General features: G+C 34.7%; 108 protein-coding genes, 1 tRNA gene and 1 riboswitch (2 of these 110 cut by a window edge). Of the genes, 43 read left to right on the top strand and 66 right to left on the bottom strand.

All coding sequences use genetic code 11. The features are described from left to right. A protein-coding gene (locus AC4FQ5_RS07640; RefSeq protein ID WP_491142128.1) for a hypothetical protein crosses the window boundary here: on the top strand, positions 1-133 show its final stretch. It extends 770 nt beyond the left edge of the window; the window shows 133 of its 903 coding nt (coding positions 771-903); its start codon lies beyond the left edge, outside the window; the stop codon is at positions 131-133. Positions 134-215: 82 nt separating this feature from the next. Here the strand turns inward: AC4FQ5_RS07640 and gap are convergent, their stop codons facing one another. The 4 genes from gap to AC4FQ5_RS07620 all read right to left on the bottom strand — a co-directional run bounded on the left by gap (position 216) and on the right by AC4FQ5_RS07620 (position 4586). Then, positions 216-1226: a type I glyceraldehyde-3-phosphate dehydrogenase gene (gap, locus tag AC4FQ5_RS07635; RefSeq protein ID WP_300351935.1), complete on the bottom strand. Its 1011-nt coding sequence runs from the start codon at positions 1224-1226 to the stop codon at positions 216-218. 30 nt (positions 1227-1256) lie between these two features. Then, the gene (pfkA, locus tag AC4FQ5_RS07630; RefSeq protein WP_491142126.1) at positions 1257-2243 is read right to left on the bottom strand and encodes a 6-phosphofructokinase; all 987 of its coding nucleotides are present in this window, start codon (positions 2241-2243) and stop codon (positions 1257-1259) included. A 158-nt stretch (positions 2244-2401) separates the two neighbouring features. Beyond that, complete coding sequence (locus AC4FQ5_RS07625) at positions 2402-3160, bottom strand: TIGR03915 family putative DNA repair protein (RefSeq protein ID WP_491142124.1); 759 nt, start codon at positions 3158-3160, stop codon at positions 2402-2404. A gap of 166 nt (positions 3161-3326) precedes the next feature. Continuing rightward, a complete protein-coding gene (locus AC4FQ5_RS07620; protein WP_491142122.1) occupies positions 3327-4586 on the bottom strand; it encodes a putative DNA modification/repair radical SAM protein in 1260 nt (419 codons plus the stop codon). Between the two features lie 174 nt (positions 4587-4760). Between AC4FQ5_RS07620 and AC4FQ5_RS07615 the strand changes: the two genes are divergently transcribed. Further along, positions 4761-6113, top strand: coding sequence for a hydroxymethylglutaryl-CoA reductase, degradative (locus AC4FQ5_RS07615; RefSeq protein WP_491142299.1), 1353 nt, complete (start codon positions 4761-4763; stop codon positions 6111-6113). 340 nt (positions 6114-6453) lie between these two features. Here AC4FQ5_RS07615 and AC4FQ5_RS07610 read toward each other — a convergent pair whose 3' ends face one another. Then, the gene (locus AC4FQ5_RS07610) at positions 6454-8355 is read right to left on the bottom strand and encodes an ABC-F family ATP-binding cassette domain-containing protein (protein ID WP_491142121.1); all 1902 of its coding nucleotides are present in this window, start codon (positions 8353-8355) and stop codon (positions 6454-6456) included. A 115-nt stretch (positions 8356-8470) separates the two neighbouring features. Here AC4FQ5_RS07610 and AC4FQ5_RS07605 point away from each other — a divergent pair, with 115 nt between their 5' ends. Genes AC4FQ5_RS07605 through AC4FQ5_RS07595 form a run of 3 tightly spaced genes read left to right on the top strand, consistent with a single transcriptional unit; the run spans position 8471 to position 10163 of the window. After that, positions 8471-8989 carry a DUF1761 domain-containing protein gene (locus AC4FQ5_RS07605; RefSeq protein WP_491142119.1) on the top strand — a complete coding sequence of 173 codons (519 nt, stop codon included), beginning with the start codon at positions 8471-8473 and terminating at the stop codon, positions 8987-8989. A 44-nt stretch (positions 8990-9033) separates the two neighbouring features. Beyond that, positions 9034-9552: a hypothetical protein gene (locus AC4FQ5_RS07600; RefSeq protein WP_491142117.1), complete on the top strand. Its 519-nt coding sequence runs from the start codon at positions 9034-9036 to the stop codon at positions 9550-9552. Continuing rightward, positions 9549-10163 (top strand): GNAT family N-acetyltransferase, encoded by a 615-nt coding sequence (locus AC4FQ5_RS07595; protein WP_491142116.1) that lies wholly within the window; start codon positions 9549-9551, stop codon positions 10161-10163. The genes AC4FQ5_RS07600 and AC4FQ5_RS07595 overlap by 4 nt, the downstream gene beginning before the upstream one ends. Positions 10164-10262: 99 nt before the next feature. Here the strand turns inward: AC4FQ5_RS07595 and AC4FQ5_RS07590 are convergent, their stop codons facing one another. Continuing rightward, positions 10263-11126 (bottom strand): glycoside hydrolase family 25 protein, encoded by an 864-nt coding sequence (locus AC4FQ5_RS07590; RefSeq protein ID WP_491142114.1) that lies wholly within the window; start codon positions 11124-11126, stop codon positions 10263-10265. A gap of 65 nt (positions 11127-11191) precedes the next feature. Here AC4FQ5_RS07590 and AC4FQ5_RS07585 point away from each other — a divergent pair, with 65 nt between their 5' ends. The 6 genes from AC4FQ5_RS07585 to AC4FQ5_RS07560 all read left to right on the top strand — a co-directional run bounded on the left by AC4FQ5_RS07585 (position 11192) and on the right by AC4FQ5_RS07560 (position 16113). Further along, a complete protein-coding gene (locus tag AC4FQ5_RS07585) occupies positions 11192-12454 on the top strand; it encodes an NAD(P)/FAD-dependent oxidoreductase (RefSeq protein WP_491142113.1) in 1263 nt (420 codons plus the stop codon). Continuing rightward, positions 12451-13125 (top strand): tRNA (guanosine(37)-N1)-methyltransferase TrmD, encoded by a 675-nt coding sequence (gene trmD / locus AC4FQ5_RS07580; RefSeq protein WP_491142111.1) that lies wholly within the window; start codon positions 12451-12453, stop codon positions 13123-13125. Before AC4FQ5_RS07585 ends, trmD begins: the two co-directional genes overlap by 4 nt. Before the next feature lie 268 nt (positions 13126-13393). Continuing rightward, positions 13394-14326, top strand: a complete 933-nt coding sequence (locus tag AC4FQ5_RS07575) for an endonuclease/exonuclease/phosphatase family protein (protein WP_491142110.1) — start codon at positions 13394-13396, stop codon at positions 14324-14326. Positions 14327-14354: 28 nt separating this feature from the next. After that, on the top strand, positions 14355-14825 hold the full coding sequence (locus AC4FQ5_RS07570; protein WP_263003582.1) for an Lrp/AsnC ligand binding domain-containing protein: 471 nt from the start codon (positions 14355-14357) through the stop codon (positions 14823-14825). A gap of 6 nt (positions 14826-14831) precedes the next feature. Continuing rightward, the gene (gene deoC / locus AC4FQ5_RS07565) at positions 14832-15575 is read left to right on the top strand and encodes a deoxyribose-phosphate aldolase (protein WP_491142107.1); all 744 of its coding nucleotides are present in this window, start codon (positions 14832-14834) and stop codon (positions 15573-15575) included. A gap of 223 nt (positions 15576-15798) precedes the next feature. Continuing rightward, positions 15799-16113, top strand: coding sequence for a hypothetical protein (locus AC4FQ5_RS07560; protein ID WP_491142105.1), 315 nt, complete (start codon positions 15799-15801; stop codon positions 16111-16113). A 62-nt stretch (positions 16114-16175) separates the two neighbouring features. On the opposite strand, the gene dusB is transcribed toward AC4FQ5_RS07560, so the two are convergent. The 6 genes from dusB to AC4FQ5_RS07530 form a co-directional block, all read right to left on the bottom strand. Further along, on the bottom strand, positions 16176-17174 hold the full coding sequence (gene dusB / locus AC4FQ5_RS07555; protein WP_491142104.1) for a tRNA dihydrouridine synthase DusB: 999 nt from the start codon (positions 17172-17174) through the stop codon (positions 16176-16178). Between the two features lie 60 nt (positions 17175-17234). Then, on the bottom strand, positions 17235-17501 hold the full coding sequence (locus AC4FQ5_RS07550) for a Trm112 family protein (protein WP_491142103.1): 267 nt from the start codon (positions 17499-17501) through the stop codon (positions 17235-17237). Positions 17502-17505: 4 nt separating this feature from the next. After that, positions 17506-18135 carry a thiamine phosphate synthase gene (locus tag AC4FQ5_RS07545; protein ID WP_491142102.1) on the bottom strand — a complete coding sequence of 210 codons (630 nt, stop codon included), beginning with the start codon at positions 18133-18135 and terminating at the stop codon, positions 17506-17508. Further along, positions 18135-19184 carry an AIR synthase family protein gene (locus AC4FQ5_RS07540; protein ID WP_491142100.1) on the bottom strand — a complete coding sequence of 350 codons (1050 nt, stop codon included), beginning with the start codon at positions 19182-19184 and terminating at the stop codon, positions 18135-18137. Before AC4FQ5_RS07540 ends, AC4FQ5_RS07545 begins: the two co-directional genes overlap by 1 nt. Next, positions 19181-19903, bottom strand: coding sequence for a class I SAM-dependent methyltransferase (locus AC4FQ5_RS07535; protein ID WP_491142098.1), 723 nt, complete (start codon positions 19901-19903; stop codon positions 19181-19183). The genes AC4FQ5_RS07540 and AC4FQ5_RS07535 overlap by 4 nt, the downstream gene beginning before the upstream one ends. Before the next feature lie 69 nt (positions 19904-19972). Next, positions 19973-20061, bottom strand: a riboswitch (TPP riboswitch). Positions 20062-20358: 297 nt separating this feature from the next. Beyond that, on the bottom strand, positions 20359-23430 hold the full coding sequence (locus tag AC4FQ5_RS07530) for a DUF8818 domain-containing protein (protein ID WP_491142297.1): 3072 nt from the start codon (positions 23428-23430) through the stop codon (positions 20359-20361). Positions 23431-23742: 312 nt separating this feature from the next. On the opposite strand from AC4FQ5_RS07530, the gene AC4FQ5_RS07525 reads away from it, so the two are divergent. Beyond that, on the top strand, positions 23743-24663 hold the full coding sequence (locus tag AC4FQ5_RS07525; protein ID WP_491142096.1) for a T9SS type A sorting domain-containing protein: 921 nt from the start codon (positions 23743-23745) through the stop codon (positions 24661-24663). Between the two features lie 156 nt (positions 24664-24819). After that, a complete protein-coding gene (locus tag AC4FQ5_RS07520) occupies positions 24820-25680 on the top strand; it encodes a lamin tail domain-containing protein (protein ID WP_491142095.1) in 861 nt (286 codons plus the stop codon). Positions 25681-25734: 54 nt separating this feature from the next. Here AC4FQ5_RS07520 and AC4FQ5_RS07515 read toward each other — a convergent pair whose 3' ends face one another. The 14 genes from AC4FQ5_RS07515 to folB all read right to left on the bottom strand — a co-directional run bounded on the left by AC4FQ5_RS07515 (position 25735) and on the right by folB (position 39313). Further along, positions 25735-28554, bottom strand: coding sequence for a gluzincin family metallopeptidase (locus tag AC4FQ5_RS07515; protein WP_491142094.1), 2820 nt, complete (start codon positions 28552-28554; stop codon positions 25735-25737). Between the two features lie 54 nt (positions 28555-28608). Further along, positions 28609-29988 (bottom strand): orotidine-5'-phosphate decarboxylase, encoded by a 1380-nt coding sequence (gene pyrF / locus AC4FQ5_RS07510; protein WP_491142092.1) that lies wholly within the window; start codon positions 29986-29988, stop codon positions 28609-28611. 155 nt (positions 29989-30143) lie between these two features. Continuing rightward, positions 30144-30488 (bottom strand): YkvA family protein, encoded by a 345-nt coding sequence (locus AC4FQ5_RS07505; RefSeq protein ID WP_491142091.1) that lies wholly within the window; start codon positions 30486-30488, stop codon positions 30144-30146. Between the two features lie 79 nt (positions 30489-30567). Continuing rightward, complete coding sequence (locus AC4FQ5_RS07500; protein ID WP_491142089.1) at positions 30568-31107, bottom strand: TlpA family protein disulfide reductase; 540 nt, start codon at positions 31105-31107, stop codon at positions 30568-30570. 168 nt (positions 31108-31275) lie between these two features. After that, the gene (locus tag AC4FQ5_RS07495) at positions 31276-31839 is read right to left on the bottom strand and encodes a thioredoxin family protein (protein ID WP_491142087.1); all 564 of its coding nucleotides are present in this window, start codon (positions 31837-31839) and stop codon (positions 31276-31278) included. 18 nt (positions 31840-31857) lie between these two features. Further along, positions 31858-32928, bottom strand: coding sequence for a chorismate synthase (gene aroC / locus AC4FQ5_RS07490; RefSeq protein WP_491142085.1), 1071 nt, complete (start codon positions 32926-32928; stop codon positions 31858-31860). Positions 32929-32978: 50 nt separating this feature from the next. After that, positions 32979-34616, bottom strand: coding sequence for an LIC_10190 family membrane protein (locus AC4FQ5_RS07485; RefSeq protein ID WP_491142083.1), 1638 nt, complete (start codon positions 34614-34616; stop codon positions 32979-32981). Positions 34617-34671: 55 nt separating this feature from the next. Beyond that, positions 34672-35208 (bottom strand): glycine zipper domain-containing protein, encoded by a 537-nt coding sequence (locus tag AC4FQ5_RS07480; RefSeq protein WP_491142081.1) that lies wholly within the window; start codon positions 35206-35208, stop codon positions 34672-34674. Positions 35209-35654: 446 nt separating this feature from the next. Then, positions 35655-35725 (bottom strand) — tRNA-Cys (locus AC4FQ5_RS07475). A gap of 50 nt (positions 35726-35775) precedes the next feature. Then, positions 35776-36285, bottom strand: coding sequence for an RDD family protein (locus AC4FQ5_RS07470; RefSeq protein WP_491142079.1), 510 nt, complete (start codon positions 36283-36285; stop codon positions 35776-35778). A gap of 34 nt (positions 36286-36319) precedes the next feature. Next, positions 36320-37681 (bottom strand): DUF4403 family protein, encoded by a 1362-nt coding sequence (locus tag AC4FQ5_RS07465; protein WP_491142077.1) that lies wholly within the window; start codon positions 37679-37681, stop codon positions 36320-36322. Between the two features lie 89 nt (positions 37682-37770). Beyond that, positions 37771-38049 carry a hypothetical protein gene (locus tag AC4FQ5_RS07460; protein ID WP_491142076.1) on the bottom strand — a complete coding sequence of 93 codons (279 nt, stop codon included), beginning with the start codon at positions 38047-38049 and terminating at the stop codon, positions 37771-37773. Positions 38050-38051: 2 nt separating this feature from the next. Continuing rightward, complete coding sequence (locus AC4FQ5_RS07455; protein WP_491142075.1) at positions 38052-38702, bottom strand: hypothetical protein; 651 nt, start codon at positions 38700-38702, stop codon at positions 38052-38054. Positions 38703-38950: 248 nt separating this feature from the next. Further along, entirely contained in the window at positions 38951-39313 is a 363-nt protein-coding gene (folB, locus tag AC4FQ5_RS07450) for a dihydroneopterin aldolase (protein WP_491142295.1), read from the bottom strand. A 55-nt stretch (positions 39314-39368) separates the two neighbouring features. Between folB and AC4FQ5_RS07445 the strand changes: the two genes are divergently transcribed. Next, on the top strand, positions 39369-39569 hold the full coding sequence (locus AC4FQ5_RS07445) for a bacteriocin-like protein (RefSeq protein WP_491142073.1): 201 nt from the start codon (positions 39369-39371) through the stop codon (positions 39567-39569). A 63-nt stretch (positions 39570-39632) separates the two neighbouring features. Here the strand turns inward: AC4FQ5_RS07445 and nadA are convergent, their stop codons facing one another. From nadA to AC4FQ5_RS07430, 3 genes are all read right to left on the bottom strand, one after another. Then, a complete protein-coding gene (nadA, locus tag AC4FQ5_RS07440; protein ID WP_300351872.1) occupies positions 39633-40652 on the bottom strand; it encodes a quinolinate synthase NadA in 1020 nt (339 codons plus the stop codon). A gap of 98 nt (positions 40653-40750) precedes the next feature. Further along, complete coding sequence (gmk, locus tag AC4FQ5_RS07435; protein WP_491142071.1) at positions 40751-41323, bottom strand: guanylate kinase; 573 nt, start codon at positions 41321-41323, stop codon at positions 40751-40753. Between the two features lie 83 nt (positions 41324-41406). Further along, entirely contained in the window at positions 41407-42264 is an 858-nt protein-coding gene (locus AC4FQ5_RS07430) for a YicC family protein (RefSeq protein WP_491142069.1), read from the bottom strand. A gap of 43 nt (positions 42265-42307) precedes the next feature. On the opposite strand from AC4FQ5_RS07430, the gene miaA reads away from it, so the two are divergent. Continuing rightward, on the top strand, positions 42308-43228 hold the full coding sequence (gene miaA / locus AC4FQ5_RS07425) for a tRNA (adenosine(37)-N6)-dimethylallyltransferase MiaA (RefSeq protein ID WP_491142067.1): 921 nt from the start codon (positions 42308-42310) through the stop codon (positions 43226-43228). Between the two features lie 213 nt (positions 43229-43441). On the opposite strand, the gene AC4FQ5_RS07420 is transcribed toward miaA, so the two are convergent. From AC4FQ5_RS07420 to AC4FQ5_RS07405, 4 genes are all read right to left on the bottom strand, one after another. Further along, positions 43442-44854, bottom strand: coding sequence for an efflux transporter outer membrane subunit (locus AC4FQ5_RS07420; protein ID WP_491142065.1), 1413 nt, complete (start codon positions 44852-44854; stop codon positions 43442-43444). A 159-nt stretch (positions 44855-45013) separates the two neighbouring features. Further along, positions 45014-48196 carry an efflux RND transporter permease subunit gene (locus AC4FQ5_RS07415; protein WP_491142063.1) on the bottom strand — a complete coding sequence of 1061 codons (3183 nt, stop codon included), beginning with the start codon at positions 48194-48196 and terminating at the stop codon, positions 45014-45016. A gap of 67 nt (positions 48197-48263) precedes the next feature. Beyond that, complete coding sequence (locus tag AC4FQ5_RS07410; RefSeq protein ID WP_491142061.1) at positions 48264-49424, bottom strand: efflux RND transporter periplasmic adaptor subunit; 1161 nt, start codon at positions 49422-49424, stop codon at positions 48264-48266. A gap of 337 nt (positions 49425-49761) precedes the next feature. Further along, entirely contained in the window at positions 49762-50358 is a 597-nt protein-coding gene (locus AC4FQ5_RS07405) for a TetR/AcrR family transcriptional regulator (protein WP_491142059.1), read from the bottom strand. A 257-nt stretch (positions 50359-50615) separates the two neighbouring features. Between AC4FQ5_RS07405 and AC4FQ5_RS07400 the strand changes: the two genes are divergently transcribed. After that, positions 50616-51170 carry a thioredoxin family protein gene (locus AC4FQ5_RS07400; RefSeq protein WP_491142057.1) on the top strand — a complete coding sequence of 185 codons (555 nt, stop codon included), beginning with the start codon at positions 50616-50618 and terminating at the stop codon, positions 51168-51170. Positions 51171-51227: 57 nt separating this feature from the next. Here AC4FQ5_RS07400 and AC4FQ5_RS07395 read toward each other — a convergent pair whose 3' ends face one another. After that, on the bottom strand, positions 51228-52133 hold the full coding sequence (locus AC4FQ5_RS07395) for an AraC family transcriptional regulator (protein WP_491142055.1): 906 nt from the start codon (positions 52131-52133) through the stop codon (positions 51228-51230). A gap of 123 nt (positions 52134-52256) precedes the next feature. Between AC4FQ5_RS07395 and AC4FQ5_RS07390 the strand changes: the two genes are divergently transcribed. Genes AC4FQ5_RS07390 through AC4FQ5_RS07380 form a run of 3 tightly spaced genes read left to right on the top strand, consistent with a single transcriptional unit; the run spans position 52257 to position 57425 of the window. Next, on the top strand, positions 52257-53486 hold the full coding sequence (locus AC4FQ5_RS07390) for an MFS transporter (RefSeq protein ID WP_491142053.1): 1230 nt from the start codon (positions 52257-52259) through the stop codon (positions 53484-53486). Position 53487: 1 nt separating this feature from the next. Then, positions 53488-54969 carry a trehalase family glycosidase gene (locus tag AC4FQ5_RS07385; protein WP_491142051.1) on the top strand — a complete coding sequence of 494 codons (1482 nt, stop codon included), beginning with the start codon at positions 53488-53490 and terminating at the stop codon, positions 54967-54969. 23 nt (positions 54970-54992) lie between these two features. Continuing rightward, on the top strand, positions 54993-57425 hold the full coding sequence (locus AC4FQ5_RS07380; RefSeq protein ID WP_491142049.1) for a TonB-dependent receptor: 2433 nt from the start codon (positions 54993-54995) through the stop codon (positions 57423-57425). Between the two features lie 190 nt (positions 57426-57615). Here AC4FQ5_RS07380 and AC4FQ5_RS07375 read toward each other — a convergent pair whose 3' ends face one another. Then, a complete protein-coding gene (locus AC4FQ5_RS07375; protein ID WP_491142048.1) occupies positions 57616-58254 on the bottom strand; it encodes an MBL fold metallo-hydrolase in 639 nt (212 codons plus the stop codon). A 61-nt stretch (positions 58255-58315) separates the two neighbouring features. Here AC4FQ5_RS07375 and AC4FQ5_RS07370 point away from each other — a divergent pair, with 61 nt between their 5' ends. Continuing rightward, the gene (locus AC4FQ5_RS07370; protein ID WP_491142046.1) at positions 58316-59527 is read left to right on the top strand and encodes a type IX secretion system plug protein; all 1212 of its coding nucleotides are present in this window, start codon (positions 58316-58318) and stop codon (positions 59525-59527) included. Positions 59528-59654: 127 nt separating this feature from the next. On the opposite strand, the gene AC4FQ5_RS07365 is transcribed toward AC4FQ5_RS07370, so the two are convergent. From AC4FQ5_RS07365 to AC4FQ5_RS07350, 4 genes are all read right to left on the bottom strand, one after another. Continuing rightward, complete coding sequence (locus AC4FQ5_RS07365; RefSeq protein ID WP_491142044.1) at positions 59655-59915, bottom strand: hypothetical protein; 261 nt, start codon at positions 59913-59915, stop codon at positions 59655-59657. After that, on the bottom strand, positions 59915-60142 hold the full coding sequence (locus AC4FQ5_RS07360) for a hypothetical protein (protein ID WP_491142043.1): 228 nt from the start codon (positions 60140-60142) through the stop codon (positions 59915-59917). Before AC4FQ5_RS07360 ends, AC4FQ5_RS07365 begins: the two co-directional genes overlap by 1 nt. Positions 60143-60355: 213 nt before the next feature. Then, positions 60356-61378: a ferrochelatase gene (hemH, locus tag AC4FQ5_RS07355; RefSeq protein WP_047444607.1), complete on the bottom strand. Its 1023-nt coding sequence runs from the start codon at positions 61376-61378 to the stop codon at positions 60356-60358. A gap of 83 nt (positions 61379-61461) precedes the next feature. Continuing rightward, positions 61462-62340: a NifU family protein gene (locus AC4FQ5_RS07350; RefSeq protein WP_491142040.1), complete on the bottom strand. Its 879-nt coding sequence runs from the start codon at positions 62338-62340 to the stop codon at positions 61462-61464. Between the two features lie 148 nt (positions 62341-62488). Here AC4FQ5_RS07350 and AC4FQ5_RS07345 point away from each other — a divergent pair, with 148 nt between their 5' ends. Next, positions 62489-63004 (top strand): gamma carbonic anhydrase family protein, encoded by a 516-nt coding sequence (locus AC4FQ5_RS07345; RefSeq protein WP_300351844.1) that lies wholly within the window; start codon positions 62489-62491, stop codon positions 63002-63004. A 79-nt stretch (positions 63005-63083) separates the two neighbouring features. Here AC4FQ5_RS07345 and AC4FQ5_RS07340 read toward each other — a convergent pair whose 3' ends face one another. Then, positions 63084-63530 (bottom strand): hypothetical protein, encoded by a 447-nt coding sequence (locus AC4FQ5_RS07340; protein WP_491142038.1) that lies wholly within the window; start codon positions 63528-63530, stop codon positions 63084-63086. Positions 63531-63600: 70 nt separating this feature from the next. Between AC4FQ5_RS07340 and AC4FQ5_RS07335 the strand changes: the two genes are divergently transcribed. Next, the gene (locus tag AC4FQ5_RS07335; RefSeq protein ID WP_491142037.1) at positions 63601-65727 is read left to right on the top strand and encodes a helix-turn-helix domain-containing protein; all 2127 of its coding nucleotides are present in this window, start codon (positions 63601-63603) and stop codon (positions 65725-65727) included. A 37-nt stretch (positions 65728-65764) separates the two neighbouring features. Here the strand turns inward: AC4FQ5_RS07335 and AC4FQ5_RS07330 are convergent, their stop codons facing one another. After that, on the bottom strand, positions 65765-66544 hold the full coding sequence (locus AC4FQ5_RS07330; RefSeq protein WP_491142035.1) for a hypothetical protein: 780 nt from the start codon (positions 66542-66544) through the stop codon (positions 65765-65767). Positions 66545-66713: 169 nt separating this feature from the next. Between AC4FQ5_RS07330 and AC4FQ5_RS07325 the strand changes: the two genes are divergently transcribed. Continuing rightward, entirely contained in the window at positions 66714-67718 is a 1005-nt protein-coding gene (locus tag AC4FQ5_RS07325) for an LLM class flavin-dependent oxidoreductase (RefSeq protein WP_491142033.1), read from the top strand. Between the two features lie 66 nt (positions 67719-67784). Then, a complete protein-coding gene (gene ribB, locus AC4FQ5_RS07320; protein WP_491142032.1) occupies positions 67785-68906 on the top strand; it encodes a 3,4-dihydroxy-2-butanone-4-phosphate synthase in 1122 nt (373 codons plus the stop codon). Positions 68907-68959: 53 nt separating this feature from the next. On the opposite strand, the gene fmt is transcribed toward ribB, so the two are convergent. From fmt to folK, 5 genes are all read right to left on the bottom strand, one after another. Beyond that, complete coding sequence (fmt, locus tag AC4FQ5_RS07315; protein WP_491142030.1) at positions 68960-69907, bottom strand: methionyl-tRNA formyltransferase; 948 nt, start codon at positions 69905-69907, stop codon at positions 68960-68962. Positions 69908-69994: 87 nt separating this feature from the next. Next, positions 69995-71896 (bottom strand): RecQ family ATP-dependent DNA helicase, encoded by a 1902-nt coding sequence (locus tag AC4FQ5_RS07310; RefSeq protein WP_491142028.1) that lies wholly within the window; start codon positions 71894-71896, stop codon positions 69995-69997. A gap of 75 nt (positions 71897-71971) precedes the next feature. Beyond that, a complete protein-coding gene (locus AC4FQ5_RS07305) occupies positions 71972-73417 on the bottom strand; it encodes an OmpA family protein (RefSeq protein ID WP_491142026.1) in 1446 nt (481 codons plus the stop codon). Between the two features lie 54 nt (positions 73418-73471). Then, positions 73472-74569: an OmpA family protein gene (locus tag AC4FQ5_RS07300; protein WP_491142024.1), complete on the bottom strand. Its 1098-nt coding sequence runs from the start codon at positions 74567-74569 to the stop codon at positions 73472-73474. 24 nt (positions 74570-74593) lie between these two features. Then, the gene (gene folK, locus AC4FQ5_RS07295; RefSeq protein WP_491142022.1) at positions 74594-75007 is read right to left on the bottom strand and encodes a 2-amino-4-hydroxy-6-hydroxymethyldihydropteridine diphosphokinase; all 414 of its coding nucleotides are present in this window, start codon (positions 75005-75007) and stop codon (positions 74594-74596) included. A gap of 18 nt (positions 75008-75025) precedes the next feature. Here folK and sppA point away from each other — a divergent pair, with 18 nt between their 5' ends. Next, positions 75026-76780: a signal peptide peptidase SppA gene (gene sppA / locus AC4FQ5_RS07290; RefSeq protein WP_491142020.1), complete on the top strand. Its 1755-nt coding sequence runs from the start codon at positions 75026-75028 to the stop codon at positions 76778-76780. 67 nt (positions 76781-76847) lie between these two features. Here the strand turns inward: sppA and AC4FQ5_RS07285 are convergent, their stop codons facing one another. The 6 genes from AC4FQ5_RS07285 to lnt form a co-directional block, all read right to left on the bottom strand. Next, on the bottom strand, positions 76848-77108 hold the full coding sequence (locus AC4FQ5_RS07285; protein WP_300351825.1) for a GlsB/YeaQ/YmgE family stress response membrane protein: 261 nt from the start codon (positions 77106-77108) through the stop codon (positions 76848-76850). A gap of 56 nt (positions 77109-77164) precedes the next feature. Continuing rightward, entirely contained in the window at positions 77165-78118 is a 954-nt protein-coding gene (gene ftsY, locus AC4FQ5_RS07280) for a signal recognition particle-docking protein FtsY (RefSeq protein ID WP_263003514.1), read from the bottom strand. A 106-nt stretch (positions 78119-78224) separates the two neighbouring features. Continuing rightward, the gene (locus AC4FQ5_RS07275; protein ID WP_082002123.1) at positions 78225-78377 is read right to left on the bottom strand and encodes a DUF4295 family protein; all 153 of its coding nucleotides are present in this window, start codon (positions 78375-78377) and stop codon (positions 78225-78227) included. A 19-nt stretch (positions 78378-78396) separates the two neighbouring features. Next, complete coding sequence (gene rpmG, locus AC4FQ5_RS07270) at positions 78397-78579, bottom strand: 50S ribosomal protein L33 (protein ID WP_027373683.1); 183 nt, start codon at positions 78577-78579, stop codon at positions 78397-78399. A gap of 3 nt (positions 78580-78582) precedes the next feature. Beyond that, positions 78583-78825 (bottom strand): 50S ribosomal protein L28, encoded by a 243-nt coding sequence (gene rpmB / locus AC4FQ5_RS07265; protein ID WP_034760742.1) that lies wholly within the window; start codon positions 78823-78825, stop codon positions 78583-78585. Between the two features lie 209 nt (positions 78826-79034). Next, positions 79035-80675 (bottom strand): apolipoprotein N-acyltransferase, encoded by a 1641-nt coding sequence (gene lnt, locus AC4FQ5_RS07260; RefSeq protein ID WP_491142015.1) that lies wholly within the window; start codon positions 80673-80675, stop codon positions 79035-79037. 52 nt (positions 80676-80727) lie between these two features. Between lnt and AC4FQ5_RS07255 the strand changes: the two genes are divergently transcribed. Further along, positions 80728-81153, top strand: a complete 426-nt coding sequence (locus AC4FQ5_RS07255) for a VanZ family protein (protein WP_491142013.1) — start codon at positions 80728-80730, stop codon at positions 81151-81153. A gap of 119 nt (positions 81154-81272) precedes the next feature. On the opposite strand, the gene proC is transcribed toward AC4FQ5_RS07255, so the two are convergent. From proC to AC4FQ5_RS07230, 5 genes are read right to left on the bottom strand one after another with little or no spacing between them, the layout of a single operon-like run. Continuing rightward, positions 81273-82076 carry a pyrroline-5-carboxylate reductase gene (gene proC, locus AC4FQ5_RS07250; RefSeq protein ID WP_491142011.1) on the bottom strand — a complete coding sequence of 268 codons (804 nt, stop codon included), beginning with the start codon at positions 82074-82076 and terminating at the stop codon, positions 81273-81275. A 25-nt stretch (positions 82077-82101) separates the two neighbouring features. Beyond that, positions 82102-82659, bottom strand: coding sequence for a hypothetical protein (locus tag AC4FQ5_RS07245; protein WP_491142009.1), 558 nt, complete (start codon positions 82657-82659; stop codon positions 82102-82104). Between the two features lie 10 nt (positions 82660-82669). Beyond that, entirely contained in the window at positions 82670-83683 is a 1014-nt protein-coding gene (gene murB, locus AC4FQ5_RS07240; protein WP_491142007.1) for a UDP-N-acetylmuramate dehydrogenase, read from the bottom strand. 49 nt (positions 83684-83732) lie between these two features. Continuing rightward, the gene (locus tag AC4FQ5_RS07235; protein ID WP_491142006.1) at positions 83733-84218 is read right to left on the bottom strand and encodes a hypothetical protein; all 486 of its coding nucleotides are present in this window, start codon (positions 84216-84218) and stop codon (positions 83733-83735) included. Positions 84219-84225: 7 nt separating this feature from the next. Next, positions 84226-85431 (bottom strand): pyridoxal phosphate-dependent aminotransferase, encoded by a 1206-nt coding sequence (locus AC4FQ5_RS07230; protein ID WP_491142004.1) that lies wholly within the window; start codon positions 85429-85431, stop codon positions 84226-84228. Between the two features lie 280 nt (positions 85432-85711). Here AC4FQ5_RS07230 and AC4FQ5_RS07225 point away from each other — a divergent pair, with 280 nt between their 5' ends. The 4 genes from AC4FQ5_RS07225 to AC4FQ5_RS07210 all read left to right on the top strand — a co-directional run bounded on the left by AC4FQ5_RS07225 (position 85712) and on the right by AC4FQ5_RS07210 (position 89920). Continuing rightward, positions 85712-88258 carry a fibronectin type III domain-containing protein gene (locus AC4FQ5_RS07225; RefSeq protein ID WP_491142002.1) on the top strand — a complete coding sequence of 849 codons (2547 nt, stop codon included), beginning with the start codon at positions 85712-85714 and terminating at the stop codon, positions 88256-88258. A gap of 102 nt (positions 88259-88360) precedes the next feature. Further along, complete coding sequence (locus tag AC4FQ5_RS07220; RefSeq protein ID WP_491142000.1) at positions 88361-88816, top strand: iron chaperone; 456 nt, start codon at positions 88361-88363, stop codon at positions 88814-88816. Beyond that, positions 88794-89447, top strand: a complete 654-nt coding sequence (locus tag AC4FQ5_RS07215) for a YiiX/YebB-like N1pC/P60 family cysteine hydrolase (protein WP_491141998.1) — start codon at positions 88794-88796, stop codon at positions 89445-89447. Before AC4FQ5_RS07220 ends, AC4FQ5_RS07215 begins: the two co-directional genes overlap by 23 nt. Positions 89448-89614: 167 nt before the next feature. After that, complete coding sequence (locus AC4FQ5_RS07210) at positions 89615-89920, top strand: NIL domain-containing protein (RefSeq protein WP_491141996.1); 306 nt, start codon at positions 89615-89617, stop codon at positions 89918-89920. Positions 89921-90082: 162 nt separating this feature from the next. Here the strand turns inward: AC4FQ5_RS07210 and murA are convergent, their stop codons facing one another. Then, positions 90083-91390 (bottom strand): UDP-N-acetylglucosamine 1-carboxyvinyltransferase, encoded by a 1308-nt coding sequence (gene murA, locus AC4FQ5_RS07205; RefSeq protein ID WP_491141994.1) that lies wholly within the window; start codon positions 91388-91390, stop codon positions 90083-90085. Further along, positions 91390-92058 carry a DUF4290 domain-containing protein gene (locus AC4FQ5_RS07200; RefSeq protein WP_491141992.1) on the bottom strand — a complete coding sequence of 223 codons (669 nt, stop codon included), beginning with the start codon at positions 92056-92058 and terminating at the stop codon, positions 91390-91392. Before AC4FQ5_RS07200 ends, murA begins: the two co-directional genes overlap by 1 nt. A 189-nt stretch (positions 92059-92247) precedes the next feature. On the opposite strand from AC4FQ5_RS07200, the gene AC4FQ5_RS07195 reads away from it, so the two are divergent. Further along, positions 92248-93684, top strand: a complete 1437-nt coding sequence (locus AC4FQ5_RS07195; protein WP_491141990.1) for an alpha-amylase — start codon at positions 92248-92250, stop codon at positions 93682-93684. A gap of 195 nt (positions 93685-93879) precedes the next feature. Here AC4FQ5_RS07195 and AC4FQ5_RS07190 read toward each other — a convergent pair whose 3' ends face one another. Both AC4FQ5_RS07190 and AC4FQ5_RS07185 read right to left on the bottom strand, forming a co-directional pair. After that, positions 93880-94293 (bottom strand): thiol-disulfide oxidoreductase DCC family protein, encoded by a 414-nt coding sequence (locus AC4FQ5_RS07190; RefSeq protein ID WP_491141989.1) that lies wholly within the window; start codon positions 94291-94293, stop codon positions 93880-93882. A gap of 7 nt (positions 94294-94300) precedes the next feature. Next, positions 94301-94759: a heme-binding domain-containing protein gene (locus tag AC4FQ5_RS07185; RefSeq protein ID WP_491141987.1), complete on the bottom strand. Its 459-nt coding sequence runs from the start codon at positions 94757-94759 to the stop codon at positions 94301-94303. Positions 94760-94983: 224 nt separating this feature from the next. Between AC4FQ5_RS07185 and der the strand changes: the two genes are divergently transcribed. After that, positions 94984-96294 carry a ribosome biogenesis GTPase Der gene (gene der / locus AC4FQ5_RS07180; protein ID WP_300351787.1) on the top strand — a complete coding sequence of 437 codons (1311 nt, stop codon included), beginning with the start codon at positions 94984-94986 and terminating at the stop codon, positions 96292-96294. Positions 96295-96388: 94 nt separating this feature from the next. Here the strand turns inward: der and AC4FQ5_RS07175 are convergent, their stop codons facing one another. After that, complete coding sequence (locus tag AC4FQ5_RS07175; RefSeq protein ID WP_491141984.1) at positions 96389-98830, bottom strand: WG repeat-containing protein; 2442 nt, start codon at positions 98828-98830, stop codon at positions 96389-96391. 158 nt (positions 98831-98988) lie between these two features. Between AC4FQ5_RS07175 and upp the strand changes: the two genes are divergently transcribed. After that, entirely contained in the window at positions 98989-99639 is a 651-nt protein-coding gene (gene upp / locus AC4FQ5_RS07170) for a uracil phosphoribosyltransferase (protein WP_491141982.1), read from the top strand. On the opposite strand, the gene AC4FQ5_RS07165 is transcribed toward upp, so the two are convergent. The 3 genes from AC4FQ5_RS07165 to AC4FQ5_RS07155 form a co-directional block, all read right to left on the bottom strand. Then, entirely contained in the window at positions 99640-100329 is a 690-nt protein-coding gene (locus AC4FQ5_RS07165) for an alpha/beta fold hydrolase (RefSeq protein WP_491141980.1), read from the bottom strand. Between the two features lie 79 nt (positions 100330-100408). Next, positions 100409-101062 (bottom strand): ComF family protein, encoded by a 654-nt coding sequence (locus AC4FQ5_RS07160; protein WP_491141978.1) that lies wholly within the window; start codon positions 101060-101062, stop codon positions 100409-100411. A gap of 31 nt (positions 101063-101093) precedes the next feature. Next, positions 101094-102569: a helix-turn-helix domain-containing protein gene (locus AC4FQ5_RS07155; protein ID WP_491141976.1), complete on the bottom strand. Its 1476-nt coding sequence runs from the start codon at positions 102567-102569 to the stop codon at positions 101094-101096. 124 nt (positions 102570-102693) lie between these two features. Between AC4FQ5_RS07155 and aceB the strand changes: the two genes are divergently transcribed. From aceB to AC4FQ5_RS07125, 6 genes are all read left to right on the top strand, one after another. Beyond that, positions 102694-104268 (top strand): malate synthase A, encoded by a 1575-nt coding sequence (gene aceB / locus AC4FQ5_RS07150; RefSeq protein ID WP_491141974.1) that lies wholly within the window; start codon positions 102694-102696, stop codon positions 104266-104268. A 157-nt stretch (positions 104269-104425) separates the two neighbouring features. Then, entirely contained in the window at positions 104426-105706 is a 1281-nt protein-coding gene (gene aceA / locus AC4FQ5_RS07145; protein WP_491141972.1) for an isocitrate lyase, read from the top strand. Positions 105707-105819: 113 nt separating this feature from the next. Continuing rightward, a complete protein-coding gene (queD, locus tag AC4FQ5_RS07140) occupies positions 105820-106266 on the top strand; it encodes a 6-carboxytetrahydropterin synthase QueD (RefSeq protein WP_491142293.1) in 447 nt (148 codons plus the stop codon). A gap of 26 nt (positions 106267-106292) precedes the next feature. Beyond that, positions 106293-107099, top strand: a complete 807-nt coding sequence (locus tag AC4FQ5_RS07135) for a UDP-2,3-diacylglucosamine diphosphatase (protein WP_491141971.1) — start codon at positions 106293-106295, stop codon at positions 107097-107099. A 161-nt stretch (positions 107100-107260) separates the two neighbouring features. Then, positions 107261-108250, top strand: a complete 990-nt coding sequence (locus AC4FQ5_RS07130; protein WP_491141969.1) for a long-chain-fatty-acid--protein ligase — start codon at positions 107261-107263, stop codon at positions 108248-108250. 142 nt (positions 108251-108392) lie between these two features. Further along, positions 108393-108938: a hypothetical protein gene (locus AC4FQ5_RS07125; RefSeq protein ID WP_491141968.1), complete on the top strand. Its 546-nt coding sequence runs from the start codon at positions 108393-108395 to the stop codon at positions 108936-108938. 47 nt (positions 108939-108985) lie between these two features. Here the strand turns inward: AC4FQ5_RS07125 and aqpZ are convergent, their stop codons facing one another. After that, the gene (aqpZ, locus tag AC4FQ5_RS07120) at positions 108986-109702 is read right to left on the bottom strand and encodes an aquaporin Z (protein ID WP_491141967.1); all 717 of its coding nucleotides are present in this window, start codon (positions 109700-109702) and stop codon (positions 108986-108988) included. Positions 109703-109937: 235 nt separating this feature from the next. Between aqpZ and AC4FQ5_RS07115 the strand changes: the two genes are divergently transcribed. The 4 genes from AC4FQ5_RS07115 to AC4FQ5_RS07100 form a co-directional block, all read left to right on the top strand. Then, positions 109938-110555 (top strand): DUF5715 family protein, encoded by a 618-nt coding sequence (locus tag AC4FQ5_RS07115; RefSeq protein ID WP_491141965.1) that lies wholly within the window; start codon positions 109938-109940, stop codon positions 110553-110555. An 80-nt stretch (positions 110556-110635) separates the two neighbouring features. Beyond that, positions 110636-112570 carry an ABC-F family ATP-binding cassette domain-containing protein gene (locus AC4FQ5_RS07110; RefSeq protein ID WP_491141964.1) on the top strand — a complete coding sequence of 645 codons (1935 nt, stop codon included), beginning with the start codon at positions 110636-110638 and terminating at the stop codon, positions 112568-112570. A 312-nt stretch (positions 112571-112882) separates the two neighbouring features. Continuing rightward, positions 112883-113239 (top strand): hypothetical protein, encoded by a 357-nt coding sequence (locus AC4FQ5_RS07105; RefSeq protein ID WP_491141962.1) that lies wholly within the window; start codon positions 112883-112885, stop codon positions 113237-113239. A 285-nt stretch (positions 113240-113524) separates the two neighbouring features. After that, positions 113525-115343 carry the 5' portion of a TonB-dependent receptor gene (locus AC4FQ5_RS07100; RefSeq protein ID WP_491141960.1) on the top strand. 566 nt of this gene lie beyond the right edge of the window, so the window shows 1819 of its 2385 coding nt (coding positions 1-1819); its start codon is at positions 113525-113527; the stop codon falls past the right edge of the window.

Raw genomic sequence — 115343 nt, 5'->3', positions numbered from 1 at the left:
AACATATTCATATAACAGTATTAATCTTGGAGTCTTTTTGGGTTTTGATTATGCAATTGGCCAAGACGCAGAAATTTGGAATCATAATAAGAAGCCTTGGTTGGGTATCGGTGTAGGATATAAAATATTTTAAAACAATACATGGCAAGTGTAAAATATTAAAACAAAAAACCTTCCAAAATCGGAAGGTTTCATTATGTATATTTGATTGCTTATTATTTTGACAAAGAAGAAGCATGAATTAACATATCAACTAATTTGTTTGAATAACCCATTTCGTTATCATACCAAGAAACAAGTTTCACAAAGTTAGGAGAAAGCATAATTCCGGCATCTTTATCAAAGATTGAAGTTCTCTTGTCTCCTACGAAATCCTGAGAAACTACAGCATCTTCAGTATATCCAAGAATACCTTTCAATTCACCTTCAGAAGCAGCTTTGATTACTGAACAGATTTCTTCGTAAGAAGCAGCTTTTTCGATTCTTACCGTTAAATCTACTACAGAAACGTCAACCGTTGGTACTCTGAAAGACATCCCTGTCAGTTTTCCGTTCAATGAAGGAATTACTTTCCCTACCGCTTTTGCAGCACCAGTAGAAGAAGGGATAATATTATTTAAAGCAGCTCTACCACCTCTCCAGTCTTTCATTGAAGGACCGTCAACAGTTTTCTGAGTAGCCGTTGTAGCGTGTACAGTAGTCATCAAACCTTCTACGATTCCGAAGTTATCGTGAATTACTTTAGCCAAAGGAGCTAAACAGTTGGTTGTACAAGATGCATTTGACAAGATTTTGATATCGTCTGTAAGTTCTGTATGGTTTACACCCATTACAAACATTGGAGTATCATCTTTAGAAGGAGCAGAAAGGATTACTTTTTTTGCACCAGCGTTGATGTGTGCAGCAGCACTTTCTTTATCTAAAAATAAACCGGTAGATTCTACGATGTAATCAGCACCGATTTCGTTCCACTTCAGGTTGTTTGGATCTCTTTCTGCAGTAACTCTGATTTTTTTACCATTTACCACAAGATCATTTCCTTCTACAGAAACTTCTCCCGGGAAAATACCGTGTACAGAATCATACTTTAGCATATAAGCCATGTATTCTGCATTAATAAGGTCATTGATACCAACGACTTCGATGTTGTCTCTTTCAGTCATCGCTCTGAATACAAGACGACCGATTCTACCAAACCCGTTAATACCTACTTTAATTGTTGACATAATTGTTTTGATTTATTTAATTATAAAATATTAGATTGCTAAAATTTCCGAAATCAGTAAAAGGTCTTTATTGATCTCGTTGTGTTTTTTGATGGCTTCTTCGATTTCTGTATACACAATATCGTTGGAACGCATTCCTGCCATCACATTGTTTTGTCCTTCCATCAATCCTACTACTGCTCCGTAACCCAATCTGCTTGCCAAAACCCTGTCGGCACAGCTTGGTGACCCACCTCTCTGAATATGACCTAAAATTGCTACTCTGATGTCATAATCAGGAAACTCCACTTTTGTCTGTTCGGCTAGTTCATAGATGTTCGCCAGTTTTTCGCCTTCTGCTACAACTACAATGCTTGATGCTTTTCCTGTTTTTTCGGCATTTCTGAAGTTCGCAAACAATTCATCCATACTGTCTTTTTTCTCAGGAATCAGAATATCCAGAGCTCCGGTTGCCAATCCGCTGTTTAATGCGATAAAACCCGCATCACGCCCCATCACCTCAACAAAGAAAACTCTGTTGTGAGAAGTAGCTGTATCTCGTATTTTATCAATCGCATCCATTGCGGTATTTAAAGCTGTATCGTAACCAATCGTGTTATCTGTGCCGAAGATATCATTGTCAATAGTTCCCGGTACACCGATTACTCTGATTCCGAATTCTTCGTTAAAGATTTTAGCTCCCGTGAAAGTTCCGTCTCCGCCGATGCACACCAAAGCATCAATTCCGTATTTTACGCAATTGTCATAAGCTTTCTGGCGACCTTCTTTGGTCATAAACTCTTTGGAACGGGCAGATTTCAGAATAGTTCCGCCCTGGTTGATTATATTTTTCACAGAACGAGGTCCCATTTTCAGGAAATCATCGTGGATAAGACCATTGTAGCCTTCTCTCACTCCGTAACATTCGATATTATAATAATTGGCAGTTCTTACAACTGCTCTTAATGCTGCGTTCATCCCCGGAGAGTCACCTCCCGAAGTAAGAACTGCAATTTTTTTTACAGCACTTTCTTTCATTTAGTAAAAAATTTCAAACACAAATTTACAAAAACAAGTTCAGATAACGGCAGTATCTTTACAATACTTTTCATCCTTTAGTATCCTGTAATTTAAAAGCTATTTGTTTGAGAAATGATTTACAATTTTAAATTATGAAACATGAAGTTGCATTTTTATCAGTTCTTTTCCGTTAAATATTTCCAGTATCTTTTAGGAACATGCTGAATATGCAGTTGTAAATTTTTTCTTTCAACAATATTGGTTTTTGTAAAATATCGTTGCCAAAGCTTTTGATATTGATTTTCTTCATCATGAAATTTCTCCTGATACTTTTTTAAATCCAGTTTTTCGTCCGGATAAAAGAAATCACACGTTTCCAGATCATAAAGAATCCCATAGTTTCTCCGTAAATCATAAATCATCCATTTCTGATCCTGATAACGGTCTTTGAAGTGTTTTCTGATCAGAGGCAGCACATTAAAATCCGGATCAATTTTGGCAAAGAAAACTTCATCCTTCATTTTCTCAAACCGAACAAAAGCTGTCATCCGATGTCGTTCCCGACTTACAGATTTTGAAATTTTAGCAATTCTTAAAATATCCTGATCTGCAAAATTCTGAAGAATATTTTCTTTCGGATATTGAATCGATTGCCTCACCGCAGACAAAATAATCTGTTCTGAATCTGCCTCTTCTGACAAAAAAACTTTCACAAGCTCATGAATCCCCGACTTGCCAATATTTTCTTCTAATTTATTTAAAACTCTTTCCGATTTTGTTTCCTGTGTAATCACTTCATGAATTTCCGCAAAAATGTTTTCCTGATGGAATCTTTCTCTGCTCACAATTTCCACATCTTTATATTTATATTCGAAGACCTCGAATATCGCAGTAAAAAGTCCGTCGAAACTGCCATCGTAGAGTAAGGTGGTCATTGCTTTTAGTTTTTTACACAAAGTTTGTCATTCCATAGGAATCTAAACTTAATATTATATTTATTGCTGAGATTCCTACGGAATGACAAAGAAACTGTTTATTTTTCTTAAATTTCATGAACAAATTAATCATCCTCGTGAAAAAATTGTGAAATTATGTTTAAAATTAAAACAATGTAAGCTGCTGCGAAAACTGATCCTGAAATTTAGAAGTGCTTCCGCCAATCAAGAGTTTTTTCAGATTTAAATCTGTCAGATGTCTTAAAAAAACATTTCCTGCATTAAAATCGATGAAATATTTAGCACGATTTACTGCTGCACCCAATTTTTTCAAATGATCAATCGTTAAAACCTGAAAACGTCTCGCAGAAACAATTTTCTTCGCAGTTTTCACCCCAATTCCTGGAATTCTTAAAATCATTTGATAATCTGCACTCTGAAGATTAACCGGAAACTGATCGAGATGTCGAAGTGCCCAGCTTAGTTTGGGATCAACTTCCAAATCTAAAAACGGCATATGAGGATCTAAAATTTCATCAGCTTTAAAACCATAAAATCTCATCAGCCAATCAGACTGATACAAACGGTTTTCTCGAAGCATCGGAACGGCCGTCGTTAAAGCCGGTAATCGGGTATCTTCCAAAACCGGAACATATCCTGAATAATAAACTCTTTTAAGATTATAATTTTTATAAAAATGATCCGCAACTTTGATGATTTGTAAATCATTTTCGTTCGTTGCACCAACAATCATCTGTGTAGATTGACCAGCCGGAGCAAACTTTGGAACTTTTCTGAAAATTTTCTTTTCTTCTTTATATTGGGTAATTCCGGTTTGGATATACTTCATCGGATTGAGCATATCTTCACGGTTTTTCTCAGGAGCCAATAATTTCAATCCGCTTTCCGTAGGAATCTCAATATTGATTGACAACCGGTCTGCATACAAAGCGGCTTCCTGCATCAGAATATCACTTGCACCGGGAATTGATTTTAAATGAATATATCCATTAAAATTTTCTTCCAGACGAAGCTTTTTAGCCACACGCACCAAACGCTCCATTGTTGTGTCTGCATTTTTGAAAATTCCGGAACTTAAAAACAAACCTTCAATATAATTTCTTCGGTAAAAATTAATCGTTAAATCAACCACTTCTTCTACTGTGAAGGCAGCTCTTTTAATATCATTTGAGCTTCGCGAAACGCAGTATGCACAATCGTAAATACAGTGATTTGTTAATAGAATTTTGAGAAGAGAAACACATCGCCCGTCTTCGGTGTAGGTATGACAAATTCCGCTTGCAGAACTGTCTCCCAAAGCGCCCTTTTTATTTTTTCTGGAACCTCCGCTTGATGAGCATGACACGTCGTATTTTGCAGCATCAGCAAGGATTTCCAGTTTTTCTTTCAGACGGTCAAAATTCATTTAAATTTAATTTAAATCAGATTAAAAATTACAGTTTGGTGTACAAAACTAAGTCCAAAATTGAGAAATATCACTCTTTTTTTAACTAACTTATCAACAAAAGGCAGTAACAAATTTACTATATTTACGGTCATTAAATTATGCGTGAAATCGTAAACCAACGATTGTCTTCACATTTTAGAATTTAAAAATAACTCTATGAATCATACACCGATCGAAGGTTTTTCTAAACTGACCAAAAAGGCGAAAATTGACTGGCTTGTCAATGAATATCTAGACGGAAACACAGATTATCAAAATATACTCAATCAATACTGGAACGAAAATGCAGATCTTCAGAAACTTCATGATGAGTTTTCTGAAAACACAATTTCCAATTTTTATATGCCTTACGGAATTGCTCCGAATTTTTTAATTGACGGAAAATTATTTGCTCTTCCGATGGCGGTTGAAGAAAGTTCAGTAGTGGCAGCAGCTTCAAAAGCAGCCAAATTCTGGATTGACAAAGGAGGTTTTAAAACCACGATCATCAATACTGAAAAATTGGGTCACACCCATTTTATTTTTAATACAGAATCTCACAAACTTCAGCATTTTTTTAATTTTAAATTAAAGAAAAAATTGTTTGAAGCCACAGAAAGCATCACGGCAAACATGAGAAATCGCGGCGGCGGAATTTTAGAAATAAAATTGGTTGATAAAACTGCTGAAATGCCCAATTATTACCAACTGAAAGCAAGTTTTGATACGGTAGATTCTATGGGGGCAAACTTTATCAATTCCTGCCTTGAGCAATTTGGTAAAACTTTAAAAGAGGAGATTTCTTTAGAGGAAGACTTTACACAGGAAGAAAAAGATTCTTTGCAGGTGGTGATGAATATTCTTTCAAATTTCACTCCGGATTGTATTGTGAGAGCAGAAGTTTCTTGTAAAATTGAAGATCTGAAAGACGACAGCGGAATTTCAAATGAAGAATTTGCAAGAAAATTCAAACAAGCCGTTACGATTGCTGAGATCGAGCCTTTTCGTGCAACAACGCATAACAAGGGAATTATGAACGGAGTTGATGCCGTAGTCATTGCAACCGGAAACGACTTCAGAGCAACCGAAGCCTGTGCGCATGCCTACGCCGCAAAAGATGGAAAATATTCCTCTTTGACACACTGTACAACAGATAACGGAATTTTCAGATTCTGGATTGATCTTCCGATTTCTGTGGGAGTTGTGGGAGGTCTGACGAATCTTCATCCTTTGGTGAAATTCTCTTTAGCACTTCTTGGAAAGCCTTCTGCTCAGGAATTAATGAGCATTTTGGCGGTTTCTGGCTTGGCTCAGAATTTTGGAGCGTTAAGATCTTTGGTAACCACAGGAATTCAGAAAGGTCATATGAAAATGCACTTATTCAATATTTTAAATCAAATGGGTGCAACGGAGGAGGAAAAACAGCATTTTGTGACATACTTTAAAGATAAAACAGTGACGCATCATGAGGTTATTAGCGAATTTAACAGATTGAGAGGTCAATAATATCTGGAATTATTGTGGCAGCTTTATTTTGACTTTCTGAGTTTTCTAAAGTTGAGTAATTTCTGATGCCGATGAGGTATTTACTTTTCCGTAAGATTATTATATGAAGGATTAAACCTCTTTCTCTGTAAATCTAACCTTGATTTTCAAGTAATGCTTTTGTTTCTCAAGTAATTTACTTTAGCACCCAATTCCATAATTGTTTGTTAAACAGTTTTTACATGGAACGCAGTGTTTGGTTGTCCCGAATCTTCTTTTTAATGGCTATTTCAGGAGACTGTATCATAAAAAAAAGAGCTGCCCAAATTATTGAACAGCTCTTTTTTTAATATTAAATTTTCTAGTCTTGAAGCTCAAGCCATCTCATTTCGTGGTTTACAAGTTTTTCAGAGAGACTTTCAAGTTCAGCAGAAAGTTTTGCAATTTTCTCATATTCTGTTTCGTTGTTAAGCTGATCAAGAATTTTCGCTCTTTTTTCTTCAAACTCAGGAATTTCTTTTTCAATGGTTTCTAACTCACGTTGTTCTTTGAAAGATAACTTCTTTTTTGGAGCTTGTGGTTTTGAAACGGGTGCTACAACAACAGGTGTTTCAGTTACTTTTTCAACGACAGGTTTACCTTTTTTCTCTTCATTCTTCTGACTTCCGTCTTCCAGCTTTTTATTTTCTCTGTATTCTGAAAAATTCCCAATGAAATCTTTGATCTTTCCTTCGCCTTCAAAAGCCAAAATATGGTCAACGATTCTGTCCATAAAATATCTGTCGTGAGAAACAATGATCAGACTTCCCTGAAAGTTTAAAAGGAAATTTTCCAAAACCGTTAAAGTCGGAAGGTCAAGATCATTCGTAGGCTCATCAAAAATCAAAAAGTTTGGATTCTGATATAAAATATACATCAAATGCAGTCTTCTTTTTTCTCCACCTGAAAGTTTAGAAATCGGCGAATATTGCGTTTGATCATCAAATAAAAATAATCTCAAAAACTGTGACGCTGAAATGGTTTTTCCATTAGCTAAAGGAAAGTTTTCAGAAATGTCTTTAATGAAATCAATGACTCTTTCATCTTCCTTATATTTCAGTCCTTTCTGAGAAAAATATCCGAATTTGATGGTTTCTCCCGTTTCAATTTCTCCCGAATCTTTTGGCTCAAAACCTTGAATGATATTTAATAAAGTAGATTTTCCTGCACCGTTTTTCCCTACGATTCCTACTTTTTCGCCTCTTTGAAACGAATAACTGAAATCTTTCAGCAATAATTTATCGCCATAGCTTTTAGAAATATTTTTAAGTTCAAGAATTTTGTTACCCAATCTTTTCATTTCAAAATCAAGCTCCAGAGATTCTTTTCGGGTATCGGTTTTGGCAATTTTTTCAGTTTCGTAGAAGTCATCCTGTCTGGATTTGGATTTTGTAGTTCTCGCTTTCGGCTGTCTTCGCATCCACTCCAATTCTTTTCTGTAAAGGTTGTTGGCTTTGTCGATGGTAGAGTTCATATTGTCCTCACGAATCATTTTATTTTCAAGATATGTTGCATAAGATCCGTTATGAAAGTACAGATTCTGGTCTTCCATTTCCCAGATAATTCCGCAGACTGCATCAAGAAAATATCTGTCGTGAGTTACTAGAAGCAAAGTGATTTTTGCTTTATTTAAGTAGCTTTCAAGCCATTCAACCATTTCCACATCAAGGTGGTTGGTTGGCTCATCCATGATCAGAAGCGTGTGACGATGTTCGGCTCTGGTTTCTGTTAAGAGTTTAGCTAATGCAACACGTTTGATCTGTCCACCGGAAAGCATTCCCATTTTGGCGGTCAAGTCTGTAATTTTAAGTTGAGAAAGAATCTGGCTCATTTCATTTTCAAGATCCCAGGCTTTGTGAATCTCCATTTCAGCTAATGCAATTTCCATTTCATCTGGATTTCCTGACAGCAATGCGTGATGATATTTTTTTAAAGCCAGAATTGGAGCCGAATCTAAGGTCATCATAAATTCTTCGATTGTCAAATCAGATTCAAAATCAATTTCCTGATCAAACAAAACCACCTGAATATCTTTATTAATGATTACAGAGCCGCTGTCTGCGATTTCTTTTCCCATTAAAATTTTCAGCAAAGTAGATTTTCCGCTTCCGTTTTTGGCAACAATGGCAATTTTGTCACCTTCATTGATGTTAAAAGAAATATTTTTAAAAAGAGTTTTAATCCCGTAAGATTTTGTAAGATTCTCAGCCGCAACGTAATTCATTGATATCCAAATTTTGTGGTGCAAAAATACGAAATATTAAAGCTTTTAATAGATAAATATATTTTTGTAAACTTTTTTAGTGTAGATTTGGAAGCACAAACAAAAACTTAAAATTATGATACAAATTAACTTTTTAGCAATATTATTTGCTGCATTAGTGCCTTTATTAACGGGATTTATTTGGTATAATCCAAAGGTTTTCGGAAAAATATGGATGAAGGAATCCGGATTGACAGAAGAAAAAATGAAAGGTGCAAATATGGGAGTGGTATTTATTATTTCCATTATTTTGTCAGTTATGATTGGCTTTTTTCTACAAATGGTGACCATTCATCAGTTTGGTGCTTTGGGAATGGTGGGAGGAGATCCTAATTTGGCAAAACCCTCATTTGCTGCATTCATGCATGATTACGGAACTGCTTTCAGATCTTTTGGTCACGGTGCTTTGCATTCTTTCATGACAGGAGTTTTCTTTGTTTTTCCTCTTATAGCAATTAATGCAATGTTTGAAAGAAAATCCTGGAAATATATTTTTATCAATACGGGATATTGGACGATTACGATTACCTTGATGGGAGGAATAATCTGTGGTTGGTACGCTATTGACGGATTTAATCTTGTGACCCCAAAATAAAATTTAAACCATTTAAAATATAGGCTACATTTGTAGCCTTTTTTATGTCTTATTCTTTTAAAAAATACAAATCTTCGTCAGAAATTCCCGATAATTGGAGCGATGTCATCGGACAGCATAATATTATGTTGTCTAAAGAATATTTTGAGACTTTAGAAACTTCATGTCCGGAAAACATGAAGTGTTTTTATGTAGGGTTTTTCCTAACCGATGAGTTGATTGGCGGTGCGCTGTTTCAATATTTAAATTTCATTCAACATAAAACTTTTCAGAAGGATGAAGCTTTTTGTGATATGAAAAATTTTGTAGCAAAAAAATTCAGTAAGAATGTGATGATTCTGGGAAACAATATGTTGACCGGGCAAAACGGGTTTTACTTTGATGCATCAAAAATCACTATTGATCAGGCGATTCCGCTTTTGGATAAAGCCGTTGAGGAAATGCAGAAGCAGGAAGGGAAACATCGCTCATTATTTATAAAGATTATCAGGCAAGTTTCATTAAATATTTTCAGGACAAAAATCATAAGGCATTTTTCAGATTTTCCGTTCAGCCAAATATGATTTTAAGGTTAAAAGAAAGTTGGTCGACTTTTGAAGATTATCTCAACGCTTTTTCAACCAAATACCGAACCAGAGCCAAATCTGCCAAGAAAAAAAGCGACGAAATTTTAAAATCTGAAATGCATTTTGATGAAATTAAAAAACATCAGAAAGAAATGAATATTCTGTATCAGAATGTTGCTGAAAATGCAACCTTTAACACATTTTTCCTCACAGAAAATCATTTTGAAAGCATGAAAAAATCTTTAAAAGAAAATTTCAGAGTTTTCGGATATTATCTGGATGAAAAACTGATCGGTTTTTATACTTTAATTCTTAATAATAAAGATATTGATACTTATTTTCTTGGCTACGACAAAGAAATTCAAAAAGAAAAACAAATCTATCTCAATATGCTTTTAGATATGGTAGAGTTTGGAATTAATGAGAAATTCAGTCGAATTATTTTTGGAAGAACTGCTTTAGAAATAAAGTCTACGATTGGAGCAAAACCTGTTGAAATATTCGGATTGATAAAACATAGCAATCTCCTGATTAATCAATTTATGGAAAGAATTTTTACTTCACTAAATCCGACAATAGAATGGATTCAAAGAAAACCTTTTAAGTAGTTTTATTTGTTTGGCTTACGTTATCCTTTTATAACGCTGAAAGGGTTTAAAACCCTTTCAGCGTTGAATATTAAATTTTTAAAAAACAATTATCTAAACTCAATCCAAAGTCAAACTCTTCAAAGACCAAACTCCGCCATTGTAAATATCCAGATCAACTTTGGTATTGATTCCGTAGACAATTCCGTTTTCGCTGAATTGCCAAAAATCCCAGTCATCATCAGGAGAAGGAGTAGGAACGTCATTGTAATTTGCCAACCAAAGCGGATAGTCATCAAATTCGCCTTTCAGAAAGTCATTGTAATAATGGTAATACGTGTAAATAATTGGTTTTTCACCGTATGTTTCTTCTACAATTTTGCACCAGATTTTCAGATCTTCGATGAGTTTTTTATTTGATTTTCTTCTCGGAATTTTTTCAATATCTAAAATCGGTGGAAGATCACCGCTTTCAAGTTTTACATTCTTCAGAAAATTATTTGCCTGAATGACAGGATCTTCATCAGCTCTGTAAAAATGATAAGCACCACGAATCAATTTGTGTTTCTGCGCCTGTTGCCAGAATTCGTCAAAATGTTTGTCTGCACTTCTGTTTCCCATTGTTGCGCGCATTACAACAAATTCTAATGGGATGGTTTTGTTTCCGATGCTCAGACTGTCCCAGCTGATATCTTCTTTATTCTGATAATGTGAAATGTCAAAGCCGTATGTTTTATCAAGATTGTTACTAAGGATTTTCTGAATTCTTAAAGTTTCATGTTCGCTATTATGAAGCTTTTTATGACTGAATTTGTTAAAATATAAAGCGTAATAGTAACTTATTGACTGTTTGAGGTAAAAGCCTGTTCCGATAAGGGCAATGATCAATATTACCAAAAGGATTTTCCGGCGTAAAAAATAATTCTTACGTCTTTTTTTATGGATGCTTTTGGCAGTTTTTTTGGTGTACTTTTTTCCGGTCATAAAGTTTTGCAAAACTAACTTTTTGCTCCAGAAAATGCTAAAAAAAATCAGTAAATTTGTGTATTATGGAAACACGCGAAAAGATCATCATCATCGGAGGAGGTTTTGCGGGGCTGCAGCTTGCGAAAACATTAAACAATAAAAACAAAAAAGTAATTGTTTTAGATAAAGTAAACCATCATATGTTTCAGCCGCTGTTTTATCAGGTTGCATGTGGCAGAATCGAACCTTCCAATATTTCTTTTCCTTTCCGGAAAATCTTTCAGAATTCCAGAAATACACAGTTTCGCTTAACGGAAGTTAAAGAGATTATTCCCTCCCAAAATAAAGTCATTACAGATGAAGCTGAATTCACTTATGATAAACTAATCATCGCAACAGGCTGCAAAACCAACTTTTTTGGAAATAAAGAACTTGAAAGTAAGGCTTTCGGGATGAAAAATACCCAGGAAGCGATTGGTATCAGAAATCATGTGCTGATGACTTTTGAAAAACTGATTCTTGAAAAAAGCCGTAGCGATGATGGAAACTGGAATATCGTAATCGTAGGAAGCGGACCAACCGGTGTAGAATTGGCAGGTGCTTTTTCTGAAATGAAAAAAGAAATTCTTCCGCGTGATTATCCCTACATGAATTTTAATAATCTTAAGATCATTCTGGTAAGTTCTACAGAAAAGCCTTTGGCAGTAATGAGTCCTGAAGCGCAGGAAAAATCTGAAAAATATCTGAAAGAACTCGGAGTGAATTTCATGAGTGGGGAGGTTGTTACTGATTATGATGGTGATAAAGTATTTTTAAAAAGCGGAAAACAGATTCCATCAAATAACGTAATCTGGGCAGCAGGTGTTGTGGGAAATGTGGTTGAAGGTTTTCCTTCTGAAAAGCTGATCAGAAACAGATATATCGTTGATCGGTTTAATAAAATAAAAGGATACGACAATATTTATGCTATAGGAGATATTGCGTACATGGAAACTCCGAAATATCCTCAAGGTCATCCTCAGGTTGCCAATGTTGCAATCAATCAGGCAAAAAATTTAGGAAAGAATTTTCTAAGAAAAAATCTTGCGGAATGGGATGAGTATGAGTATAAAGATCAGGGTTCATTGGCAACAATCGGAAAGCACAGAGCGGTTGTAGATTTACCTTTTATAAAATTTCAGGGTTTTTTGGCGTGGTATTTTTGGATGTTTTTACATTTAATGCTTATTTTGAGCGTTCGAAATAAGTTGGCGATATTTTTTAACTGGATGTGGAGCTATTTTAACAAAGATTCATCCTTACGACTGATTATTTCGCCCAATAAAAAAAATAATACGGAACAATGAGAATTGATATAATAAGTGTATTGCCGGAACTGATGGAAAGCCCGTTCAGAACTTCTATTCTGAAAAGAGCAGTGGATAAAGGTCTTGTAGAAGTACACTTTCACCAGTTGAGAGACTGGTCGGTCAACAAACACAGACAGATCGATGACGAACCTTACGGCGGTGGAGCAGGAATGGTGATGATGATCGAGCCTATAGATAAATGTATTTCTGATCTGAAATCTCAAAGAGAATATGATGAGGTGATTTATTTGACGCCGGATGGAGTTACATTGAATCAGAAAATAGCAAACACACTTTCGATAAAAAATAATCTTATTTTCCTTTGCGGACATTACAAAGGGATTGATCAGAGATTGAGAGATTTGCATATCACAAAAGAGATTTCGATAGGAGATTATGTATTGACAGGCGGTGAATTGGCAGCTTGTGTTTTGGCAGATTCTGTCATTCGGTTGCTTCCGGGAGTTTTGAATGACGAACAGAGTGCTTTGACGGATAGTTTTCAGGACGATCTTCTGTCACCGCCAATTTATACCAGACCGGAATCTTATAAAGGATTGGAAGTTCCAAAAATTCTTTTAAGCGGAAATTCTGCGAAAATTGAAGAATGGAGACATGACGAAGCAGTAAGAATTACTCAGGAAAAACGTCCCGATCTTTTGCATTAAGGTCATTCTTTAGTGAAGAAAACATCAAATGCAATCGTTTACAAACAAGATATTTTTTGTATTTCACGTTTCAATGGAAAAATTTTCATGAAAATAATTTTAAATATATTAAAATTTTGATCGGAATAAATTCACAAGCTTACGATTATGGTAAATTTTATGCACTTTATGTGGAAATTTAATTATTAATTGTGGTGTAGTACTGAAAAAAACAATAAATTTACATTCTGAAACTAAAATTTTAGACTTGTCAATAGAAAAACGTTAGATGGAATTGTTTGCTTTTTATAATGTAGAAAACTTATTTTTGCCAGATCCTCCGTCTAATCATAGGCTAGATCCTACCAAATCAGGGCTTAGAAACTGGGATGAAAGAAAATACAGAGATAAGTTATTCAAAATTTCTCACGTTTTCCAGCTGATGAAGGAAGAGACAGGTATTTTGCCGTGTATGATCGGTCTTTCTGAGATCTCCGGAAGAAAAGTTTTGGAAGATCTTGTGAAAATGAGTCCGTTTAATTCACAATATGGCATTGTACATTACAATTCGATGGACGAAAGGAAGGTAGACGTTGCTTTGCTGTATGACAAATCTAAAATTGAAATTATTGATTCTGAAGCAATCACTTTCTTTTTTGAAATATTGGATAATAATCCTGAAAACTACGACACCACAAGAGATGTTTTGTTTTCAAAAGTAAAATATAAGGAAGAGATCATCAATGTTTTTGTGGCGCATCTGCCTTCAAAAAGGGAGAAAGATATCAATCAGCCAAAACGGAATTACATTTTGGGTGAGATCAGAAACAGGATTCTTCAGATCATAAATGTAGAAAAGGAAAATGTAATTTTGTGTGGTGATTTTAACGAAAATCCGGATGATGAAAATTTAGTGAAAATTCTTTTTGATGATACTCATGAGAAAGTTTTGCAAAATCCTTTTCAGGAACTATATTCTACTAAGAATTACTCTGCATTTCACTATAAATCTGGTTTGTTGTTTGATCAAATCCTGTTATCACAGTCTTTTTTTGAGAATAACTCTCTTTTGTCTTTTTATGATGCCAGAATTTTTAAACCGGAAAAGCTGAGAAGCCGCAACAAGATGTTTAATGAAAGACCATTCAGAACTTATGCAGGAACCCGTTATTTAGGGGGGTACAGTGACCATTTTCCTGTTTTTGTAGTATTAAAAAAATAAATGACAATATAAAAAGTAATAATCAACGATGAAAAACTCAACAAGTACAAGCTACCATTTAGATCCTCTGGATAAAGAAATCATCTATATGTTGATGGATAATGCCAAAAGTTCATTAGCTTTCATTTCAAAACAGGTAGGAATTTCAACTACAGCTGTACACCAAAGAATTAAAAAACTGGAACATGCAGGGGTAATAGAAAACTCTATTTCATTCCTTAATCCAAGAAAAATAGGATACAAAGTAGTCTCCTATATCGGAATGTTCCTCGATCAGCCAAGTCATTACAATGACGTTGTAAAATCACTGAAGGAAGTAAATGAAGTGGTAGAAGCGCATTATACGACAGGAAACTACACAATTTTTCTTAAAGTTTTATGCAAAGACAACGATCATTTGATGGAGATTTTAAATAAACTTCAGAAAATGAAAGGTGTTACCAGAACAGAAACTTTCATTTCTCTTGAACAAGGGATCTACAGACAATTAAAAGTATAAGTTGTCATGAATATTGCTCAATATCTGGATTCAACCTATCTAAAAACACCTGCTCAATCTGGTCTTTCGGAGGAAGAAACTTTACAGACGGACAAAAAACTTGCGCAGGTTGCTATTGATAATAGCATTTTTGCAGTAATGATTCGTCCCGATTACGTTTCGGAGATCAAAGAATATATTCAGCAAAAGAATTCAGAGGTTGTTGTAGGAACGGTGATCGGTTTTCATGAAGGGATTTATTCTGTTGATGAAAAATTAGAAGAAGCCAGAAAAGCAATTGAAGACGGTGCAGACGAATTAGATTTTGTGATCAATTATTCCGCATATCTTAAAGGAGATTTAGATTTAGTAAAAGATGAATTTTTGCGGTGTACACAATTGTGTATCAATCATCATAAAATTGCCAAATGGATCATCGAGATTGCAGCTTTAACGGATGAGGAAATTGCTGATCTGACTAAAAATATTTCTAATTGGGCAGAAGAAAATTTTTCTGAAAATGATTTATCTGAAATTTTTGTAAAATCTTCAACAGGTTTTTATGAAACAAAAAACGGGAAACCAAACGGAGCAACATTTGAGGGCATTAAGATAATGCTTGACAACGCAGGAAAACTTCCTGTAAAAGCAGCAGGCGGAGTACGAACTCCCGAAGATGCCGAGAAGATGATTAATCTCGGTGTCAAGAGGATAGGAACTTCCTCAGCTTTGGCTCTAATTAAAAATGAATCTTCCTCGGAAGGATATTAAAATAACAAACCCATCAGATTTTGATGGGTTTATTATTTCTATATTTTTTTCTGACCATTTTATATTCAACCCTTCCAGCGTTCGAAACGCTGGAAGGGTTTTAAATACTAATATTTCAACCAATAACGAAGCTTAAGAGCCCGATAATTCCCGGAAAACAAACTGAAAAAATTTGATTTTAAACAAAATAAAGTAGTAATTTTAATCTAAATTTTTAAATACAATGAAAAAAACAATTTCAATTCTGGCAATTTTATTAATCACACTATCTGCCAATGCACAGGAAAAGCAGACTGTAAAAGAAACTGTGAAAAAAGACGCTCAAGCTGTAGGAAATGCTGCTAAAAAAGGAGCCGACGCAACCAAAAAAGGTGTTCAGAAAGGAGCAAAATGGACGGGTAATACCGCAAAAAAAGGAGCCAAAGCTACAGAAAAAGGCGTGAAAAAAGGCGCGAATTGGGTAGGTGATAAAAGTAAAAAAGGCGCAAAAGCTGTAGAAAAAACATATCAGGACGTGAAAACTGATATTAAGAAATAATTATATATCCTGAATAGTCAAACTAAAAAACCATCAGAATTAACTGATGGTTTTATTTTTTTTTATGCTTGTTGAGCTGCAAATTCAAGATAGAAATCTTGCGTTTCTTTGATCACCTCATCCATTTCAACCAAAGAATACACTTCAAGAAACTTTCTTCTGAAATCTTTAAAATGAGGAATTCCACGGAAATAATTGCTGTAATGCTGTCTCATTTCAATCAAGCCTAATTTCTCTCCCTTCCATTCAGCACTCCATTCTGCGTGTTGACGAACAGCCAAAAGTCGGTCTGAAATGGTTGGTGCATCCAGATGTTTTCCGGTGGCAAAGAAATGTTTGATTTCGTTAAAAATCCACGGATAACCGATCGCAGCACGACCAATCATGATTCCGTCGCAGGCGTATTTATTTTTATATTCTAAAGCTTTTTCAGGCGAATCGATATCGCCGTTTCCAAAAATAGGAATTTCAATATTTGGGTTTTGTTTGATTCTTGAGATGTGTTCCCAGTCAGCTTCACCTTTGTACATTTGTCCGCGCGTTCTTGCGTGAATCGTCAAAGCTTTGATTCCCGTTTCCTGAAGACGTTCAGCCACTTCATCAATATTAATTGAATTGCTGTCCCATCCCAAACGTGTTTTTACCGTCACAGGAAGACTTGTTGAGCTTACAACGGCTTTCGTCAGACGAACCATCAGATCAACATCTTTCAAAACTCCGGCTCCTGCACCTTTGCAAACCACTTTTTTTACCGGACAGCCAAAATTAATGTCCACCAGATCAGGGTTTACTGTTTCCACAATTCTTGCAGACATCGCCATTGCTTCTTCATCACCACCAAAAATCTGGATTCCTACAGGTCTTTCGTAATCGAAAATATCAAGCTTCTTTCTGCTTTTCATTGCATCACGAATCAAACCTTCAGAAGAAATAAATTCTGAATACATCATATCTGCACCATGCAATTTACAAAGTCGTCTGTACGGAGGATCACTCACATCTTCCATCGGAGCAAGTAGAAGCGGAAATTCCGGCAGTTCTATGTTGCCTATTTTTATCATGCCGCAAATTTACGAAATTCTAAACTTTCAGCATTTTGAAATTATCTATTGTTGTTATCGTCATGAAATCAACCTGAAATTCTCTATTTTTTTGCCTTCCAAATGCTTTTCCCAGCGTTCTAAAACGGGTTGTTCAAGTTTGAATTCACGGTATTCATCGGGTGACATGATGGGGATTCCGCTGATGATCGGGTAGACTCTTTTGCAATTGCCACAGATTAATAAACCTTCTGTGATATTTTCGGTTTCGTCTTGTAAAATGATCGTTAAATCTAAATCTGATTTGTCAAACGGACAACACAGTTTTTCTATGGTTTTTATTCTCATTGTTTTACTTTTTAATTTTTTGATGATACTTTTTAATGGTTTCTGATGGGTTTTCTACATTCATGATTCCTGAAACAACTGCGATTCCGTCATAGTTTAGTTCATCTAAATTTTTAATATTGTCTAAATCAATTCCTCCAGCTAAGAAAATCTTTCTACTGAAAATACTTTTCGCTTCTTCAACGGTTTCAAAGTTGACCAGTTCACAGCTGTTTGCGGTTTTTGATGGAAACATCGAACAGAAAGAAATATAATCGAACTGATGTTCTTCAGCGTATTTAATTGTTGAAGATTCATTATTGCAGGTGATTCCAACAATGCAGTCACTGTTGATCTCGTTTTTTATTTCATTAAAATTTTCAGGAATTTCATCGAAATGAATTCCGTTCAAAGGAATTTGCTTCAAATATTCCCAAAGGTTATTGATGATCAACGGAATGTTGTTTAGCGAAGCAATTTCATGGATTTTTAAAAGCAGTTCTTCAATATTCTGATTTTCTCCAAAATTGTCCCAAATCTGAATAGCTGATATTTTTTCTTTTGCAATTAAATTTAATTTAGAAAAAAGAATTTCCTCATCTATTGAAGGATCAATAATTAAATAGATTCCCGATTCTATGGTTTGCTTTCTCATTATTTCCAGCCGTTTTTATAAGCGTTAAAAAATGCTTTCCAATAAGGATCTTCTTCGAAATACATTAAATCATTTGCTTTTTCGTTTTCAATTAATTTAATTCCATTAGATTTTTCGGTCATCTTTCCCACTTCTGTGCAGGGAATTTGATTGGTTTCCAGTCTTGAAATAATCTCCGAAGCTTTTTCTTTTTTACAGGTAATAATCATAGAACCTGCACCAATACAATATCTCGGATCTAACGAAAACAGATTGCAAACTGCCGACTGAACTTCTCCAATTGGAATTTTTTCATTAATAATTTCAGCTCCGTTGCCTGATGCAATTGCCAATTCGTAAATCGCTCCCAAAATTCCGCCTTCCGTCACATCATGCATTGCTGTAACTCCGGAATTGTCAATTTGCACTGCGGTTAAAGCATCTTTCAATGATGAGGTTTCGTAAAAAGACGCTGAAGCAGAATAGTAAAACTCTTTCCCGACTTTATTTTTTACTGTTTCTGGAAAGCTCATGGCTAAAATGGCTGTAGATGAAATTGCGCTTGTTTTGGTTACTAAAATTGCATCATCCGGTTCTGCATATTTTGAAACCAAAATTTCATCTTTCGGAGCAATGCTAATAAAAGTTCCGCCACCTGCGATGGTGGAGTTTTGACCTTCGATAAATCCGGTATGTCCTCCGGTGATGCTTACTCCAATATCTTTACAGAACTGATGTATGTAATTCCAATAAATTTCAAAATCATTTTTAGAAAGATGAGCCGGAAGATTTAAAACAAACTGTCCGAACATCGGTGCAAAACCGGTCGTCGCCATATCATTTGCCATCAAATGAACCGATAACCAAGCTGATTCCTCCAAACCCAAAGATGGAATTAACGATAAAGGATCGCTCGTCAACGCCATTGCTTTTCCGCCATGCAGATCGACAACTGAAACATCAACGCCAAACTCAGGACCGACAAGCACTTCATCACGCTCTTTTCCACATCGTTGTTTGAGAAAATCTTCGAATTGGGAATGATTGATTTTACCTAAAGTTTCACTCATTCTACATCATTTAGTTGGATATACAAACCAAAGAAATCTCCTACAGGAACATTCCACTGCTGTACTGGAAACCATTTTGGTAGTCCTGTGCATGTCCATTCAATCGTATATTTTCGTCCGACCAAAGCTTTTTCAATAATCTCAGTCAACATCTTCGGAGTATAAAAAGTAGCTGTCACATAAAAAGGATTTTTTCCAAATAACTGCTGTACTCTTCTGCGGGCAACTTTAGGAGAGTTTCTGTTCATCATCCCCATTGCAATTCCGTATTTGGCAACGCGGGCTGCTTCTCGGATAACTTTCACCGGATCTTTGTAATATTCAAATGTTGTGATGAATGCCAGTGAGTCGAAAGTATGATCTTTAAAAGGCATAAAATGAGAATCCGCCATTACCAGATCGCCTTCAAAAAGATGAATCGCCTGTGAGAGCATTAGAGGTGAAATATCTCCGCCTGTTGCTTCGATCCCAATGTTTTTCCACCAACGGGTAAATCGGGTAGTGCCACAGCCGAATTCTAATAGTGTTTTTACTCGTTGATCTTTAGAAACGAGCTGTTCCATTACTTTTTTCTGCCAGATTTCAGCACGTTTGTATCTGCCTTCATACCACAATTCGTAGGTATCGGTATGTTCTCGGTTGAAAAACCATTCGGGTCTTCCTTGCCAGTTTTTGTCTTGTTGGGGAATAAGTTCTCCGGAATACTTTGTTACTTCCATTTTATTTTGAATTGATTTATTCGGTTCTGACCACAGATAAGTATGCGAACGAATAAAGCATAAAATGAAAATATTTTAAGCAGACATCCCTACGTTGGCATTATCCAAATCAGGTCATCGGGTATGATCTCAGCCTTGCGGCACCCCGTGTTTTATTACTGAACAAATATAGGAAATTTAAAATTTAATAATAACTAATACACTTTGTCATTCCACAGAATCTTGCTGCAATACTACTGAAATATTGAGATTCCTCCGGAATGACAAACTTTACATTATTTACTTGATGATTAATTTTGACAATGAATTAATATTCTTTTGTTATTCATTACGTGGAATCTTTGATTTCCGTAGGAATCTAAATGCAGAAAAATAAAATATTAAGATTCTGCGAAATAACAAACTCGATGGTTTGATTAAAAAAATAGGAATGATTACTAATTTTGTTTCTAATCTTAAAAACTAGCCTTCACCTGCATACTTCCAATATGAATGGTTCGATCTCCCGAATTTCTTCCTTCATAATTTAAATTTAATTGTAAGAAAGAATTGATCGCCTGCTGGATAAATACACTCCAGACTTGGTTTTTTCCTGGTTTTAAACCGTCAAGCATTTGATTTCCGACAATGCTGAAATTGTTTCCGGTAAAATCATTGTTAATGAATGAGAAATTTCCTCTGATAGAAGTTTTCTTACGTTCCCACTGAATTGTTCCGGTGATGTCAAAAGCTTTCAGAAGTTCTTCGCCGTCCACTCTTTTCTTTTCGCGATAAGCAGACGAAAATTCGGCTTGTATGGCGTCGGTAAATTTGTAGGTTGCTTTGGGTTTGGTCTCAAAATTATTCAATCGGTAATCTCTCGTGGCAAAAAGCTGTGATGAATTTTGCAGATCATGAACAGAGTTTTCCCAATCTACTCTGAATTCTTTATTAAACCAATATCCAAGATTGACGAAATGGGAAGTCTGATTCCGTTCTTCGTTGCTGAAATTGGCATTGATGAGGTTGTCGTTCGCAATGAAACGATAGTTCCCGTTCCAACCTGACTTTTCGGTAGGATTAAACTGAACGGAAGCCAATATATTCTGATTTTTGAGAATCTGATCATCACTTTTCTCAAACGGATTTAGAACCAAAACTTTATCTCTTTTGAAATATGAGTTTTGAGAGTTTAATGAAACATTAAAATTCCATCGTTTTAAAAACTTATTTTCAGAATTAAATACAATCGACGGATTGACAAATAATGCCAACTGCAATTTGTTTTTGTTGGAAGGAATGTACCGAACCGAATTGGTGTAAATCCTGATATATTGCGCCAGATCGGAATACTCCGCAATTTCAAATTCATCCAACTGCTGAGTTCCGTCACCGTTGTAATCGGTCCATTTATAAACTCCCTGTCCGTCAGTTACTTTGATATATTGAAATTCACGTTGCGCTTCCTGTCCGTTTCCTAATTCATAGAATGCCTGCAAACGCATACCGTTTTTAAATAACTGTTGATTATACAAAAGGTTTCCGACTACAAAATCTTTATTCTGATTCATATCGACATCCTCATTTTTGTAGAAGAATTTTCTGTAATGAATCAAGGCATTTAAGGTCGTCTTTTCTGTCTTGATCAACTGACTTTCTGCCATGAAACCTAAAATTCTGTTCATATTCTGAAGTCTGTTATCACGTACAGAGTCATTATCTCTGATGTACATTTTAGCCAAAAGCTTTGTTCTTGTACTGTCACCAATTTTCTTTTGTACAAACAATTCTTTCCAGCTGAAACTGGTGACATCCATCAGTTGAGTTTCATTAAATTTCTTTTCATTGTGTTCCATACTTCCCCCCAAAGCCCAGCTTCCTTTTTGTCCGGTATATTCTGAAGAGGCTCCGCCACGGATAAATTTTGTGTCCTGTAAAGTTGCATTGGTATCAAGATAAGATAGGTTTCCTTTGGTCAGGAATTTTCCTTTGATCCAGCTAAAGTCTAAATCATTTTTGATTCCTTTATAAGAATCCTGTTCGTCAAGATAGTTGAGACGGTAGTTTAGAACAGATTTGTTGTTCCATTTATTAAGAAAGTTAAAAATAAATCTGTTTTGAGTTTTTCCGCTGAACTCTTGAGCTAAGTTGAAATCTCTGGAGAACTCTACATCATTAATTCGATCCAGAATATGAAATTGTTTATCGATGTATTGGTATTCAAAACTTGGAGTTCCTTTCCAACTGTTTTTTGTAAATGTTTTGTTCCCGAAAATTCTTGCAGCATATCCTAAATTCTGATCAGAATCTTTTGATGAAAATAAATTAAGATCGTAGTTGCTTAAAGAAATATCTGCACCTATCTTTCCGTCTTTTAAAAGATATTCGGAATTCATGGTGTAAACCTGTGATTTTTGCGGCGAAGGCAATTTTCTTACCGCTCTGTAATCACCTAAATTTTGACCAACATATTCAAAAACACGTCCGTTATTCGTTGTCTGTATCAGTTTATAATCTCCTAAGTTAGCACCGAAGTAGGTAAACGAAACAGTATATAAAGTTTGAGTAACATCTGTTGAAAACTGATAGTGACTTCCGTTTGTATCCTGAACGAGACTGTACAAAATTTTATTTACGTCATATTCTGTGACTACTCCTGACGGAGCATACATCAGGTTGGGATCGTTTCCTGCATCAGCTAAAATCTGCTCATCTTCTTTAGATAAATTTAAAGCTAATGGAGCATTTTTGTTGTCATTCTCCATAAACCAATTCAGACCAATTCTGAATTTTTCACGTTGATGCTGCACTTTTCCGGTAAATAAATATCGTGAATAGTTTCTGTTGGTATAATTAAATGAAATGGTAATAAAATTCTGCTGGAAAATCGGTCGGAAACTGGTAAAGGTAACCTCTCCTGTATTGTAATTGATAACGTAATCCTGGTTTTCACCACGTTTCATCAAAATACCGTCGATAAAAACCTGCTCAGAACCTGAAATCAAAGTGATGAATTGTTCGCCGTTCTTTCCTGTTAAACGATAAGGTCCCTGATTTCCTTCCACTCCCTGAAAACGGATTCTGTGAAATTCACTTCGGGCTACGCCTAACGAAACATCTACAAAAGTTTTGTTTTCAGTTCCGAATTGCGTTTGAAACTGAAGTCCCATACTTCGTCGCTGATATTTCGCAAAATAATTTTTATCATCTACCAAATCCAAATGCCCAGCTCTAAGAATAGATTTATCCTTAATATTGAGCTGCATGTAGATTTTATCAAATTCTTCAAGCGTCTGTGTGTAACCATCTGCCTGAATCGGTAAATTGTGATCTGAAATACTTGCTAAAATCGTTACATCTTTTGACAGTCTTCCTGAAATTTGGAGATCCATAGAACTCTGCACAGATTGCCCCTGATTGTTCCCGAAAGTAATTCCGCGGATGATTGATCCTTTAGAATTTAATTCGCCTAAAAATCTTCTTTTGTCATTCTTTGCCAATACCGCTTCGTCAACGATGATTCTGTTGCTGGTTTTCACAAAATCCATTGTGTCTTTTGCGAAAATGTCCTGTTCAAGCCTTGCTGCGAGAATGCTGTCCTTCTTTATACTGTCTTTCGGAATGTTGGGATTTTTCCACGAGAAAATTTGGGCGTTATTCAACGATAAGCCCAGAAAAAAAAGCAAGAAAATCAGAACTGAATTCCGCAAATCTTTAAAAATAATTGGTAAAAATAACTAAAATATGTGAACAGTACAGTGTTTAGTATTATTAACAGTAAATTAACCTTAATATTGTTTTATGTGTAAAAAATGCTTTAATTTTGCAATGTAAATTATTAATAATTAAAAATTTAAGTTATGAAAAAAATCTTTACTGTTTTGGGGGTTGTTGCAGTTGCTGGAATGGCAAATGCACAAGCAACTCTACCTTATAATGAAACATTTACTTATCCAGACGGAGATCTTAATGGACAAGGTAACTGGGCGGTACAATCTGCAAATGCTACAGACAAAATTTTAGTCCAATCTGGTGTTGTAAAATTTGATGGAGTTGGTGAAGATTTGAAGCAAGCTATTACGCCTGTAACTTCTGGGAGTGTTTTTTATTCAATGAATTTAAAAATAACTAATATCACTGCTGCAACATTGGCAGATGGTGGGTATTTTGCTGGTTTTGGACAGGATAATACTACTTTTGGTGGTACTATATGGACGAAAAAAATTACTGATACTACATATAAATTAGGTATTGAGGTTAGAACTGCAGCAGGGGCAACTACAACGTGGACTACAGCGGACTATAATATCAATCAAACTTATCAGATTACCGTAGGGTATAACTTTAACTCAGGTACCTCTGATGATACAGTAAATTTATGGGTAAATAATTTGTTAGCTACACCAATAGATACACATACTGGAACGGATTTAACATCAGCGAGTGCTTTCTTTTTAAGACAAGATAGTGTAACTGAAACTCCATTTATTGAAATAGATAATTTAGTAGTAACAACCACGCCACCTGTAGTTCTTGCTGTTTCAGATTTGAACAAAATTAAATCAAGCTTTGTAAAAAACACTTTTGTTAAAAACGAAGAAATCACTTTTGGAGCTGATGTGAAAGATATTAAAATTTATACGCTTACAGGTCAGGTTGTTAAAACTGCTTCTGTAAAAGAAGGTGCTACTTTGAACGTTGCTGAATTGGCAAAAGGAAATTACATCGTAACAGGAACTGTAAATAACCAACCCGTTTCTCAAAAGATTTTGAAAGACTAGTTATTAGCATTCATAATTTGAAAGCCACTTCATTGAAGTGGCTTTTATTTTTCAACTAAATATTACTTTAAGATAATCTTAACATAATTTGTGTATTTTTGGGTATATGGTATTGTTTTTGCTGTTTGTTTGTTAACAAATCAAAATATTATCGTTATGAAAAAAGTATTTACTTTTATCGGACTAGTTTCGATAGTTGCATTTTCTAATGCCCAGATTGTAATTAATGAAATCTATACTGGAGGTGGACTTTTAGGAGCCGCAATTACCAACGATTTCATAGAATTGAAAAATATAGGTAGTTCTACAGCTTCCCTCAATGGTGCGACCATTCAGTATGCATCTTCAACGGGATCTTTTACTCAGTATAACAACTTGCCGAATATTACTTTGAGTCCCGGACAAACTTATTTGATTCAACAAGGATCTGATGGATTAGGCGGACTAATTAATTTGGTTAATCCTAATCTTATCGTAAGTGTTCTTTTGAATATTGACGGTTCTCCAAGTGTTGGAGTAGGAGTTGGTCTTGCACTTACTTCAGGAAAAGTTGCTTTGGCAAGCAATGCAACGCAGGTTACCGGACCCACAGCTAGTAATGTTTTAGATTTTGTAGGATATGGTCTCGCAAATCAGTTTGAAGGAGCAGGAGCGGCGCCTTCACCAACAATTCTTAACTCTATTACCAGAACAACTGGCGATACCAATAATAATAATGTTGATTTTACCATATCATTGCCAACTCCCCAATCATCAGGTGTGTTAGCAGTGAATGATGTTTCAAATAATTCTGTAAAATCTCAGTTTATCAAAAATTCATTTGTTAAGAATGAAGAAATCACCTTTGGAAGTGATGTGAAAGACGTAAAAATTTACAGTCTGAGCGGACAACTTGTAAAAACTGCTTCTGTAAAAGGAGGAACAACCTTAAATATTGCTGAGTTACAAAAAGGTAATTACATTGTAACAGGAATGGTAAATAATCAACCGGTCTCTCAGAAGATATTAAAAGATTAATTTAAACTTTAATTTTATAAAAAAACAGTTGTCATTTGGCAGCTGTTTTTTTATTTAGTACCAACCTCTTCTTGCAGCATTGATGATGGTGCTTAGATTCAGAATCAAGGTATATCTTATGCGTTTTCCGTAATCTTTAAATCCGGGTTCGAAGCCTAAAGAAGACTGAACGGGAAAGTAGATTTCAAGGAAATCAGGAATCACTCTTACTTTTACGCCGCTGTCCCAGATAAACTGTGCAGGATTATTTTTGTTTTTATAAACTCCCGCATCGGCATAGATATGAAAGATTTTCCAGACACTTGTATCAACATTAAATGATGTGATCCATTGATTGACCGTTCCGGGAATAAAAGATTTAAAACCACCATCTGCCAAAACAAATTGCTGAGACAAAATTCCGCCTGTTGCACTTTGTCCCAGAAGATTATAAGAGAAGGAATAATCAGAAACTCGTGAAATTCCGTAATCGAAAGTGCTGTTTCTTGTTTCGTTTCTTGCAAAATACCCTCCGAATAATCTGAGACTTAGTTTTTGTCTTGGTGCAAATTCCCATCTGTAGAAAGCTTCTGCCGTAATTTTATTAAAATCCTGCATTCCCTGAGTACTGATGCTGAAGCTTTTCTCGTGAATCATCTGATTATCGGCATATCCATAACCAAGTGTCCAAAGATTGTATTTTTCGTAATCACGTTCTGCAATCATTTTTGCGTTCAGATCTCTTTGAAAATAATTATATGAAAAACTTGCTCCACGACTTACAGTGCTTCTCGGATTTTTCCTAAATCTGATAGCAGAATACAGTGAAGCTTTTTGATAAGCCAGATCATAATCATAATGAAAATATGATCCTGAAACTCCAAAAGTCAGACTTTGAATAATGCTTTCCGCTGGAAGAAATGAATATTCAACTGCTCCTGATCCGGTCAGTTTTCCTGTTCCGGTACTGAAAGACGGAGTAATTGAATAAAGGAATTTCTGATCAAAAAGTGATTGGTTTTTAAAATTCATCCCAATCAAAAACTTATCATAAGTATTGGAAAATCGGATTCTTGGATTAAGATAAATTTCATTAAACTCCGGGTTCGGAATATCTTTTATAAGTTTAAATTTTATTTTTTTTGAGTTTGAAAATAAACCTTTTGTATATAAAAAATTGTCACGATAGTTAGCCTCCGGGAAAATGTAATCATCATTTAATGTGATCTTGTAAATATTTTCTGCAGGAAGATTCACGGTTTTTAATCTTTCATTTTCGGCTGTTTCTATCCAGTAAGATTTTCGTTCGCCATCTCGTGTTTGCGTTTCCAGCTTCACGGGAATTGCTTCGTCTGTATTTTTAGCAATTCTGATTTCTAAAGAATCATCTTTAGTTCTGAATTTTTTCAATTTAAAATTAACTCTGTTTTTCTGCTTTAAAAACTCTGTTAAATAATCTGTTGACGGTTCTTTTTGTGAAAGTTGCTTTAGAAATTCTTCAGGATTGATTTCACGATCTCTGTTTTCAGCAATATAAGTTTTAATTAAATGATTAAAATTTTCTTCACCCATTTTGTCGGCAGAGAAACTGAAAAGACTCCCCGTCTCAAAGCTGCTGATCGCCATATCGTTGAAATTACTCAATGCTGAAAACGGTTCGTCGATTTTCTGATCAAGATTCTGAGACATGATGTATTGATACGCCAAACCATAACGGTCGAGCAACTTTACATCTGAAGCGTGAAACCATTTGAGAGGTCTGATTCCTAGAATACTTGTTTCAGGCAAATTTCCCAAAAGCTTTGTTTCTCCGTAGAATTTTTTCAAATATTGAATTTCAAGATAAGATTTCAGTCCGTTTTTGAACCAATGATGATCTTCTTTATCTGTAATTATGCTTTGATCGAGAGTTTTTTTTGCGATGATCCCAAAGTAATCCAGATCTGCTTTTTCAGCATCTGTAAAAAGTTTAAACCTGAATTTCCAGAAACTGATGTCGTTGTTCCCGAAAAAATCTTCTTTTGCCCTGAATTTATCTGAAATAAAAATTCTTTCCGGTATATAACCTGTTTTTTCTTTGATAAATCTGAGCTGAAGCGGAAGGAAAAATTCTAAATTCTGAATTTCCTGCGGACTGAGTGTGTATCCGAATTTTATTTCAGTATGAATATCTTCTGAATTTACTTCAATCTTCTGAAACTGATTTTGAGAAATCACAAATTCTGGATCAGCATCTAAATATCCATTAAAAGAATTGATTGGATTTTGCTCAAGATTTCCTTCTGCAAAATAATTTGCCGGAAGATCAAAGTTGACTTTCCAATGCGTATTAAAATTTACGGATTCTTCAATGTCCTGGAAGTTTCTTGAAGAAATATTGTCCGGATCAAAATGATCCGGAACAATAAAGAAATATTTTAAAGCAATATTGTTTTCAGAAGTTCCGTATCCTGTAAATTTCTTATCAGGAAGCTGAATCTGATAGTGTAATTGTAATTTTATACTTTCGCCAGCCTGCAAAGGTTTATTTAAAACAAAATATAAATTCTCTTCAGACAAATCATTTTTGGTAACCAGTTGATTTTCATTGCTGGTGATCATCAGGTCAGAAGTTTTACCTAATAATTCAGGTTTTGCAAAATGGAGACTGTTGTTTCGGTCTTCAAGTTTACGGTAAACCAGAGAAGTTCCTCTTTTGTTATAAGCTGCTGTCCAATTGAGGAGTTTGATACTGTCTAAAGGTTTTTCAGAATCGTTGTGATAAATAATTTCCTGTCTTACTTCAAGATTTTTTTTGTTCTGAGATAATTTTGCGTTAACAGAAATGCTGTCTTTCTGTGCAGAAACCTGCACAATTGCACAAAACAGAATAAAACAAATACTAAACTTTTCCAATTTGATGATAAAGCATCAAATATAACTTATTTTAAATACAATACAGATGATTTTTTACTGTTGGATCGCATTTTTTTCTAAAGAATTCAAATAGGCTTTCCATCCTTCGTTTTTATAAGTGATTGCAGCTTCTGCGGGATTTTCAGATTTGTAAATTCCTCTTCCCACAATGATAAAATCGGTATGCAATGTCTTGAAAACATGATCCGGAGTATTGTATTGCTGACCTTTTCCGTCACCCGAATCTGCAAGGTTAACTCCCGGTGTAAACAACAACATTTCGTCAGGAAGAGCGTTCTGAGAAACTCCACCAATAACGTTCGGATGTGATAAAGCAACTTTCAAAGCTTCTTCCCTGTAGCTGTTTGTCGTTAAAGTTCCCTTTGAAGACATTCCGATAATTGCTACAACGCCTACGTTTTTGAAACAGTCTAAAGATTCAAAACCACCGATCACCTGAGACGTTACAAAATCTGCCCAATCTGTAATTTTGAAAACTCCGCTTGTGAACTGAAGTTCCTGTGTGTTTCCGATGTCAGCAAATTTTCTGTCTTCCATTAATAAAAACTTGTGCTTTACCGCCATTTCTTTCAACGGGACGATGGTATTTTGGTAATCAAAATCAGAAATAATATCGATGTGAGTCTTTAATGCAATAATGTGTGGTCCCACTTTTTCTGCCAGTTCCAATAATTCCTGAGTTGTAGTAACGTCAGCTGAAGCAATAAGATTGGATTCTTTTGCCAACGCAACTTCTAATAGTTTTTTTGAAACAGAATGCTGTGCAGTTTCAAATTTTTCCTGATAAGAAAGTCTGGTGATCTCTTCAAACTGAATATGGTTTCCGGCAAGAAAATCCTGAATTCTTTTTACTTCGTCATCAGAAAGTTCGCCTTCCTCCTGAAGAATCGTGCAAACTTCTGAAATATTGAAAAGGGTATGAACTCTGTATCCTTTGCTTTCCAGAAGCTGTTTTCCGCCTTGCTCTCTGTCTAAAACGACAACGATGTCAGCAACTTTCAGATCTTCCTGCTCAACTTCTGCAATGGTTTCAATCAAAGATTTTCCGGAAGTAATTACGTCTTCTACCAAAAGGCAGTTTTGGCCTTTCTGGTAAATTCCTTCGATCAGTTTTTTCGTACCGTAGTTTTTTGCTTCTTTTCTTTTAATAATTAATGGAATATAGCTTTCCAGAGACATTGCCGTAGCCATTGGAAGTGCAGCATAAGGAACTCCGCAGATCAGATCAAAATTATCAAGAGGAAGCATTTCCAATAAATAATTAGCCAGATTTTTCAAAATTTTGGGATCTGATGCTAAAGGTCTTAAATCTACATAAAACGGACTTTCAATCCCACTTTTTAAGGTAAATCTTCCGAATTTGATGATGCCAAGCTTATAACACTCTAAAAAGAATTCTTTTTTACTTTCCATTATTTTTTATTAGATGTTGCAAATTTAAGGAAATGATGTTAAAAGTCAATTGCGAATTTTGTTTTGCAGGTGAAAATGTAAATTCGTATTTTGAAGTTCGCAACGAAGCAATTGACCATATGCAAAAAACCATCCCGGAAAGGAATGGTTCAATTTTATTTAATAATTTCAGCATCAATTACTTTAGAGCCGTCTGTGCTGTATTTTCTTTCGGCTTCCCAAAGCAGAAATTTATCTACTTCACGGATCAGTTTCGGAATGGCTAAAGATAAGACAGCTATGTCATCTAAAACTCCTGCAACAATAATGAAATCAGGAATGATGTCGATGGGAGAAACAACATAAAGAAGACCAACCAACGGTAGAATAAGATCTATCGATTTTACAGGATATTCTCCTTTTCTCCACATTTTTACCATTCTGAAAATGTCAGGTATTTTTTTTACGAAGCCTTTGTGACTGATTGCTTCTTTAGCTAAATTAAGTTTTGAATATTTCATTTTGTGTTTGTTTTAAAATAATTTCAACTCTCTAAACTTCTCAAATTCTATACCAACAAATTATAATTTAAGTTAAAACTTATTTAATGATGTTATCTATAAACTGGTGAATAGATTCTGAATCCCAGTCTGTTGCTGCATCTTCTTTGATGAGGATTCTTCCGTTTTCATCGAGTAAGAATGTTGTAGGGAACACTTTTGGAAGAATTTTTTCCGAGATAGGGCTTTGTGCAATGTACACAGGAACGGTATAATTATTTTCTTTCAGGAACTTTCTTATGGCTGGTTCTTCATCTTTCATCGCAATCAAAACAAAATCTACATTATCTTTCCTCCGGTCATATAATCTCTGAATCGATGGCCATTCTTTCCTGCATGGAGGACACCATGTTCCCCAAAAATTCAAAAAAACAGGTTTGTTCCTGAAATTCTTCATATTGTTACTGGGAACGTTGATTCCTTTCAGATCAATATCATAATCATCTGCTTCAATATGTACGGCGCTCTCTATTGTTGCAACCGGAAAAAACAGGTCTTTCAATTTGTCTTTTACTCCGGGAACAAAAGCGATTACTGCGATAATGGCAATTAATACGATATAAATTATATTTTTTTTCATTTTTACTTTTTAATAAAAATTGTTTTAATGGAAAAAATTAAACTACATTTTTGTCATTCCGTAGGAATCTCAACAAATTATTGACAGAATAAATTTTATAAATTCAGCTTAGATTCCTACGGAATGACAAACTAAATGTAATATTATTGATAACTAAATTATTAAAAACTATAACAACTCCAATATTTCCTGAATAGCGTCTTTTCCTCTGTTTTTCGCATAATACAATTGCAAATCATTGTAAAAATGATCTTTTGTATAATTTTCAGGATCAGCTTTGTATTTCATTAGCAATTCTTTACCGTATTTTGGACGTGGTCCCCAGGAATTTTTTACGTTAAAATCTTTATCCAGAATAATAACTTTGGGGATAGATTCTGTTCCGTTGGTTAAGAATTGATTGATTAAGCTTTTATCACTGTCTCGAAGGAAAATTCTAACCTCATTTTTACCTTCGAAAAATTTAACCAAAGCCGGAACGGTCGCACTTGCGTCGCCACACCAAACTTCGGAAATAATTAAAATCTTTCCGTCAAATTTTTTGGTTTCCAATTCTTTTAATTGATCTTCATTCGGAACATACTTTTTTAATGTTCTCTCAATTCTCTGCAGTCCCAGTTCGTAATATTGTTTATAGTCGATTTCCTGTTGATTGGCAGGGTTTTCTAATCTATGTTTTCCGATTTCAACATATTCCTCGAAAGAAATACTTTGTTCCCAGTAATTTTGCATTACCTAAAATATTTATGGTTAAAATTGATTGATATTTCTCGTTTTGTTAATCAAAAAAAGATCTGCCAAAACAAATGCAGCCAGGCTTTCTACAACAGGAACTGCTCTTGGAACCACACAGGGATCATGTCTTCCTTTCCCTTCTACAGTGACGGGATTTCCTTCTTTATCAACACTTTCCTGAGGTCTTAAAATAGTTGCTACAGGTTTAAAAGCTACACGGAAATAAATATCCATTCCGTTTGAGATTCCTCCCTGAATTCCTCCTGAAAGATTTGATTTTGTGGTAAAATCTGTATTGAACGCATCGTTATGTTCGCTTCCTGTCATTTTTGCGCCACAAAAACCGCTTCCATATTCAAAACCTTTGCAGGCATTGATGTTGAGCATTGCTTTTGCCAATTCTGCCTGTAATTTTGAAAAAACAGGTTCGCCAATTCCTGCGGGAACATTTTTGATTACGCAAGTGATTGTTCCACCAATTGTATTGCCTTCTTTTTTGATTTCCTTGATTTTTGAAATCATTTTTTCAGCTGTTTCTGAGTCAGGACAACGGACTTCATTGCTTTCAGTTTTAGAAAAATCTAAATCCTGATATGGTTTTTCACAGAAAATTTCGCCTACGGAAGATACATAAGCGTTAATTTTTATATCCGATAAAAGCTGTTTTGCCAAAGCTCCGGCGACCACCCAATTGATGGTTTCACGGGCAGAAGATTTTCCGCCGCCACGATAATCACGGATTCCGAATTTATGATCGTAAGTGAAATCGGCATGACTCGGACGATACGATTGTGCGATGTGATCGTAATCTTTTGATTTTTGATTTTCGTTTTCAATCATAAAACCAATCGGCGTACCGGTAGTTTTTCCTTCAAAAATTCCTGAAAGAAATTTCACAGTATCACTTTCTTTACGTTGTGTAACGATAGCTGACTGACCAGGTTTTCTTCGGTCAAGCTCGTGTTGGATTTTTTCTAAATTGATTTCCAGACCAGCCGGAAAATTATTGATGATTCCGCCATACGCAAGACCGTGACTTTCACCGAAAGTCGTCAGGCTGAGCAGATTCCCTAAAGTATTGAACATACTACAAAATTACCGTTTTTTATTCAGATAATAAAGTCTTTGAGTTGATACTATTTATAAGAGTTTGTGATTTTATCAGTTATTTTTTTGACCTGTTTTTGCTCACTTTCCGTCATTTCTTTTGAAATAAAACCTTTTCGGATATTATTTTTATCAATCAACTGAGGGAAGATTCCTGCTTTTTGATAGTCAAAAATGAAGCTTTCAGAAATTGCGGGAATTGGCGTATCAAAGTTAAAGGGATATTTCTCCGATACATTAAACTTTAAATTTCCTGTTTCGAAAGAATGGTGTTTTTTATATTCGTAAACTGAAGGTGTATATAATTGTTCAGATTTAAATTCTCCCATGAATGAAGACATTCTGTAACTTGGAATGAATTGAGCTGCAACCGAAGGGAAAGTTATAAAACTGACGAAAAATGTCATTAATGCTGAATAAATTATGAGCGATTTCTTTTTATTCAAATAAGTAAAAAACATTACAAAAATGATTACAAAAAATACATCAATGAAAAATCTGTATTGTGCCGAAAACAGTAGAACTAAAATGCTTTTTATGATTAATGAAATACAAATAAAAGTGATGGTTTTATTTTTTTTAATGAAAGTAAAAACGGTGAAAATGATTAAACTAAAAATAAACAGAATATTGATGACGGATTTAATTCCATCAAGAAAAAGCCAGTTTTTAATATAGTCAGATGTTGAAAACTTCTGAATTTCTGTGTAGGAATACTGGTTGTCAAAAGTTTTGAGAATGGCAAATTCAGAAGAAGATTTTAATAGCTCATGATTGGGTTTCCATGCAAATCCTAAATCAATAATTGCAATGGGGAAGACGGGATATCCGAATGTCCAGATATTTTTTAAACAAAATAAAAATAAGATCAGAGTTCCGGAAATTAAATTTTTAAACTGAAACTTTGTAATAAAGACAGAGTAGAAAAATGTCAGAATTGGTAACCAGATCATTGTTGGTTTTGTTGCAAAAACAAATATGGAAAAAGCAAAAAGTGCTGATGTATTTTTATTGCCTGAAAGAATTTCGTTTAAGACAATTAAAGAAAAAATAATTACTGGCAAATCCGGGCTTGGAGATTGCGAAAACAAGAGTAAAACTGGAAGAAAACATAGCTGAATCCAGCTTTTTTTCTCTATAATGTAAAGAAGATATACAATTAATAAAACTGTGTTTATTCTTAAAAATGGGTCTGTGAAATTTGAAAATCCTGCCTGAAAAATGTGCCATATCGACATTTGACCGAGTACAAGATCAAGGTTTGAAATTCCTTTTACCAGACCGTATTCCTTTAGCCACTGTATGCTTGGTAAATAGTACCCGAAATGATCTAAAATATAAGGATGAAATGATCCGCAAAATAAAATAAAAAGAGAACTTATTGTTAATAACCAATAATCTTTTCGAGAAAAAAAGTTCAGATCAAGATACAATTTTTCCTTAAAAAAGTAGAGCAGACCTACTAAGATTGTCGGAACCTCAATATATAAATTTAACGGAATAAAAAAAGCTAAAACAGTCCAGACAATTGAGATACCAAAAATTCCAGAAATGATTTTTCCTGAAGTGCCTTCGCATAACTGAGTTTTGAAAACGGTCTCGAATAATTTTCCCCAACCTGAAAGGACGGGAATAATAACCATTATAGTGAGTAAAATTAAAATCATAAAAAAAGATTGCCTAAAAATAAGCAATCTTTTATTGTTTTTATTACAACTATTTTTATCTGGGCTGTACACGACCGCTTTTTCTGTCCTGTGCCCGACCCAGGGTATATCCTGTTGCTCCGCCAATAATGCCACCAACAACAGCACCACCGCCACGGTTTTTCTTGTTAACTATAGCACCAAGGGCTGCACCACTTACAACACCAATAGCAGTGCCTTTTGCTGCTTCACTGATGCCTTTTTTTGTGGCTGTGGTCCCTTGTGATGAGCTTCCTCCGTTGTTGGCAACACTGTTACCAGATGAGGAGGGGGTATCTCTATAAATTGTTTTTGTTTCTCTTATTACCTGAGGTTTTGCGGCTGCAGCAGCTTCTTTCGCTTTTTGAACTTCAGCAATACTATCTGTTCTTTTTTGAGCCTCGTAAGCAAATCTTTCCTTTTCAATTGCTAATTTTTGCTTTTCTATTTCAAGCTGTCTTGCCTGAAACTCTATTTTTTGCTGTTCGAGAGATTTCTCTGCAACTTGGTCGTCTTTTTTACAGGCTGTCAGCATAATGGCTGACAAAAAACCTGTTAGTAATATATTTTTCATAACTCAAATTTTAAATCTTGGTGTGGTATGTTCAATTATGAAGCCAAGTTTTAGTTAAAGAAATGTTAAAATTTATTTATGCCTGTTTTTAGTAATTAGCTTTTTGTGAATATTGTTTAACTTTAATTTGTATTTATTGAATATAATTCAATCATAATGCATTATTATTGATTTAATAATTATTTATATCTTTATGGTCACCAAATTTTAAAATATTATGGACTATAGTTTTGTAATAGAATCGGCGTGTATTTTTTGTGGAATAATGGCAATAATTTCCATTACGTATTTTATAATTTCGAAGCAGCGTATCAAGTCAAGATTTTGGTATTACAATTTTGATCAGCGTCATTATAAGAGATACTGTTATTCTAGAAAAGTAAAAAATTAAATATATAAAGATACAGGTAAATAAAAAACTCCAATCAGAAGACTGGAGTTCTTTGAGGTACCTAGCGGATTCGAACCGCTGTAGATGGTGTTGCAGACCACTGCCTAGCCGCTCGGCCAAAGTACCATTTTTAAGTGGTGCAAATATAGAAGATTTTATAATTCAAAACAAAGTTTTTATGCGATTTCTTGTTTTCCCAGGCTTTCAATATCGCTTTTAGCCTGTCTTTCAGCTTCATAATTTTTGATGATAATTACTCTTGTATCACTCCAGGTGTCGTGCCACCCGTTTTCTCCCAAAAAAGATAAAGCATCGAAAGGTACCAGTCTGGAGATATTTCGTATAAAATAATCTTTTAATGTTGGCTCTTTGCCGTCAATCATAATCACTTTGGTGCCTGTCACAAATTTTCCGGGACTTCTTCCCTTTGTAAAATATTCAATCAAGAAAATATAAAAGAAAAAGATAATACTCGTTATAATAATATCCGCGACCCTTCCCAAATGTGCTAACTGATCAAAAAATTTGGTAAAATAATACATTCCGAAAATTCCGTCTATAACTCCTCCTGCGAGACCAAGTGCAAAAAATAGTAAATTAAAAACAATTCTGTCAATAACAATGTTAGCAACTCTTGCCCATTTTGTAGCTCTGTGTCTGTCAATGATTTGTAAATATTTTCTCATGGTTCTTATTAATGGTTTAGTTTTTATAGTCGTTTCAAAATCCTTTTAAAGTAAATCTTAAATTTGCGTTGGTATCGATAACAGCTGTAATGCCAGAATTGTTTAAAAGAATCTGATGAGGCTTCAGATTGAAAACCTTGCCGCTCATTTTCAAGCCTTTGTAATATTCTTTGTTAAAGGCTTCTTCAATATTTTTTTTAGACGAATTTTCCAGATCAGAAGTAGGAATTCCATATTCATCTTCGATCATTTTTACAATTTTTCCTTTAAATAAAAGCGTGGCGGTTTTTTGTAAAATATTGGCGGTTTTCAGTTTGAATTTTGTGTCAGACAAAACGATTTTCTTTTTCAGCTCATCATACACAGGAATTCCGGAAATAAATGCGGTTCCGTTGATGTAATCTTCCATTTCTGCTTCAATCATGATTCGGTTTGCTTCACCGTAAACTTTGATATCTGTAATTTTTACTTTAGAATCTCTGATATCGTATTCTTTGTTTAGAAACATTTTTCTGGCGATACCAGTCGCTTCAGAAAATGGAATATTTGCAGTAGTCTGCAATACAAATTGGTCTGCTAAAAGCGGAATAAAATTAAAATTCATCACAGCTTTTGCCGGTTGTGAAGCTTCGGGTTTTGTTCCTGTGTAGGTTTCGGAAAAAATATCGATACCGATATTGGTGTCAATTTGATTTCCATAGAATTTTAAAGGAGTGATATTGATGTTAATCGGAGTTATTTTTAACCATGTATTATATTCTTCCGAAATATTGAACGGCTGCGAAAAAGCATTCCAAGCTAAAACAGCGTATTGCTGAAAATTAAGCTGAGATGCCATTTGCTGATCGATCGTTTTGCAAAACTTATATTGCTGTTCTTTTAAGCTTTTTTCTACTAAAGAAGTTATGGGAATCTGAATTTTACCAAAATCCAGAACAGGTTTTCTGACCCATTTGAAACCCATTGGCTGTGTGAAAGTGCTGATCGTCCAGTTATTTTTGAAGCTTAATGCTGTTTTAAAATACATCACCGTTTCAAAAGTCGTTTCCTGATACGTGTAAACTCCCAGTGTCCCGATTCCTTTTTCTGCCCATATTTTTAACGGAACTTCGATAAGAATATTCTGGTTGGCATCTCCGACTAATCGTATCGGTCTTGTTTTCCAGACTTTTACTTTGAATTGGTCATTATCGTTATCGCTGTAAGAATCATCCTGAAAAATCAGATCTTTTACCGAAGCATTGATCATATTGCTGATCTCCGACAACGGAATTGTAACCGGCATCGTAATGCTGGATTTTATTTTCGGGAAATTGTAAATGGGATCACCTGAAGTATTGCTCTGCGAAAAAATACCTATAGAAAGCAATAGAAATAATATTTTGAATATCTGCAAAGGATTTTTTTTCAAAAATACAAAAACAATATAAATAAAAAAGTGAGGCTATAAATATATAACCTCACTCGTTAGGTAATGAAAATACCTTAAACTTCTTTTTTGGTAAGCATGATTATTAATGTAATAATCCACACCATTAATACTGAATATCTAAAATAATCAACATATTCTATGGATTTATTAGCTATTAAATTATTATTAAAAACTAAATATATAATAATTAATAAAGACAGAACTATAGCTAAAACCAATATAATTCTTACTTTTTTGTTAATATTCCCTGTTTTAGAATTTCGTTTTTTGAATAAAAGATAAAAAGTCAAAATTGCTAAAAATGTTTGTAAATATATTACGTATGCTTCCATTTTTATTTTTTACATCTAACAGCTGCAGCAACTGTAGTTGCATAAAAAGTAGCTGTTGAGGCAGCTCCTATTACAGCTCCCGCACCCGTTGGTGAAGTAACTGCAGTTGCAACAGCTGAAATAGCTGTATCTAAAATTCCTGCAGCAACAGCCCAACCACATTGTTTTGGATTAATGAGATATACTAATCCTCCAAAAATTACTTTTTGTTGAGGGTTTGCAGCTGTATATATTTCCGCTTCATGAACAATTGCTTCTTTAAGTAATTCACCTTTTGGATCAACTTCAGATATTAGTACTCTATTATCATAAATTATTGTGAATAATTCAGTTGTAGCATTTTTATCTATACCAAAATAATCTTCGAAAGTTTGACCCATTTCGGAAAACGTTGTGTATTGTGAATTGAAAATTAAGCCACTTTGAATATCATCATAAAATCTTTGCTCATTAGTTTCAATTAAATTGTCGTTGAGATTAATTTTTGCAGAAACTTGTACGATTTGCTTTGCAAGATTGTTAATTTCTTCATTTGAAGTTTTTTGAGTAATGTTTGAAGTTTGAGGTGTTAAATCTTGTTCACCACTAGCATTTGTACAAGAATTTGTTATAAGTGCAAGAGTACACATGCTAATTAAAACTTTTCTCTTCATAATTAAATGTTTAAATATTAATGATTTTTTTTGTCTAAACTTTCTGCGCATTTGTTTTCAACAATTACAAAAATAAAAGATTATTTAATATTTACAAAATTTATTTATCACTTTTTATGGATTAATTATTATGTTAAATAGGTTTTTAGAAAGGTTTTTAAACTATAAAAATATCATTAAATTGAGATATTTTTTATTTTTTTTAGAATTATATTTTTTTTCATTTCGATATGTCTGCCTGATTAAAATTAAATAAAACTTTTTTCAAGCTCAATACTTGCGCCTTTCATCTCACCTTTCATTGGTGGGCTTGTTTTGGTAATTCTTAATTTGATATAAGAAATCTGATTAAATTTTTCGTTGATTTTAGTGATAATTCTTCCTGCAACATGCTCCAATAATTTAGATGAGATCTTCATTTCATTATGAATGATCTCGTTGATGTCTGCATAACTTATTGTATCATTCAAATCATCAGAAACTGCCGCATTCCACAAATCTGTGTGAATTTCAGCATTTAAAATATAATTGGTTCCGATAATGTTTTCTTCAGGAAGAACGCCGTGATAAGCGTAGATTTTGATGTCTTCTAAAAATATTTTACTCATTATTTTCTTTTATGTAAGCAAAAGTATTATATTTAATAACCAAAAAAATTAAATTATTATGAAAAATCTAAAAAAACTAAATCGAGTAGATCTACAATCTATTAATGGAGGTACTGTGTGTAATGAAAACTGTCCTCCCGGACCTTATGGTCCTGGTCCTGGTTTTCCAAGTTCATGTAAAGCATATAATGCTTTGCCAAAATGTTGCCAATCTAAAGTTTTAGTACATATTGATTGTGTAGACGGAGGAGTTTCATAAAATTGTAAATACCTTCTCAGTAAAAATAAAAGAGCTGTCTCAAGTGAGACGGCTCTTTTTATTTTATTTGATGCTTTTGGAAAGGTCAAGCATTGCTTCAATCGGTTTCAAAGCTCTTAACCTTAATTCTTCATCGATAATAATCTCAGGAAGCTCATATTTCATACATAAATACAATTTTTCCATTGTATTTCGTTTCATGTAGAAACATTCTGAGCAGTTACAGCTTTCGTCAAAAACCAAAGCAGGAATCAATTCTTTATGTGGTGCGCGTTTTCTCATTTCGTGAAGAATTCCTTCCTCTGTTGCGATGATAAATTTCTGACAATCTTCTTTTTCAACATAGTTTAAAAGGGCAGAAGTAGAACCAATAAAATGAGCCAGCTTCAACACTGATTCTTCACTTTCCGGGTGTGCAATTAATTTAGCATCAGGATTATCAGCCAACTGCTGTGCAATTCTCTCCATTGAAAATGCTTCATGAACGATACAGCTTCCATCCCAAAGAATCATATCACGACCCGTTTTTTGAGATAAATATCTCCCTAAATTTTTATCCGGAGCGAAAATAATCGGTCTGTCTTTCGGTAAAGCTTCAATTACCGTTTCAGCGTTTGAACTGGTTACGATGATGTCACTTTCAGCCTTCGTTTCAGCGTTACAGTTAATATACGTTGCGATCAAAGCATTTGGATGTTGCTCCCGCATCTTTCTCAAACCTTCCCCTGAACATCCGTCTGCCAAAGAGCATCCCGCCATAGTATCAGGAAGAACAACTTTTTTCGTAGGATTCAAAATCTTCGCTGCTTCTGCCATGAAATGGACTCCGCAGAATACGATCATGTCAGCATTCGTGTCTTTTGCCTGTCTCGCCAGTTGAAGGGAATCTCCAAGGAAATCCGCAATATCCTGAATTTCTCCGGGTTGGTAATAATGCGCTAAAATTACCGCATTTTTCTCTTCTTTCAATTGAAGAATCGCTTTTACCAATTCTTCTCCTTGAGGAATTACCAAATCTTTTATATCCAAAAATCCTCTTACAGGAATTGCAGATTTAGCTTTTTCTAATGTTTCGGTACTCATATCAACCTCAATGTTTTTTGATTATAGAAGTTAGATTTTATAAATTAGAAGTTAGATTTGATCCGGAATTTGCCGGTGTTTTCACTAACCCTATAATTTTAACTTCTGTTTTCTTCTATAAATTTTTTTATTAAACTTTCTATTTCTTTTTTTGCAGTATCTAAATCGGAGTTAATCACGATTTTATCAAATTCTTTCGCATAAGACATTTCTTCTTCTGCTTTTGCTACACGGGTTTTGATGGTTTCTGCATCATCTGTTCCTCTGGAGATCAATCTTCGTTCCAATTCCTCGATGGAAGGTGGTTCTATGAAAATTGACAAAGCTTTTTCGCCAAAATATTTTTTTAAGGAAACCCCGCCTTTCACATCAACGTCAAAAATAACCACTTTCCCTAAGTTCCAGATCTTTTCGACTTCAGATTTTAAAGTACCGTAATATTTATCAGTATATACTTCTTCAAATTCTACAAAAGCATCTTCCGAAATTTTTTGCCTGAATTCGTCAGGACTCAGAAAATGATAATCTACGGCATGAATTTCACTTCCTCTCGGCTGTCTCGTGGTGCATGAAATCGAAAATTCCAATTCTGGAATTGCTCCCAGCGAATGTTTTACTAATGTTGTTTTCCCGCTTCCCGATGGCGCTGAAAATATGATAACCTTATTCATTATTCATATAGTTGTTGGTTGATGGTTTTTAGTTGATGGTCGAAGAACATACTAACAACCATCAACTAAAATCAATCAACTAATTATAATACGTTTAACGTCTGTTCTTTGATTTTTTCCAGATCATCTTTCATCATCACAACCAATTTCTGAATTTCGGCATGATTGGCTTTTGAACCTAAAGTATTGATTTCTCTTCCGATTTCCTGTGAAATAAATCCTAACTTTTTCCCATTGAAATCTTCGTTTTCCATCACTTCAGAATAATATTTCAAATGTTGGGAAAGTCTTACTTTTTCTTCAGAAATATCTAATTTTTCAGTAAAGTAAGCCATTTCCTGATAGAAGCGGGTTTCGTCTACGTTTTCAAACTCCTTTAAAGTTTTCATGTAACGTTCTTTCACAGAATTGATTCTTACTTCTTCATAAGGAATGACTTCTGCTAAAGATTTGTCAATATTTTTGATGTTTCTTTCCAGCTCTTCATGGAGAATTTTCCCTTCCGTTTTTCTGAATTCCTGAAATTTATCAACGGCATTATTGACAATTTTCGCCAAAGATTCCCATTCGCCTTCCGTTAATTCGTCCGGTCTTGAAGTGATTGCATCAGGAAGTCTTACCGCCATTTTAAGGTACTCGAAATCTGGCCCGTCAGAAGCTATATTTTTAAGCTCATTCATGTAAGAATCAATCAGGCTTCTGTTGATTTTTACATCATTAGTTTCTTCAAGATTCTCAATATTGATATAGCAATCTACCTTTCCACGGATGATTCTATCATTCAGAATTTTTCTTACTTCAAATTCTTTTTCTTTGTAACGCAAAGGAATTTTGATATTCAAATCAAAGCTCTTGCTGTTCAGTGATTTAATATCGATCGAAATCTTTTTTCCTTCAAAAACACCTTCGGCTCTACCGAAGCCGGTCATTGATAAAATCATACTTTTTTATTGTTGTACAAAGATAAACATTTAAATTAGCACTGTGAAAGCGAAAAATTTGATTTCTGTTGTAGGACCTACCGGAATTGGAAAAACGAGATTGGCAATTGATTTGGCAAAACATTTCAAAACAGAAATTGTTTCCTGCGATTCGCGCCAGTTTTTTAAGGAAATGATCATCGGAACCGCTTCTCCGTCTACAGAAGAATTGGCAGAAGCAACTCACCATTTTATAGGAAATCTTTCTGTTCAGGAATATTATTCTATCGGACAATACGAGGAAGATGCTTTAAATAAACTCAACGAACTTTTTAAAAAATACGATACCGTCATTTTAGTCGGTGGAAGTATGATGTACGAAAAAGCGGTCATTGAAGGTCTGAATGATTTGCCGGAAGCCAATGAAAAAAATCAGAATAAATTACAGGAAATTCTGGATCATGAAGGAGTTGAAAAACTTCAGGAAATGTTGAAAGAACTCGACCCTGAATATTTTTCTGTAGTAGATTTTCACAATCACAGAAGACTTTTGCGCGCCATTGATGTTATCTGGCAAACGGATAAAAAATATTCTGAATTAATTGCTGTTTCACAGGATTCAAGAGATTTCAACGTTATCAGAATCGGAATTGAAGCTCCAAGAGAAGAATTATATGATAGAATTAATCAGAGAGTGGATATTATGATGGAGAAAGGCTTGTTGGACGAAGCAAAAAGTTTAGAGAAATTTAAACACTTGACGGCTTTGAATACAGTTGGTTATGCCGAACTTTTTAAATATTTTGAAGGCGAATGGGATTTGGATTTTGCCGTTTCTGAAATTAAGAAGAATAGCCGAAGATATGCAAAGCGACAATTGACCTGGTATCGAAAAGCGGATGATATTCATTATTTGCAGTTGGGATATTCTCAGGAGGACTTTGATGGATTGATTGAATATATTAATGAAGAATTTCAAAAATAATACAACGTACACTTTGTCATTGACTCCGTCGAATCTTCGATTTCCGTAGGAATCTCGGCAACAATATTGCAAAATAAATCTCTACAAATATAGCTTAGATTCCACGCTTCACTGCGTTTCGCTCTGAATGACAAACTGGATGGTAAATGCAAGTCTTTATAAACAAAAAATGCGATCCCGAAAGACCGCACTTCAAACAATATAATTAATTTACTACTTCCATCCGCCACCTAAAGCTCGGTACAAATCTACAATACTGCTCAATCGCTGTCTTTTTACGGACGCAAGATTCAGTTCAGCCTGAAGAGAATTTCCCTGAGCTGTAATCACTTCTAAGTAATTGGCCATTCCGCCTTTATAAAGCATTTCGGCACTTTTTATTCCGTTTTTCAAGGTGGTCACCTGTTCGTTGGCTTTTTGTTCCTGAACTTTTAAACTTTCGTTGGAAACCAAGGCATCAGAAACTTCACCCACCGCATTCAAAACAGACTGACGAAAAGCCAATACATTTTTCTCTCTCTGAATTTTGGCAACATTTAAATCTGTTTTCAATTGTCTTTTCTGGAAAATAGGTTGCGTCAATCCTCCTAAAACAGAACCGAACAATGAAGCCGGAATTGAAAACCAGTTATCAACTTTAAATGAATTTACTCCACCAGTTGCAGTGATTTTTAAGGAAGGATACATATTTGCCTGAGCAATTCCCACAATTGCATTGGATTCCAAGAGAACCAATTCCTGCTGACGAACATCCGGACGACGACTCACCATCGCTGCAGGAAGTCCTGCAGAAATTTCCTGTGGTAAAGAAGTGTCGGACATTTCAATTGTTCTGTTGACTTTGTTTGGATTTTCACCCACTAAAATACTCAGAGCATTTTCCTGAATGGCAATATTTTGTTCCAATTGAGTGATCAAAAGTTCTGTCGATTGCTTTTGAGCGGTTGCCTGTTGAACTCCCAAAGAAGTTGTATCACCGCTTTGCCATAATTTTTCTGTAAGAGAAAGGGTATTGGTGCTTAAGTCTAAATTTGATTTTGCAATCTGTAATTGTTTATCAAGCATCAATAAATTATAATAACCTTGAGCAATTGCCGCAACCACCTGTGTCTGAATTGCTTTTGTCGCTTCATAAGTCTGCAGATACTGCATTTTTGAAACTTCCTGCTGGTTTTTAATTTTCCCCCAAATATCTGCTTCCCAAGACAGATTGAATGCAGCATTATAATCTTCAACGTGACTCTGCCCTAAAAATAAATTTAAGCTTTGCCCGTTCATGCTGTTTTTGGAAGGCTTTGAAATCTGAGCAGAAACTCCGAAGCCAACATCAGGATATTGAAGATATTTTGCCTGTTTTAGTTTTTCCTGTGAAGAAGCAACTTGTTTTAAGGCAATCTGTAAATCGTAATTATTTTTAATTCCTTTTTCAATTAAATCCTGTAAAATAGGGTCGCTGAAAAACTGTTTCCACTGCAAATTGGCTACACTTGCAGTATCTGCCGTTGCGGTGTATTTGAATTGCTCAGGAAGCTCAAGTTCAGGTTCTTTGTATGCCAGTTTTGACACACAGGAAACCGAAACTAAAGCCATCGCAAATGCTATGATGATATTTTTTACTCGTTTCATAAGTCTATATTTTTAAATTGATCACAAAACTTTGAGTGGCAAGCAAAGCTGTCTTTAGTAGGAGAAAATACTTTGCCTGGTTCAGAAAATCTTAAAAATTAAATTGAAGAAAAATTTTGTTTGAATTTCAGATCTCAAAGTTTTGTTAATCATTTTTTATTAATTTGCTGTTGCTAAAAGTTCCTCCTCCAGTTTTTGTTTTTGAAGTCTTTTATTTTTTCTGCTTGGCATTTTTTCATGTAAATACTGGAAGATCACATACATCACCGGAATAATAAAAATCCCGAAGACAACTCCTGTAAACATTCCACCAACGGTGCTGATTCCGATGGAGTGATTTCCTTTTGCTGCCGCACCTTGTGTCCAAACTAACGGTAACATACCGATGATGAAAGCAAATGAAGTCATCAAAATTGGTCTTAAACGTAATCTTGAAGCCTGAAGTGCAGATTCAATCAAGGTTTTTCCTGCCTTTCTTCGCTGAACTGCAAATTCGACAATCAGAATCGCATTTTTCGCTAACAATCCGACGAGCATGATTAAACCAACTTGTACATAAATATTATTATCAATTCCCGCTAATCCTGTGAAAGCAAATACTCCGAAAATCCCTGTTGGAATGGTTAAAATAACGGCAAACGGAAGAATGTAACTTTCGTACTGAGCTGCCAACAAGAAATACACAAACAAAATACTTAACATAAATACAAAAGCAGTTTGTCCACCGGTTTTGATTTCTTCACGGGTAATTCCTGTCCATTCATAACCGTAACCTCTAGGAAGTGATTTTTGGGCAACTTCTTCTACCGCTTTGATGGCATCTCCGGTACTGTAACCAGGTTTTGGAGTTCCATTAATTGTCACGGCGTTGAATAAGTTGTTTCTTGAAACCGTTTCTGGTCCGAAGGTTCTTTTTAATGTTACCAAAGTCTTTACAGGAACCATTTCGCCGGTTTTATTTTTAACATAAATTCCTTCCATAGAATTGGCATCTGTTCTGTAAGGAATATCTGCCTGAGCCATTACTCGATAATATTTTCCGAATCTGTTGAAATCTGAAACGAAGCTACTTCCATAATAAATCTGCATCGTTTGCATCAATTCAGTTACAGAAACTCCCAATTGATTGGCTTTATCAGTATCAACATCAATCGTATATTGAGGATTTCCTGCTGCGTAAGTTGTAAAAGCAAAAGCAATTTCAGGACGTTTCATCAATTCCCCGATAAATGCCTGAGTCGTTGTTCCCAATTGTTCAAAAGAGCCATTGGTTTTATCCTGCAACATAAATTCAAACCCTGAAACGTTACCAAAACCTTGTACAGTAGGGAAGTTGAAGAAAAATGCGTTGGCATCTTTTACTTGAGCAACTTTTCCTGTCAAGGCTGCTGCTATCTGATCGGGATCTTTCACTTCGCCACGATCTTCAAAATCTTTAAGCTTGATGAAACCTGCAGCATACGGAGAAGCATTGGAATTACTGATGAAATTCATTCCATCGGCTACCCAAAGGTGATTTTTTGCTTTTTCACCGTTGATGATTTTATCAATCTGTTCAGTGGCTCTGTGCGTTCTGTCTAATGAACTTCCCGGAGGTGTATTGACTGCATATAAAACAAATCCCTGATCTTCGGTAGGAATAAATCCTGTCGGAGCTTTATTGATTAAGAAAACACTTGCAGCTGTAATCAATGCTAAACCAGTAACGGCAACCCATTTATTTTTAATTAAAAATTTAAGGCTGTAGATATATTTTCTGGTCATGTTGTTGAAGCTTTTATTGAAAGCGTTGAAAAACCTCGCTCCAAAACCTTTTTTCTGACCGTGCTCACCATGTTCTCCTTGAGGATCATTTAATAATAAAGCACATAAAGCCGGGCTTAATGTCAAAGCGTTAACCGCTGAAATCATAATCGCAATCACCAAAGTAAAGGCAAACTGTCTGTAGAAAACTCCTGCCGGACCTTGCATGAAACCAACCGGAATAAATACCGCACACATCACCAATGTAATAGAAATAATCGCTCCTGAAATTTCGCTCATTGAATGTGTCGTTGCCTGTTCAACCGGCATTCCTGTCTGTTCCATTTTTGAATGGACGGCTTCCACGACGACAATCGCATCATCCACCACAATTCCAATGGCGAGTACCAATGCAAATAAGGTCAACATATTGATGCTGAAACCAAACATCTGAAGGAAAAAGAATGTACCAATAATTGCTACCGGAACAGCGATAGCAGGAATTAATGTAGATCTGAAATCCTGAAGGAAGATAAAAACTACAATAAACACCAAGACAAATGCAATAACTAAAGTCTCAACAACCTGATGAATTGACGCATCCAAAAAGTCTTTTGAATTGTACATGATGATTGGTTCAACTCCCTTTGGAAGGGTAGTTTTCATTTGCTCAACCTGCTTTTCAATATCAGTTAAAATTTCATTTGCGTTAGAGCCTGCAGTTTGCAAAATGGCAAATCCTGCGACAGGTTTACCATCCATTCTGTTGGCTGCGGTGTACGTATAAGAACCAAATTCTACTCTCGCAACATCTTTTAATCTTAAAAACGAACCGTCACTGTTTGATTTGATGGCGATGTTTTCGTAGTCTGCATTTTTGTTTAATTTACCTTTATACTTTAAAATATATTCGTAAGTTTCCTTGCTTCCCTGTCCTAAACGTCCTGGTGCAGCTTCTAAATTATGATCTTTAACTGCTGCTAAAACTTCCTGTGGAGAAAGGTTATTCGCAGCTAAACGATCAGGTTTCAGCCAAAGTCTCATTGAATAATCTCTCGTTCCGAAAACCTGAGCCTGAGCAACTCCCGGAATACGTTGTATTTGTGGAATGACATTGATTTTCAAATAGTTTTGCAAGAAGAGCTCATCATATTGTTTTGGGTCATCACTTGATAATCCCATAAACATAATCATACTGTTCTGAACTTTCTGAGTTGAAATTCCCGCCTGTACAACCTCCTGCGGAAGCTGGCTCATCGCTTTTGAAACACGATTCTGAACGTTTACTGCTGCGTTATCCGGATCAGAACCTTGTTTGAAAAATACACTCAAGGTCATTGATCCGTCGTTACTTGAATTTGAGGTCATGTATGTCATATTCTCTACCCCGTTTACAGCTTCCTCAATAGGAACCGCAACGGAACGGGCAACAACTTCTGCATTCGCTCCCGGATAAAATGCTGTCACCTGAACACTCGGTGGTGCAATATCGGGGAACAACGTAATCGGAAGGTTGAAAACCGACATCGCTCCCAACAGCAATAGTATAATGGAGATAACCGTAGAAAGTACCGGTCTATCTATGAATTTTTTTAACATAAGAAATTTATTTTTTAATGTTGTTTAAAAGCTTTTATGACTTTTGTATTAAAAGTTTAAACACTTTTTACAAAGGTCTGGCTCTCAAAAGACTGTCAGAAGAAATCGCTTTCGGCTGAATGGTAACCCCATCTTTCAACGCACCGATTCCTGTGTAGACGATTTTATCACCAACGGCAATTCCATCAGAAATAAAGTAATAACTGTCTGTTTTTCCTGAGATCGTTACAGGTTTTGAGGTTACTTTTTTATCTTTCCCAACTACATAAACGTAGACTTTATCCTGTATTTCAAAGGTCGATTCCTGAGGAATAACAAGTGTGTTGGCAAATAGTTGCGGCATACGAACTCTACCTGTATTTCCTGTTCTCAATGCTCCGTTTGCATTTGGGAAAACTGCGCGAACGCTTATTGCACCTGTGGTTTTATCAAACTGTCCGTCTACAATGCTCATTTTACCTTTTTCAGGATAGGTGGTGTTATCTGCGATAACCAAATCTACCATCGGCATATTTTTCAGTTTCTCGTTTAAGGTTGCTCCTGGATATTTTTTCTGGAAACCGATAAAATCAAGTTCGCTTAGAGAGAAGTATGCATAAATTTCGCTGATGTCTGATAACATCGTCAATGGACTTGGGTCTGTTCTTGAAATTAAACTTCCCTTTTTGTAAGGAATCCTGCCAATGTATCCGCTTACCGGAGCCGTGATGGTTGTAAATCCTACGTTGATTCTGGCTCCACCGACTGAAGCTTTTGCCTGTGATGCTGCTGCTACTGCTGCGGCATAATTGGCTTTTGCAGTTCTCAGCTGTACATCGGAAACTACTTTTGCAGCGACCAATGGCTGCAGTCTGTCAACTTCCACTTTTGCTTTCTGAATATTGGCGTTGGCAACCTGTAAATTAGCATTCGCCATATTCATCTGCTCACCGTAAGCTCTTGAATCTATTTTGAACAAGGCTTGCCCGGCTCTCACATAAGCACCTTCTTCGACATAAATTTTATCTAAATATCCGTCAACCTGTGATCTGATTTCTACATTATTTTTTCCTTCCAACGCAGTTGGAAATTCCTGGTAAACTGTTGCAGGAGAGGTAATAACGGTGTAAACCGGCAATTCCGGCGCAGGTGCTGCGGCATTTGTGCTTTCTGCTGCTTTAGTACAACTTTGTAAAAGAATGATACTCGATATAAGTACGATCATTTTAGTTTTTGCAGTTATTTTCATTTTAGTTTATTTAATAAAAATGTTAGATTGAGTAATGTTATTGGGTATAATCAATGTAATATTTTCTAACAGTGTTAACTTTAAGTTAAAAAAATAAAACATTTTTAATGCTGAGTTAATGTGTTGTTTTCATGGTTTCAATTTTTTAAATATAATTCTGAGTAAGTTATTATGTGTGTTATTTTTCTTAACGGTGTTAATGGTAAGGGAAAAAAATTGCAAGAAGTAGTGTTATGAAATTATGCTTCATTTTAAAGTTTTTTATTTTATTATTAAATTATCTTAATTATTCCGTGTTACTTTTCCTAACGGTGTTAATTTTTAGTTCAAAAAAAATTTACAATGATTTAATAAATGCTGAAACAGTTTCGTCCAAAGTTGTTTTATTCATTGTAGAAGGAATATCATCATTTCTCATCATCATAATAGAGATCAATCCATGAACTGCTGAAAATAAAGCATGAGAAGAGTGACAGGCATTATCAGGATTTGAACCTTTTTTCTTAATGATTTTGAAAGTACATTCATACAGCATATCCTGAAAAGAAGAAAATTCTTCTTTCATCAATCCCTTTCCGCTGCATTGCATTCCCAGACCAAACATCAATTGGTAATATTCTTTATTTTTGAAAGCAAAATTCCAATAAGCATCTACAATTGCTGTCAACTGATCTTCCGGTGTTTCGTGTTTTTTCTGAGCTTTCAGTAAATCTATCTGCAAGCAATGAAAACCGTTGATAGAGATTTCGTATAAAATTGCTTCTTTGTTTTCAAAATGATCATAAACTACGGGTGCGCTGTACTCAATCGCATCTGCAATTTTACGAATAGACAACGAAGCCCAACCGTCAGTTTTAGCCAAAGTGAATGCTGCCTGCAAAATATTTGCACGGATGGATTCTTTTTCTCTTTGGCGACGTTCATGTAAGCCCATGATTTTTTATTTTACTAACAGTGTTAGCAAAACTACAAACATTTAACTATATCAACCAAATAATTTTTGAAATTTAACTTATAAAGAAAGACTTTGAAGAACTTTACGATTCGTCCGTTTGCTGGCAGAATGGGAGCTGAAGTAAGTTATTTTTTAATTATTGTAAAAATTAATATCTTAAATAGCCTAGCTCAATTAAATGATTGTTTTAGCAACTACTAAAAGAAATCTTTATCTTTGTGGATAAATAAAAAGATATGAATACTCCCTCGAATATGTTGGCATTAGGCACAAAAGCTCCGTTTTTTGAACTTCCCAACCCATCAAAAAGCAATGAAATTCAGTCATTAGATGATTTGAAAGGCGAAAAAGGTACATTGGTTATTTTTATGTGTAATCATTGTCCGTTTGTACTTCATGTTATCGATAAATTGACGGAGCTTTATGAAGATTATAATGAAGCAGGAATTGAATTCATTGCAATCAACTCAAATAATGTTGAAAAATATCCCGCAGATTCTCCGGAAAAAATGATTGAATTTCAAATCGAGAAAAATTTTGATTTTCCTTATTTATATGACGAAAGCCAGGCGATTGCTAAAGCATACGATGCGGCTTGTACTCCGGATTTCTTTTTCTTTGATGATAAATTGGATCTTATCTATAGAGGTCAGATGGATGATTCAAGACCGGGAAATCACAAAGAGGTGACCGGAGAAGATTTGATTATTGCTTTTGAAAACCTTTTGATTGGCGAGCCACAGGAAGAAATTCAGCGTCCAAGTATGGGTTGCAATATTAAATGGAAATAATTGTAATTTATTCAAAAATATACTAAGCTGTTCAATTTTGGAACAGCTTTTTTTATTTCATTCCAGAAATGTAGCCTTAGCTTTAGTCTCAACCTTCAAATCTACGTTCACTTTATTATGAGAATAATTTTTAATAAACTCTGAAGGTGTTTTCTCTGTATATTTTTTAAACATTCTGTTGAAGTAGGTTACATTATTAAAACCACAACTGTAACTGCATTCTGAGATCGTTTTATCCTGAGTCATTAAAAGACAGGCTTTATTGATTCTGTATCGGTTTACAAATTCGGTAAAAGTGATCTGAGTGGCTTTTTTAAAAAAATTGCAGAATGCGGGTAAAGTCAGATTTGCCAGTTTTGCAACGTTTTCAATATCAATGTCTTTGTCGTAATTGTGTTCTACATAGGTGAAAATATTCTGTAATCTTGTTTTGTTTTTTGCAATGATTGTGTAGGGCATGATTTCCTGATTCAGCAGTTCATATTCTTCACACTTTGAAAGCTCAAAAAGGATTTCCAAAAGCAGTAAATACCTTTTATAACCTTCAGATGTAAGCATCTGTTTTAATTTGGGAAGCAGTCTTGTTTTAGTGGCGGTATTATAAAGAATTCCAAATTTTGAAAGTTCCAGAAGACTTTTAATAGATCTCGCCTCAGATTCCTGCTCCGGAAACTGCAAAATATCTTCCTTAAACTGCAAAACAATTTCTTCATGCGGATCAATCGAATTTAAACCAAATCCCGAATGCGGAATATTTGAACCGATTAACACTAAATCTCCATTCGTATAATTGCTTTTATGATAGCCTACATGGCGGGTTCCGCTCCCGGAAATCACACACACAAGCTCAATTTCGGGATGATAATGATACTCCCATTTAAATTCTGAAATGGGAGCAGTATTGTGAATTGTGCGAAAAGAGCTCTTTTCATCAGGAATTACCCTTTCAAAAGTAACTTTCATTTAATTAATGATATTTAGGTTGTAAAAATAGTAATTATATTAATATAGTTCAAATATTGATTTACTATGTTAAATTAACGTTAACTGAAATGCTTCTATCTTAGCCACCAAGAAATTAATTCTATGAAAAATTTCAACATAAAAGCAGTTTTGTTTTTAAATTATTTCGTCTTTGCAATTCTTCTCAATTCTGTGGGGACGGTGATTTTGCAGATGCAGCAAAACTTCGGAATTTCAAAATCTCAGGCAAGTGTTTTAGAGGGTTTTAAAGATCTTCCAATTGCAATCTGCTCATTTATTTTAGCATCGTTTTTACCAAAAATAGGAATCAAAAACTCTATGCTTATCGCACTTTTTCTGGTAAGCTGTATGTGTTTTGTAATGCCGTTTGCCAATGAATTCTGGTTTTTTAAATTGCTTTTTGCGATTGTAGGGGTTTCTTTTGCCTTAATCAAAATTTCAGTTTTCACATCGATAGGTTTGGTTACAGAAACTGATAAGGAACATTCCAGTTTTATGGGATTCTTAGAAGGGTTTTTTATGGTTGGAGTTTTGATGGGAAATGTACTTTTCAGTCTTTTTATGGACGATAATAATCCTAAATCTACTTATTGGCTGAATGCTTATTGGGTTTTGGGAGCACTTTCGGTTGTGTCTTTTCTGTTTCTCTTTTTTTCAAAATTAAATGAAAACGAGGCTAAAAGCGAACAAACAAGTTTGCTTGGAGATATTAAAAATAGCATCAGTTTATTCAGCTATAAAAAAGTTTTATTTTTTTTACTGTGTGCTTTTTTATTCGTTTTGGTTGAACAAAGTTTTCAGACCTGGACGCCGACTTTTTATAAAGAAATTTTAAAAGTTCCTACCTCGATGAGTATTCAGGCGGGGGCAGTTTTGGCAGGAGCTTTTGCTTTGGGAAGATTCTTGTCAGGATTTTTCTCAAAGAAATTTAGTTGGATTTATGTGGTTTCATTCTGTGTAGTTGGTTTTGCGATCAGTATTTTATTGGTTCTTCCATTGACGCATAATATTGTGATCAGTACCGATACAAACTGGCTGAATGCCCCGCTTGTCGTTTACCTTTTTCCTTTAATGGGAGGTTTGTTGGCACCAATTTATCCAAGTATCAATTCTGTTATTCTGGCTTCAATTCCGAAATATTTACATAGTGCAATGTCTGGTCTTATCGTGGTTTTTTCCGCAATCGGAGGAACAATCGGATCGATTATCACAGGTTTTGTCTTTCAGGAGTTTAGCGGACAGCAGGCTTTTTATTTGTCTCTGATTCCTTTGACTTTGCTTATTGTTTCGGCAATGATCATGAATAAATTAAAAATAAATCCTAAAAAATAAAATGAGTACCCAACTATATATAAAAGACATTAAGTCTTTGTTTGACGATGTTCAGAGATCAAAAATTTTTGACGATCAGAAAACAATGACAGATGCGGTTCCATTATTTCCTGTTTCGGAAATCAATGAAAAATATGAGAAAGAAAAAAATAGTGAGGATTTTAATTTGAAATCTTTTGTTTTATCAAATTTCGATTTTTTAGGAGCTAAAATTACCATCGACAGAACAGAACAGTTACCAATTGATCTGCATATTGACAAACTTTGGGATGAACTTACCAGAACGGCCCCCGAAGAAAAAGGAACGCTTTTGAAACTTCCCAAACCGTACATTGTTCCGGGAGGAAGATTCAATGAGTTTTTCTATTGGGATAGCTATTATGTAATGCTGGGATTACAGGCTTCCGGACGAATTGAAATGATGGAAAACATTATTGAGAACTGCTCATCCCTTATTCAGACATTCGGATTTGTTCCGAATGCAAGCAGAACCCATTTTCTGAGCCGCTCACAGCCGCCATACTTTTCTTTAATGCTTGATTTACTTGCTGAAAGCACAGGTGATGGAGAAATCTATAGTAAGTATTATGACACTTTAGAAAAAGAATATCAGTTCTGGATGGATGGCGAAACAGGCTTGGAAAATGATTCTGCAACCAAAAGAGTCATCAAAACAAAAGATGGAGTGACATTAAACAGATATTATGATGATGAAAACACACCTCGTCCTGAAAGTTATCTGATTGATATTGAAGATTACAAAGAACCTGCAAATGTAGATTTTTACAGAAATGTAAGAGCTGCGTGTGAATCGGGATGGGATTTTTCCAGCAGATGGTTTGCAGACGGAGATCATATTCAAACCATCGAAACTTTAAATCTTGCCCAAGTTGATCTTAACTGTCTTTTATGGCATTTAGAAAAAACCTTAGTTCAATCTTCTGAGCTTCAAAACCTTTCAGAAAAACAAGAATATTATGGTCAGAGAGCTGAGAACAGAAAAAAAGCAATCGACCAGTATTTCTGGGATGCAGAAGGAAAAATCTATAGGGACTATCACATAAAAAATCATCAGCAGACCTCATCAGAAAGCATTGCAACAATTTATCCTTTGTTTCTGAAGTTAGCAAATTTAGGTCAGGCGAAAGCAGTTGTTGAGACTATTGAAGAAAAATTTCTTTATCAGGGAGGAATTGTTACGACGACTAAAAATTCGGGTCAGCAATGGGATCTTCCAAATGCATGGGCGCCTTATCAATGGTTAGGATTTTTGTCTGCGAAAAATTATGGCTTTGATGATTTAGCTGAAAAAATAAAAAACAACTGGTGCTCAAATGTAGAAAGAGTCTACAATAATACCGGAAAACTCATGGAAAAATATAATGCTCTGGACACAGAAACTATTGCCGGAGGCGGAGAATATCCCAATCAGGACGGTTTTGGCTGGACGAACGGAGTTTATTTAAAATTAAAACAAAACTAACATATAATAAAAATCAAAAAGCTATGAAAAAAAAATCAATTCTGTTGCTTACAGGTATAGCAACGTTTTATTTTAACAACACTTATGCCCAGGAAACTGCTCAGGATTCTACAAGAACAAGATCTATCGATCAGGTAGTCATTACAGGTAACTCCCGACCGAAACCAAAAATTGAATCAAGTACAGCAATTTCAACGTTTACTGCAAAAGAAATACAGAAACAGAACCCAATCAGTGCTGCAGCTTTATTGCAGAGAGTTCCTGGTTTTGCAGTCGAAACTTCAGGTGGAGAAGTGGGGAACAACCTTTTCTCAAGAGGTATTCCTTCTGCAGGAGCTTACGAATTTGTGCAGGTTCAGGAAGATGGATTGCCGGTTTTTGAAGATGGTGCTTTACAGTTTGCCAATGCAGACAATTTTTTCCGTGTCGATAATACTACTGGAAGATTGGAAGCATTGAGAGGGGGTTCAGGCTCTATTTTTGCAACCAATTCTCCTGGTGGTTTGATTAACTTTATTTCTAAAGAAGGAAGTAATGTTTTTAAAGGAACTGCTAAATTAGAAACAAGTACTTACGGATTGATGCGTACTGACGTGAATCTTGGCGGAGCATTAATTCAGGATAAATTATTCTTCAATGTAGGAGGTTTTTACAGAACTGATGACGGTATCAGGAAAACAGATTTTAAAGCAAACAACGGAGGACAGATCAGAATGAATCTGAAATATGTTTTCGATAAAGGTTATGCTAAAGTTTATTATAAAAAACTTGACGACAGAAATACATTCTATCTACCAATTCCTTTGATACAAAACGGAAATGATCTAAAAGAATTCCCTGGCTTTGATGCAAATTATGGAACGTACAGTTACAGATCAATCAGTCAGTTAAATATTCCACAAGCAGGTGGCGGTTTCTTCAAAAGAAATTTAGAAGACGGAATTCATCCGAAAGTTGATGTGGTAGGTGCAGAATTTAAATATGATTTGGGAGAAAATTTAAGTGTAACCAATAAAACCAGATACACAAACATCAATCTGAATTATACAGGTATTTTCCCTGCAGGAGGACCAAAAACGGCAAAGGATTTCGCAAATACAAACGGTGGTATTACAGGAAATAATTTCCAGTATTCTTTAGTTGGTAGCGGGCAATTAGTAAATCCTGCTTACGTTCAGGAATTAGGATTCTGGGCAATTGATAAAAAGATGAACAATTTTGTCAACGATTTACAGTTCAGTTACAAGTTTGACAAAGGAAACGTAACAGCAGGTTTCTATAAATCAAACTGGAGATCAAACCAATACTGGAACTGGAGTAACGTTCTTTCAACAGCTACAGACAAACCGGAATTGCTAAATTTGGTTGATACTTCTCTAACTCCGAACTCTACAGGATATTCTAAAACCTACAATGGAGTTACCGCTATGTCATTCTTACTACGAGAATCTCAGGTTCAGGGAAGTCTGAATGATGTTTATGCAAATTTAGATTTTAATGTTACGGATAATTTAAGCTTAAATGCAGGAGTTCGTTACAGCAGAGATTTTTATAAAGGATATTCGGTCAACACAACTACCGGAAACCTCAACGACTCAGGATTGACAACAGATGGAACTCATAGTTTTGCAACAACGACTGCAGATGATAATATGAGTGTTTTGGGAAATAAATATTCTTACTGGAAGTATGATATTGATAAAGTTTCTTACACGTTAGCTGCAAATTATAAAATCAATACAAACAATGCAGTTTACGGACGTTTCTCTCACGGATTCAGATCTCCGAATGAAGAAGCGTACTATAATTATTTTACCACAATAAATCCTGATCAGCCTTTAAAACCTGTAACTACGAATCAGATTGAAGTAGGGTATAAATATTACACCCGTAATTTTGATATTGGTGTGATCCCATTCTATTCTACTCTTAAAAATCTTTCTTTTACAGATGTTTTCTCAAACGGATCTTCTGAAAATACATTCGCTGATACAGAAAACTACGGGGTTGAGATTGAAGGATTTGCACGTTTATTTAACAATCTGGTTGAAGTTAGTTTCAACGGAACTATTCAGAATCCTAAATATACAGGGCTTAGCGGAAGCAGTCTTTTAGAAGGAAATACGGTAAGAAGAATGCCAAAATTATACTTCAATATTTCTCCTGCAGTTAACATTACTAAAGAATGGAGAACTTATGTGAGCTACAATTATTACGGAGAACGTTTTCAGGATCAGCTAAATGTTCAGACTTTACCGGCATTTGGCGAGTTTGGAGCAGGAACTTCTTATCAGTTAGGAAAAATCAGGTTTGCGGTTGACGGAACCAATATCTTTAACACCATTGGAATTACAGAAGGTGATCCTAGAGCGGGATCTCCATCAGGAGACGGAACGATTATGGCAAGACCAATCATGGGCGCAGCGGTAAGAGCTTCAATTACTTTAGACTTCTAAGAGTTGGTATTTTTAATAAATTGATAAAACCGTCAGATTTTTCTGACGGTTTTTTGTTTTTAATATTTTGCCAAACTTAAAACATCCAATTTGTCATTCCGGAGGAATCTAAACACGAATTGCATTGTTCATTTTGAGATCTGGATTCCTACGGAATGACGAACTTTACGTCAAAAAATTCAATGAAGATTTACTTTAAAAAAGGATTATACTGCTTCTCAAAACCAATCTTGGTAGGATTTCCATGTCCTGAAAAAACCTTTGTTTCTTCATCCAAAACAAAAAGTTTTGTTTTAATTCCTTCAATTAATTGCTCGTAATTTCCTTTGTACAAATCTGTTCTGCCGATGCTTCCTTCAAAAAGAACGTCTCCGGAAATGATAAATTTCTGATTTTCATTATGGTAAACCACACTTCCCGGCGAATGTCCCGGAACGTGATAAATTTTAAATTTTTTTCCGTCAAAATCCAATTCATCACCTTCGTTTACATATTCTAAGTCTACGTTGATGTGATCAAGCTGAAATCCAAATCTCATTCCGCTGATCTGAAACATGTCCAAAACTTCTTTATCATCTTCGTGCATCGTTACCGGAACTTTATAAGTATCAAAAGCCCATTGTAAACCCAAAACGTGATCGATATGAGCATGAGTTAAAATAATTTTTACGATTTTTAAATCATTTTCTTTGATGAAATTTGCGATGACATTAGTTTCCTGATCATTCATATTTCCCGGATCGATCAGCCATGCATTTTTATTTTCATTAAAAAGAATGTATGTATTTTCACTTGCAAAATTGAAGACGAAAGCCTTTATTTGAAACATATTCTGAATATTTTTTTATCAAAAATACAATATTCTTTAGAGATTCGTTATCTTCGTCATAATGAAAACGTTGCAGATATTTTTACTCAGTTTAGGTTCTTTAGCTTTTGGGCAGAACATTCAAAGTATTCAGTTGTTTAATCCTCAAACCAATGACGAGACACCTGTTATTAATATGAATCAGCAATTAGTGTTGAGTTTCGATGATTTGACGAATTCCAGTAATGTTTACCGATATACGATTAAACATTACGACAGAAACTGGCAGGATGATAATTTGTTTTTTACAGAAATTGCCAATGGAAGTATGAATGCGCTTTTGGATCAGTTTCAGTACTCGTTCAATACGATTCAGGCTTATACGCATTACACTTTACAATTTCCCAATGATAAAATAAGACCAAAAATTTCAGGAAATTTTGAAATCATCGTTTATAAAGATTCTGCTGACAAACCGCTTTTCACCAAAAGGTTTTCTTTGGTAGAAGATCAGGTTAATTTAGCTTTAAATATCTCGAGAATTGCTGACGCAAGAAATCCGAATGTTAACCAAAGAGTAGAAGTGCAGGCAACTTCCAAAGGTGGAGATCTGTCATCAAATGTGAATTCTATGACGCTGAATGTGATGCAGAATAACAATCAGAATATGAAGATTACCAATCTGAAACCAAGTTCTACGTTGGGAAGCCAGATTTTGTTTCAGCAGATGAGTATTGTATTTCCCGGAAACAATGAATTCTATTATTTTGATAATAAAAATATGAATATGCCTGCAGATATGGTGTATGAAACAGGGTTGAAAGATGGTGTCAACCAAACTTATCTTCATCCGGTTTGGGCGTATCCGTTGAATTATCAATATCAACCAGATGTGAACGGAGCTTTTTATTACAGAAGAAATGATTTGGGATTAGAAAGAAATGCTGAGAGAGAGGCAGATTATTCTTGGGTACATTTTTCTTTAGATTCTGATCCGATGGAAAAAGAATTGTATATTTTGGGCGGTTTTAATGATTTTAAAGCAAACAAAGAATCTCAAATGATTTATGATGCGGAAAAGAAAAAGTATGTTGCCAAAATTTTCCTGAAACAAGGTTTTTACAATTATATTTTGGCTACAAAAGAAGCAAATGGTTCTTTAAATTTTGGTGAAGTCAATGGAAATTTCTGGCAGACGGAAAATCTATATCAGGCATTTTTGTATTACAAACCTTTTGGAAGAAATTATGACGGATTGTTGGGTTATGGCGAATTCAGAACGCCTGTGAGATAATCAAGAAAAATTTAGTGATAAAAAAAACCTTACAAAATTTTCATTTGTAAGGTTGCTGTTTAAGGTGTACAAGACCTTTACAGATAAAATCAAACTATATAATAATGTCAAAAAAGTCTTAATTAAATTAATTCTTAAAAATCGCGGTAATAAAAAGGCTGTCATTTTCTTCAAACAAATAATGAATATCAACAGGGAATTTCTCGGTTTTGTAAACCTGTACTTCCTTACTTTTTATGTCTAATTTTTCATAATGGCTAAGAATTTTACTGATAGATTCTTTTAAATCATCCAAAAAGTATTTGTCTTTGTTTTGTTCTTCAGCATTAAACACCCGCATCAGCATTCTGATGTCATTTTTTGCAATCGATGACAGCAAAACTTTCATTATGCACAGATTTGTTCAAGTTCTGTGATGCTCTCAAAGAAATCAAGTTTCGTATTATTATTTTCAGAATGAAACTGAATTCTTTCAAAAACTTCGTCCAACTGAAATTGAGGAACATTAGATTTTGGAGTCGTATCTAAATTGTCCACGATTCTAATGAATGCCTCTGCAAGTTCCGGAGTGAAACTTTCAATTTTTCTTTTTAGAATTTCTATACTTGAGTCCATTATTTCTAAATTTTATATTGTCCTTACCTTTTGATAGGGTAAAAGTACAAAAAAATATTAAAAAAACAAATTTACCCCTATTAAATTTATCAAATATTTTAAAATAATATGTTTTTTAAAATAGTTTGTGTGTTTTGATGGGGGTGTTGTTGAAATTAAATAAAAAAGGACACTTGAATCCTCAAGTGTCCTATATATTTTAAAATATTAAACTTAAACGAAATAAAACTCGTTCAGTTTTTCTTCGCAAAGTGTTTTTACAACATCAATCCATCGATCTTCATCATTTAGGCACGGAATGTAATGGAAGTTTTCTCCACCACCATGCTCAAACTGATGCTTTCCTTCAACGGAAATCTCTTCCAAAGTTTCCAGGCAGTCAGAAACGAAAGCCGGACAAACGATGGCAAGGTTTTTAATTCCTTTTTTTCCGATGGTTTCCAAAGTTTCGTCTGTATAAGGTTCCATCCATTTATCTTTTCCCAATCTTGACTGGAAAGTGACCATTACCTTTTCTTTTGGTAAACCAAGTTTTTTAATTACAGAATTGGTCACATCAAAACACTGGTGACGGTAACAAAACTGGTGACTCGGATTGTTCTCACGAGAACAGCAATCATTCAGATTACAGGTATTCGTAGGATCTGTCTTATAGATATGTCTCTCCGGAACTCCATGATAAGAGAACTGTAATGCATCAAAATTTTCAGGAAGTTTTTCTCTGATGCTTTCTGCAAGACAATCGATATAAATTTCTCTGTTATAAAAAGGCTGAATGTAATTGATTTTAATTCCCGGAAATTTCTTTTTGCGTACTTCTTCTGCTTTTTCAATCACAGTTTCAGTAGTACTCATCGCATATTGAGGATACAGTGGAAATAAAACAATTTCCGTCACACCTTGATCAACTAATTTCTGAATTCCGGCTTCGATGCTTGGTTGTGCGTATCGCATCCCGATTTCTACCGGAACATCGACCAATTTTTGAAGTTTTTTCTGAATTTTCTGAGTGATGACGATCAAAGGCGAACCTTCATCTGTCCAGACTGTTTTGTAGGCTTCGGCAGATTTCGCAGGTCTTGTATTTAAAATAATTCCCTGAACCAAAAGTGCACGGAAAAACCATCGGTAATCAATCACCTTTTCGTCCATCAGAAATTCATCAAGATATTCTCTGACATCGGGTACAGAGGTTGATCTTGGAGAACCGAGATTGACTAATAATATTCCTTTCATATAATATATGTAATGAGTAATTGATAATGAGTGATAAGCAATATAGAAAATACTAGCTCTCACTCATTATTTATTGCTTATGTTTATCCGTTTACGGCTTCCACATGTTCAACTAGATCCGGAACAAATTGTTTTAGAATATTTTCAATTCCACCTTTTAATGTCGCAGTAGAACTTGGGCATCCCGAACAGGCGCCTTGTAAAAGCATTTTTGCAGTTTTGTTGGCTTCATCATATTCTATTAATGAAATTTTTCCACCATCGTTTTCTACTGCAGGAGCTACATATTCATTTAAAATATCAGAAATTTTCTGTTCATTGTCTGTATAATCTCTGTTGATGATATTCTCAACCGGACTTTCGTGTTTCTGAGCGACAATATTTGAAATTTCGCCACCACTTTGAAGGTATTCAGCGATAAAACCACGAACCGCCATCATTACCTGATGCCATTCCACTGAATTGTCTCTTGTTACTGCAACGAAATTATCTGAAATAAAAACTTCCTTAGCAAAATCAAAATCTTTAAAAATTGCCTGAGCCAAAGGAACTCCTTCCGAAGTTTCTCTTGATTTTACTTCTACAAAACCTTCCATCAGAATTTTGCTTGAAACAAACTTCATCACATTAGGATTTGGTGTCATCTCCGCATAGATCTGAACCATTTCTTTTTTCTTCTGAAGGTAAATTCTTGGGTTGGCTAAAAGCTCGTCCTCAATTACATTTTTCAGGTTTTCAGCAATGTGTTCCCACTCTACGGTATCCTGTTTTGCAACCGCAACAAAATTGGCAGTGACGAAAATTCTTTCTACAAAAGGATAGTTGAAAAGTTCCTGTGCTAAAGGAATTTCTGATATATCTGAATTTCTGTCCAACTCTAAAGACCCAGGAATCAAATTGTAATCAGCTACAAATTTCATCACTTTCGGGTTTTCTGTCGGCTCTATAAGAATAGTATGCATTTTTTCTTTAAATTTGAGATACAAAAATACGGATTTAGAAGTTAGAAGCCGGAGATTGAGAGTTAGATTTTTGCTATCACTGTAATTTACAATTCGTGATTTAAGGTTTAATTTTTAATTGGCTCAATATCAATTTCAAAATAAAAATATGGCACTTGTAAAAGAACTTTTAGGAAAAACCCCGCAAATCGGAGAGAATACTTTTTTGGCAGAAACCGCAACGATTATTGGAGATGTGGTGATGGGAAAAGATTGCAGTATTTGGTATAATGCGGTGATAAGAGGTGATGTGAATTACATCAAAATGGGAGATAAGGTAAATGTACAGGACAATGCCATGCTGCATTGCACCTACGAAAAGTTTCCTTTAGAAATAGGGAATAATGTTTCAATTGGTCACAACGCTATCGTTCACGGATGCAGAATTAAGGATAATGTTTTAATCGGAATGGGTTCTATTGTGATGGACGACTGTCTGGTTGAGGAGAATTCTATCGTTGGTGCAGGTTCTGTAGTTACTCAGGGAACCCATATAAAATCCGGAGAGGTTTGGGGAGGAGTTCCGGCTAGAAAAATAAAAGATATTTCTGCTGATTTACTTGAAGGAGAAGTAAACAGAATTGCAAATAATTACGTGAAATATTCTTCTTGGTATAAAGATTAATTTATTGAATCTTATAAAAACATAAAAGCTCTGAACTAAATTTTAGTCAGAGCTTTTATTATATTTAAAATTGATTTAATTACGGATAGATCAAAACTGCTTTTTCAGCCTGACATTTTATGCCGGTTGGTTCAGCAGCCATCATACAGTCTGAGGTAATGTTGTATTTCTTGTTAAATTCAGACATCTTTTGGGTGTATTCTTCAATTTTAGGAAGAATGGTTGCTTCATTTTTCTTTGGATAAGCAATATATGAAACCGGTCCGCCACAAGCTTTTGTTCCCAACGGAGAAAAAGCCCAGTCTGCAGCATTTGTACATTTTTCTTTAGTAACCATTGATTCTATAGACGCTTTTAATTTATCTAATTGCGCTTCATCATATTTTTGAGAACTCTCATCTGCGGGTCTTTCTGAAATATCTTTAGGCATTTCCGCTGGATCATTATTTTGTGCAGATTTGCACGAAAAAATCGTAAGACTTGCAAACAATACAAGTATAGGGATTTTGATTAACCAGTTTTTCATAGGTAGATTTTTATTTTTTTAAGGCTATCAAATTTCGTTCCTTATTTTCATTTTTCGTAATTTCGCAGTGATGAATAATCATTTTTTTGACTTAATAGAACATACCAACCGAAGCGTTTTTCTTACCGGAAAAGCAGGAACGGGAAAAACAACATTCCTAAACGAATTTGTAAAAAAAACCAGAAAGAAACACATTGTCGTAGCGCCTACAGGAATTGCTGCAATCAATGCTGGTGGAGTAACCATTCATTCCATGTTTGGGTTGCCCTTGCGTACTTTTTTACCGACAACAGATAGAATTGACGGGAGTTTGGGTAATAATATTGCAGACCTTCAACAACATTTTAAATACAGAAAAGATAAGCTCAAGCTTTTACGCGAGGTTGAGGTTCTGATTATTGATGAGGTTTCAATGTTGCGTGCCGATGTTTTGGATATGATGGATTTTTCGCTGCGGTTTATCCGGAGAAACAACCAGCGTTTTGGCGGTGTACAGATGTTATTCATCGGAGATTTATATCAGCTTCCGCCGGTGGTGAGAGATGAGCATATTCTTAAAATGTTCTACCAATCTCCTTTCTTTTTTGACAGTCTTGCGATAAAAGATATTCCTTTGTTAACGATTGAACTGACGAAAGTTTACCGTCAGACGGATGAAGAGTTTCTTGAAATTCTCAATGCGATCCGTGATGGTGACGTTGCAAATATCGATTTTGAGCATTTAAATGAAAGATTTGATCCGGATTTTAATGCAGGTGAAGATTCTTACATTTATCTCTGTTCACACAACAAATTGGCAGACGATATCAATCAGCAGAAATTGGCTGAAATAAAAGTCGATCCGTCAACTTTTGAAGCAAAACTTTTTGGTGAGTTTAAAGAAAATCAATTTCCGAACGAGCAGTTTTTAGAATTAAAAATTGGAGCTCAGGTAATGTTTATCAGAAACGATATTTCCGGCGAGAAAAAATATTTTAACGGAAAATTAGGTGAGATTTCTGCTTTAGACGAAAATGAAATAAAAGTAATTTTAGACGGCAGCGAGCGAGAAATAACCGTAAAAAGAGAGGTCTGGGAACAGAAAAAATATTCATTAGACGTCGAAAAAAATATTAAAGAAGAAGTTTTAGGGAGCTTTGAGCAGTTTCCGATTAAATTGGCTTGGGCGGTGACAATTCATAAAAGTCAGGGTTTGACTTTTGATAAAGTAATCATCGATGCCGGAAAAAGTTTTACCGCAGGTCAAGTTTATGTGGCATTATCGCGTTGCCGTACTTTGGAAGGTATTGTTTTAAAATCTAAAATTACTCCCGAAGTTATTTTTAAAGACAACAGAATTCTTCAGTTTCAGGGTGATACTTTTGCCAACGACAATGTTGAGGAAATTTTGAATAGAGAAAAGTATGACTACAGCATCAGAAAAGTGCTTCGTTCTGTCGATTCTCAATGGCTTTTAAAAGAAGTGGAGTTGTGGAATAACCTTTCAATCACCACAAAAAGCATTGACCATGTAAAATCCAAACAGTTGTATCTTCAATTGAAACGTGACGTTGTTAATCTGGGTAAAATTTTTGAAAAACTGGAGCGGATCATTTTCCAGAAGGTCAATAATTTCATCAATAAAACGGAGGAATGGAGCGAGATTGAAAGTAAAACCAAAGGCGCTGTCAATTTCTTTTTCAGTGAAGTGAAAGACAAAATTTTCAGTCCGTTAAAAGAATTTTATTCTGAAATAAAAGGAGTAAAAGGTCTGAAAAATTACAATGAAGAACTCAGAAGCTGGCTCGAAGATATTGAAGATTATCTGAATGGTCTGAAAACCGCTCATCTTCTGGAAACGAAACTTTTAGACGAAAAAAACGATAAAGAAGTCAGCATGAAAATTGCGAAGGTCCCTTCTCAGGTTCTGACTTTCCAGTTGTTTGAACAAGGAAAAACCATTTCAGAAATTGCTTTGGAAAGAGGTTTGGTAAAAGAGACTGTTTTGGGACATTTGGCAAGATTTGCCGAGCAAGGTTTGCTTGATTTGTCGAGAGTGATTACTTCAGATAAAATAAAAACTTTCGAAAAGGCTTTTAAAAACGATCCAAAAGAAACTCTAAACGAATGGAAAACTGCGCTACCCAACGATTTTGATTTTAATGAAATTAGGATTTTGATTAATCATTTTAATTTTTTGAAGGAGAAAGGGAAGTAGGATTTTACACCGATATTGGTAACAGATTGAACAAAAATTATGTTCCATATTGTATCCCAACATTATTTTCACTGAATAAGCAATCTGTCATTATATTGTTTCCGAATAACATTTTATTCGCTTGAAAATTTATATTAAATTCTACTAGCTTTAAATTAACCTTTAGTAATGTGATTGGCAGTTTTTGTTCAAAATTAGATATCAAATTTTGAGAAATATTTTTTCTTAAATCATTGACATTTTCTAACTCTTTAAATTCGATTTTCACATAATTGCCATTAATAAAGTCAACTCTTAAGCTTCTACCATTAGGAGGACAATCTATGTCCTTTATATCATCTTTAATTTTCCATGAATTATTTTCAAGATTAAAAAATATCTTACCCAATCTATCAAAAAGAAGAATATTTAAAAGCTTCATATTGTTTTCATCCTTCTCAAACCATATTAAAGGGTATTTTCCTAAACATATTTCTGCTTTTAAATTGTTATAATAATAGTTTCCTCCAGCATACATTAAGATATTATTACGTAGGTAATTGAATTTACCTGATACAATATTTGATGAATTTATATTTTGATTGTGTTTCTTAAAATTTTTTAATTGTCCATTAGTCCAGGTTTTAACGTCTGCCTGTCTATGATGTATAGGACATAGGGCAATCATTCCTTCGGGATTATGATGATTTTCAGTATGCCACGGAGGATCAAAATGATGATATTCTAAATAAGGAATTTCACAATTAGATATAGAACATTGGAAACCTGATTCATTTCTTAAAATTTTTATTACTTCTTTTGGAGGATATCTGTTCATTTTATCTATTCTAAATTATTACTTGTAAGTTACAATTAAATATGTTCAGATCAAATTGTCATTAAATACTCAATAGTTTTTCCTACAACACATCAATCAATTCCATCAATTACAAAAAGTAACTAATGCGATTTATTAACTTTAAATTTGTATTTCAAATTAATTATAAATGAAATATTTTGAAATATCTGTTTTAGACCTCGCTCCCGTAAAGCAGGGAAAAACGATTTACGATACTTTTCAGGACAGCTTGTCTTTGGCAAACTTTGCTGAAAATTTAAACTATAAAAGATTCTGGCTTGCCGAGCATCATAATATGGAAAGCATTGCCAGTTCTGCAACATCAGTCCTGATCGGTTTTATTGCCAACGGAACAAAAAAAATAAGAGTCGGTTCGGGAGGGATTATGCTTCCCAATCACAGCTCATTGGTGATTGCCGAACAATTTGGAACTCTTGAATCTCTTTTCCCAGGAAGAATTGATCTTGGTTTGGGAAGAGCTCCCGGAACGGATGGTTTGACGGCGAAAGCTTTGGGAAGAAATCCTGCGATCATCAACGAGCAATTCCCAAGACAGATTTTAGAATTGCAGACTTATTTTTCTAAAGAAAATTCTGATGCTTTGGTCCGTGCGATTCCCGGTGAAGGATTAGATATTCCGATGTATATATTGGGTTCAAGTACAGACAGTGCTTGGTTGGCAGCAGAGCTTGGTCTTCCATACGCTTTTGCCGGACATTTCGCTCCGGAGCAAATGGAAATGGCTTTTAAAATTTACAGAGAACATTTTGAGCCTTCAAAATATTTGGACAAACCTTATATTATTGCCTGCGTGAATGGAGTAGCGGCAGAAACTTCTGAAGAGGCCCATTTGCTTTCCACGACTTTGTTTCAGGCATTTATCAACATTATAAGAAACGACAGAAAACCTTTTCCAGCACCAGTTGAAAATATGGATGATATCTGGTCACCCGTGGAAAAATCGATGGTTTTACAGAAACTGAAATTTAGTTTTATAGGAAATCAATCTGAAATTGCCCAACAGCTAAAAAACTTTCAGGAAAAATATCAGGTTGACGAGTTGATGATCAATTCACATATTTATGATCACCAGAAAAGATTACAATCGTACGAACTCATTAAAAGAGCTGCAGACTCATTATCCGAAGCCTAATAAACCATTCATATTAATTGTTGATGCTTATTTTTATGAGTATCTTTGCGAAAATTTAAAGTAAAAATGTCTGATATTAAATTAAATACTATTCCGGAGGCTATTGAAGACCTTAAAAATGGTAAAATAATCATAGTGGTAGACGATGAAGACAGAGAAAACGAAGGAGATTTCCTATGTGCTGCCGAATTAACAACTCCTGAACTTATTAATTTTATGGCTTTCCACGGAAGAGGACTAATCTGTATGCCGCTTCCTGAAAAGAGATGTGACGAGCTTGGTTTAGACATCATGGTAAGCAGAAGCAGCGACCCTAAAGAAACTGCGTTTACCGTATCTGTTGATCTTTTGGGTGACGGAACTTCTACCGGAATTTCTGCAGGTGACAGAGCTAAAACAATTTTGGCTTTGATGGACGAAAAATCAAGACCTACAGATTTCATGCGTCCCGGTCATATTTTCCCGCTTCGTGCAAAGAAAGGTGGCGTTTTAAAAAGAGCCGGACATACAGAAGCTGCCATTGATCTTACCTGTCTTGCAGGTTTGAAAGAAGGGGGTGTTATTTGTGAAATCATGAATGAAGACGGAAGCATGTCTCGTCTACCGGAACTGTATGCGTTTGCTCAGAAACACAATATGAAAATTATTTCGATTGAAGATCTGATTCACTATCAGCTTAAAAAAGGAAATCTTATCGACAGAATTGAAGAAAGAGATGTGAAAACGGCATATGGTGATTTTCATTTCTTAGCTTTCAGAGAAACGTCTAACGATCAGATTCATTTCGCATTAACCAAAGGATCTTGGACGGTTGACGAGCCTGTTTTGGTAAGAGTACAATCTTCGGATTCGTATTTCGATGTACTAACAAGACTGAATAATGGTGAAAAACCGCAGTTGGAAAAAGTGACCAATATGATTAATGAAGCAGGCAAAGGAGCGATTATTTTCATTAATAACGTTTCCAATTCTGAAAATACATTAAGAAAATTGCAACAGTTTTTAAATTATCAGGACGGTCAGCAAAAGCATCCTACAGCTGCTTTCAACTACAGAGATTACGGTATCGGAACGCAGATTTTAAAGAATTTAGGAATCAATAAATTTAAAGTAATTACTCAAAATCCTAATGTAAAGCCACAAGTTGGCGGTTATGATGTTGAAGTAACAGAGATGGTTCAGCTTTAAAGGTGAATCGTCACTTGTGATGAATTAATATATAAAAAAATGGCTTGAGTTAATCAAGCCATTTTTATTTCGTCAAAATTTCTAAATCCGTTTAAAAAATCTTTTACGTTCATTCTTTTCTTTCCTTCTAACTGCAATTCGAGAGGAAAGTAAACTCCGTCCTTTGTGTAAATTTTAAATTCGTTTTTTGAAATATCTAAAGTGCCCGAAGTTTTTCCGTGATCAGAAATTTCAAATTTTCCACCGTAAATTTTCAGCCCTTTTTCTTCTTCTCCAATTTTTAAAGTCGTGAAAGCTGTCGGATAAGGTGACATTCCTAAAATGAACTGGTGAACTTCTTTTGATGATTTATTAAAGTCAATTCTGGTGTCTTCTTTAAATATTTTAAAGGCATTTTTCGGATGTTCAACTTGCGGCTGTGGTTTTTCTGTGATAGAGTTTTCAGATAAGCCGTCCAGAGTTTTTACAATTAATTTTGCGCCCATTTCCATCAGTCTGTCGTGAAGACTTCCTGCGTTTTCGTCGGGTAAAATTTGAATTTCTTCCTGTAAAAGAATATTTCCTTCGTCAATTTTTTCATTAATGAAAAATGTTGTTGCTCCTGTTTTTTCCTCACCGTTTATTACAGCATAATTAATAGGTGCAGCACCACGATAATCAGGGAGTAAAGAAGCATGAAGGTTAAAAGTCCCGATTGCTGGCATTTCAAACAAAATTTTCGGCATCATTCTGAAGGCAACGACAACGAAAACATCAGCGTTTAAACTTTGTATTTCTTCTAAAAATTCGGGATTTCTGAGTTTTTCCGGCTGTAAAACATGAAGATTGTTTTCAACAGCATAAACTTTCACAGCAGACTGATTGATCTTTTGTCCGCGTCCGCTTGCTTTATCAGCAACAGTAACGACACCTACAACTTCATGATGTGATTGATGAATGGCAGCCAAAGCGGTCTTTGCAAACTCCGGCGTACCAAAAAAAACGACTTTCAATGATTTCATTTTGCAAAGATAATTTTCTTTGATTTATTTAAAAAATTAAAAGGTTGTAAATGGAAAAGTCTTTTAGTTTTGCTTATTGCTTATTGCTTATTTCAATGCGTAAGTTCTAAAGTTCAGCATTTTTACCTTTCCTGAATCAAGTAAAAAGATGAGGTTTTCTAAAATATCTTCTTTATCATGAAAATTTAACTGAATTGAAAGTTCTTCAATGGTTGCTGGTTTTTCAGCTAATAAATTAACAATTTCTGAAGATATGTTTTTCCCAAAAATAGATTTTTTATTTTTTTCACAAACGGTACATTGACCGCAGTTTTTTGAATTTTTCTCCCCAAAATACGCAAGAATCAGTTTCATTTTGCAGTATGTGGAATCTTCGATATAGAATTTCATTTCTTCCCACTTCTGAATCTTGTTTTTCTGAATCTGCTCAAACAGCTTCCAGTAGATGCTGGTCGTTACTCGTTCATCTCTTGGTTTTAGGAATTTGACACTCGCTAAAGCTCCGTCAATATATTCGAGATAATTTTTCTGCTGTAATTCTTTTAATCTCTCTTTAATTAAATGGATGCTTACGCCGATTTTATCACTCACTTTTTGTTCGCTGAACATTACTTTGTGTGTAGTAATTCCTGAAACTGAACGCAGAAGAAGCTCAATAAAATAAGCATCTTTTTGAGGAATCTGATCTATTTCATCTGCTTTGATCAAAAGTTCCAGCGATGACAAGCTTTTGTTGCTATTATAATAGATGATTTCCTGGGTATGAAGAAAATTTAAAACATTTTTAATTTTTGCTGTCGATAATTTTGTGAAATTTTGAATTCCGGAAATATTTAATTGAAAAACTTTTTCAGGAAGCTCAAATTCTGCCACCTGAAATTTTGAATATAGATAAGAAATGATCTTCAGAAATTCAGCTTTATTGGGAATTTGATTTCGCAAAATCTGATCAAAATTTAAAACTTCCTGCTGATTCCAGAGCATGAATGCAAAACTTTTTTTCCCGTCTCTTCCGGCACGCCCGATTTCCTGATAATAATTTTCAATCGACTGAGAAGGGGAGAAGTGAATAACGAATCGCACATTGTCTTTGTCGATTCCCATTCCGAATGCGTTGGTGGAAATCAATACGTTCTGATCACTGTTGTTCCAGAAATTCTGTCTTTCGTTTTTTTCCTTTGTCGTTAAACCTGCATGGAAATAATCTACATGGGTAATTTTATTTCTGTGAAGAAATTCGGTAAGTAGTTCTGCATCCTTTCGCGTCCTTACATAGATGATTCCGGATTCTTTGGCGTATTTTAAAATATTAAAAATCCGCTGATATTTGTCAGAAACTTCTTCTGAAAAAATTTTAATATTATCTCTTTTAAAGCTTTTCTGGAAAACGTTCGGCTTTTTTAACTCAAGCTTATTTTTGATTTCTTCTAAAACTTTCGGTGTTGCAGTTGCCGTCAAGGCCAGACAGGCAATCTCAGGATTGTTTTTTCTGAAATCTTTTATATTTTGGTAGCTCGGTCTGAAATCTTGACCCCATTCTGAAATACAGTGTGCTTCATCCACTGCGATGAACGATAATTGTATCTCTTCAATCTGCTGAATAAACTGAAAATTTGTCAATCTTTCCGGGGAAACATAGAGTAATTTGGTTAATCCGTCTTTACAGCGGTTGTAAATAACTTCTGCATCAAAATCATCAAGTTCAGAAGAAAGATATTCAGCTTCAATTCCTCTGAATTTTAATTGATTGACCTGATCTTTCATTAACGCCAATAAAGGGGAGATTACAAGACATACTCCCTCTCTAAGTAAGGCGGGAAGCTGATAGCAAAGTGATTTTCCTGCACCGGTTGGTAACAATACCAAAGTGTCTTTTCCGATGATTACAGAGTCAATAATATCACCTTGAGAATCTCTAAAGGTGTCATAACCCCAAAAATGTTTAAGGGTTTTGCTTTTTAGCTCCTGAAAATCGTGTGACGAAATCATAGTGTAAAAATAGAGAAACTAATTTAACAAAAAAAGTCACGCATTGCGTGACCTTTAAAATATGTAAGAAGTTTATTATTTAGCTTCGAAATATACTCTTCTGTTTGCTCTGTTTTTCCATTCAGGACATTTAGTAGCAGGCTCACACTCTGGGTATTTAAGGTCTTTTTCACCTCTACCTACAGCATTGATCTTAGAGGAATCTACACCATTTTTGATTAAATAGTTTTTCACACTGTTTGCTCTTCTTTCAGATAGTTTTTGATTATACTCATCAGAAGCTCTTGTATCAGTTGCTCCAATTACAGTGTAAGCACCGTTTGAAGAATTGATATAACTTACAGCATTGTTAAGGATCGGTGTGTTTGAAGGTAAGATTCTGTCTGAATTCAAATCAAATTCAATTCCTTCCATATTTGTTATCTCTTCTTTTACAGGACCTGTAGGTGTAGTAGGAGTAAGAGGACAACCATCATTTTCAACTGGTCCTGGAACTGTTACACATTTATCGTAAAGATCAATTACACCATCTAAGTCTGCATCAAGAGCTACACCTGCACCGTCAACTCTTGCACCTGCAGGAGTATCAAGTTGTCTGTCCCAATCGTCGCAAACTCCGTCGTTATCTGCATCACCTTTTTTACAAACTTCGATATCCTGATTTTTGTTAGCCAAAACATCTAATTTGTAATAGATTTCCTGTAATGGATCATGCCACATTAAGTGAGATTCGTGTTTTCCTAATTTTAAAGATAAACCTACAGTAGCATTGAAGAAATTGTCAGAAATCTGGTCTTCTCTTCTGTTTATGTTGCTATACTGTGCACCACCACCATCAAATTCATCATCACCTGTGTAAACATACATTAATCTTGTTTCAAGATCGATTCTTCTGTTTACTTTAAATTTAAGTCCTGCTCCGGCCTGACCGAAGAAAGAACCAAATTTGAAAGGCTTCACTTCAGTCATCAGTCTCTGACCCGCAGCATCTTTTAGATATGCTCTGTAAGCCAGTGTACCAACACCTGCATAACCGTGAAGTGCCCATCTGAAGGTAGATTTGTTGTCAACTCTTCTTAAAAGATTTGAGAAATTAATATCTCCTAAGATTGAGATTGCATCATATTGAGTTCTTGCTCCTTCTTGTCCTGCAACAGCAGCATCTTTAGTGTTGAACCAACCTTGTCTTGTTTCTCCTCTGTCATACTGCAAATTAATTCCAAAAGCATGTGTGATCGCTTTATCAACACTTACATAAGCAGAATAACCGATTAGATTTTTTCCGTTACCATTTTTTATTGATGTTAAATCTGCTGACTGCACTAAAGGTATTCCTGCTCCAAATGAGATGGCCCAATCGTTGAATCTTTTAGATTTTTGTGTAAATGGGGATACGTTAGCAGATCCTGATGAGAATGTATTTGGATATCCTTCATTTGAAACTACCGCTATTGAATCTTGTGCAAACGCCACAGTAGGAACTGCTAAGGCAAATGCAACAATTGCTAAACTTAATTTCATAGTGTATTTTTTTTATTTAGTTAATTAAATGATTTGTTTATTTTTTGATCGTGATTATTTAGGACAACCACTGTTATCTGCAACTCCCGCAACAGTAACACACTTGTCATATAAATCAATAACACCGTCAAGATCCATATCCAAAGCGACACCTGAACCGTCAACTCTTGCTCCGGAAGGAGTATTCAGCTCTCTGTCCCAGTCGTCACAAACTCCGTCATTGTCATTGTCACCCTGAGTACAGACTACAAGATCACTTGCAGTGTTTTCAAGAAGATGAGTTTTGTAATAAACCTCCTGTAATGGGTCGTGCCATGCTAAATGGGACTGATGTTTTCCTAACTTGAATGATAATCCTAAGTTGAAAGCCATCATTGCATCAGAATAAGAATCATTGATCAGATTATAATTAAGTCTGTATCCATTTGATCCTTCAACTTCTCGTACACCGCCACCGCCATCGAATTCTTCATCGAAGCTGTTGATATACATTACTCTTGCCTCTACGTCAATCAGTCTGGATACATTATATTTTAAACCAACTCCGGCCTGCATGAAAAATGATGCAATCCCTAATTTCTGATCCACCATGATTGGAAAATTGGGTGGGTTTGTCTGCCATTGAGATATGTCATTATCAATTAATTCGGTTTCGTAACCTTGGAATCCTCCTCCCAAGTACCCGTGAAGAGCCCATCTGAAAGGTGATTTGTTATCAACTCTTCTCAAAAGATTTGAAAAGTTAATGTCTCCCAATATTGATACCTGATGGAATTTCGTCCAAGCATTAGCAACACCCGCTTTAGGATTTGCTGGAAGTTGGGCTTGTTGATTGGTTTCCCCCATCTGGTATTGCAAACTCACACCAAAAGTATGTGAGATTTGTTTATCAATGCTTGCGTAAGCATTCCAACCCCAATTGATTTTATCTCCGTAAAAAGATTTCACGTCTGCAAAGGTCATAAAAGCGGGACCTCCACCAATTGATACGGACCAATCGTTGAATCGTCTTGCTTTGTTGTCAAATTTTTGAATATTTGCAGAACCAGAAGAAAAAGTATTGGGATACTGGTCTGAAGTATTAACCGCAATACTGTCTTGAGCATAAGTTGCAATAGGCAAAGTGGCCAATAAGAATAAACCTAATTTCATACAATATGTTTTATGTTTTTTTGATTAAATAAAATCTTTTAATAATATTCTGGAAAAATCTCTTTCAAAAAGATGTTTTTTATGAGGGATCTCTAATCTTTCTGAATTGAACTTTATCGCATCATACGTAACAATATCAATATCTATAATTCTATCTGTATAGCTTCCCGATATCTTTGAATCATTACTCCTCCCCATTTCAATTTCAGTTTTTTTTATAAAATTCAAAAGCTGAATTGGTGAGAGATGCGTAAATATTATTGATGCAATATTACAAAAATTATTTGAACTTACAAATTCTACAGGCTCAGATGTTAAATATTCACTGTTTTTTAATATTTCACCTACTTCTTTTAGCTTTTCCAATGCGGTATCGATGTTATTTTTTTTATTACCAATGTTACTTCCCAGTAACAAAACTACCTTATGCTGCGACATATTGAAAAATGATTATTTATGAAGAGTTTCTTTAAAAATGTATTGGCAAATATAGTCGCAATTGCGATATTGTGTGTTGTGTTTTTCTTCTTTTTTATTATAATGATTGCATTTGGATCAATGAGTAATGAAAAATCTGTGAGTGTAAAAAAGAATTCTGTTTTGACAATTAACCTTAAAACAGATATTATTGACAGTCCTACAGAAGATCAGCAAAGTATTTTTAGTATGAGCGAAAAAAATACAAGTGTGCTTATATATGATGTTTTGAAGGCAGTGAGAAAGGCCAAAACAGATGATAATATTAAAGGTATCAGCATTGAGGTTGATAATCTGAATGCCGGAATTACACAAATTGACGATTTAAGGGCGGCAATTCAGGATTTTAAAAAGAGTGGAAAATTTGTTTATGCTTATGGCAATACGGTTTCCCAGTCTTCTTATTATTTAGGATCTGTTGCAGATCAGTATTATCTTAATCCATCTGGCGGAATTGAGTTGAAAGGTCTTTCAACAGAAGTGACTTTCTTTAAAGACTTTGCTGAAAAATACGGAATTGGTATTGAGGTGATCCGACACGGAAAGTTCAAATCTGCGGTTGAGCCATTTCTAAGAAATGATATTTCCCCTGAAAACAAAGAGCAGTTGAGCACGCTTTTGAATGATATCTGGGGTAATACTGCTTCTAAAATAGCATCATCAAGAAAAATGGATGCTGCTCAGTTTAAAACTGTAGTTGACAGTCTGTACGGAATGATCCCAGATCAGAGTTTGCAATACAAGCTTGCTGATAAACTTATTCAGAAAACTGAATATGATCAGATGATTAGAACCAAACTTAGTCTAAAGGAAGATGATAAATTAAACAAAATTTCTCTGACGAAATATATCGATTCTTTTACCGACGATGACAAAGCCGGAGAGAAAGTAGCGGTACTTTATGCTTCAGGTTCTATCAACAATGGTGATGAGTACAGCGAAATTTATTCTGATAAATATATAGAATATATCAAAGATCTGCAGGATGATAAAAAGGTAAAAGCTGTAGTTTTAAGAATTAATTCTCCCGGAGGAAGTGCAAATGCTTCAGACGAGATTTTATTTGAACTTCAGCAATTAAAAAAGAAAAAACCTTTGGTTGTTTCTTTCGGCGATTATGCTGCTTCCGGCGGTTATTATATTGCAATGGCTGCTGATAAAATTTATTCTGAACCCAATACACTTACAGGATCTATCGGGGTTTTTGGTGTATTGCCGTATTTCAAAGAATTGGCAAACAGAAACGGCGTACGTTCTGATATTGTTGCAACGAATGCTAATGCAGCATATTATTCTTCATTAAATGGATTAACGCCTTACGGAGTAAATTTGATGACCAGAAGTGTAGAAGGTACCTATAAAAGATTTGTACACTTTGTGACTCAAAACAGAAAAAAATCTTTTGAAGATATTGATGCGATCGGTGGAGGCAGAGTGTGGAGTGGAACCCGTGCAAAACAAATCGGTTTAGTAGATGAGCTGGGAAGTCTTGAAGATGCTGTAAAATTTGCCGCACAAAAAGCAGGTTTAAAATCTTACAAGGTTTCTTCTTATCCTAAGAAAAAGACAGCATTCGAGCAGATTTTTGAAGATTTAAATGAAGACGATATTTCTGCAAGAGTAATTAAAAATAAAATTGGTAAAGCAAATTATGAGATTTTCCAACAGATTACAGATCAAAAGCTGAAGTCTGAAGTAAAAATGGAAATGCCTTATCAGATTAAAATCAACTAAATTATATTGTTCATAAAAAATCCGGATTTGAAATTTTCAAATCCGGATTTTTTATTATGTGAAATTTTTAGTTCTTTTTGGTTAGCATTTCATAAAGCCAGATAACCAGTACTGCACCACCGATAGCGAGAAACCAGCTTTTAAAATTCCAGAAGGAATCTACATCTCCCCAATGTAAAACATAGACGCCGATAAGACCGCCTACAAAAGCACCTACAATTCCTAAAATAATAGTGATAAGCCAACCACCACCTTGTTTTCCTGGCATAATTAATTTAGCAAGAGCTCCTGCTATCAGACCGAAAATAATCCATGTAATGAATCCCATAGTTTTAATTTTTTAACGTTAATAATTTGGTTTATTTTTTAAGAAATAAAGATTAGTTATCTCTTCTTGAAAAATGAATCTACAAACTCCGTACCATTAAATAATTGCAAATCCTGCATCTTCTCACCAACGCCTATATATTTCACAGGAATCTGAAACTGATCAGAGATTCCGATTACTACACCACCTTTTGCGGTTCCGTCTAATTTTGTTACTGCCAAAGCATTGACTTCGGTCGCAGCTGTAAACTGTTTTGCTTGTTCGAAAGCATTTTGTCCGGTTGAACCATCCAATACCAACAAAATTTCGTGAGGAGCATCAGGAATTACTTTCTGCATCACTCTTTTAATTTTAGAAAGCTCATTCATCAAATTGATTTTATTGTGAAGCCTTCCTGCGGTATCAATAATGACAACATCTGCATTTTGTGCAACTGCGCTTTGTACTGTATCAAAAGCAACAGAAGCCGGGTCAGAACCCATTTCCTGCTTTACAATGGTTACTCCGGCTCTTTCACTCCAGATCGTGAGCTGATCTACAGCTGCGGCACGGAATGTGTCTCCCGCTCCCAAAACAACTTTTTTTCCGTCAGCTTTAAACTGATGAGCCAATTTTCCGATTGTTGTTGTTTTCCCAACACCATTTACCCCTACAACCATGATAACATAAGGTTTTTTTGAGGTGTCGATGTTTCCTGTATTTGCCTGTGGATTTTCCAGCAGTAATCCCGAGATTTCTTCGCGCAGAATTCGGTCAAGTTCGCTTGTATTGACGTACTTGTCTCTTGCGATACGTTCTTCGATTCTCTGGATGATTTTGATGGTGGTAGACGCTCCTACATCGGAAGCGATAAGTATCTCTTCAAGGTCGTCAAGAACCTCGTCATCTACTTTGCTTTTGCCGACTACGGCTTTGGTCATTTTTTCAAAGAAACCCTGATTTGATTTTTCCAAACCTTTATCTAAAGTTTCTTTTTCTTCTTTTTTAAAAATATTTTTAAACCAACTCATCTTAGAATTTTGATTTTTATAAGCTTACTTTGTCTTGTACACACAAAGATAACAAAAAAACTACCCAAAATATGAGTAGTTTCTGTATTGTAAATAAAGTAACTGATTATTTTTTCAAATAAGCGTCAACTTCGTCTGCATTCATTACTTTTTCTTCGAAAACGTAAGCTTCTGATTTAGAAGACTTCACCATTTTCACGACTTTAGTCATTTTTTTTGACTGTCCGCTCTGTAGGGTTGCTACTACTTTCTTTGCCATGGTAAGTTATATTTATAAATTACTTGATTTCTTTGTGAAGGGTAGATCTTTTAAGAACCGGATTGTATTTTTTCAATTCCAATCTTTCTGTAGTGTTCTTTTTATTTTTTGTAGAAATGTATCTAGACATTCCCGGCATACCGCTTTCTTTGTGTTCTGTACATTCAAGAATTACTTGAACTCTGTTTCCTTTTTTTGCCATGATTTAGTTCTTTTTAATCAATCCTTCTCTGATGCCTCTTTCGATAGCCTCTTCGATTCCAATCTTGTTAATGATTCTCAATCCATGAGCTGATACTTTTAAAGTAACGTGCTTATCTTGCTCTGGAAGGTAAAATTTCTTCTCCAATAAGTTAATTTCAAAACGACGCTTCGTTTTGTTATTAGCGTGGGAAACGTTGTTACCAACCATTGCACGCTTTCCTGTTATCTGGCAAATTCTTGACATATCTCGATGTTCTTATTTGTATAATATTTGAGGTTGCAAAATAACGAATAATTTTTTAGACAGACAAATTTTATACAAAACTTTTATAATAATAATTTGCCTTTTTAATTTATTTTGAGTCAAACCAGATTTAATAATTGTTTGATAGAGCGTTATTAAGCGATTTCTAAATTTTTATCTTAAATGCATCTTTTAGTAATTTAAAATAGCTACACTTTCTTTTTCTGCAATTTATTCTGAAGCCGTTTAATTAAAAAATAAAAAAGAAGGAAGCCAAAAGAAAATATCGAAAATCTGGTGAGCAGATCTCCGGCTTTTACATAAAATGTTTCTTGATCATAAAGATTAACTTTAGCAAATAAAGCAGTCTGATCGCCATAGAAAGTATCTTCCAAAACTTCGCCTTTGGCGTTGATATGGGCAGAAATTCCGCTGTTTGCAGATCGGGCAATTTCTCTTCTGGTTTCGATTGCTCTTAGTTTTGCGTAGGATAGAAGTTGTTTGTGCCCTTCCGTAACGCCCCACCACGAATCATTGGTAACGATGGCTAAAAAGTTGGCTCCTTTTTTTACATAATCGGTTACAAATTCTCCGTAAATACTTTCATAACAGATAATCGGAGCGATTTTTCCTTTATTGTAAGGATTTGAAAATGCTACACGTTCTTTATCTGTTCCGAGAGAAGCTACAGTTCCGCCTAAATTCAGCATTGCGTCGCCCAATATTGGCTTGAAAACACTCATGTAAGGAAAGATCTCAACGCCCGGAACCAGTTTCCCTTTGTGATAAACTTCTACTTTTTGGTTGGGAACAATCTGTATCGCAGAATTGTAACTCTCAACCCACAATTGAGGATTCAGCTGATAAGCTTCTTTGGGTAAATTTTCTGCGTTTTTGTAAAGTCGGTGCGATGAAATTCCTGTTGTGAAAACAGAGCCCGGATGTTTTGCTAAAAATCCTTTCACGTCATTCAGAAGTCCGCTTTTTTCAAAGGCAGCTTCTGAAATCGAACCTCTTCCCGGTATTGCTGTTTCAGGAGCAATATAATAATCTATTTTACCTTTTGTATTTTGTTCGGCAAGTGAAAGCAACTCGTTGACAATGGTAATGCTGTCTTTTGAATATTTTTCGGCATAAGGATCGAGAGCGGGCTGTAGCATTAAAACATTGACTTCACCAATTGGTTTTTCATCAAAATTATTAAATTTCACTAAAGAAATAATCATCGGTACAATGATTAATAATGCTACAATAGAAGAATTTCTGATGAGGTCTTTTCTTTTTCGTCCGGCTTCAAAAGCTCTTATGGTATAAAATATCAAAACATTAATCAATAATATCCAGAAGCTTCCTCCTGTTGCTCCCAGAGTGTCATACCATTGAATTAATTTTGGATAATCTGAAAAAACATTTCCCAAATTCAGCCAGGGCCAGGTGAATTCCCAGTTTAAATGAAATTTCTCAAAACTCATCCAGATCGCTACAAAAAAAGCCAGCCCCCAATAGCTTCCCTGTGCATTTTTATACCAGTGATAACATTGAAATACCAATGAATATAAAAACGAATTGACCAAAACCGGAAAAACAACTGCCAATAGCGAATGGCTTCCGTCAGGGTTTTTTGAGCCATATAACCAACCTGTAGTGACGATGTTCCAAATGATGAAACATAGGTAGGAGAGTCCGAAAACGACCCAACTTTTTCTTTTGAACTGTGAGAATTTAGACACGCCGTGTTCCATCATCAGAAGCGGAACAAGTGCGAAAAATATAAAAAACGGAATTCCGTACGTGGGCCATGATATGGACAAAAGCATCGCTGAAATGAGCGTAAGTAAAACGTATTTCATTAAATTATTTTAACACACAAATTTACTGTTTTTGAAATGAATAACTTTGCAAATGATGTTAAAGAAATTTTACAAATTTTTCATTTTTCCTTATACGATTTTTCTGCTCTATCTCATGTTTTTTGGGATGGGAAGATTTCAGTATGAAGATAATATTGTAAGAATAAAGCCTGTTGTTTCCACGCTTTGGTTTATTCATGAAACGGTAAGTTGGTTTGATATTTTTAAAATTGTTGCTGGAAATGTTGTAATGTTTATTCCTTTCGGATTTTTAGGTTGGGTTTTCCCTCAGCTGAAAGATTTGAAAAGTCTGATTATTACTTTTGTTTCTGTTATTGTGATTGTTGAGGCACTTCAGTATTTTTCAAGACTTGGAGTTTTTGATATAGACGATATTATTTTAAATACTTTTGGCGTGTATTTAGGATTTTTAATGAAGAATTTTATCGAAAGACGATTTGCTAACTTGATTGTTTGAAATATTTAAGGAAATAATTTTTCGTAAAGTTTGTCATTCCGCAGGAATCTCAACATACTAAAAATAAAGCAGTTTAGATTCCTCTGGAATGACAACTATCCGCTGAAAAATTTTGATTATTACCCATTCAATTCTTTTGCTCTTTTTTCTGCGTTTAAAATTCCTTTTTGTAGAATTTCTTTAAAATTGTTGTCTTCAAAAGTTTTCAGGGCTGCCTCGGTTGTCCCGCCTTTTGATGCAACATCTTTTATCAGTTCTTCTAAGTTTTTATCGGAATTGTTAATCAAATGATACGCTCCCAACATGGTTTGTTTTACAAAAAGTTTTGAGAGATTTTCATCAATTCCCATTTGCATTCCTGCTTTTATCATGGCATCAACAATGTAGTAGAAATACGCCGGTCCGCTTCCGGAAAGAGCTGTTACCCCATCCAAAAGATTTTCGTCTTCAAGATACACTGATCTTCCGGTGCTGTTTAAAAGCCTTTCGATATTGATGAGCTGACTGAAAGAAATTCCTTCTGCAGAAGTATAGCCTGTAATTCCCATTCCCAGAAGAGTGGGTGAGTTGGGCATTGCTCTCACCACTAAAGGATGATTCAATAATTTTTGAATTTTTTCAATCTTGATTCCTGCCATGATCGATAAAACCATCTGGTTCTCTTTTAGCCTGAAATGAAGATTTTCTGCAACATTTTTAAAATCCTGTGGTTTTACGGCAATGATAACTAAATCTGCCTGTAATTCATGAACCTCTTCAAAAATTGAAATCTTTGATTTTGGAAATTCTTCCGATATTTTTTGAATTTTGGATTCGTTTCTTGTAATAAGGTGTAGGTTTTCAGGCTTTATCAGTTCGTATTTCAGGAATGATTTTGAAAAAGATAAGCCCATGTTCCCGGCTCCGATGATGGCAATTTTCATTTGTGTGTGTTTGTTTTAAATTTTGTTATTCTTTTAAATACTTTCTAAAAACTTTAGAGTAATTATCATTAAAATTAATTAATTCTATGTTTTTAAATTGAATTTTGTGAGGCTTTTTGTTTATTTTTCCGGTAGCATCATAGTTTTTAATAACTACTGATTTTTCGTTGAGGTCTAAAATTTCACCAATCGAGAAAATATCCTTGTCCTTTTTCGAGCTCTCAACAATGCAATGGAAATTTTGTTTTTTTATTGATTTGAAAAGTGATTCGAAGTTTTTTAAAGAAGTGTTATCTATTATTTTGTAATTGAATTTAATCAGATTTTCTTCAGAATAAATATGTTTTGAAACTTTATTAAACTTATTATAGCGAATGCTTTTAAGTCTTTTGAAAGGCACAATTTTGATTCCACTCATTGAGAAATCATAAGTTTCTTCAATCATTATAAAATCGTCAGAAAACTTCACAATAAAACCGGATATCGAAGATTCATCATCAAGAATAATTCTCACAAAATCAATTTTATCAATATGCTTTTGAATTAACTTTTTTAATTCTTTCTCGGTTAAATCTTTTGACATTATGATTTTTTTAAATAATATTCACCTCCCTCTCCAATTCAATCCCAAACTTCTCCTTCACAGAATCAATGATCATCGTAGAAAAATCAAAAATTTCTTTTCCGCTTGCGTTTCCGGTTGCGTTGATGATGACTAAAGACTGTAATTTGTGTGAAGCAACGTTTCCGATTTGTTTTCCTTTCCAGCCGCATTGTTCGATCAGCCAGCCTGCGGGAACTTTCACGAAATCTCCGTTCGGATATCCCTGAATAGTTGAAAATTTTCGCTTTAAATCTTCAAATTGAGTTGAAGGAATTGTTGGATTTTTGAAAAAACTTCCTGCGTTTCCGGTAACTTTTGGGTCGGGTAATTTGCTTTGTCTGATATTGATGACGGCTTTAGAAATATCCTGAATCGTAGGTTTTTGAATTCCCAAATTTTCCAGTTCGGTTTTTATTGCGCCGTATTCGGTTTTAATGATGTGATTTTCTCTTGTCAATTTAAAAGTGACTTCCAAAATCACGTATTTTTCTTTCCCTTCCTGCTTAAAAATAGAATCTCTATAGCCGAATCTGCATTTTTTAAGATCAAATTCTTCAACTTCTAAAGTGTTAAGATTTAAAACTTTACAGTTTACAAAAATATCTTTTATTTCGGTTCCGTAAGCTCCGATATTTTGTATAGGTGAAGTTCCTACGTTGCCGGGAATGAGCGACAGATTTTCCAGTCCGCCGTAGTTTTTATTTAAGCAAAATATCACAAATTCATGCCAGTTTTCTCCTGCTTTTGCGGTTACCAGAATTTCATTTTCGTTGATTACTTCTTCTGAAATTCCTTTTAAATTAAGCTGAACGACTAATCCGTCAAAATCCTGAGTAAATAGAACATTGCTTCCTCCTCCTAAAAAAAGAAGCGGTAAAGGTTGAGATTTTAAGGGTTTGAGAGATTCAATCAATTCTTCCACCGAATGTACCTCTGTAAAGTATTTGGCTTTTGCATCTACACCAAAAGTATTATAAGCTTTTAAAGAAAAATTTTCCTGCATTGAGAAGAAGTTAAATGTTTTTGAATTGTTTTTAGCAAAAAATATAGATCTACGGATGTTGTTTAGGAAGTATACTTTCGAGTTTAATTTTAAATTCTTCAAATTGTCTGTAGTGAGTGTCGCTGTAAGCATTGACGAAGACGTGAGAATTTTTTGTGGTTTTAATCTGAAAAGTTTCATCTATACCGTCGAGATGCTGAATGCTTGGTGAGCTTTCTATCAGGCTTAAATCTTTGATTTTAAATGAAGAAGTCAGATTTTTCCAGGTTTTAGGAGTGATGGCTTTGTGCCACTCTTTGTGTTTTTCACCTGCATTCATCCCTGTTTCAAGGTGTATGGAATCTTTTGTTATTTTAATGATTCTGTAATTGCCTTGTTCGCCACCAACGTTGGATAATCCAATAAAGGTAATTTCTTCCAGATTTCCTGATGAAGAATTATTGTCTGAAGTTTTTTTGCTGCATGAAAAAAAAGTCAGCAATAAAAACATTGAAAAAAATATTTTCAAAACGTTGTTTTTTATTGCTGACACCATTTTTACTTTAGAAATTAAATTCCAGTTTATATTTTTCTAGTGCATCTTTTAAAATGGCTGCACTTTTTCTAAGATCTTCCTCTTTAAGGACGTAAGCAATTCTTACCTGTTTTTTTCCTAGTTCAGGATTGCTGTAAAATCCTCCTGCCGGAGCAACCATGATGGTTTCATTGTTTAAAGAATATTTTTCAAGAAGCCATTGAGCAAATTTTTCGGTATCGTCTACCGGAAGTTCTGCAACGCAGTAGAATGCACCTTTAGGTTTCGGGCAGATTACTCCTGGAATAGCATTTAGTAAATCTACCAAAACATTTCTTCTGTGTGTGTATTCTTCTCTTACGGCTCTGATGTAAGCTCCGTCATTTTGGTGAGCAGCGGTTGCGGCAATCTGTCCTAAAAGTACAGGGCTTAATCTTGCCTGTGCAAAAAGCATTGCGGCATCGTGAATTTTTTTAGAACGGGTAATCAGACATCCTATTCTTACGCCACACATAGAATAACGCTTTGATTCTGAATCGATAATGATACAGTTTTCTGCCAATTCAGGAAAAGCAAACATGGATATTTGCTGTTTTCCGTCATAAACATATTCTCTGTAAACCTCATCTGAAATAATGACAATGTCATATTTTAAAGCAATATTGGCTAATTGCTGAAGTTCTTCTCTTGTATAAAGATATCCTGTGGGATTGCCGGGATTGCAAATAATGATTGCTCTTGTTTTTGCAGTAATTTTTTTCTCAAATTCTTCGATTGGAGGTAAGGCAAATCCTGTGTCAATTATAGAAGGTACGGCAACAACGTTTACATTGAATGTGCTTGTAAATCCGTTGTAGTTAGCGTAATATGGCTCCGGAATGATTACTTCATCGCCGTCATCACACAGAGTAGAGATTGCGAAGTTTAATGCCTCTGATCCTCCGTTTGTTACAATGAAGTTGTCGGGAGTAAGGTCTGTAAAATCCAACGAATGATAATATTCAGTCAATGCTTTTCTGTACTCAATATTTCCTTCTGAAAGTGCATATTCCAATACTTTTAAATCAATGTTCTTTAAAGCATTCAAAGCTGTTTCCGGAGTTTCGATATCTGGCTGTCCGATATTTAAATGATATACTTTCGTTCCTCTTTGTTTTGCTTTTAAGGCAAAAGGAACCAGTTTTCTTACCGGTGAAGGCGGCATCTGTTGTGCTCTGTTTGAGATATTAGGCATTGTACTAAAATTTGTGTGACAAAAATAGGATTAAATTCTTAATAAGGAAAACTATGTTGCGAATGTTATATTTTATTGAATTTTAAATTCTATTTAAAATTTTAACATAAATTTTATTTTATTTAATTAATTAAATTATTTTTAATGAAATTTTGTTAATATTTTGAATGAATTAAAATTATGTTTTTATTCTTAAATATTGAAAATTTAATATTAAATAAATATTTTAAATTGATTTAAGTTGATTTTTTATTACTTTCGCATATATTAAATTAATGATATGAAAATAAATCGATTTTTTGGAATCGCCAGTTTGGGATTATTGCTCTCATCGGCAAGTTTATCGGCACAATACTATTATCCTGTAGCATTATCAGGCGGGTTTAATGGTGATGCAATTGCAAATGGCGTTGGACCAGCAGCATCAAGTACAACTATCCCCATAGACAATGGGAGTTCTACATCGGAAAATAATGCCTATTTGTCCAAAGATTATCAACCTACAGCTGCAAGTCCAGTACTTACATTTGGACTTCCAATTAATGGTCAGTTTTGGGGTGCTGTAACTACGACGCAAGGACTTACTTATCAGCTTGCTCCTTACACTGGTCAAAATACTCTAAAATTAAGTGCTACTGGTGATACAGGAACGCTTTCGTTTACGACTGCTACTGCTGCAAATAATTTATATCTCTTGACTACTGGTGGAGGTGGATCTGGTGTTTTGAGTGCAGTAGTAAATTTTAGTGATGGTACCACTCAATCATTTACCAACTTAGCTGTTGCAGATTGGTATAATGGAACCGGATTTGCAATACAAGGTATTGGTAGAGTGAAAATTGATACTGATGTAGTCGATCCAGCTGGTGGTACAAATCCTAGGATGTATCAAATTCCTATGGCAATAAATGCTGCAAATCAATCCAAAACGATCACAAGTGTTGCTTTAACTAAAACATCTGGTTCTGGATTACTTAGTGTGTTTGCTATTTCCGCAGATAAATATAGTTCTTGTGTTGCACCAACTGCAATTACAGTATCTGCAATTGCTGCAACTTCTGCCACTGTAAGTTGGACTGCACCATCAACGCCACCAAGTAGTTATGATGTATATTATACTTCTGCCACTGTTGCGCCAAGTAGCACTACTGCACCTTCTGTTGCTGGAGTTACTGGAACTACAACGCCAATTGGTGTATTAGTATCTAATACTAAATACTATGTATGGGTAAGATCAAAATGTGGTGCTACAACAGGAGAGTGGGCATACGCAACGAGCTTCACTACAGCTTGTTCTATCTTTACAGTCCCATATACGGAGAATTTCGATACAACAAGTACAGGTTCTTCTTCAAATAATAATGCTCCAAGCTGCTGGTCATATTTAGAGACCGCATCATCTGCAGGTTATGGGTATGTAACAACAACTTCTCCTTACTCTTCGCCAAATTCTTATTATTTATACAATTCATCTGATAATACGGGAAGTCAAATGTTGGTTTCACCTCCAACTACGAACCTATCAAGTGGTACAAAACGAGTAAGATTTTATGCAAGAGGTAGTTCAGCGGGTTACACAGTATTGGTAGGTACTCTATCGAATGCTGCAGATCCTACTACTTTTACACCAATTGGTTCTGCTATTACATTGACTACTACTCAGACACAATATACTGTTAATATTCCTTCTGGATCTAATTTGCAATTAGCATTTAAACATGGTTTGGGAGGTACCTTTAGAAGTGTTTATTTAGATGATATTACAGTTCAAGAAATTCCTTCTTGTGTTGAGCCTACTGCAGTTACATCATCCAATATCATGATTAATTCGGCAAATATTGGTTGGACGGCTCCTGCAACAGCACCTGCAAACGGATATGAAGTGTATTATAGTACATCAAATACAGCTCCTACTTTTACTACGGTTTTGAATGCGACCAATTCTACAACATCAACGACTTTGTCTGCTTCATTGAATGGGCTTGCAAGTGCTACTACATATTATGCTTGGGTAAGGTCTGTTTGTAGTGCAACAGATAAAAGTGTTTGGAGTGCCTCGCCAACAACATTTACAACAACCTGTACTTCTACAAATGTTCCTTATACTCAAGATTTTGAAAGTGTAACAGTACCTGCTTTAGCAAATTGTACTACAGTTCAGAATTTAGGAACAGGAAATATGTGGGCAACTAATTCTCCCGCAGGTTATGGGTTTAATTCTAAAGTTTTAAGTTATCTGTATCATAGTACTAATGCGGCAAATACATGGTTCTACACACAAGGAATTAATCTGACGGCAGGAACTCAATATACGATTAGTTATAAATACGGAAATAACGGAGGAACAACATATGTTGAGAAAATGAAAGTTGCATATGGAACAAGCGCAGATGCTGCTGCTATGACAAATGCAATTGCTGATTATCCGAATATTACAAATAATACGACTGCAATAACAGAAACTATTAATTTCACACCTACTACAACAGGTATTTATTACTTTGGCTTCAATTGTTATTCTATAGCAGATAGAAACCGTTTGTACTTAGATGATATATCAATTACACAGTCATCTCTGGCAACATCTGAAACTGCTGCTAAAAAAGAAGTGAAAGTTTATCCGAATCCTTTCAAAGATGTACTCTATATTTCTGAAACGAAAGATGTCAAATCAGTGACTGTGTATGATGTCGCAGGTCGTATCGTAAAACAAGTAGATGATGCCTCTAAAGAAATTCATGTAGGTGAATTGAAAGAAGGAATGTATTTAGTAAAAGTAAGCTTCAGAGACGGAACAGAATCTGTTTCAAAAGCAATCAAGAAATAACCTTTATTTTTGAATTATTTATTTAGCAGCTGTACAAATGTATGGCTGCTTTTTTATGTAGTTTAAATTTTGTTAATTTGAAAATCCAAAAACTGTTATACTATGCAAATTACTGCAACATCTGTAGAAGATTATATTTCAAAACTTCCTGAAGAAAGACAGGAGATTTTTAAAAGGCTTTTTGATACCATTACCGAAAATTTACCGGAAGGTTTTAAAAAAGGAGTAAGTTACGGAATGGTTGGCTGGAATGTGCCTTTAGAGACCTTTCCTGCAGGTTATCATTGTACTCCCGGTACTCCGTTGCCTTTCATGAGTTTGGCTTCACAGAAAAATTTCATTGCATTGTATCACATGGGGATCTATGCAAAACCTGAACTTTTAGATTGGTTTGTAGCTGAATTTCCAAAATATTCAAAAAGAAAACTGGATATGGGGAAATCCTGCATTCGTTTCAAAAAAACAGACGAGATTCCTTTTGAATTAATCGCTGAGCTGAGTAAAAAAATGACTGTTGAAGAATGGATCGATACTTATGAAAACAATCTTAAAAAGTAATTTTTTTTTACAAACATTTCTGATCTTATTTGTTTTAATTCTATTTTCCGGTTGCAGAAATTCGATTGGCTCAGATCTGAAAAATGGTGACTTACTGTTTGTGACAGCGAAGGAATCCGGACTTTCCGGAGCGATCAACAATGTTACTCAAAAGCAAAAAAATGCCTCATTCGATCATATAGGTATTTTACAAAAGGACAAAAATGGAGTTTTCGTCCTTCATGCAGCACCAAAAAATGGATCTCAAAAACAAAATTTAGTTGATTTTTTGAGAGATCAGGCAATAGAAGGACAAAAAATTGTTGTTTACAGACTGAAACCTGAATTTCAAAATACTATTCCCAAAGCGATAGAAAATGCAAATTCAATGTTGGGGAAACCCTATAATTTCAATTATATTTTAGACGAAAATTCTTACTATTGTTCAGATTTTATCGAAAGATCATTCAGAAAAGATCATATTTTTAAATTGGAACCCATGACTTTTATTGATCCCAAAACTGGAAAAACCAATTCATTTTGGAAAGAATTTTACACCAAAAAGAATCTCAAAGTTCCGGAAGGCGAACCAGGTTGTAATCCAAACGGACTTGCTGCTTCAGAGAAATTAGACAGAATTAAAGAGCTTTAAATACCAAGAGAAGATGTAAATCTTCTCTTTTTTAGTTAAAATTAAAAAATAATACTCTACTAATTTGGTAGACTATTATTTTTTTATATTTTTGTCAGGAATTAATAATCAAATATTTCAAAAAATGTAATTCAGAAAGTATTGTTTCATCACAAAATTGTTTAGTTATGATTACGCCAAATTTGCAGGATTTGCCAAAAAATGTACACCTGATCAGAAAAGATTTGATCATCGAAGTAGAACTGAATGGGAAAATGAAATTTGACCATCTTTTAAATGCGATTTACCAGCAAATGGGAATCTGTTATAAAGTACTGAGCGCAAATGTGGAGTATATGAACGGGGCAAATTTCGGATCATTTCAATTACATATCAAAGCAAATGCAGAAGAATCTCAGGAACTTCAATTTTTCCTGAATAATAATAAACTCATGAATACCACTGTTGATTATACCTGCAGAAAATATTCGTAAGCTGTAAGTCCATATAGTTTGAGGGGCGTTCAATTTATTGAGCGCTTTTTTTATTTTTAATTGTCTTTAATTAAGATTAAGAAAAAATAGAAGCGTCCGGAAAATTAATTCCGAACGCTTTTTTATTTTAATTAAATCTATAGATTTAAATGGAATCTACACCTAAATTCTCTCAATATCAGCTCCGATTGCTTTCAGTCTTCCATCAATATTTTCATATCCTCTGTCGATTTGCTCGATGTTGTGAATGATTGATTTTCCTTCCGCAGATAGCGCTGCAATCAAAAGTGCATTTCCTGCTCGGATGTCCGGAGAAACCATTGTGGTTCCACGAAGTGGTGATTCCTGATTCAAACCGATAACGGTTGCTCTGTGTGGATCGCACAAGATAATTTGTGCTCCCATATCAATTAATTTGTCAACGAAAAATAATCTTGACTCAAACATTTTCTGATGTACCAGAATGCTTCCTTTTGCCTGAGTTGCCACTACCAGAATGATAGAAAGTAAATCTGGTGTAAATCCTGGCCACGGCGCATCTGAAATTGTAAGAATAGATCCGTCAATAAATTTCTGAATTTTATAATGTTCCTGAGAAGGAATGTAAATGTCGTCCCCGCTTTGCTCAAGCTCAATTCCCAGTTTTCTGAATGTATTTGGAATAACGCCAAGCTGGTTCCAGTTGACATTTTTGATGGTGATTTCAGATTTTGTCATGGCTGCAAGACCAATCCACGAACCGATTTCTACCATGTCAGGAAGCATGGTGTGTTCTGTTCCGTTCAAATGAGTAACTCCTTCAATCGTCAATAAATTTGAACCGATTCCTGAAATCTGAGCTCCCATTCTGTTCAGCATTTTGCAAAGCTGTTGCAGATAGGGCTCACATGCCGCGTTGTATATTCTTGTTTTTCCTTTTGCTAAAGCTGCAGCCATTACGATATTGGCAGTTCCGGTTACGGATGCTTCTTCAAGTAGGATAAATTTTCCGTTAAGTTCTTTGGCTTTTAAAGAATAGAAATATTCATTTTCGTCATAGTGAAATTCGGCACCCAATTCTACCAATCCCTGGAAGTGTGTGTCTAATCTTCTTCTTCCGATTTTGTCACCTCCCGGAGTCGGCATATAAGCTTCGCCGTAGCGAGCCAGCATCGGCCCCATCAGCATGATCGATCCTCTCAGTTTTGCGCCGTCTTTTTTAAATTCGTTAGATTTAATATAATCGAAATTGACATCATCGGCTTTAAAAGTGAAGTCACCATGTGCATTTTTAGTTACTTTTACCCCGAAATCTCCTAAAATCTCAATCAGCCTGTTGACATCATGAATGTCCGGAATATTTTTTATTCTTACTTCCTCATCAGTTAACAAAACCGCACATAAGATTTGGAGAGCTTCATTTTTTGCCCCTTGTGGAGTGATTTCACCTTGCAGTCTTTTTCCTCCTCTTATTTGAAATGTCCCACTCATTATCTTCTATTCTTATTATTGTTGTTATTGGTAAATCTTCTTTTGTTTAAATTATTGTTAGTATTGCCCTGATTTCTGTTATTATTGTTCTTGTTGAGATTATTACGGTTGGCTGTTGCGTAATAGATTTTGCTCTTTTCAAGAGATTCAATATTCGTTAAATCAAGTCTGTTGGATGACAGTTCTTTCAGATGACGGAAAATCACATCATCGGTTACGTGTTCTTTATTATAAACATTATAAGATTTCTTCATATTGTTGGCAATTACCTCGATCAGAGCTTCTTTTTCGTCTCCAGGCTCCAGTTCTATTGCTTTTTCTATCAATTGAAGAATGCTTTTTCCATAAAATTTAAAATCTCCCTGAAGTTTAGGGTATTCCATTTTTTTTGGTTTTTCCTCAAGCTCTTCTTTGGTTGGGAATGGGTAAACAGGATCGATGTCCAGATTATGTTTAGCCAAAATATATAAATGATCCCAAAGTTTATGTTTGTAATTTTCTTCGTCACGCAATTGTGGGTTTCTCTGGCCCATAAAATCAATGATCGCCATTGCCATTTCGTTTCTTTCTTCTTTTGTAGAAAGCTCTTTGCAACGCTCAACCAGTTGTTGGATAATTCTGCCATATTCCGGCATATTAAGCTGGGTTCTTTGGGTATTGTATTCCATAATATGCAAATATATGGATTAATAAAAAAAATGTTCTGAAAAAGTTAAAAGTTTATAGTTTTTTAATAAAAATGGTATAACAATTTACAAACCAAGTTTATTGGTAAAGCAAATTATTTTCAATTTTATGAAATTTATTTCGCAAAAAGTGTAATTTAGTTGTCAGTATAATAATTAAATACCTTTTGTATGAAAAAAACACATTTTTTGGTTTCAGTATTAGCTTTAGGCTTTATGAACTCATGTCAGAACAATGACGAAATCATCAGCGAAACCCCGAAACAATTTGAGATTCATGACAAAACAGTCAATGTAACCACTCATGACGGTAAACCTTTCAGTACAGGAAATACCAGTCCGTTAAACGGGAAATTTGTTGCAGGTCCCGGTGGCGGAGTAATGATGCAGGGTTTTTACTGGGATGTTCCGGATGGCGGAACGTGGTGGAATACTGTGAAAGATAAAGTTACCGATTGGTCAAATGCAGGAATGAGTGCAATCTGGCTTCCACCGGCTTCAAAAGCACAGAACGGCGCCTACTCGATGGGTTATGATCCTACAGATTATTATGATTTCGGAAATTATAATCAAAATGGAAGTATAGAAACCCGTTTCGGATCCAGAACAGAACTGGAAGCATTAATTACAAAAGCTCACGCTGAAAATATGCAGGTGTATGCCGATATTGTAATTAATCATAACAGTGGCGGACAATCCCAGGCAAACCCTTTCACGGGAACAAACACATGGACAGATTTTTCAGGTGTTGCCTCGGGTAAATTCCAGAGAAGTTATAATGATTTTTACAAAAACTCTTACGGTAATAATGACGAAGGGGCTTTTGGTGGTTTTCCGGATCTTTGTCATGCAAATCCGTATGTTCAGAACTGGCTTTGGGAGCGTGAAGATTCTGTAGGGAAGTACTACAAAAACGTGATGAAATTTGACGGCTGGAGATTTGATTATGTGAAAGGTTTCGGTCCATGGGTTGTCAATAACTGGAATTCTAATGTCGGCGGATTTTCTGTCGGAGAATTATGGGATTCTAATGTAAATACTTTAGAATGGTGGGCAAATAATGCAAACAGTTCGGTATTTGACTTTGCAGCTTATTATAAGATGGACGAAGCTTTTGATAACGGAAATCTGAATGTTCTGAATGACGATATGATGTGGAAAAGAAATCCTTACAAAGCAGTGACATTTGTTGCTAATCATGATACCGATGTTATCTATAATAAAAATCTGGCTTACGCTTATATTTTAACTCATGAAGGTTATCCTACGATTTTTTACAGAGATTATGAAGAATGGCTAAACAAAGAAAGACTGAATAATCTGATCTGGATTCACAACAACAAAGCCACAGGAAACACTTCTATTCTTTACACTGATAATGATGAATATATTGCAAGAAGAAACGGCTACAACGGAAATCCGGGACTGGTTGTCTATATCAACAGTTCGTCAAATTGGCAGGAAAGATGGATCCAGACCAACTGGGCGAGTCAGCAGATCAAAGATTTCACAGGTCATTCATCATGGTATCCTACAACTCAGGGAGATAAATGGGTGAAAATTCAGTGTCCGCCGAACAGTTACTCAGTCTGGTCGCTCAATCAGTAATTAATTTTATTTCCGTCAGGAAGAATCTGTGTAATCAGTGAAGTCTACGGCATAAAAAGAGGGCTGCTTCATTAATGAGGCAGTCTTCATTATTATATTAAGTTTGTCATTCCGGAGGAATCTCAACATCGTAATCTTAAATAATTTAGATTCCTCCGGAAAGACAACTTTGCGGTTAATTATTTAGTTAAAAAATTAAATCTCAATAAATTTCTTTCTTTGATAAGGGGTAGGCAGATAACATTTTTGATTTGCCAGTTTCATTCTGTTTTTCGAAATTTTATCGTAAATCATATCTCGGAAGAAGGAAGGAAATATTTTTCCGATTGCCGAAAGCTTGTAAATTCCGCCAAGTAAACCTGCAATTTTTAGAACTGCTTGAGATTTTGTGAGGTAATAGCTTTTGGGTTTCCAGAGATATAGGGTGTTGAATTGTTTGGTTTCCAAGCCTCTTTCAGAAAGGAATTTCTGCCCAAATCCCGATTGTAGAGAAGCAAACATAAACTGGTCATTTTTATCCCTTTCCAGAATCCATTGAACCCAAAAATTACAGACGCCACACTCACCGTCAAAGAATACGATATGTTTATCGCTCCAGTTTTCCTGCATGATGTTTTTATTGCATTTTTATCTTGGTATCTTCTATCTGTTTCTTAAAATAAGTAACAAGTTCTTTCCTTTGCTGATCAGTCAGTTTAGCATCCTGATGTCCGATGTAATATGATTCTAAAGGCATTTCTTTCTTTTCGATCATTTCAATACATTCTTCCATTTTGTGTATTTGTCTTTTGGATTCATACATTGCAAATGTGGAGAAATTTAAATTTTCTCTACCTTCATTGATGTGGTTTCTCAAAAACCATGACGAGGGAGCAATGCTGGAATACCACGGATACTTCGTTTCATTCGAATGACAATCGTAACACGATGTATTAATAATCTTTGCAATATTTTCCGGAGTGTTTTTAATTCTCAAAAAATCCATTCCTTTATTTACAGGAGGATTGGTTTTGTCAATCGGAAAAAACTGAATGATGATAAATGCAACCAGCAATATAATAAGTATTTTTTTCATAACTAAATTGATAAGCTGAATATTGATAAACCATATCTCATGCCTAACTATAAAAGTAAGAAAAAAAATTGAGTATATATCTGTTAATTAAATATTTAGAGAATCTGTTTCTAATTCTAAATAATAAAACCTTATCTTTGCAAAAAAATTGGGCTCCAATAGCTGGAGTAACCCATTGATAATCTGATCCTGAGTATAGTCTCAAGGGTTATTAAACATTTTTTATGTCAAATATTGTTGCAATCGTTGGGCGTCCCAACGTAGGAAAATCCACACTTTTTAATCGTTTACTTGAAAGAAGAGAAGCTATTGTAGACTCAACTTCCGGAGTTACCAGAGACCGTCATTATGGAAAATCTGACTGGAATGGGGTAGACTTCACTGTCATTGATACAGGTGGTTATGAAGTAAACAGCGAAGACGTTTTTCAGGAAGAAATTTCAAAACAGGTACAGCTTGCTATTGACGAAGCAACGTCAATTATTTTTATGATGAACGTAGAGGAAGGTCTTACAGACACAGACTACGAGATTCATGAGATGCTGAGAAGAGCAAAAAAGCCGGTTTATATTGTTATTAATAAAGTAGATTCTGCTAAAGAAGAATTAGCTGCTACGGAATTTTATCAGTTAGGAATCGAAAAATACTACACATTATCATCAGCTACAGGTTCAGGAACCGGGGAGATTCTTGATGATGTAGTTAATGATTTTCCAACTACAGATTATAAAGATCCTTTCGAAGGTCTTCCGAAAATCACCATTGCAGGTCGTCCAAACGTAGGGAAGTCTACTTTGACGAATGCTTTGCTTGATGCGGACAGAAATATCGTAACCGATGTTGCCGGTACTACAAGAGACAGTATTCAAACGCTTTACAATAAATTCGGTCACGAGTTTGTGTTGGTAGATACTGCCGGAATGAGAAGAAAGTCTAAAGTAAATGAAGATCTGGAATTTTATTCTGTAATGAGGTCTATCCGTTCAATCGAGTTTTCTGATGTCGTGATCATTATGGTTGATGCGACTTTAGGATGGGAATCTCAGGATATGAATATCTTCGGTCTTGCTCAGAAAAACAGAAAAGGAATTGTGATCGTTGTCAACAAATGGGATTTGGTTGAAGATAAAACAACAAATACCGTAAGAGATTTCGAAAAATCAATCAGAGATAAAATCGGTCAGTTCAGCGATATTCCGATTCTTTTTGTTTCAGCTTTAACGAAACAGAGAATTTTAAAAGCAGTTGAAATGGCAATGGTTGTATATGAAGACCGTAAGAAGAAGATCAAAACTTCAAAATTAAATGAAGTAATGCTTCCTATTTTCGAACGTACTCCACCACCGGCCAACAAAGGAAAGTTTATCAAAATTAAATATTGTGTGCAGCTTCCGACACCATCGCCACAGTTTGTATTTTTCTGTAATTTACCCCAGTATGTAAAAGAACCGTATAAAAGGTTTACAGAAAATCAGTTGAGAAAAGAATTTGGCTTCACCGGAGTTCCGATTGAAGTGTATTTCAGACAAAAATAATCGTATTCATTTCGATTTAAAATCACAAAAATAAAATCCCTTTCAGTAATTTTCTGAGAGGGATTTATTTTTGTTGATATACTATTTTAATTAATTATCTAATATATAAAAATCTGCTGCTGATCCAATATCCGTTTAGTTTAAAGCTGTTTCGCAGATACTTCTCCGCCATCGATGCGCCGTAATCTTGAGTTCCATTTCTGTAGGTTGTTAGTAATGATTCATTGTATACATTATAATCTCTCACTTCAGATAATCTTTCTTTTGTATACATGTGTTCGTGCTTTTTGTTTTTAAATTCTAAAAGTTCGCTGTAATAGTAGTTGACAACAGATTCGTAATCTAGATAATTGGTTCTATTTTTGAAAGTGCTTGACTTTAAAAAATAAATCATTTGAGGAGACGGTGCAATTTTTTTTGCAAAATCTCTCACCTCCTGATCTGTTTTACTATCAAGCATTTTTAGAAAACCAAATTTTAATTCATCGAAAGTTTTGAAACCAACATGTGGACCAAAATCTTCTTCAAGTTTTGTAAAATTTCCTTGTTTGTCAATTTCTTTAGCCTTTTGTGCGTAAAAAGTAAGTGCTTTTCCGTTTTCGAAATTGCTGATTTCGTCAAAAGGACCGTTGTTTAAAATTTTATTTTCTGAATTAATTAGGACATAATTTTTTCCGGTTTTTGCTTTAAAATTCTCTCCCGAAATTCTCTCAAGGTTTGTATAGATGAAAGGAATTATTTCTTTACCGGAAAAATCTACCAATCCATATTTACCATTTTTTTTGGCAATCACAGTTTGAGAATTGTCTTTGTAATTTTGTAAAAGATTAAAGGAAAGATCATCATACATAAAGTTGAGAATCACCTTGTTGTCTTGGTCAATAATCCCGAATTTTTTGTTTTTTGAAACAATTAAGTAAGTGTTTTTATTCTCAAATTTTTGTTTAATTTCATCATAGACAAAATCTGATTTTAATTTTTCTGAGAATTCATCATAAATGGCAAATTTATTCTGATTATTTTTTAAATATAATAATGCATTGTTATTCTGTGGGTTAGGATCAATTAAATTATTTTCATCATAAATATAATTGTAGTCTGAAATATTGTCGAGAGAAATCGTGCCCTTTGAAGAGAGAATACTAAAGCCACTATTTTTTTTAGCAAATATAATTTTTGATTTTTTCTGCGGACTTTTTTCCAGCCAAGAAAATTTGTTGTCAAGAAGTTTTTTTCCATTCAAATCCATTAGAGTAAAATCCCTTGAAACAATACGTCTATCAACTTCGTTTTCGTTAATTCCTACTAAGAATCCGGCGTAGTGGTCAGTAATTTCGCTAAATTCTGCAGGAACTAAAATCTGTTTTTTTCTAAGGTCATAAATTCCTTTTTTGTTTTGTTTTTGTATACCTAAAAGGTAATCAGAATCATAATATTCGTCGATTTGATCGTAGATCGGCATTAAAATTTGATTTCCTTCTCTGTCATACCATCCATATTTTTGGTTTTGCTTTATTTTATATCCATTGTTCATTCTGATAATATGCTCTTCAGAAATCATGGGTACAATTGTTTTGAGTGTAGAGTAGTTTACGACGCCATATTTCCCGTCTTTACCAAGTGTAAGATAATCTGAAAAAGCATCGCGGTAAATCGTGTGGTATTCTGGCTTCATTATTTTATTTTCATCAAAATAATGACCTATTTTTTTATCTTTTTCAAGCTTAAATCCTTCAATTCTTTCATCTGTAGTAATATTGGTGTATTCTAGTGGAAGTTTTGTTTTTCCTGTAATATCTACAAGACCATAAAGCTTATTCTTCACAGCTACAAAATTTTTAATCCCCATTGAATATTTTATATTGTTACCGTATTTTGAACCTTTAAGATTTGGGATAAATAATTGATCAAACTCGTAAGCCGGGTTTTCTTTAGAATTCAAAATCCCGAATTTGTTATTTTTCTTTACTACAATTACGTTTTGATAAAAATCTAAAGATTCAAAATCATTTTTAATCTTTTTTCCGTCATCAAATACAATAAATTGGTTGCCAGAAATGTCTTCTACGAGCGCGCTGTTTTGGTTGTGTAAAATCAGTTTGCTGTAATTTCCGCTAAAGATGGTTTTCTTTTTTTCGAGATCAAATATTGAAATGTTTTTCTCTTTTTTTGTGATGAAAATATTTAATCCTTCATTATTGATTTCTGTGAAATCTGTAGGGATGAGGTTTACACCATTGAGGTCAAAAACTCCGAGTTTATTCCCTTTTTTCACTTGAATTAATTTTTTCGGATAAGTATAGAGAATACTGATATCATCATAAACGGGTTCTAGAATCACCTTATTTTTTATTTTTAAACCTTTTTTAGTTTTATCAGCAGAATAAAATTCTTCACCCTCTATTTCAACTAAAGGACTGGGTGGTTTTACTGGAGAAGAATATGTTTCAGAATATTCAGATCTTGTAGGGATTTGAGCCGATGTTACAGAGAAAACATTGAGAATTAAAAGAATATAGATTTTTTTTCTAGTCATATTAAGATATTAGAATACAAAAATAGAATTTTAAATGGTATAATTAAAGCTAAGTTCATTTATAAAAATTAAGATTTTTAATGCAGTTTCTAGGAAAATATCCGTTATTTTGAATTATGAAATTTGCTTTCTCGACATAACTAAAACTTTATATCAGCATGCTTACGATTTTGTCACAACAGTTTTCTTTAGTTAATTCATGGATTAACGAGCTTCGAAATGTAGAAATTCAGCATGACCGAATGAGATTCCGCAGAAATATGGAACGCATCGGAGAAATTGCCGCTTTTGAAATTTCTAAAGATTTAGAAACCAAAGAAATTGAAATACAAACTCCTTTAAATAAAATAAAGGTTCAGGAAATTGTTGTTCAACCGGTGATTACAACGATTTTGCGTGCAGGAGTTCCTTTATTTGAAGGAATATTAAATTACTTTGACAAAGCAGACTGCGGTTTTGTGGCGGCTTACAGAAAGCATGATGCCAATGATTATTTTTCTATAAAACAGGATTATCTCACTTGTCCAAGTATTGAAGGAAGACCTTTGATCGTTGCAGATCCGATGTTGGCAACAGGAGCTTCTTTAATTGAAGCCCTGAAAGATCTTTTAACTCATGGAAAACCTTCTCAACTTCACATTGTTGCAGCAATTGCTTCAAAACAAGGTGTAGAAACTATTGAGAAAGCTTATCCGCAAGCAAAAATATGGGTGGGAGCTATTGACGGAAACTTAACGTCAAAAGGTTACATCACTCCGGGTTTGGGCGATGCCGGAGATTTAAGTTATGGGGAGAAGCTTCAGAGATAATTAAGGTATATTCCAGAAATCTTTCATTAAATTAAATAATAAACTTGTTCGTACTTTTTCCATAGGATGTTTTGTATCAGGAAGTACAGCTAATTTTGCATACGGAATTATCTTATAAACATTGATGCTTTCTTCCAGACTTACCATATTATCCTTATCACCGATCATGATCTGAACCGGAATGTCAAGTGCAGATAAATTATCATTTTTCAGAGGTGGATTTTTACCTAAAGAAATCATCATTCCGGCAATGGCGTGAAGTAATTGTTTCCATTGACTGCCGTGCTGGTTTTCTAATTGTTCAGCATATTTGGGGATTTTTTCAATAATAACATCAGGATTTAGCATTCTGCTTTCTTTCAAGGCCTGTTCTTCCGTCCAGTCAAATTTTGTTCCTAAGGTCATGATCGATTTTACAGCTGATGGATTTTCCAAAGCATAACAAAGAGCAACATAACCTCCCATACTGTGCCCGAAAATATGAACATCCTGAAGGTTTTCTTTTTCAATAAATTCAGCTAATTCTTGTGTGTATTTTTCAATGGTAATCCCGCCTTCAGATAAATTGATATCTCCATGTCCGGAAAATAAAGGGGTATAAATGTTGAAATATATTGAGAGCTTTTCTAAATAGGGCTTAAAAATATCACTGTGACCTAAAGCTCCGTGCAATAAAATCAGGTTTTTCATAACTAATTAGTTTCCCGAAAATTAGCAAAAACATCTGAAATAAAGAATTAAAATTTTGTCAGAAAAACATTCCGTAAAGTTATTCGTCCATTGCCATCACCAAAATACTTATCTTATTGTTTCCTGAATTTAAAATTTCCCATGCAATCGTTGCAAGCGTATTTCCAGTGGTAAAAACATCATCAATCAGCAAAATGTGTTTTCCTGAAATTCCTTTAGTAAGCGAAAAAGTATTTATGGTTTCCAGACGATTTTTTTTATCTTTCAAAGCCTGAGCTTTAGAATAATGGTTTCTTTTGATCAAATCATGATCTTGCGGAATTTCATAAAAATCTGACAAAATTTTTGTAAAAAGGTGAAGCTGATTGTAACCTCTTTCCTTTTTCTTCTTCGGATGCAGTGGAACGCTCACCAATAAATCAGGTTTTCCGCTTTTAAAATCCAATCGTTCGGTTACCCAATCAGCGAGAATCTTTCCGGTTTTCTCTCTGCTTTTATATTTTAATTCGTGAATAATCTTTCTGCTCAGATTCTCCTTTTCAAACTGCATCAAAGCGTAAGCATTTTCAACGGGAAAAAGTAATTTACATTTTTCCTTAAGATTGTTTTCTTCAGAATATTCAGAATGAGTGAAGTGAATGTGTTCAAAACAGGTATTGCAAACAATCACATCGGCGTTTGCAATTCTGTTGCAGTGAATACAGCGATTTGGAAATAATAAATCTAAAATCATTTGTGTGTTTGAATCACAAATTTAATAAAATTTATAAAATTTCTTTCCTGATTTTTTCAACCGAATTTTTCATACTTAAATTAAAATAATCCTTCTCAAGACGAATTGGTGGAGCTTGTCTCACCTCACAATCTGCAATACTGCAAGATTCGCAGGTCACGCCAACATTGATGGTTTTCAAAGTAGGAGATTTTATAAAATTGATTTTTTTGATCGTTTGCGTATTCAGTAAAATTCCCAGACAATAACTTCTGTTGCTCCCGTCAGAAAACGGATTTTTCTGAGAGGTAGAAATCACTAAATAACTTATCCCCTGATCTTTATAGTGGGAAATTTGAGCATCGGTCAAAGTTTCATTTTCTTTCAAATGATCAAGATTTTTCACAGCAATCCATCTTCTGCAATAGTGCTCATTCGTTGCATTTGCGTGTGGAGCTTGTTGATGATTGAGGTGTAACTCTTTTAAAATCTGAATTTTATCTGAATTTTTCTTTTTAACTAAACATAAATAAAACAAATCTCTGATTCCCAATTCCGAAGACAGAACATTCGTTAATCGGTAATAAAATGTTTCCGGAGAATTGGTGAAATTTTCGATGAGGTTTTCAAAACTTTTTGGTTCCCAATTGTTTTGTGAGAAAAAATTAGAAGTATTTTCAATAATTTGTTCTTTTGAAATCAGCAATGCTCCTGCAAAATAAGAAGCATAAAAATTATTTAAAATTTCTTCAAAACTTCCGAAGTCTATCCAGGAATAGGTGTTGGGACGGTTTTTTAGTTCTAAAACATTAAAACCGATTTCCTTCGCCAGAATAAAAGTTTTCTGATCTTTCTCAAGTTTATTATTAAGTAACAACAATTTTTTCTCAGGAATAAATAGAGAACGGAGATAATCTAAATTTCCATACGTTTCAAAATTTTCAGTTTGAATTGCATAATTAAACTTTTCAATTAAAATCGTTTCTAAAATTTCAGACTTTAAATTTTTGCTGATCTTTAGTTGATTTTCATGTGCAAACTGAATCACTTTTTCTTCAATTTCAGGAAAATAATTGTCATATAATTCCTGAAAAGACCGTAGGACAGCAAAGTAAAATCTTTCTTTTCCTAAGTTATAATTTTGTGAAATTTCTATCAATGCATTAATAAAAGCGGTCACTTTTTTGGGTGCATCACTGATAATACTGATCAGATTGTTCTTATTAATTCCGAAAAGATCCAAAGGAACTTCTTTGAAAAAATCTGACTGCAATATTTCATTAAAAGGGGCTAAACTTTTATCGAGTTTAGTAGAGACTAAGTCATCAAAAGTACAGCTCAGAGCTTCAGAAAGCTGAATGATTTTATCGTGTTTCGGATATTTTTTTCCGTTCTCAATTTCATTAAGATAAGATTTTGATAAACCTGTCTTCACAGCAAGATCCTGCAAAGACCAATTTTTCTTTTGTCGCTGCTGTTTCAGTTTTAGTCCGAAAACCGTTTTGATAAAGTCACTATCCGAATTCATTATTCAAATATAAATAATAGAAGCGATTATTCGCATAATAATTTTTTAAAATATTTAGCGAACGTTCGCTGTATGTGAAAGTTTTTATTTAAGTTTGTCATGTTAAATCATAAAAATATAAATTATGAAAACCAAAACTCAATTAAAAATAAATAGTCAGAAGCGGTTTGAAGCGGTTTTTACTCCGGAATTGAATAATTTTCTGATCGAGCTTCATCAAAATTTCAATACCAAAAGATTAGAACTTTTAGAGAAAAGAAAAAAAACTCAGCTAGAATTTGATAAAGGAAATCTTCCAGAGTTTTTATCAGAAACTAAAGAAATCAGAGACGGAAATTGGGTTTGTTCCCCGCTTCCACAGGATTTGTTGGATCGAAGAGTAGAAATTACAGGTCCGGTTGACAGAAAAATGATCATTAATGCTTTGAATTCGGGTGCGTCTACTTTTATGGCAGATTTTGAAGACAGCAATTCTCCGACCTGGAATAATTGTATGGAAGGACAAATCAATCTTTCTGATGCAATCAACCGGGAAATTGATTTTACGAATGAGCAGGGAAAATCTTATCAGCTAAATGCAAAAATTTCAGCTCTATTGGTTCGTCCGAGAGGTTTGCATCTAAACGAAAAACATATTGAAATCAATGACGAACAGGCTTCTGCATCATTAGTCGATTTTGGAATTTACTTTTTCAGAAACGCAAAGCAATTGTTGGAAAATGGAAGTGCACCCTATTTTTATCTCCCAAAATTAGAGCATTACAAAGAAGCACGTTGGTGGAATGAAGTTTTTGTTTTTGCCCAAAATTATCTTGAAATTCCACAAGGAACGATTAAAGCAACCGTTTTAATTGAAACGATCACCGCTGCTTTTCAGATTGATGAAATTTTATTTGAATTAAAAGAACACAGCTCCGGCTTGAATTGCGGACGATGGGATTATATTTTTTCTTTCATTAAAAAATTCAGAAATCTTCCCCAGTTTATTGTTCCGGACAGAGATCAGGTGACGATGACTTCCCCTTTTATGAGTGCTTATTCTAAAAGAGTGATTGAAATCTGTCACAAAAGAAATGTCCACGCCATCGGTGGAATGGCAGCACAAATTCCTATTAAAAATGATTATGAAGCGAATAGTCAGGCTTTCGGAAAAGTGAGAAACGATAAAGAACGTGAGGTGAAAAACGGTCACGACGGAACTTGGGTAGCTCACCCTGCATTGGTTTCTGTAGCAAAGGATATTTTCGATCAATACATGCCTTCGAAAAATCAGATTGATAAAAAATTTGATTATCACATTAATGAAAGCGATTTACTGGAAATCCCAAAAGGGGAAATTACAGAAAATGGAGTTCGGAAAAACATCAATGTTGGGATTTTATATATCGAAAGTTGGTTGATGGGAACCGGAGCAGCAGCAATTTATAATCTCATGGAAGATGCTGCAACTGCAGAAATTTCAAGAACTCAAATCTGGCAGTGGCTGAAAAATGATGCTGTTTTAAGTGATGATCGAGTGCTGACAAGAGAAATGATTCTTCAGTGGGAATTTGAAGAAATGGAGCGTATTGAAAAATATGTTGGTGAAAAACGTTTCAGAAACGGAAAATTCAATTTGGCAAAAGAACTTTTTAATGAATTGATTTTCTGTGAAGAATTTGAAGAATTTCTAACATTGAAAGCTTATCCATTTATTTAATTTAAAAATATAGGCTTCGTCACTTCGAGTAGATTTTGAAAAAATCGTATCGAGAAGTTATTATAGTTCTACAAGTTTTCTATACAAAATTCTTTCAGGATTTCACTCAAACTGACGAATCTTAAAATTTAAAATAAAATTAAAAAATCCAAATATTATGAAAACAAGACAAGAACAAATTCAGAATTTAGAGCAGGACTGGTTGACAAATCCTCGCTGGAATGGAATAAAAAGACCTTATACAGCAGAAGATGTATTGAAGCTACGTGGTTCTTACAAATTAGAGTATACAATCGCAACAGAAATGTCAAAGAAATTCTGGGAACAATTAAACAATCAGGATTTTGTTGCCGGATTGGGAGCTTTGACGGGAAATCAGGCCGTTCAGGAAGTTGATGCAGGTTTAGAGGCGATTTATCTTTCAGGATGGCAGGTTGCAGCAGATGCTAATTTATCTGGTGAAATGTATCCTGATCAATCGTTGTATCCTGCGAACTCAGTACCTTCTGTGGTGAAAAAAATAAATAATGCTTTATTGAGAGCAGATCAGATTCAGTCGGTGAATGGAGGTGGAGAAAAAGAATATTTAGTTCCGATTATTGCTGATGCTGAAGCTGGTTTTGGTGGAAATCTTAATGCCTATGAATTGATGAAGCAAATGATCGAAGCGGGAGCGGCAGCAGTACATTTTGAAGATCAGTTGTCTTCTGCGAAAAAATGTGGTCATTTAGGCGGAAAAGTTTTAGTTCCGACTCAGGAGGCGATCAATAAGTTGATTGCAGCGCGTTTGGCTTCTGATGTTGCAGGTGTTCCGAGTGTAATTGTTGCTAGAACAGATGCAGATGCGGCAGATCTTCTGACTTCGGATATCGACGAAAGAGACAGGAAATTTATAACAGGAGAAAGAACTTCAGAAGGGTTTTATGTAGTGAAAAATGGAGTAGAACAGGGAATCGACAGAGGTTTATCTTATGCTCCATACGCAGATTTGATCTGGATGGAAACCTCTAATCCTGATTTAGATTACGCAAGAAAATTTGCAGAAGGAATTCATGCAAAATTTCCTGATAAAATGTTGGCTTACAATTGTTCGCCATCTTTCAACTGGGCTGCGAAACTTTCAGTTGATGAGATGCTGAATTTCAGAGAAGAACTGGCAAAAATGGGATATAAATTCCAGTTTATTACTTTGGCGGGTTTCCATGCGTTGAATACGGCGATGTTTGAGTTGGCTTTAGCTTATAAAGAAAGAGGAATGGCAGGATATTCTGAATTGCAGGAACGTGAATTTGCTTTACAGAACAAAGGTTTCAGAGCGGTAAAACATCAGTCTTTTGTAGGAACGGGTTATTTTGATGAGATTCAGAATGTTGTTACGAATGGTTCTTCTGCAACGGTTGCCATGAAAGATTCTACGGAAACGGCACAGTTCCATTAATTTTTTTGTTAAATTATATTATTAAACCTTCTCAGCTTCCGGGAAGGTTTTTTTATGGAAGAATCTGGTCACTACTTCAGATTAAAAGAACAGAAAATCGTTATCTTTGCATCATGATACGTATTACAAAAATTTTTACATTCGAGACGGCTCATGTCTTATACAATTATGACGGGAAATGTAAAAATATGCACGGGCATTCTTACAAGCTTTTCGTTACCGTAAAAGGAAAACCGATCAACGATCTGGAAAATCCTAAAAACGGAATGGTTGTAGATTTCGGGGATATTAAAGCAATCGTGAAAGAAGAAATTGTCGATGTTTGGGATCATGCCGTACTGATCAACGGAGTTTCTCCACACAGGGAAATGGGGGAAGAATTAGAAAACAAAGGTCAGAAGGTAATTTACTGTAACTTTCAGCCGACCTGTGAAAATATGTTGTTTGCCATCGCTGCCAAAATAAAATCAAAACTTCCTGCAGATGTTTCTTTAGCTTATTTAAAGCTTCATGAGACAGAAAACTCTTATGGAGAATGGTTTGCAGAAGATAATCAATAAGTTTTTCTGAATTTAAAACTGAAAAGGTGCTAAAAACAACCATTAACTTAGAGCCCGGAAAAAAGGTATACTTTGCATCAGATCAGCATTTTGGTGCGCCGGATCAGAAGCAGAGCAAAATTCGGGAAGAAAAATTTATCCGTTGGATGAATGAGATCAAAGAAGATGCTCAGGTTTTGTTTCTGATGGGTGATTTGTTTGATTTTTGGCACGAATGGAAGCATGTAATCCCGAAAGGTTATGTGAGAGTTCTTGGTAAAATCGCTGAATTAAAAGACAGCGGCGTTCATGTTTATTTTTTTGTGGGAAATCATGACCTTTGGATGAAAGATTATCTGGAAGAAGAAATTGGCTGTACGGTTTTTTATAAAAAACAATATTTTGAGATTGCCGGAAAACAATTTCTGTTGGCTCATGGTGATGGTTTGGGACCAGGTGACAAAGGATATAAGAGGATGAAAAAAGTCTTTACAAATCCTGTTGCACAATGGTTTTTCAAATGGTTGCATCCCGATATTGCGATGAAAGTGGCTTTGTATCTTTCTCAGAAAAACAAGATGATTTCGGGAGATGAGGACAAAGCTTTTTTAGGAGAGGATAAAGAATTTCTGATTATTTATTCAAAAGAAAAACTGAAAACAGAAAAAATCGATTACTTTATTTACGGTCACAGGCATTTGCCGATGGTTTTAGATTTAAATCAGAATTCAAAATATATCAATCTCGGAGACTGGATTTCCTATTTCACTTACGGAGTTTTTCAGAATGATTTTGAGCTGAAAACTTTCGGGCAGGAATTAAAAATTACCTCCGAAGAGGTAATTTCCGAATAACAGCTTCTATACCTGTTATTTCTAATCCATATTCCGCAGAGTGACTTGCAATAACCTGACCAATTTTTTAGTTTTAATATTAAAAAACCTTGAAGTTTTCTTATATAATTGCTAAATGATTCAGAATGAATCAATAAAGCGTTAAAAAATATTTTAAAAAATTGAAAAGTATATTTGACATAAAAACCGAGCAGGAGTTTCTGGATGTGGCACTGACAACTTTTCGCTATCAATACAAGAATATTGATGTCTACAGAAAATTTGTTGATTACCTGAATCTTGATGCTGAGACGGTAAATTCGCTGGATAAGATCCCCTTTTTACCAATTGAAATGTTTAAAAATCATCAGATTTTGGATAAAAATATTTCAACTGATCTGTATTTTCAGAGTTCAGGTACAACACAGATGAATTTGTCTAAACATTTCATTGCCAACGAAAATATTTATCAGGAAAGCATCTATAAAAGTTTTGAGCAGTTTATAGGCAAGCCTGAAGACTTTATTTTTTTAGGATTACTCCCAAGTTATCTTGAAAAGCAAAACTCATCATTGATTTACATGGTAGATTTTTTGATGAGAAAATCTGACAAGCCTGAAAACGGGTATTTTCTTTATAATCATGAAGATTTATTTAAACTTTTAAATGAATTAAAAGATAAAAAAGTCATTCTTTTTGGAGTTTCATTTGCGCTTCTTGATTTTCTTGATTTCTGCAACTCTAGCTCTCAAACTCTCCAACCCTCCAACAATTTAACAGTCATTGAGACTGGGGGAATGAAAGGCCGGAAAGAAGAAATGACAAAAGACGAGCTGCTAAAAATTCTTCAGAATGGTTTTAAAACTGAGAAAATATATTCCGAATATTCGATGACAGAATTGCTTTCGCAGGCTTATTCTTTGGGTGAAAATATTTATGAATGTCCAAACTGGATGAGGGTGCTGATCAGAAATGCTGAAGATCCTTTCGGGTACGAGAAGGCCGGAAGAACCGGAGCAATTAATATTATAGATCTTGCAAATATTCATTCGTGTTCGTTTATCGCAACACAGGATTTGGGAAAATTATTAATTGAAGACGAGAAGAAATTTCAGGTCTTAGGAAGAATTGATCATTCGGATATCCGTGGCTGTAGCTTGTTGGTGAGTTGATGGGTTTGAGAGTGGGAGAATGGAAGAGTTTTAGGGATTGTGATCTTTGCTGAGTAGAACGCCTTTGCGAACGAAAAAATATTCTCAATAATTTTTAAAAAAAATCTTAGCGAACTTGCGTTAAAAAATAAAAGAATTAAAAGTGTTAAAGATAGAAGAGCTTGTTCACGCTTATATTCATGCCAATTGCGATTTTGAAAAAGAAATTGTTCTCAGCAACCATTTCCATTCAGATTGGGAAGCGGATATTTTGATCATTGATTCTGAAGGGTTCAGTCACGAAATTGAAATTAAACTTTCAAAAAGCGATTTCAAAAATGATTTTAAAAAGTCATACATCAATACTAAAACCGGTGAGAAGTTTCTGAAGCATGACAAGATATGTTGTGGTGATTATCCTTGCAATTCGTTCAGTTTTTTGCTTCCGATGGGAATGATCGAGCATTCTGCAATTCCTGAACATTGCGGAATCATTGAATTTTATCACAATGTCGACAATTGGGAAACGGAATTTTATCTCATCCGTCAACCTAAAAAAGTACATGAAGATTCCTACTGGAAATTAAATGACAAAGATCTTTTCATTCGAAAAATGGCTTTAAATTTACTTCAGCGAAAAATGGAAATCAAGGGAAAACATGAAGAGCTTATTTTCAAAAACCCTTTTGAAATAAAGAAAATAAAATAAGAAAATCCTGCCATAAAGACAGGATTTCGTTTCAATATCTGGTTTAATTATTTTGCCTGTTCAGGTCTTTCCATTAATAAATTATAAGTGAAAGCTGCGGCAACTCCACCTAAAACCGGAGCAACAACAAACAGCCACAGTTGTGAAAGTGCTGCACCACCTGCAAAAATTGCCGGACCGATACTTCTTGCAGGGTTTACAGAAACTCCGGTAACTTTAATTCCTACAATGTGAATCAAAACCAAAGAAAAACCAATCGCTAAACCTGCAAAACCACCGTTGATGTTTTTAGTAGAGGTTGATCCTAAAATCACCATCAGGAAAATAAATGTGAAAATGAATTCTGCAACAAAAGCTGCGGTAGTATTATAAGCGTCTAAATATCCTGTTCCCCATCCGTTGGAACCCAATGCCCATTCTTTCATTTCTGCACCGGGATGATTTGTGAAAATCACATAAAGAATTCCGGCTCCGATGATTGCACCAATGATCTGTGCAATAACGTATCTGATTGCCTCATCCATTTTCATTCTTCCGGCTGCAACCATTGCAATTGAGATTGCGGGATTAATATGACATCCCGAAATATGCCCGATTGCGTAAGCCATTGCGACTACGCTTAATCCGAATGCGAAAGAAATTCCCAGAAGTCCTACTCCTGTAGTGCCATCTGCTCCTGCAATTACTGCGCTTCCGCATCCCATTAGAACAAGTACCATCGTACCAAGCATTTCTGCCACAAATTTTGAAGTTTTTGAAATCATCTTTTTATGTATTTTAAATTGTAAAGCGAATGTACAAAAATTAATTATTCAGCATTATAGTTAATAAAATAAAATGTTTTCATTAATTGTTTTATTTTGTTGTTTTTAATTTGTTTTAATGTGAAATTGTTTGTTAAATTTCTACTCATAAATTTTTATGCCGTTTTATTAAATTAATATCTTTGGCAATAACAAAATCTGCAATTTTCAAATTTAAATTTTCAAAATAGTTTCTATGAGGAAGTTTTTGTACATCATTCCATTGGCATTTCATCAGCTTGTTTACAGTCAGGCTTCAAAGAAAACGCTTCCTTGCTATGATCTTACCGAAGTTTTAAAAGTAGAACCGACTGCGCTTTACAAACCTCATTTAGATGCTTCAAGAAGCTTTAATGTCAATATTCTCAAAAATACTGCTCAGGTTCAGAAATATATTGATAAAGGTAAATTTCACACCGTAAAAAAGACAGGAAAGGGGTATAAGGTTCAGAAGCTTGATTACAGCAGACCATATTTGGTTTCAAAAGCTAAGACTACACTGGAAAAAATAGGAGCGAGATTCAGCAAAGAAACCAAAGGACATACTTTTACAGTTTCTTCCATTACCAGAACACTGGAAGATCAATGTAGATTACGAAAAGTTAATACAAATGCGTCGCTCGGAATCAGCTCTCACAATTATGGCAATTCTTTCGATATATCTTATGTGAGATTTAATAATAAGCTGAGACCAGACCTGAAAATGGAGGTTGCTCTGGAGAAAGTTTTAAAATATTATGTCGAAGCAGGACGCATTTTTTACATTAAAGAAAGACATCAAAGCTGTTTTCATATCACTGTAAGGAATTATTAAATTTAAAGTCCTTTATTTTGCGTATTTTTGCACCCGAAAAATATACAGTACACATTATTCATCATTAATTACTCATAAAGATGCTTTCGGTTCAAGGTTTAGGATTACATCATTCGGGAAACTACTTGTTTCAAAACGTTAATTTCACCATTAAAAAGGATGATAAAATTGGTTTGGTTGGTAAAAACGGGGCGGGAAAATCCACTTTGTTGAAAATGCTTTCCGGAGAAATCACTTTTTATGAAGGAGTAGTTGTTCCTGAGGGGAATATCACCATCGGTTTTCTGAAGCAGGATCTTGATTTTGTGAAAGGAAGAACCGTTTGGGATGAGACGATGCAGGCTTTTGAGCAGATTAATGCATGGAAAAATGAGCTTGAAGAAGTGAATCACCAGTTAGCAACAAGAACTGATTACGAAAGTGATGCTTACACAGGGATTATCAACAAAATGACCGAGCTGAATGATCTTCTGATGCATCATGATGCGTACAATCTGGAAGGTGATATTGAGAAAGTTTTGTTTGGTTTAGGTTTTAAAGCCGACGATTTCCAAAAAATCACAGATGAATTTTCCGGAGGCTGGAGAATGAGAATCGAGTTGGCAAAGCTTCTTCTTCAAAAGAATGATCTGATGCTTCTCGATGAGCCTACCAATCATCTGGATATGGAATCCATTATCTGGTTAGAAAACTTTTTGAAAGATTATCCCGGAGCAATCGTTTTGGTAAGTCACGATAAACAATTTATGACAGCGGTTTGTAACCGGACTTTTGATGTGAACAACAAAAAAGTTGACGATTATAAAACAAATTATACCAAATATCTGGTCATGCGGGAAGAGCGCCGCGAAAAACTGATTCAGGCTAAGAAGAATCAGGATGCGGAGATCAAGCAAATGGAAGATAATATCAATAAGTTCCGTGCAAGTGCTACAAAAGCATCTTTTGCGCAGTCACTTATTAAAAAATTAGATAAAATTGACCGTATTGAGGTGGATAATGAAGACGTTTCTAAATTCAACATTCGTTTCCAACAATCTGTTGTTCCCGGAAAAGTAATTTTCGAGGCAGAACATTTAGGGAAAGCCTACGGTAAAAAACAGATTTTCGATGAGGTAGATTTCATCGTTCAAAGAGGAGACAGAATTGCTCTTTTGGGTCAGAACGGGCAAGGAAAAACGACTTTAGCTAAAATCCTGGCCGGAGACATCAAAGATTATTCAGGTTCTTGGAACTTAGGTCACAACGTGAATATCGGATATTTTGCTCAAAATCAGGAAGAAGTTTTGACTCCAAATAAAACCGTTTTGGAAGAAGCGGAAGATTCTGCAACTGAAGAAACGAGACCGAGAGTAAGGGACTTATTGGGATCTTTCTTGTTTCAGGGTGAAGCGGTCAATAAAAAGACAAAAGTACTTTCCGGAGGTGAAAGAAACCGTTTGGCACTTTGTAAATTGTTGCTTCGTCCGTTCAATACGTTGATTATGGATGAGCCTACCAATCACCTGGATATTCAGTCTAAGGAGATTATCAAGTTGGCTTTGCAGAAATTTGAAGGTACTTTGATTGTGATTTCTCACGACAGAGAATTCTTACAAGGGCTTTGTGATAAAATCTATGAATTCCGTGATGGGAGAATGAAGGAGTTTTTAGGAAGTGTGAATGAATATCTTGAATACAGACAAAAAGAATCAATCAGAGAGATTTCTGCTGAAAAAGCAAAACTTCATGATGAGGATGCAAAAATTGTAGAAAAGGCTAAAGCTGAAGAAAAACAAGCTAAAGCAGAAATTAAATCTACGGTTATCGTAAGCAAAGAGCAAAAAAACATTCAGAATAAAATCAAAAAAGTAGAAGAAAGAATTTCTGAGCTGGAAACAACAATTGAAACTATGGAGGCTTCTTTTACTACAGAAAATCCGTCTGAAGGAACTTTAGAAAAATATAATAAAACAAAAGAAGATCTTGATGCAGCTTTGCAGGAATGGGAATACTTAGGAACTCAGCTTGAGTAATTTTTTTTTAAAAAATATATTAAAAGGATGGGTTTGTAATTCATCCTTTTTTTGTGGAAACTGTTTATCTACAAAACTGAAAGATTGTAAGCAAAATCATTATCGAAAATTTTAGATGACAGAAAAAGATATAATTGGCTAATTCAAAAATCTGCGAAGCTCCGTAGGAGCGACATGTTTGTAGAAAAACATTCGTTCACGAATATTTGAGCTCCGTAGGAGCGGAACTATAAATGATTACAATCATTATTAAATAACCATAATTTAATCTTTATATAAAATCCTTTAAAATATTATTCTTATTTTTGCTAAATGATTTTCAAAGAAAGCAGAAATCTGAAAAGTTTCGTTTCCAAACTTCTGTTTGGAATCTACTTTTTTGCATTGTTTTCTTCAAGTTTTCACAGTCATGATTCATCCGATGTTTTTATAGGTTTTAATCTTAAAAAAACAGAAAACACGATTTCAAAAAATCTAACCAAAGAAAAAGCCGGCGACTGTTTGGCTTGTCATTTTTTGGCTACAGGAAATACTTTAATTCCTGATGAGTATAGCTTTGTTTTCGAAAGCTATACACACGACGCAGAACAAATCATTGCTGTTCAGGAAAGAATCTGGTCACAAACCAAATTCACTTTTCAACTTCGGGGACCTCCCTCAATTTCTTAATCTCTAAATTCTTTTTTGTTTTTTATTTATTTTACTCAATTTTTATGTAAAATGATCAGAGTCTTTGTCATTCCGTAGGAATCTCAATGTCTTTAATATGATACTTAGATTGTTTCAGAACGATAAGCGTAATGAAAGATTCAGCATTTTGATCTCTTCTTAAAAATTGAAATTTTAAGGTAGAAATAACAAAACAATCCAATTCAAATTTTTAACGAAATGTATTTTTAAGTAATCATTCAGGAAAATGAGTTTCTTAAAACATACGCAGTCTATTTATTTACAATGAAACTGATATATAGTTTATTGCTGATCCTCTGCGGATTGGTGTTTACAAACGCACAGAAAACTTTCACTGTTCAGGGGACGGTTCAGGATTTTCACGATAAAACCATGCTGGAAAATGCAGTGGTTACTTTGGGAAATTTTACAGCCAAAACAGATAAAGGCGGAAATTTTTCGTTCAATAGAATTCCTTCCGGGAATTATACGCTCATTGCAAAGCATCCTGATTGTAATGATTATACTGAAAATGTAGGAGTTACACACGATGTTCACTTGTCAATCACGCTAGAACATCACGTTCAGGATATTGAAACTGTGACCATTCACGGAAATCATAAAAGCAATGGTTCTTTAATCGTAAAAACACTCGACAAGGCTGAAATTGAAAGAAATTCTACGGATAATCTGGGAAATTTATTATCAAAAATTTCAGGAGTTTCCACCTTGAAGACCGGAAATAATATTTCAAAACCTATCATTCATGGACTTTACGGAAGCAGAATTTCTATTTTAAATAACGGAGTGAAACTTGCCGAGCAGGAATGGGGAGTTGAACATGCGCCAAATGTTGATATCAATAATTTTCAACATATTGATGTCATTAAAGGAGCTTCAGCATTAAAATACGGAAGTGATGCAATAGGTGGAGTTGTTGTGATGGAACCTGAAATTTTCCCTAAAAAAGATACGATCAAAGGTTCAATTGGGCTTTCCGGAATTTCCAACGGAAGAGGTTTGGCTCTTGATGCAGATGTCGCCAAAATCTGGAAAAACGGATGGGCTGTGAAATCCGGCGGAAGCATCAAAAAATTGGGAGATCAAAACGCTCCTGATTATAACCTGAAAAATACGGGAATGGATTTTTCTTCTTTCAATTTTACGGTTCAGAATAATACCTATGAAAAAGGAATTTCATTTGATTATTATTTAACAAACCAGAATATCGGGATTCTGAGAGATTCTCACGTTTCTACAACAGGTGATTATGACAGAGCGATGACTGCAGATATTCCTGTTTATTCGGGAAACTTCAGTTATGATATTGACAATCCGAGACAGGTGATCGAGCATCATATTGCAAAAGTTTCGGCTTTTAAAAGATTTTCAACGATCGGAAAACTTTCTGCAACGTACAGTTATCAGTACAATCACAGACAGGAATATGACATCAGAAGAGGTGAGTTGAAAGATACTCCTTCTCTGGATTTGGAATTGATGACGCATCAGTTTAATCTTAATGATTTCTTGGAAAGAGAAAAATGGTTTCTGGAAACAGGACTTGATGGTAGTTTTCAAAACAATTATTCAGATCCTGCGACAAAAGCGAGACGTTTGATTCCTAATTATGACAAATATTCTGCGGGCGCATATTCGGTTTTTAAATATAAGATTTCTAATCATTTTAATGTTGAAGCCGGAGCAAGATATGATTTCACTCGTTACGATGTCACCAAATGGTATGACAAAAGCGATTGGGAATCGAGATATGCAGATGTTTTTCCTGAGTTTTATGTGAAAACGGATCAAAACAGAATCTTGACGCGTCCTCAATTGAATTATAACAATGTTTCTTTCAATGCAGGTCTGGAATATCATCCAAGTTCAGTATTTGATCTGAAATTTAATTATGCAAAAGTGGGAAGGTCTCCGAATGTTGCAGAATTATTCTCAGACGGATTACATCATTCTGCAGGAATTATTGAAACCGGAGATATGGGATTGAAAAATGAACAAGGTCATCAGTTTAATCTTACAGTAGATTCAAAATTCAATGTTTTGAGAGGATTGAATATTTCTGTAAATCCTTATTTTTTCATCA

The sequence above is a fragment of the Chryseobacterium sp. DT-167 genome, assembly GCF_058310155.1.
The sequence above is the reverse complement of the archived record's forward strand: the minus strand, read 5'-3'. Positions and strand labels throughout refer to the sequence as shown.

Excerpts from the sequence above, each read along its gene's own strand:
- AC4FQ5_RS07255 (WP_491142013.1), top strand. The coding sequence starts at position 80,728 with ATGATGTTAAAGAAATTTTACAAATTTTTCATTTTTCCTTATACGATT.
- AC4FQ5_RS07200 (WP_491141992.1), bottom strand. The coding sequence starts at position 92,058 with ATGGAATACAATACCCAAAGAACCCAGCTTAATATGCCGGAATATGGC.
- AC4FQ5_RS07285 (WP_300351825.1), bottom strand. The coding sequence starts at position 77,108 with ATGGGATTCATTACATGGATTATTTTCGGTCTGATAGCAGGAGCTCTT.
- AC4FQ5_RS07460 (WP_491142076.1), bottom strand. The coding sequence starts at position 38,049 with ATGGAAGCATACGTAATATATTTACAAACATTTTTAGCAATTTTGACT.
- fmt (WP_491142030.1), bottom strand. The coding sequence starts at position 69,907 with ATGAAATCATTGAAAGTCGTTTTTTTTGGTACGCCGGAGTTTGCAAAG.
- aqpZ (WP_491141967.1), bottom strand. The coding sequence starts at position 109,702 with ATGATTTCAAAAACTTCAAAATTTGTGGCAGAAATGCTTGGTACGATG.
- AC4FQ5_RS07310 (WP_491142028.1), bottom strand. The coding sequence starts at position 71,896 with ATGATTTCGTCACACGATTTTCAGGAGCTAAAAAGCAAAACCCTTAAA.
- AC4FQ5_RS07395 (WP_491142055.1), bottom strand. The coding sequence starts at position 52,133 with ATGAAAGTTACTTTTGAAAGGGTAATTCCTGATGAAAAGAGCTCTTTT.
- AC4FQ5_RS07570 (WP_263003582.1), top strand. The coding sequence starts at position 14,355 with ATGAAAAACTCAACAAGTACAAGCTACCATTTAGATCCTCTGGATAAA.
- AC4FQ5_RS07370 (WP_491142046.1), top strand. The coding sequence starts at position 58,316 with ATGAAAACGTTGCAGATATTTTTACTCAGTTTAGGTTCTTTAGCTTTT.
- AC4FQ5_RS07195 (WP_491141990.1), top strand. The coding sequence starts at position 92,248 with ATGAAAAAAACACATTTTTTGGTTTCAGTATTAGCTTTAGGCTTTATG.
- AC4FQ5_RS07500 (WP_491142089.1), bottom strand. The coding sequence starts at position 31,107 with ATGAAAAAAAATATAATTTATATCGTATTAATTGCCATTATCGCAGTA.
- AC4FQ5_RS07520 (WP_491142095.1), top strand. The coding sequence starts at position 24,820 with ATGAAAAAAGTATTTACTTTTATCGGACTAGTTTCGATAGTTGCATTT.
- AC4FQ5_RS07545 (WP_491142102.1), bottom strand. The coding sequence starts at position 18,135 with ATGAGAAAGCAAACCATAGAATCGGGAATCTATTTAATTATTGATCCT.
- AC4FQ5_RS07155 (WP_491141976.1), bottom strand. The coding sequence starts at position 102,569 with ATGAATTCGGATAGTGACTTTATCAAAACGGTTTTCGGACTAAAACTG.
- AC4FQ5_RS07190 (WP_491141989.1), bottom strand. The coding sequence starts at position 94,293 with ATGCAGGAAAACTGGAGCGATAAACATATCGTATTCTTTGACGGTGAG.
- AC4FQ5_RS07405 (WP_491142059.1), bottom strand. The coding sequence starts at position 50,358 with ATGGGCTTACATGAACGTCGCCAAAGAGAAAAAGAATCCATCCGTGCA.
- AC4FQ5_RS07445 (WP_491142073.1), top strand. The coding sequence starts at position 39,369 with ATGAAAAATCTAAAAAAACTAAATCGAGTAGATCTACAATCTATTAAT.
- gap (WP_300351935.1), bottom strand. The coding sequence starts at position 1,226 with ATGTCAACAATTAAAGTAGGTATTAACGGGTTTGGTAGAATCGGTCGT.
- AC4FQ5_RS07455 (WP_491142075.1), bottom strand. The coding sequence starts at position 38,702 with ATGAAGAGAAAAGTTTTAATTAGCATGTGTACTCTTGCACTTATAACA.
- AC4FQ5_RS07605 (WP_491142119.1), top strand. The coding sequence starts at position 8,471 with ATGATACAAATTAACTTTTTAGCAATATTATTTGCTGCATTAGTGCCT.
- AC4FQ5_RS07595 (WP_491142116.1), top strand. The coding sequence starts at position 9,549 with ATGATTTTAAGGTTAAAAGAAAGTTGGTCGACTTTTGAAGATTATCTC.
- aroC (WP_491142085.1), bottom strand. The coding sequence starts at position 32,928 with ATGTTCAATACTTTAGGGAATCTGCTCAGCCTGACGACTTTCGGTGAA.
- deoC (WP_491142107.1), top strand. The coding sequence starts at position 14,832 with ATGAATATTGCTCAATATCTGGATTCAACCTATCTAAAAACACCTGCT.
- AC4FQ5_RS07165 (WP_491141980.1), bottom strand. The coding sequence starts at position 100,329 with ATGAAAAACCTGATTTTATTGCACGGAGCTTTAGGTCACAGTGATATT.
- AC4FQ5_RS07115 (WP_491141965.1), top strand. The coding sequence starts at position 109,938 with ATGAGGAAGTTTTTGTACATCATTCCATTGGCATTTCATCAGCTTGTT.
- der (WP_300351787.1), top strand. The coding sequence starts at position 94,984 with ATGTCAAATATTGTTGCAATCGTTGGGCGTCCCAACGTAGGAAAATCC.
- AC4FQ5_RS07380 (WP_491142049.1), top strand. The coding sequence starts at position 54,993 with ATGAAAAAAAAATCAATTCTGTTGCTTACAGGTATAGCAACGTTTTAT.
- AC4FQ5_RS07305 (WP_491142026.1), bottom strand. The coding sequence starts at position 73,417 with ATGAAATTAAGTTTAGCAATTGTTGCATTTGCCTTAGCAGTTCCTACT.
- AC4FQ5_RS07495 (WP_491142087.1), bottom strand. The coding sequence starts at position 31,839 with ATGCAAAATTACTGGGAACAAAGTATTTCTTTCGAGGAATATGTTGAA.
- dusB (WP_491142104.1), bottom strand. The coding sequence starts at position 17,174 with ATGATAAAAATAGGCAACATAGAACTGCCGGAATTTCCGCTTCTACTT.
- AC4FQ5_RS07400 (WP_491142057.1), top strand. The coding sequence starts at position 50,616 with ATGAATACTCCCTCGAATATGTTGGCATTAGGCACAAAAGCTCCGTTT.
- rpmB (WP_034760742.1), bottom strand. The coding sequence starts at position 78,825 with ATGTCAAGAATTTGCCAGATAACAGGAAAGCGTGCAATGGTTGGTAAC.
- folK (WP_491142022.1), bottom strand. The coding sequence starts at position 75,007 with ATGTCGCAGCATAAGGTAGTTTTGTTACTGGGAAGTAACATTGGTAAT.
- AC4FQ5_RS07360 (WP_491142043.1), bottom strand. The coding sequence starts at position 60,142 with ATGGACTCAAGTATAGAAATTCTAAAAAGAAAAATTGAAAGTTTCACT.
- proC (WP_491142011.1), bottom strand. The coding sequence starts at position 82,076 with ATGAAAATTGCCATCATCGGAGCCGGGAACATGGGCTTATCTTTTTCA.
- AC4FQ5_RS07345 (WP_300351844.1), top strand. The coding sequence starts at position 62,489 with ATGGCACTTGTAAAAGAACTTTTAGGAAAAACCCCGCAAATCGGAGAG.
- trmD (WP_491142111.1), top strand. The coding sequence starts at position 12,451 with ATGAGAATTGATATAATAAGTGTATTGCCGGAACTGATGGAAAGCCCG.
- AC4FQ5_RS07540 (WP_491142100.1), bottom strand. The coding sequence starts at position 19,184 with ATGAGTGAAACTTTAGGTAAAATCAATCATTCCCAATTCGAAGATTTT.
- AC4FQ5_RS07525 (WP_491142096.1), top strand. The coding sequence starts at position 23,743 with ATGAAAAAAATCTTTACTGTTTTGGGGGTTGTTGCAGTTGCTGGAATG.
- pyrF (WP_491142092.1), bottom strand. The coding sequence starts at position 29,988 with ATGGAAAGTAAAAAAGAATTCTTTTTAGAGTGTTATAAGCTTGGCATC.
- AC4FQ5_RS07485 (WP_491142083.1), bottom strand. The coding sequence starts at position 34,616 with ATGATTTTAATTTTACTCACTATAATGGTTATTATTCCCGTCCTTTCA.
- AC4FQ5_RS07590 (WP_491142114.1), bottom strand. The coding sequence starts at position 11,126 with ATGACCGGAAAAAAGTACACCAAAAAAACTGCCAAAAGCATCCATAAA.
- rpmG (WP_027373683.1), bottom strand. The coding sequence starts at position 78,579 with ATGGCAAAAAAAGGAAACAGAGTTCAAGTAATTCTTGAATGTACAGAA.
- AC4FQ5_RS07535 (WP_491142098.1), bottom strand. The coding sequence starts at position 19,903 with ATGGAAGTAACAAAGTATTCCGGAGAACTTATTCCCCAACAAGACAAA.
- murA (WP_491141994.1), bottom strand. The coding sequence starts at position 91,390 with ATGAGTGGGACATTTCAAATAAGAGGAGGAAAAAGACTGCAAGGTGAA.
- AC4FQ5_RS07160 (WP_491141978.1), bottom strand. The coding sequence starts at position 101,062 with ATGATTTTAGATTTATTATTTCCAAATCGCTGTATTCACTGCAACAGA.
- queD (WP_491142293.1), top strand. The coding sequence starts at position 105,820 with ATGATACGTATTACAAAAATTTTTACATTCGAGACGGCTCATGTCTTA.
- AC4FQ5_RS07505 (WP_491142091.1), bottom strand. The coding sequence starts at position 30,488 with ATGAAATATTCAAAACTTAATTTAGCTAAAGAAGCAATCAGTCACAAA.
- AC4FQ5_RS07385 (WP_491142051.1), top strand. The coding sequence starts at position 53,488 with ATGAGTACCCAACTATATATAAAAGACATTAAGTCTTTGTTTGACGAT.
- AC4FQ5_RS07365 (WP_491142044.1), bottom strand. The coding sequence starts at position 59,915 with ATGAAAGTTTTGCTGTCATCGATTGCAAAAAATGACATCAGAATGCTG.
- AC4FQ5_RS07185 (WP_491141987.1), bottom strand. The coding sequence starts at position 94,759 with ATGAAAAAAATACTTATTATATTGCTGGTTGCATTTATCATCATTCAG.
- AC4FQ5_RS07330 (WP_491142035.1), bottom strand. The coding sequence starts at position 66,544 with ATGAACAGATATCCTCCAAAAGAAGTAATAAAAATTTTAAGAAATGAA.
- lnt (WP_491142015.1), bottom strand. The coding sequence starts at position 80,675 with ATGAAATACGTTTTACTTACGCTCATTTCAGCGATGCTTTTGTCCATA.
- nadA (WP_300351872.1), bottom strand. The coding sequence starts at position 40,652 with ATGAGTACCGAAACATTAGAAAAAGCTAAATCTGCAATTCCTGTAAGA.
- AC4FQ5_RS07235 (WP_491142006.1), bottom strand. The coding sequence starts at position 84,218 with ATGGTGTCAGCAATAAAAAACAACGTTTTGAAAATATTTTTTTCAATG.
- AC4FQ5_RS07550 (WP_491142103.1), bottom strand. The coding sequence starts at position 17,501 with ATGAGAATAAAAACCATAGAAAAACTGTGTTGTCCGTTTGACAAATCA.
- AC4FQ5_RS07340 (WP_491142038.1), bottom strand. The coding sequence starts at position 63,530 with ATGAAAAACTGGTTAATCAAAATCCCTATACTTGTATTGTTTGCAAGT.
- AC4FQ5_RS07325 (WP_491142033.1), top strand. The coding sequence starts at position 66,714 with ATGAAATATTTTGAAATATCTGTTTTAGACCTCGCTCCCGTAAAGCAG.
- sppA (WP_491142020.1), top strand. The coding sequence starts at position 75,026 with ATGAAGAGTTTCTTTAAAAATGTATTGGCAAATATAGTCGCAATTGCG.
- AC4FQ5_RS07210 (WP_491141996.1), top strand. The coding sequence starts at position 89,615 with ATGATTACGCCAAATTTGCAGGATTTGCCAAAAAATGTACACCTGATC.
- AC4FQ5_RS07560 (WP_491142105.1), top strand. The coding sequence starts at position 15,799 with ATGAAAAAAACAATTTCAATTCTGGCAATTTTATTAATCACACTATCT.
- AC4FQ5_RS07220 (WP_491142000.1), top strand. The coding sequence starts at position 88,361 with ATGCAAATTACTGCAACATCTGTAGAAGATTATATTTCAAAACTTCCT.
- murB (WP_491142007.1), bottom strand. The coding sequence starts at position 83,683 with ATGCAGGAAAATTTTTCTTTAAAAGCTTATAATACTTTTGGTGTAGAT.
- hemH (WP_047444607.1), bottom strand. The coding sequence starts at position 61,378 with ATGAAAGGAATATTATTAGTCAATCTCGGTTCTCCAAGATCAACCTCT.
- upp (WP_491141982.1), top strand. The coding sequence starts at position 98,989 with ATGCTTACGATTTTGTCACAACAGTTTTCTTTAGTTAATTCATGGATT.
- AC4FQ5_RS07375 (WP_491142048.1), bottom strand. The coding sequence starts at position 58,254 with ATGTTTCAAATAAAGGCTTTCGTCTTCAATTTTGCAAGTGAAAATACA.
- AC4FQ5_RS07575 (WP_491142110.1), top strand. The coding sequence starts at position 13,394 with ATGGAATTGTTTGCTTTTTATAATGTAGAAAACTTATTTTTGCCAGAT.
- gmk (WP_491142071.1), bottom strand. The coding sequence starts at position 41,323 with ATGAATAAGGTTATCATATTTTCAGCGCCATCGGGAAGCGGGAAAACA.
- AC4FQ5_RS07625 (WP_491142124.1), bottom strand. The coding sequence starts at position 3,160 with ATGACCACCTTACTCTACGATGGCAGTTTCGACGGACTTTTTACTGCG.
- AC4FQ5_RS07175 (WP_491141984.1), bottom strand. The coding sequence starts at position 98,830 with ATGACTAGAAAAAAAATCTATATTCTTTTAATTCTCAATGTTTTCTCT.
- AC4FQ5_RS07480 (WP_491142081.1), bottom strand. The coding sequence starts at position 35,208 with ATGAAAAATATATTACTAACAGGTTTTTTGTCAGCCATTATGCTGACA.
- AC4FQ5_RS07610 (WP_491142121.1), bottom strand. The coding sequence starts at position 8,355 with ATGAATTACGTTGCGGCTGAGAATCTTACAAAATCTTACGGGATTAAA.
- AC4FQ5_RS07215 (WP_491141998.1), top strand. The coding sequence starts at position 88,794 with ATGAAAACAATCTTAAAAAGTAATTTTTTTTTACAAACATTTCTGATC.
- ribB (WP_491142032.1), top strand. The coding sequence starts at position 67,785 with ATGTCTGATATTAAATTAAATACTATTCCGGAGGCTATTGAAGACCTT.
- ftsY (WP_263003514.1), bottom strand. The coding sequence starts at position 78,118 with ATGAGTTGGTTTAAAAATATTTTTAAAAAAGAAGAAAAAGAAACTTTA.
- AC4FQ5_RS07245 (WP_491142009.1), bottom strand. The coding sequence starts at position 82,659 with ATGTCAAAAGATTTAACCGAGAAAGAATTAAAAAAGTTAATTCAAAAG.
- pfkA (WP_491142126.1), bottom strand. The coding sequence starts at position 2,243 with ATGAAAGAAAGTGCTGTAAAAAAAATTGCAGTTCTTACTTCGGGAGGT.
- AC4FQ5_RS07335 (WP_491142037.1), top strand. The coding sequence starts at position 63,601 with ATGAATAATCATTTTTTTGACTTAATAGAACATACCAACCGAAGCGTT.
- AC4FQ5_RS07410 (WP_491142061.1), bottom strand. The coding sequence starts at position 49,424 with ATGAAAATAACTGCAAAAACTAAAATGATCGTACTTATATCGAGTATC.
- AC4FQ5_RS07470 (WP_491142079.1), bottom strand. The coding sequence starts at position 36,285 with ATGAGAAAATATTTACAAATCATTGACAGACACAGAGCTACAAAATGG.
- AC4FQ5_RS07430 (WP_491142069.1), bottom strand. The coding sequence starts at position 42,264 with ATGATTTTATCAATGACCGGCTTCGGTAGAGCCGAAGGTGTTTTTGAA.
- AC4FQ5_RS07600 (WP_491142117.1), top strand. The coding sequence starts at position 9,034 with ATGTCTTATTCTTTTAAAAAATACAAATCTTCGTCAGAAATTCCCGAT.
- AC4FQ5_RS07230 (WP_491142004.1), bottom strand. The coding sequence starts at position 85,431 with ATGCCTAATATCTCAAACAGAGCACAACAGATGCCGCCTTCACCGGTA.
- AC4FQ5_RS07620 (WP_491142122.1), bottom strand. The coding sequence starts at position 4,586 with ATGAATTTTGACCGTCTGAAAGAAAAACTGGAAATCCTTGCTGATGCT.
- AC4FQ5_RS07585 (WP_491142113.1), top strand. The coding sequence starts at position 11,192 with ATGGAAACACGCGAAAAGATCATCATCATCGGAGGAGGTTTTGCGGGG.
- AC4FQ5_RS07415 (WP_491142063.1), bottom strand. The coding sequence starts at position 48,196 with ATGTTAAAAAAATTCATAGATAGACCGGTACTTTCTACGGTTATCTCC.
- AC4FQ5_RS07390 (WP_491142053.1), top strand. The coding sequence starts at position 52,257 with ATGAAAAATTTCAACATAAAAGCAGTTTTGTTTTTAAATTATTTCGTC.
- AC4FQ5_RS07275 (WP_082002123.1), bottom strand. The coding sequence starts at position 78,377 with ATGGCAAAGAAAGTAGTAGCAACCCTACAGAGCGGACAGTCAAAAAAA.
- AC4FQ5_RS07300 (WP_491142024.1), bottom strand. The coding sequence starts at position 74,569 with ATGAAATTAGGTTTATTCTTATTGGCCACTTTGCCTATTGCAACTTAT.
- AC4FQ5_RS07110 (WP_491141964.1), top strand. The coding sequence starts at position 110,636 with ATGCTTTCGGTTCAAGGTTTAGGATTACATCATTCGGGAAACTACTTG.
- AC4FQ5_RS07350 (WP_491142040.1), bottom strand. The coding sequence starts at position 62,340 with ATGCATACTATTCTTATAGAGCCGACAGAAAACCCGAAAGTGATGAAA.
- aceB (WP_491141974.1), top strand. The coding sequence starts at position 102,694 with ATGAAAACCAAAACTCAATTAAAAATAAATAGTCAGAAGCGGTTTGAA.
- AC4FQ5_RS07225 (WP_491142002.1), top strand. The coding sequence starts at position 85,712 with ATGAAAATAAATCGATTTTTTGGAATCGCCAGTTTGGGATTATTGCTC.
- aceA (WP_491141972.1), top strand. The coding sequence starts at position 104,426 with ATGAAAACAAGACAAGAACAAATTCAGAATTTAGAGCAGGACTGGTTG.
- AC4FQ5_RS07105 (WP_491141962.1), top strand. The coding sequence starts at position 112,883 with ATGATTTTCAAAGAAAGCAGAAATCTGAAAAGTTTCGTTTCCAAACTT.
- AC4FQ5_RS07420 (WP_491142065.1), bottom strand. The coding sequence starts at position 44,854 with ATGAAACGAGTAAAAAATATCATCATAGCATTTGCGATGGCTTTAGTT.
- AC4FQ5_RS07530 (WP_491142297.1), bottom strand. The coding sequence starts at position 23,430 with ATGGATTTTGTGAAAACCAGCAACAGAATCATCGTTGACGAAGCGGTA.